Annotated in this window: 109 protein-coding genes and 1 pseudogene (2 of these 110 cut by a window edge); 61 read left to right on the top strand and 49 right to left on the bottom strand. The window is 55.9% G+C overall.

Annotated elements, in window-relative coordinates:
- Together SynSYN20_RS13575 and SynSYN20_RS13570 are read right to left on the bottom strand one after the other, a co-directional pair.
- A protein-coding gene (locus tag SynSYN20_RS13575) for a DEAD/DEAH box helicase (RefSeq protein ID WP_186524094.1) crosses the window boundary here: on the bottom strand, positions 1 to 898 show its 5' portion. Its footprint begins 2,297 nt before the window's first position; 898 of the gene's 3,195 nt are visible here — the first part of the coding sequence; the start codon lies at positions 896 to 898; the stop codon falls past the left edge of the window.
- Positions 895 to 1,311: a hypothetical protein gene (locus SynSYN20_RS13570; protein WP_186525670.1), complete on the bottom strand. Its 417-nt coding sequence runs from the start codon at positions 1,309 to 1,311 to the stop codon at positions 895 to 897. Before SynSYN20_RS13570 ends, SynSYN20_RS13575 begins: the two co-directional genes overlap by 4 nt.
- 34 nt (positions 1,312 to 1,345) lie before the next feature.
- On the opposite strand from SynSYN20_RS13570, the gene alaS reads away from it, so the two are divergent.
- Complete coding sequence (gene alaS, locus SynSYN20_RS13565) at positions 1,346 to 4,033, top strand: alanine--tRNA ligase (protein ID WP_186525669.1); 2,688 nt, start codon at positions 1,346 to 1,348, stop codon at positions 4,031 to 4,033.
- Positions 4,034 to 4,280: 247 nt separating this feature from the next.
- Here the strand turns inward: alaS and SynSYN20_RS13560 are convergent, their stop codons facing one another.
- Complete coding sequence (locus SynSYN20_RS13560; RefSeq protein WP_186524093.1) at positions 4,281 to 5,174, bottom strand: methylglyoxal synthase; 894 nt, start codon at positions 5,172 to 5,174, stop codon at positions 4,281 to 4,283.
- A 156-nt stretch (positions 5,175 to 5,330) separates the two neighbouring features.
- Here SynSYN20_RS13560 and SynSYN20_RS13555 point away from each other — a divergent pair.
- Positions 5,331 to 5,723: pseudogene (locus SynSYN20_RS13555) on the top strand (DHHA1 domain-containing protein); the annotation flags it as partial.
- Between the two features lie 73 nt (positions 5,724 to 5,796).
- Here the strand turns inward: SynSYN20_RS13555 and SynSYN20_RS13550 are convergent.
- Both SynSYN20_RS13550 and speA read right to left on the bottom strand, forming a co-directional pair.
- Entirely contained in the window at positions 5,797 to 6,459 is a 663-nt protein-coding gene (locus tag SynSYN20_RS13550) for a Coq4 family protein (protein WP_186524092.1), read from the bottom strand.
- Positions 6,460 to 6,622: 163 nt separating this feature from the next.
- The gene (speA, locus tag SynSYN20_RS13545) at positions 6,623 to 8,557 is read right to left on the bottom strand and encodes a biosynthetic arginine decarboxylase (RefSeq protein ID WP_186524091.1); all 1,935 of its coding nucleotides are present in this window, start codon (positions 8,555 to 8,557) and stop codon (positions 6,623 to 6,625) included.
- Positions 8,558 to 8,670: 113 nt separating this feature from the next.
- On the opposite strand from speA, the gene ndk reads away from it, so the two are divergent.
- A complete protein-coding gene (ndk, locus tag SynSYN20_RS13540) occupies positions 8,671 to 9,129 on the top strand; it encodes a nucleoside-diphosphate kinase (protein ID WP_186524090.1) in 459 nt (152 codons plus the stop codon).
- A 72-nt stretch (positions 9,130 to 9,201) separates the two neighbouring features.
- Here the strand turns inward: ndk and thiO are convergent, their stop codons facing one another.
- The gene (thiO, locus tag SynSYN20_RS13535; protein ID WP_186525668.1) at positions 9,202 to 10,302 is read right to left on the bottom strand and encodes a glycine oxidase ThiO; all 1,101 of its coding nucleotides are present in this window, start codon (positions 10,300 to 10,302) and stop codon (positions 9,202 to 9,204) included.
- Positions 10,303 to 10,401: 99 nt separating this feature from the next.
- On the opposite strand from thiO, the gene gatB reads away from it, so the two are divergent.
- A complete protein-coding gene (gatB, locus tag SynSYN20_RS13530; protein WP_186524089.1) occupies positions 10,402 to 11,886 on the top strand; it encodes an Asp-tRNA(Asn)/Glu-tRNA(Gln) amidotransferase subunit GatB in 1,485 nt (494 codons plus the stop codon).
- Here gatB and SynSYN20_RS13525 read toward each other — a convergent pair.
- Entirely contained in the window at positions 11,876 to 12,484 is a 609-nt protein-coding gene (locus tag SynSYN20_RS13525) for a hypothetical protein (protein ID WP_255476285.1), read from the bottom strand. The two genes, gatB and SynSYN20_RS13525, sit on opposite strands and share 11 nt — an antisense overlap.
- Positions 12,485 to 12,685: 201 nt before the next feature.
- Positions 12,686 to 13,303 carry a dephospho-CoA kinase gene (coaE, locus tag SynSYN20_RS13520; protein WP_255476284.1) on the bottom strand — a complete coding sequence of 206 codons (618 nt, stop codon included), beginning with the start codon at positions 13,301 to 13,303 and terminating at the stop codon, positions 12,686 to 12,688.
- 121 nt (positions 13,304 to 13,424) lie between these two features.
- Here coaE and argJ point away from each other — a divergent pair, with 121 nt between their 5' ends.
- From argJ to SynSYN20_RS13500, 4 genes are read left to right on the top strand one after another with little or no spacing between them, the layout of a single operon-like run.
- The gene (gene argJ / locus SynSYN20_RS13515) at positions 13,425 to 14,660 is read left to right on the top strand and encodes a bifunctional glutamate N-acetyltransferase/amino-acid acetyltransferase ArgJ (protein WP_186524087.1); all 1,236 of its coding nucleotides are present in this window, start codon (positions 13,425 to 13,427) and stop codon (positions 14,658 to 14,660) included.
- 45 nt (positions 14,661 to 14,705) lie between these two features.
- Positions 14,706 to 15,374, top strand: coding sequence for a hypothetical protein (locus tag SynSYN20_RS13510; protein WP_186524086.1), 669 nt, complete (start codon positions 14,706 to 14,708; stop codon positions 15,372 to 15,374).
- A 59-nt stretch (positions 15,375 to 15,433) separates the two neighbouring features.
- Positions 15,434 to 15,751: a hypothetical protein gene (locus SynSYN20_RS13505; protein WP_186524085.1), complete on the top strand. Its 318-nt coding sequence runs from the start codon at positions 15,434 to 15,436 to the stop codon at positions 15,749 to 15,751.
- Positions 15,748 to 17,436, top strand: coding sequence for an AarF/ABC1/UbiB kinase family protein (locus tag SynSYN20_RS13500; RefSeq protein ID WP_186524084.1), 1,689 nt, complete (start codon positions 15,748 to 15,750; stop codon positions 17,434 to 17,436). The genes SynSYN20_RS13505 and SynSYN20_RS13500 overlap by 4 nt, the downstream gene beginning before the upstream one ends.
- A 47-nt stretch (positions 17,437 to 17,483) precedes the next feature.
- Here SynSYN20_RS13500 and SynSYN20_RS13495 read toward each other — a convergent pair whose 3' ends face one another.
- Together SynSYN20_RS13495 and eno are read right to left on the bottom strand one after the other, a co-directional pair.
- Positions 17,484 to 18,167, bottom strand: a complete 684-nt coding sequence (locus SynSYN20_RS13495) for a hypothetical protein (RefSeq protein WP_186524083.1) — start codon at positions 18,165 to 18,167, stop codon at positions 17,484 to 17,486.
- Positions 18,167 to 19,459 (bottom strand): phosphopyruvate hydratase, encoded by a 1,293-nt coding sequence (eno, locus tag SynSYN20_RS13490; protein ID WP_186525667.1) that lies wholly within the window; start codon positions 19,457 to 19,459, stop codon positions 18,167 to 18,169. Before eno ends, SynSYN20_RS13495 begins: the two co-directional genes overlap by 1 nt.
- A gap of 99 nt (positions 19,460 to 19,558) precedes the next feature.
- On the opposite strand from eno, the gene gloA reads away from it, so the two are divergent.
- From gloA to rplL, 8 genes are all read left to right on the top strand, one after another.
- Entirely contained in the window at positions 19,559 to 19,960 is a 402-nt protein-coding gene (gloA, locus tag SynSYN20_RS13485) for a lactoylglutathione lyase (RefSeq protein WP_186525666.1), read from the top strand.
- 15 nt (positions 19,961 to 19,975) lie between these two features.
- Positions 19,976 to 22,834: an ATP-dependent Clp protease ATP-binding subunit gene (locus SynSYN20_RS13480; RefSeq protein ID WP_186524082.1), complete on the top strand. Its 2,859-nt coding sequence runs from the start codon at positions 19,976 to 19,978 to the stop codon at positions 22,832 to 22,834.
- Between the two features lie 82 nt (positions 22,835 to 22,916).
- Positions 22,917 to 23,156: a preprotein translocase subunit SecE gene (gene secE / locus SynSYN20_RS13475; RefSeq protein WP_048347450.1), complete on the top strand. Its 240-nt coding sequence runs from the start codon at positions 22,917 to 22,919 to the stop codon at positions 23,154 to 23,156.
- Positions 23,157 to 23,207: 51 nt separating this feature from the next.
- Complete coding sequence (gene nusG, locus SynSYN20_RS13470; RefSeq protein ID WP_186524081.1) at positions 23,208 to 23,876, top strand: transcription termination/antitermination protein NusG; 669 nt, start codon at positions 23,208 to 23,210, stop codon at positions 23,874 to 23,876.
- A 108-nt stretch (positions 23,877 to 23,984) separates the two neighbouring features.
- Entirely contained in the window at positions 23,985 to 24,410 is a 426-nt protein-coding gene (rplK, locus tag SynSYN20_RS13465; protein WP_186524080.1) for a 50S ribosomal protein L11, read from the top strand.
- A gap of 76 nt (positions 24,411 to 24,486) precedes the next feature.
- A complete protein-coding gene (gene rplA, locus SynSYN20_RS13460) occupies positions 24,487 to 25,194 on the top strand; it encodes a 50S ribosomal protein L1 (protein WP_186524079.1) in 708 nt (235 codons plus the stop codon).
- Positions 25,195 to 25,418: 224 nt separating this feature from the next.
- Positions 25,419 to 25,946, top strand: a complete 528-nt coding sequence (rplJ, locus tag SynSYN20_RS13455; RefSeq protein WP_186516938.1) for a 50S ribosomal protein L10 — start codon at positions 25,419 to 25,421, stop codon at positions 25,944 to 25,946.
- Positions 25,947 to 25,995: 49 nt separating this feature from the next.
- Complete coding sequence (gene rplL / locus SynSYN20_RS13450) at positions 25,996 to 26,382, top strand: 50S ribosomal protein L7/L12 (protein WP_186524078.1); 387 nt, start codon at positions 25,996 to 25,998, stop codon at positions 26,380 to 26,382.
- A gap of 280 nt (positions 26,383 to 26,662) precedes the next feature.
- Here rplL and SynSYN20_RS13445 read toward each other — a convergent pair whose 3' ends face one another.
- Positions 26,663 to 27,361: a DUF3747 domain-containing protein gene (locus SynSYN20_RS13445; protein WP_186524077.1), complete on the bottom strand. Its 699-nt coding sequence runs from the start codon at positions 27,359 to 27,361 to the stop codon at positions 26,663 to 26,665.
- 62 nt (positions 27,362 to 27,423) lie between these two features.
- Here SynSYN20_RS13445 and SynSYN20_RS13440 point away from each other — a divergent pair, with 62 nt between their 5' ends.
- From SynSYN20_RS13440 to SynSYN20_RS13420, 5 genes are read left to right on the top strand one after another with little or no spacing between them, the layout of a single operon-like run.
- Positions 27,424 to 28,209 (top strand): ribonuclease H, encoded by a 786-nt coding sequence (locus SynSYN20_RS13440; protein WP_186524076.1) that lies wholly within the window; start codon positions 27,424 to 27,426, stop codon positions 28,207 to 28,209.
- Between the two features lie 8 nt (positions 28,210 to 28,217).
- The gene (locus tag SynSYN20_RS13435) at positions 28,218 to 29,396 is read left to right on the top strand and encodes a quinone-dependent dihydroorotate dehydrogenase (RefSeq protein ID WP_186525664.1); all 1,179 of its coding nucleotides are present in this window, start codon (positions 28,218 to 28,220) and stop codon (positions 29,394 to 29,396) included.
- A 47-nt stretch (positions 29,397 to 29,443) separates the two neighbouring features.
- Positions 29,444 to 30,343 (top strand): hypothetical protein, encoded by a 900-nt coding sequence (locus SynSYN20_RS13430; RefSeq protein ID WP_255476283.1) that lies wholly within the window; start codon positions 29,444 to 29,446, stop codon positions 30,341 to 30,343.
- Entirely contained in the window at positions 30,340 to 31,032 is a 693-nt protein-coding gene (locus tag SynSYN20_RS13425; protein WP_186524075.1) for a PilN domain-containing protein, read from the top strand. The genes SynSYN20_RS13430 and SynSYN20_RS13425 overlap by 4 nt, the downstream gene beginning before the upstream one ends.
- The gene (locus SynSYN20_RS13420) at positions 31,029 to 31,775 is read left to right on the top strand and encodes a hypothetical protein (protein ID WP_186524074.1); all 747 of its coding nucleotides are present in this window, start codon (positions 31,029 to 31,031) and stop codon (positions 31,773 to 31,775) included. The genes SynSYN20_RS13425 and SynSYN20_RS13420 overlap by 4 nt, the downstream gene beginning before the upstream one ends.
- A gap of 75 nt (positions 31,776 to 31,850) precedes the next feature.
- Here SynSYN20_RS13420 and SynSYN20_RS14565 read toward each other — a convergent pair whose 3' ends face one another.
- On the bottom strand, positions 31,851 to 32,357 hold the full coding sequence (locus SynSYN20_RS14565) for a hypothetical protein (protein WP_255476282.1): 507 nt from the start codon (positions 32,355 to 32,357) through the stop codon (positions 31,851 to 31,853).
- Positions 32,358 to 32,411: 54 nt separating this feature from the next.
- Here SynSYN20_RS14565 and SynSYN20_RS13415 point away from each other — a divergent pair, with 54 nt between their 5' ends.
- Positions 32,412 to 34,085 carry a type II secretion system protein GspD gene (locus SynSYN20_RS13415; RefSeq protein WP_255476281.1) on the top strand — a complete coding sequence of 558 codons (1,674 nt, stop codon included), beginning with the start codon at positions 32,412 to 32,414 and terminating at the stop codon, positions 34,083 to 34,085.
- A gap of 20 nt (positions 34,086 to 34,105) precedes the next feature.
- On the opposite strand, the gene SynSYN20_RS13410 is transcribed toward SynSYN20_RS13415, so the two are convergent.
- Complete coding sequence (locus SynSYN20_RS13410; RefSeq protein WP_186524072.1) at positions 34,106 to 35,011, bottom strand: pentapeptide repeat-containing protein; 906 nt, start codon at positions 35,009 to 35,011, stop codon at positions 34,106 to 34,108.
- Positions 35,012 to 35,019: 8 nt separating this feature from the next.
- On the opposite strand from SynSYN20_RS13410, the gene SynSYN20_RS13405 reads away from it, so the two are divergent.
- A complete protein-coding gene (locus tag SynSYN20_RS13405; protein ID WP_186525663.1) occupies positions 35,020 to 36,141 on the top strand; it encodes a histidinol-phosphate transaminase in 1,122 nt (373 codons plus the stop codon).
- Here the strand turns inward: SynSYN20_RS13405 and SynSYN20_RS13400 are convergent.
- Positions 36,093 to 37,178 (bottom strand): glycosyltransferase, encoded by a 1,086-nt coding sequence (locus SynSYN20_RS13400; protein ID WP_186524071.1) that lies wholly within the window; start codon positions 37,176 to 37,178, stop codon positions 36,093 to 36,095. The two genes, SynSYN20_RS13405 and SynSYN20_RS13400, sit on opposite strands and share 49 nt — an antisense overlap.
- A 57-nt stretch (positions 37,179 to 37,235) precedes the next feature.
- Between SynSYN20_RS13400 and SynSYN20_RS13395 the strand changes: the two genes are divergently transcribed.
- Positions 37,236 to 37,988, top strand: coding sequence for a hypothetical protein (locus tag SynSYN20_RS13395; protein ID WP_186524070.1), 753 nt, complete (start codon positions 37,236 to 37,238; stop codon positions 37,986 to 37,988).
- Here SynSYN20_RS13395 and SynSYN20_RS13390 read toward each other — a convergent pair.
- Entirely contained in the window at positions 37,979 to 38,899 is a 921-nt protein-coding gene (locus SynSYN20_RS13390) for an NAD(P)-dependent oxidoreductase (protein WP_186524069.1), read from the bottom strand. The two genes, SynSYN20_RS13395 and SynSYN20_RS13390, sit on opposite strands and share 10 nt — an antisense overlap.
- A 126-nt stretch (positions 38,900 to 39,025) precedes the next feature.
- Here SynSYN20_RS13390 and SynSYN20_RS13385 point away from each other — a divergent pair, with 126 nt between their 5' ends.
- The 6 genes from SynSYN20_RS13385 (at position 39,026) to SynSYN20_RS13360 (ending at position 44,492) form a co-directional block, all read left to right on the top strand.
- On the top strand, positions 39,026 to 40,942 hold the full coding sequence (locus SynSYN20_RS13385) for a DUF3604 domain-containing protein (protein WP_255476280.1): 1,917 nt from the start codon (positions 39,026 to 39,028) through the stop codon (positions 40,940 to 40,942).
- The gene (locus tag SynSYN20_RS13380; protein WP_186524067.1) at positions 40,942 to 41,796 is read left to right on the top strand and encodes a peptidyl-prolyl cis-trans isomerase; all 855 of its coding nucleotides are present in this window, start codon (positions 40,942 to 40,944) and stop codon (positions 41,794 to 41,796) included. Before SynSYN20_RS13385 ends, SynSYN20_RS13380 begins: the two co-directional genes overlap by 1 nt.
- A 2-nt stretch (positions 41,797 to 41,798) precedes the next feature.
- Positions 41,799 to 42,815, top strand: coding sequence for a HupE/UreJ family protein (locus SynSYN20_RS13375; protein WP_255476279.1), 1,017 nt, complete (start codon positions 41,799 to 41,801; stop codon positions 42,813 to 42,815).
- A 1-nt stretch (position 42,816) separates the two neighbouring features.
- On the top strand, positions 42,817 to 43,425 hold the full coding sequence (locus tag SynSYN20_RS13370) for a HupE/UreJ family protein (protein ID WP_186524066.1): 609 nt from the start codon (positions 42,817 to 42,819) through the stop codon (positions 43,423 to 43,425).
- On the top strand, positions 43,425 to 43,973 hold the full coding sequence (locus tag SynSYN20_RS13365) for a HupE/UreJ family protein (RefSeq protein WP_186524065.1): 549 nt from the start codon (positions 43,425 to 43,427) through the stop codon (positions 43,971 to 43,973). Before SynSYN20_RS13370 ends, SynSYN20_RS13365 begins: the two co-directional genes overlap by 1 nt.
- Positions 43,974 to 44,069: 96 nt before the next feature.
- The gene (locus SynSYN20_RS13360; protein ID WP_186524064.1) at positions 44,070 to 44,492 is read left to right on the top strand and encodes a hypothetical protein; all 423 of its coding nucleotides are present in this window, start codon (positions 44,070 to 44,072) and stop codon (positions 44,490 to 44,492) included.
- 30 nt (positions 44,493 to 44,522) lie between these two features.
- Here SynSYN20_RS13360 and pgk read toward each other — a convergent pair whose 3' ends face one another.
- Complete coding sequence (pgk, locus tag SynSYN20_RS13355) at positions 44,523 to 45,731, bottom strand: phosphoglycerate kinase (protein ID WP_186524063.1); 1,209 nt, start codon at positions 45,729 to 45,731, stop codon at positions 44,523 to 44,525.
- Between the two features lie 90 nt (positions 45,732 to 45,821).
- Here pgk and SynSYN20_RS13350 point away from each other — a divergent pair, with 90 nt between their 5' ends.
- The 3 genes from SynSYN20_RS13350 to SynSYN20_RS13340 are packed head-to-tail and all read left to right on the top strand — an operon-like array spanning position 45,822 to position 48,081.
- Entirely contained in the window at positions 45,822 to 46,205 is a 384-nt protein-coding gene (locus SynSYN20_RS13350) for a universal stress protein (RefSeq protein ID WP_186524062.1), read from the top strand.
- Complete coding sequence (gene ylqF / locus SynSYN20_RS13345) at positions 46,202 to 47,080, top strand: ribosome biogenesis GTPase YlqF (protein ID WP_186525661.1); 879 nt, start codon at positions 46,202 to 46,204, stop codon at positions 47,078 to 47,080. The genes SynSYN20_RS13350 and ylqF overlap by 4 nt, the downstream gene beginning before the upstream one ends.
- Complete coding sequence (locus SynSYN20_RS13340; RefSeq protein WP_186524061.1) at positions 47,077 to 48,081, top strand: RluA family pseudouridine synthase; 1,005 nt, start codon at positions 47,077 to 47,079, stop codon at positions 48,079 to 48,081. The genes ylqF and SynSYN20_RS13340 overlap by 4 nt, the downstream gene beginning before the upstream one ends.
- Here the strand turns inward: SynSYN20_RS13340 and SynSYN20_RS13335 are convergent.
- The 5 genes from SynSYN20_RS13335 to SynSYN20_RS13315 all read right to left on the bottom strand — a co-directional run bounded on the left by SynSYN20_RS13335 (position 48,078) and on the right by SynSYN20_RS13315 (position 52,191).
- The gene (locus SynSYN20_RS13335) at positions 48,078 to 49,700 is read right to left on the bottom strand and encodes a cellulose binding domain-containing protein (RefSeq protein WP_186524060.1); all 1,623 of its coding nucleotides are present in this window, start codon (positions 49,698 to 49,700) and stop codon (positions 48,078 to 48,080) included. The two genes, SynSYN20_RS13340 and SynSYN20_RS13335, sit on opposite strands and share 4 nt — an antisense overlap.
- 186 nt (positions 49,701 to 49,886) lie before the next feature.
- Positions 49,887 to 50,042, bottom strand: a complete 156-nt coding sequence (locus tag SynSYN20_RS13330) for a response regulator transcription factor (RefSeq protein WP_186524059.1) — start codon at positions 50,040 to 50,042, stop codon at positions 49,887 to 49,889.
- On the bottom strand, positions 50,043 to 50,255 hold the full coding sequence (locus tag SynSYN20_RS13325) for a response regulator transcription factor (protein ID WP_186524058.1): 213 nt from the start codon (positions 50,253 to 50,255) through the stop codon (positions 50,043 to 50,045). It abuts the gene before it with no gap.
- A 95-nt stretch (positions 50,256 to 50,350) separates the two neighbouring features.
- The gene (locus tag SynSYN20_RS13320; RefSeq protein ID WP_186524057.1) at positions 50,351 to 50,581 is read right to left on the bottom strand and encodes a hypothetical protein; all 231 of its coding nucleotides are present in this window, start codon (positions 50,579 to 50,581) and stop codon (positions 50,351 to 50,353) included.
- Positions 50,578 to 52,191: an ABC transporter ATP-binding protein gene (locus SynSYN20_RS13315; RefSeq protein ID WP_186524056.1), complete on the bottom strand. Its 1,614-nt coding sequence runs from the start codon at positions 52,189 to 52,191 to the stop codon at positions 50,578 to 50,580. Before SynSYN20_RS13315 ends, SynSYN20_RS13320 begins: the two co-directional genes overlap by 4 nt.
- A 55-nt stretch (positions 52,192 to 52,246) precedes the next feature.
- Here SynSYN20_RS13315 and SynSYN20_RS13310 point away from each other — a divergent pair, with 55 nt between their 5' ends.
- Entirely contained in the window at positions 52,247 to 54,583 is a 2,337-nt protein-coding gene (locus SynSYN20_RS13310; RefSeq protein ID WP_186524055.1) for a bifunctional (p)ppGpp synthetase/guanosine-3',5'-bis(diphosphate) 3'-pyrophosphohydrolase, read from the top strand.
- On the top strand, positions 54,580 to 56,058 hold the full coding sequence (locus SynSYN20_RS13305) for a YdiU family protein (RefSeq protein WP_186524054.1): 1,479 nt from the start codon (positions 54,580 to 54,582) through the stop codon (positions 56,056 to 56,058). The genes SynSYN20_RS13310 and SynSYN20_RS13305 overlap by 4 nt, the downstream gene beginning before the upstream one ends.
- Here SynSYN20_RS13305 and SynSYN20_RS13300 read toward each other — a convergent pair.
- The gene (locus tag SynSYN20_RS13300) at positions 56,024 to 56,512 is read right to left on the bottom strand and encodes a DUF2062 domain-containing protein (RefSeq protein WP_186524053.1); all 489 of its coding nucleotides are present in this window, start codon (positions 56,510 to 56,512) and stop codon (positions 56,024 to 56,026) included. The two genes, SynSYN20_RS13305 and SynSYN20_RS13300, sit on opposite strands and share 35 nt — an antisense overlap.
- A gap of 80 nt (positions 56,513 to 56,592) precedes the next feature.
- On the opposite strand from SynSYN20_RS13300, the gene mnmE reads away from it, so the two are divergent.
- Positions 56,593 to 57,996, top strand: a complete 1,404-nt coding sequence (mnmE, locus tag SynSYN20_RS13295; protein ID WP_186525660.1) for a tRNA uridine-5-carboxymethylaminomethyl(34) synthesis GTPase MnmE — start codon at positions 56,593 to 56,595, stop codon at positions 57,994 to 57,996.
- Here mnmE and SynSYN20_RS13290 read toward each other — a convergent pair whose 3' ends face one another.
- Positions 57,997 to 59,589, bottom strand: coding sequence for an NCS2 family permease (locus SynSYN20_RS13290; RefSeq protein WP_186524052.1), 1,593 nt, complete (start codon positions 59,587 to 59,589; stop codon positions 57,997 to 57,999).
- 582 nt (positions 59,590 to 60,171) lie between these two features.
- A complete protein-coding gene (locus SynSYN20_RS13285) occupies positions 60,172 to 62,196 on the bottom strand; it encodes a peptidylprolyl isomerase (protein WP_186524051.1) in 2,025 nt (674 codons plus the stop codon).
- A gap of 959 nt (positions 62,197 to 63,155) precedes the next feature.
- On the opposite strand from SynSYN20_RS13285, the gene nadC reads away from it, so the two are divergent.
- Positions 63,156 to 64,043, top strand: coding sequence for a carboxylating nicotinate-nucleotide diphosphorylase (nadC, locus tag SynSYN20_RS13280; protein WP_186524050.1), 888 nt, complete (start codon positions 63,156 to 63,158; stop codon positions 64,041 to 64,043).
- A gap of 152 nt (positions 64,044 to 64,195) precedes the next feature.
- Here the strand turns inward: nadC and SynSYN20_RS13275 are convergent, their stop codons facing one another.
- The 4 genes from SynSYN20_RS13275 to SynSYN20_RS13260 form a co-directional block, all read right to left on the bottom strand.
- On the bottom strand, positions 64,196 to 64,564 hold the full coding sequence (locus tag SynSYN20_RS13275; RefSeq protein WP_186524049.1) for a VanZ family protein: 369 nt from the start codon (positions 64,562 to 64,564) through the stop codon (positions 64,196 to 64,198).
- Between the two features lie 89 nt (positions 64,565 to 64,653).
- Positions 64,654 to 65,442 (bottom strand): SdiA-regulated domain-containing protein, encoded by a 789-nt coding sequence (locus SynSYN20_RS13270; protein ID WP_186524048.1) that lies wholly within the window; start codon positions 65,440 to 65,442, stop codon positions 64,654 to 64,656.
- A gap of 461 nt (positions 65,443 to 65,903) precedes the next feature.
- Entirely contained in the window at positions 65,904 to 67,274 is a 1,371-nt protein-coding gene (locus SynSYN20_RS13265; RefSeq protein ID WP_186524047.1) for a hypothetical protein, read from the bottom strand.
- 315 nt (positions 67,275 to 67,589) lie between these two features.
- Positions 67,590 to 67,778: a hypothetical protein gene (locus SynSYN20_RS13260; protein ID WP_186524046.1), complete on the bottom strand. Its 189-nt coding sequence runs from the start codon at positions 67,776 to 67,778 to the stop codon at positions 67,590 to 67,592.
- Here SynSYN20_RS13260 and SynSYN20_RS13255 point away from each other — a divergent pair.
- On the top strand, positions 67,777 to 67,923 hold the full coding sequence (locus SynSYN20_RS13255) for a hypothetical protein (protein ID WP_186524045.1): 147 nt from the start codon (positions 67,777 to 67,779) through the stop codon (positions 67,921 to 67,923). The genes SynSYN20_RS13260 and SynSYN20_RS13255 overlap by 2 nt on opposite strands.
- 105 nt (positions 67,924 to 68,028) lie before the next feature.
- Here the strand turns inward: SynSYN20_RS13255 and SynSYN20_RS13250 are convergent, their stop codons facing one another.
- From SynSYN20_RS13250 to SynSYN20_RS13240, 3 genes are all read right to left on the bottom strand, one after another.
- Entirely contained in the window at positions 68,029 to 70,137 is a 2,109-nt protein-coding gene (locus SynSYN20_RS13250; RefSeq protein WP_186524044.1) for a serine hydrolase, read from the bottom strand.
- 1,127 nt (positions 70,138 to 71,264) lie between these two features.
- Positions 71,265 to 72,656, bottom strand: coding sequence for a sensor histidine kinase KdpD (locus SynSYN20_RS13245; protein ID WP_186524043.1), 1,392 nt, complete (start codon positions 72,654 to 72,656; stop codon positions 71,265 to 71,267).
- A 62-nt stretch (positions 72,657 to 72,718) separates the two neighbouring features.
- Entirely contained in the window at positions 72,719 to 73,615 is an 897-nt protein-coding gene (locus tag SynSYN20_RS13240) for a PhnD/SsuA/transferrin family substrate-binding protein (protein ID WP_186524042.1), read from the bottom strand.
- 268 nt (positions 73,616 to 73,883) lie between these two features.
- Here SynSYN20_RS13240 and SynSYN20_RS13235 point away from each other — a divergent pair, with 268 nt between their 5' ends.
- From SynSYN20_RS13235 to SynSYN20_RS13220, 4 genes are all read left to right on the top strand, one after another.
- The gene (locus SynSYN20_RS13235) at positions 73,884 to 74,579 is read left to right on the top strand and encodes a response regulator transcription factor (RefSeq protein ID WP_186524041.1); all 696 of its coding nucleotides are present in this window, start codon (positions 73,884 to 73,886) and stop codon (positions 74,577 to 74,579) included.
- A gap of 728 nt (positions 74,580 to 75,307) precedes the next feature.
- Positions 75,308 to 77,080, top strand: a complete 1,773-nt coding sequence (argS, locus tag SynSYN20_RS13230) for an arginine--tRNA ligase (protein WP_186525659.1) — start codon at positions 75,308 to 75,310, stop codon at positions 77,078 to 77,080.
- A gap of 69 nt (positions 77,081 to 77,149) precedes the next feature.
- A complete protein-coding gene (locus SynSYN20_RS13225; protein ID WP_186524040.1) occupies positions 77,150 to 78,277 on the top strand; it encodes a histidinol-phosphate transaminase in 1,128 nt (375 codons plus the stop codon).
- Complete coding sequence (locus SynSYN20_RS13220) at positions 78,277 to 79,290, top strand: asparaginase (RefSeq protein ID WP_186524039.1); 1,014 nt, start codon at positions 78,277 to 78,279, stop codon at positions 79,288 to 79,290. Before SynSYN20_RS13225 ends, SynSYN20_RS13220 begins: the two co-directional genes overlap by 1 nt.
- Here SynSYN20_RS13220 and SynSYN20_RS13215 read toward each other — a convergent pair.
- From SynSYN20_RS13215 to prfB, 6 genes are all read right to left on the bottom strand, one after another.
- The gene (locus SynSYN20_RS13215) at positions 79,280 to 80,017 is read right to left on the bottom strand and encodes an MBL fold metallo-hydrolase (protein WP_186524038.1); all 738 of its coding nucleotides are present in this window, start codon (positions 80,015 to 80,017) and stop codon (positions 79,280 to 79,282) included. The two genes, SynSYN20_RS13220 and SynSYN20_RS13215, sit on opposite strands and share 11 nt — an antisense overlap.
- A 38-nt stretch (positions 80,018 to 80,055) precedes the next feature.
- Positions 80,056 to 80,652 carry an aminodeoxychorismate/anthranilate synthase component II gene (locus tag SynSYN20_RS13210; RefSeq protein WP_186524037.1) on the bottom strand — a complete coding sequence of 199 codons (597 nt, stop codon included), beginning with the start codon at positions 80,650 to 80,652 and terminating at the stop codon, positions 80,056 to 80,058.
- A gap of 2 nt (positions 80,653 to 80,654) precedes the next feature.
- A complete protein-coding gene (locus SynSYN20_RS13205) occupies positions 80,655 to 81,128 on the bottom strand; it encodes a diacylglycerol kinase family protein (RefSeq protein WP_186524036.1) in 474 nt (157 codons plus the stop codon).
- A gap of 25 nt (positions 81,129 to 81,153) precedes the next feature.
- On the bottom strand, positions 81,154 to 81,687 hold the full coding sequence (gene ybeY / locus SynSYN20_RS13200; protein ID WP_186524035.1) for an rRNA maturation RNase YbeY: 534 nt from the start codon (positions 81,685 to 81,687) through the stop codon (positions 81,154 to 81,156).
- On the bottom strand, positions 81,684 to 81,893 hold the full coding sequence (locus SynSYN20_RS13195; protein ID WP_186524034.1) for a DUF3285 domain-containing protein: 210 nt from the start codon (positions 81,891 to 81,893) through the stop codon (positions 81,684 to 81,686). The genes ybeY and SynSYN20_RS13195 overlap by 4 nt, the downstream gene beginning before the upstream one ends.
- Positions 81,890 to 83,018 (bottom strand): peptide chain release factor 2 gene (gene prfB / locus SynSYN20_RS13190; RefSeq protein WP_186524033.1). Its coding sequence is split into 2 segments (ribosomal slippage): positions 81,890 to 82,942 and positions 82,944 to 83,018, totalling 1,128 coding nucleotides; the frame shifts between segments, so codons are not numbered across the junction. Before prfB ends, SynSYN20_RS13195 begins: the two co-directional genes overlap by 4 nt.
- Positions 83,019 to 83,099: 81 nt before the next feature.
- Here prfB and grxC point away from each other — a divergent pair.
- Together grxC and gshB are read left to right on the top strand one after the other, a co-directional pair.
- Positions 83,100 to 83,363, top strand: coding sequence for a glutaredoxin 3 (grxC, locus tag SynSYN20_RS13185; protein ID WP_186524032.1), 264 nt, complete (start codon positions 83,100 to 83,102; stop codon positions 83,361 to 83,363).
- 13 nt (positions 83,364 to 83,376) lie between these two features.
- Positions 83,377 to 84,303: a glutathione synthase gene (gshB, locus tag SynSYN20_RS13180; protein ID WP_186525658.1), complete on the top strand. Its 927-nt coding sequence runs from the start codon at positions 83,377 to 83,379 to the stop codon at positions 84,301 to 84,303.
- A 27-nt stretch (positions 84,304 to 84,330) separates the two neighbouring features.
- On the opposite strand, the gene SynSYN20_RS13175 is transcribed toward gshB, so the two are convergent.
- Positions 84,331 to 85,764, bottom strand: coding sequence for an isochorismate synthase MenF (locus SynSYN20_RS13175; protein WP_186525657.1), 1,434 nt, complete (start codon positions 85,762 to 85,764; stop codon positions 84,331 to 84,333).
- A gap of 70 nt (positions 85,765 to 85,834) precedes the next feature.
- On the opposite strand from SynSYN20_RS13175, the gene menA reads away from it, so the two are divergent.
- The 3 genes from menA to SynSYN20_RS13160 are packed head-to-tail and all read left to right on the top strand — an operon-like array spanning position 85,835 to position 89,083.
- Positions 85,835 to 86,779, top strand: a complete 945-nt coding sequence (menA, locus tag SynSYN20_RS13170; protein WP_186524031.1) for a 2-carboxy-1,4-naphthoquinone phytyltransferase — start codon at positions 85,835 to 85,837, stop codon at positions 86,777 to 86,779.
- A 5-nt stretch (positions 86,780 to 86,784) separates the two neighbouring features.
- A complete protein-coding gene (locus SynSYN20_RS13165; RefSeq protein WP_186524030.1) occupies positions 86,785 to 87,807 on the top strand; it encodes an o-succinylbenzoate synthase in 1,023 nt (340 codons plus the stop codon).
- Positions 87,794 to 89,083, top strand: a complete 1,290-nt coding sequence (locus tag SynSYN20_RS13160; RefSeq protein WP_186524029.1) for an AMP-binding protein — start codon at positions 87,794 to 87,796, stop codon at positions 89,081 to 89,083. The genes SynSYN20_RS13165 and SynSYN20_RS13160 overlap by 14 nt, the downstream gene beginning before the upstream one ends.
- Here SynSYN20_RS13160 and SynSYN20_RS13155 read toward each other — a convergent pair.
- Together SynSYN20_RS13155 and SynSYN20_RS13150 are read right to left on the bottom strand one after the other, a co-directional pair.
- A complete protein-coding gene (locus SynSYN20_RS13155; protein WP_186524028.1) occupies positions 89,054 to 89,518 on the bottom strand; it encodes a thioesterase family protein in 465 nt (154 codons plus the stop codon). The genes SynSYN20_RS13160 and SynSYN20_RS13155 overlap by 30 nt on opposite strands.
- A gap of 29 nt (positions 89,519 to 89,547) precedes the next feature.
- Positions 89,548 to 90,732, bottom strand: a complete 1,185-nt coding sequence (locus SynSYN20_RS13150) for an NAD(P)H-quinone oxidoreductase subunit H (RefSeq protein ID WP_186516864.1) — start codon at positions 90,730 to 90,732, stop codon at positions 89,548 to 89,550.
- Between the two features lie 45 nt (positions 90,733 to 90,777).
- Between SynSYN20_RS13150 and rsmH the strand changes: the two genes are divergently transcribed.
- Together rsmH and SynSYN20_RS13140 are read left to right on the top strand one after the other, a co-directional pair.
- Complete coding sequence (gene rsmH, locus SynSYN20_RS13145) at positions 90,778 to 91,710, top strand: 16S rRNA (cytosine(1402)-N(4))-methyltransferase RsmH (RefSeq protein WP_186524027.1); 933 nt, start codon at positions 90,778 to 90,780, stop codon at positions 91,708 to 91,710.
- Complete coding sequence (locus SynSYN20_RS13140) at positions 91,707 to 92,255, top strand: DUF456 family protein (RefSeq protein ID WP_186524026.1); 549 nt, start codon at positions 91,707 to 91,709, stop codon at positions 92,253 to 92,255. Before rsmH ends, SynSYN20_RS13140 begins: the two co-directional genes overlap by 4 nt.
- Here SynSYN20_RS13140 and SynSYN20_RS13135 read toward each other — a convergent pair.
- Both SynSYN20_RS13135 and SynSYN20_RS13130 read right to left on the bottom strand, forming a co-directional pair.
- Complete coding sequence (locus SynSYN20_RS13135) at positions 92,242 to 93,000, bottom strand: hypothetical protein (RefSeq protein ID WP_186524025.1); 759 nt, start codon at positions 92,998 to 93,000, stop codon at positions 92,242 to 92,244. The two genes, SynSYN20_RS13140 and SynSYN20_RS13135, sit on opposite strands and share 14 nt — an antisense overlap.
- 55 nt (positions 93,001 to 93,055) lie before the next feature.
- Entirely contained in the window at positions 93,056 to 94,237 is a 1,182-nt protein-coding gene (locus SynSYN20_RS13130) for a cysteine desulfurase family protein (protein ID WP_186524024.1), read from the bottom strand.
- Positions 94,238 to 94,261: 24 nt separating this feature from the next.
- On the opposite strand from SynSYN20_RS13130, the gene SynSYN20_RS13125 reads away from it, so the two are divergent.
- The 3 genes from SynSYN20_RS13125 to SynSYN20_RS13115 are packed head-to-tail and all read left to right on the top strand — an operon-like array spanning position 94,262 to position 96,507.
- Positions 94,262 to 94,777: a hypothetical protein gene (locus SynSYN20_RS13125; RefSeq protein WP_186525656.1), complete on the top strand. Its 516-nt coding sequence runs from the start codon at positions 94,262 to 94,264 to the stop codon at positions 94,775 to 94,777.
- 33 nt (positions 94,778 to 94,810) lie between these two features.
- Positions 94,811 to 95,524, top strand: a complete 714-nt coding sequence (locus SynSYN20_RS13120) for a response regulator transcription factor (protein WP_186524023.1) — start codon at positions 94,811 to 94,813, stop codon at positions 95,522 to 95,524.
- Positions 95,524 to 96,507 carry an RNA pseudouridine synthase gene (locus SynSYN20_RS13115; RefSeq protein ID WP_186524022.1) on the top strand — a complete coding sequence of 328 codons (984 nt, stop codon included), beginning with the start codon at positions 95,524 to 95,526 and terminating at the stop codon, positions 96,505 to 96,507. The genes SynSYN20_RS13120 and SynSYN20_RS13115 overlap by 1 nt, the downstream gene beginning before the upstream one ends.
- Before the next feature lie 35 nt (positions 96,508 to 96,542).
- On the opposite strand, the gene bchM is transcribed toward SynSYN20_RS13115, so the two are convergent.
- Positions 96,543 to 97,256 (bottom strand): magnesium protoporphyrin IX methyltransferase, encoded by a 714-nt coding sequence (gene bchM / locus SynSYN20_RS13110; RefSeq protein ID WP_186524021.1) that lies wholly within the window; start codon positions 97,254 to 97,256, stop codon positions 96,543 to 96,545.
- A 27-nt stretch (positions 97,257 to 97,283) separates the two neighbouring features.
- Positions 97,284 to 98,435 carry an amidohydrolase family protein gene (locus SynSYN20_RS13105; RefSeq protein WP_186524020.1) on the bottom strand — a complete coding sequence of 384 codons (1,152 nt, stop codon included), beginning with the start codon at positions 98,433 to 98,435 and terminating at the stop codon, positions 97,284 to 97,286.
- Between the two features lie 57 nt (positions 98,436 to 98,492).
- On the opposite strand from SynSYN20_RS13105, the gene purE reads away from it, so the two are divergent.
- The gene (gene purE / locus SynSYN20_RS13100) at positions 98,493 to 99,047 is read left to right on the top strand and encodes a 5-(carboxyamino)imidazole ribonucleotide mutase (RefSeq protein ID WP_255476431.1); all 555 of its coding nucleotides are present in this window, start codon (positions 98,493 to 98,495) and stop codon (positions 99,045 to 99,047) included.
- A 54-nt stretch (positions 99,048 to 99,101) separates the two neighbouring features.
- Positions 99,102 to 100,181 (top strand): AI-2E family transporter, encoded by a 1,080-nt coding sequence (locus SynSYN20_RS13095; RefSeq protein WP_186524019.1) that lies wholly within the window; start codon positions 99,102 to 99,104, stop codon positions 100,179 to 100,181.
- On the opposite strand, the gene cysC is transcribed toward SynSYN20_RS13095, so the two are convergent.
- Entirely contained in the window at positions 100,162 to 100,788 is a 627-nt protein-coding gene (gene cysC, locus SynSYN20_RS13090) for an adenylyl-sulfate kinase (protein ID WP_186524018.1), read from the bottom strand. The genes SynSYN20_RS13095 and cysC overlap by 20 nt on opposite strands.
- Before the next feature lie 77 nt (positions 100,789 to 100,865).
- A complete protein-coding gene (locus SynSYN20_RS13085; protein ID WP_186524017.1) occupies positions 100,866 to 101,192 on the bottom strand; it encodes a translation initiation factor in 327 nt (108 codons plus the stop codon).
- A 39-nt stretch (positions 101,193 to 101,231) separates the two neighbouring features.
- Here SynSYN20_RS13085 and SynSYN20_RS13080 point away from each other — a divergent pair, with 39 nt between their 5' ends.
- The 3 genes from SynSYN20_RS13080 to SynSYN20_RS13070 all read left to right on the top strand — a co-directional run bounded on the left by SynSYN20_RS13080 (position 101,232) and on the right by SynSYN20_RS13070 (position 104,700).
- Positions 101,232 to 102,191 carry a class I SAM-dependent methyltransferase gene (locus tag SynSYN20_RS13080; RefSeq protein WP_186524016.1) on the top strand — a complete coding sequence of 320 codons (960 nt, stop codon included), beginning with the start codon at positions 101,232 to 101,234 and terminating at the stop codon, positions 102,189 to 102,191.
- 38 nt (positions 102,192 to 102,229) lie between these two features.
- The gene (gene trpB, locus SynSYN20_RS13075) at positions 102,230 to 103,486 is read left to right on the top strand and encodes a tryptophan synthase subunit beta (protein WP_186524015.1); all 1,257 of its coding nucleotides are present in this window, start codon (positions 102,230 to 102,232) and stop codon (positions 103,484 to 103,486) included.
- A gap of 80 nt (positions 103,487 to 103,566) precedes the next feature.
- Positions 103,567 to 104,700, top strand: a complete 1,134-nt coding sequence (locus SynSYN20_RS13070) for a hypothetical protein (protein ID WP_255476278.1) — start codon at positions 103,567 to 103,569, stop codon at positions 104,698 to 104,700.
- 10 nt (positions 104,701 to 104,710) lie between these two features.
- On the opposite strand, the gene SynSYN20_RS13065 is transcribed toward SynSYN20_RS13070, so the two are convergent.
- From SynSYN20_RS13065 to SynSYN20_RS13055, 3 genes are all read right to left on the bottom strand, one after another.
- Positions 104,711 to 105,946 carry an ABC transporter substrate-binding protein gene (locus tag SynSYN20_RS13065; protein WP_255476277.1) on the bottom strand — a complete coding sequence of 412 codons (1,236 nt, stop codon included), beginning with the start codon at positions 105,944 to 105,946 and terminating at the stop codon, positions 104,711 to 104,713.
- A gap of 1 nt (position 105,947) precedes the next feature.
- Positions 105,948 to 106,940: a heat-inducible transcriptional repressor HrcA gene (gene hrcA, locus SynSYN20_RS13060; protein ID WP_186524013.1), complete on the bottom strand. Its 993-nt coding sequence runs from the start codon at positions 106,938 to 106,940 to the stop codon at positions 105,948 to 105,950.
- Positions 106,941 to 107,011: 71 nt separating this feature from the next.
- Positions 107,012 to 107,362, bottom strand: a complete 351-nt coding sequence (locus tag SynSYN20_RS13055) for a rhodanese-like domain-containing protein (protein WP_186524012.1) — start codon at positions 107,360 to 107,362, stop codon at positions 107,012 to 107,014.
- Positions 107,363 to 107,410: 48 nt separating this feature from the next.
- Here SynSYN20_RS13055 and SynSYN20_RS13050 point away from each other — a divergent pair, with 48 nt between their 5' ends.
- The 4 genes in view from SynSYN20_RS13050 to nuoH are tightly spaced (at most 60 nt apart) and all read left to right on the top strand, a layout consistent with a single transcriptional unit that may run on beyond the window.
- Positions 107,411 to 109,030, top strand: coding sequence for a DUF3352 domain-containing protein (locus SynSYN20_RS13050; RefSeq protein ID WP_186524011.1), 1,620 nt, complete (start codon positions 107,411 to 107,413; stop codon positions 109,028 to 109,030).
- Positions 109,023 to 109,508, top strand: a complete 486-nt coding sequence (locus SynSYN20_RS13045; RefSeq protein WP_186524010.1) for a histidine phosphatase family protein — start codon at positions 109,023 to 109,025, stop codon at positions 109,506 to 109,508. The genes SynSYN20_RS13050 and SynSYN20_RS13045 overlap by 8 nt, the downstream gene beginning before the upstream one ends.
- 32 nt (positions 109,509 to 109,540) lie before the next feature.
- Positions 109,541 to 110,731 (top strand): citrate synthase, encoded by a 1,191-nt coding sequence (locus SynSYN20_RS13040; RefSeq protein ID WP_370586736.1) that lies wholly within the window; start codon positions 109,541 to 109,543, stop codon positions 110,729 to 110,731.
- Positions 110,732 to 110,791: 60 nt separating this feature from the next.
- Positions 110,792 to 111,333, top strand: the 5' portion of a protein-coding gene (gene nuoH, locus SynSYN20_RS13035) for an NADH-quinone oxidoreductase subunit NuoH (RefSeq protein ID WP_011620517.1). Its footprint extends 577 nt past the window's final position; the window shows 542 of its 1,119 coding nt (coding positions 1–542); it begins with the start codon at positions 110,792 to 110,794; its stop codon lies off the right edge, out of view.

Genomic DNA, 111,333 nt, shown 5'->3' with positions numbered 1-111,333 from the left:
TGAGTTGAAGCTCACCTGAGTCCGAGCTCAAGGCCTCCTCCCAGGCGCGTAGCAGGGGATCCAAGCCTTCATGGTTAGGGGTGAAGCCTTTGCGCAGTTGCGCATCCATCAGGTCGGCCAACAGCGTGGCGACCCGTAGTCGTCCGCTGCGAGGCCGGCAGCAAGCCACTGGATTCGCGGCGCGCATGGCTTCTGGTCTGAGCCTGGTGATCCGGTTGCTGCGTTTTCCGGTGGGTTCTCGCCAAGGCAGGGCACAGGTGGCAACGAGAGGAAGCCCTGAGGCCAGGTCCTCAAGACGGCGCCGGTCTTCTTCCCGATTCAGGAGCGGTACCCAGCGGGCGCGATGGGGATAGCCCTCGCCCTTGCTCAGCTCCACTTGCGGGAGCCAGCGACTTCGTGCAACGAGGCTGAGGGACCATCGCTGCATGTGACTCCACCAGCGCAACTCATCAGCTAACTCAGGATGTCGTCCTGAAAGAGGAAGTTTGGAGAGCCAGGCGGTAGCTGCCATCGGTTCAATGGCGAGGCCCTGAACCTGCCAAGGCCACCACTCCGTTTGTTTGGGGATCGGTTCTCCAGCTTGCAAGGGAAGGCCTGTCCAGCCCGGTTCTTCAGTGCTGCTGGTTGCCGTGCCGCGTTTCTTTCGGGGCTTCACGCTGCGGCTCGGCAGGGTGAGGCATGCCGTGGCGTCAATAATGCCGTCGGGCAAGAGATCCCGTTCCGTCAGCAAGGCCCTGAGATCATCTGGGCTGAGAGTGAAGGGGTGAAGGGCAGGGGTTGTACTTGGGCCTGCGGGTTCGGCAACGCGCCAGGTGTCAGCCCACACCAACAGGGCAGCTCGTCCAGAGCTGGTCGGAGTACGAATGGCCGGAAGCCAGGTGGCGTGCAGCAGGCTCATGGCCGCGACGCAGAAAACATGCGTTGGGTTCCGTAAAGCACGAGTGCACTGCCGATCAACGGCAACCACCCAATGAGGAGATCCAATACCAATATTGCCAGGGCATCGGCCCCTGCCAAGGGGGAAGGTAACGACATTCCCAGGCTTCGTAACCCACAGACTGCTCCCACGAGGCCAGCGCGTAGGTGGGAGTCGTTGGAGTCCACCCGCTCCAGATGGAAGGCCAGAAGGCCATAAAACAATCCGCAGCCACAGGAGCGGACCGCCATTTCAAGGCCAAAGGGGAGGCTGCAAAGGCCTGCTGTTAGGCCAGCAAGACTGGCCCAGCCGATGGAGAGGCGGCGCAGGCGATCGCGGCTGTCGGTGGCAGGAGACGGTGCGACGACGGGGCGCGGCGGCTCAGGGGCGATCATGGCCGTTCCATCTGTTGTTGACGCGGAATCCGCCATGGCTGTTGCACGTTCGTCGCGATCCGCTGCTGCCACCCCCCGCACCGGTGCGGAGATTCGGGCGGCATTCCTGAGCTTCTATGAGGAGCGGGGCCACAAGGTGATGGCAAGCGCCTCCCTGATTCCAGAGGATCCCACGGTGTTGCTCACCATTGCGGGGATGTTGCCGTTTAAGCCGGTCTTCCTCGGGCAGCAGAAGCGGCCAGCGCCGAGGGCCACAAGTAGTCAAAAGTGCATTCGCACCAACGACATCGAGAACGTGGGACGTACGGCGAGGCATCACACGTTTTTTGAGATGCTCGGCAACTTTTCCTTCGGCGATTACTTCAAGCAGCAGGCGATTGAGTGGGCCTGGGAGCTGAGTACGGATGTCTTTGGTATCGACCCCAAGCATCTGGTGGTGAGCGTCTTCCGAGAAGACGATGAGGCGGAACAGATGTGGCGCGATGTGGTGGGGGTCAACCCCAAGCGGATCATCCGCATGGACGAAGCGGACAACTTTTGGGCGTCTGGGCCGACCGGGCCCTGTGGCCCCTGTTCGGAGATTTATTACGACTTCAAGCCCGAACTCGGTGATGAAGGCATCGATCTCGAAGACGATGACCGCTTCATCGAGTTTTATAACTTGGTGTTCATGCAATACAACCGCGATGCTGAGGGCACCCTTACGCCGCTCGCGAATCGGAACATCGATACCGGTCTGGGCCTGGAGCGGATGGCTCAGATCCTGCAGAAGGTTCCTAATAACTATGAAACAGACCTGATTTTTCCGCTGATTCAAGCAGCGGCTGATCTTGCTGGGATTGACTACCACCAGCTCGACGATGCGAAGCAAACGTCTCTCAAGGTGATTGGTGATCACAGCCGTGCTGTGACGCAGCTGATTTGTGATGGCGTTACGGCAAGCAATTTGGGGCGGGGATACATCTTGCGCCGTCTGTTGCGCCGGGTGGTGCGGCACGGCCGTTTATTGGGCATTCACAAGCCTTTCCTTGTCACGATGGGCCAGGCTTCGATCGCGCTCCTCCAGGATGCCCATCCGTCGGTGCTCGAGAGGCAAGAGGTGATCTTGGCTGAGCTTCAGAGGGAGGAGTCGCGCTTCTTGGAAACCTTGGAGCGTGGAGAGAAGCTGCTGGCAGATGTTCTCGAGAGCAAGCCCAAACAGATCAGTGGATCCCAAGCCTTTGAGCTCTATGACACCTTCGGCTTCCCCCTGGAGCTCACCCAGGAAATTGCCGAAGAGCAGGGCCTGGATGTGGACCTGGCCGGATTCGAGCAGGCGATGGAGCAGCAGCGTCAGCGGGCCAAGGCCGCGGCAGTCAGTATTGATCTCACGCTGCAAGATGCGATCGATCAAGTGGCGGCAGATCTCAACGCCACGACGTTTGAGGGATATGAACTCTCAATGTCGAGTAGCAGCACCGTGCAGGCGTTATTGGTTAACGGTGAAGCGGCTGCCTCTGCCTCGGATGGAGATGCGGTGCAGGTGCTGCTGGACTGCACATCTTTTTATGGCGAGGGCGGTGGTCAAGTGGGTGATCGCGGCCTTCTGGTGGGTGATGGGCCGGATGGCAACGGATTGATCGTTGTGATTGAGGGCGTTAGCCGCAACCGCGGAGTGTTCGTCCACAGCGGCACGGTTCAGCGTGGCCGCTTGGGCGTTGGTGATGTGGTGCATGGTCAGGTAGACCGTGCCTGTCGCCGTCGCGCTCAAGCAAATCACACAGCGACCCACTTGCTCCAAGCAGCGCTGAAACAGATAGTGGATGCAGGCATCGGCCAGGCTGGCTCACTAGTTAATTTCGAGCGGCTGCGCTTCGACTTCCACTGTCCTCGAGCCGTGAAGCCTGCCGAGCTTGAGCAGATCGAAGCCTTGATCAATGGCTGGATCGCCGAGGCCCATGGTCTGGTCGTGGAGGAGATGGAGATTGATGAGGCGAAGGCTGCTGGTGCCGTCGCCATGTTCGGCGAGAAGTATTCCGATGTGGTCCGCGTGGTGGACGTTCCCGGCGTGTCGATGGAGCTTTGTGGTGGCACCCATGTGTGCAATACCGCAGAGATTGGGTTGTTCAAGATCGTGAGTGAGAGTGGTGTTGCGGCTGGGATTCGCAGGATTGAAGCGGTGGCTGGTGCTTCTGTGCTGCCTTATCTCAATGAGCGTGACGCTGTGGTGAAGCATCTCGGTGAGCGCTTCAAGGCTCAGCCTGCGGAGATCGTGGACCGTGTGACGGGCCTGCAAGACGAGCTGAAGGCCACAGGCAAGGCTCTGGCCGCGGCGCAGGCCGAACTGGCGGTGGCCAAGTCAGCAGCATTGGCGTCTAAGGCAGTTGCGGTGGGCGACTTTCAGCTGCTGGTGGAATGCCTCGATGGTGTGGATGGTGCTGGTCTTCAGGGGGCGGCGCAGAGCCTTGCTGATCAGTTGGGGGATGGCGCTGCGGTGGTGATCGGTGGACTGCCGGATCCAGCCGATCAGGGCAAGGTGATCCTGGTGGCGGCCTTCGGCAAGGAGGTGATCGCCGCCAATCTCCAGGCCGGCAAGTTCATTGGCGGCATCGCTAAGCGCTGTGGCGGCGGTGGTGGAGGTCGTCCGAACCTGGCTCAGGCCGGTGGTAGGGATGGCGCGGCCCTGGCCGATGCTCTTGAGGCGGCGCAAACCGAACTGGCGGAAACGCTTCGATCCGTTTGAACATTGTTTGCCGTTATGCATTGGCAGAGCTCAAAGAAAAGAGCTGCGTTAATGAATAGCTGCAGCTTTGGGAGCTTTATTGAGCCTGTCTCAAGTCTCTGTTCGGGTGGTCCAATATGATGCGTAAAACAGTTATTAGTACGGGCCCTTTCTAGTCAAGGGTCAATCCATTCAATGTGTGATTTCAGTTGGATGGGACCTGTTCGGTTCCCGATGTGTATGAATAATCATAATTAGGAGTGTTGACTCACCCTGCTTCGACAACCTTCTTCTGCCCTTGGACATAAGCTTCAAGGACATGATTAGGAATTATCTCTTGATTCGATTTGCCTGAGAGGAGATAGTCAAGAATGGCTTCGCTGCTCTGAGGATTGGTGGCAAACGGAATCTGATAAACATCGCAGAGGCGTCCCAGGGCCTCAATGTCAGCATGGTGGGGATGAGAGGACAGCGGGTCTCTGAAGAAGATAACGCCACAGATGTTTTTGGTTGAAATGAGCGTTCCAACGGCTTGATCGCCACCCAGTGGGCCTGAGGCCACTTTTTTTCTCAGTGAAAGCCTTGTCTTTGCGTACAGCATGCTGCCGGTGGTTCCTGTGGCAATCAAGGGGAGTGTTTCTAGCTTTTTGGAGTGCATGCTGCAAAATTCCATCAAGATTGCCTTCATGTTGTTCTGAGCAATTAGGGCTAGATATTTGCAGTTGTCGCTGTAATTCTCAGCAACCAGTTGCTCATTTCTCGCTCGCCCAATTGCCCTGAAATATTCTCGGTACTTCAGGGCAAGGCTTTGGATTTTGTCGAGAAAGCTTTTGAAGTCGTGCAGTGAAAATCTTCCAACTGTCGTTGGTTCCATGGCTTGAACGTCTGCCACGCGAGTTGCTTCGTCTGAAAAGAGACTTTCTCCGAGGATGGCTCTTGGTTTCTCGAGTGCGATCTGTTTTTCGCCGTCAAGGACCTGCAGCAGCCCGTCCACAACGAACACCATGCTGTCTGAGGGTTCGCCCTTGCTCATTAAGGTGCTTTGTTCATCAATGACCTCGATCGACATATGTTTGGTGAGGCTTGCAATCTCATCGGCATTGAAGGAATACTTCAGATTGCCTTCGCGCTGTAGGGCCTCGACTAGGACGTTGCGATCCATGAGCGATAGGGAATTGATCTGCCTCTAAGAGTCTTTCCGCCAATTAGCAGTGTCATTGGTGTCGTTACTCTCGAAAGGGGCTTCGGTTCACAGCAAGTTGACTGAACGAGCTCTCGTGGAGTTGTCCTTTGGCTGCGTTGACCTCGGCTGACCTGACTGGCGGTGGCCAAGTCAGCGGTCTCGACAACCCAGGCCATAGCGGTTGGTGAGTATCAGCTCTTGGTGGCCCGCCTTGATGGTGTAGGTGGTGATGGATTGCAAGGCGCCGCTTTGGGGTTGCTGGATCAGTTGGGCGATTCCACGGCTGTTGTGTTGGGAGGTTTGCCTGATCCGAGCGATCAAGGGAAGGTGATTTTGGTGGCAGCTTTCGGCAAGGCTGTGATCGCTCAAGGTCAGCAGGCGGGCAAGTTCATCGGCTCGATCGCCAAGCTTTGCGGTGGCGGCGGCGGTGGCCGTCCGAACCTGGCACAGGCGGGTGGACTCGATGGGGCGGCTCTAGATGCTGCGTTGGAGGGGGCTAGCGCGGACTTAAATCAGAAGTTGGGATGATGACTGTTAGGAAGCTTTCGCAATCAACAGTGCAAGTCGGAGAGGGCCTGTTGATTGCGCTTGTTGAATGCGTTTAAGCCTCAGTCTCTAAGGGCAGCTTTAAGTCTTTGCGCCAATCTTTGAGTGGACGATCCCATCCTTCTTCGAGTTTTCGGCTCACAACCAGCTCTGCATCAAGACCCATCTGGAAGCCATGGGCCAGCGCGCGCAGCAGGGGTTCGAGTGGCTCGTCGTTTTGCAGGCTGCTGAGCATGGATCCAAAAATCAGCATGACGGCAAGAGGGGAGCGGTTTTGAGCGAGGTTGAATCCCTGAAGACCGATCTCGCTGATGCCATCAATGCCAAACCCTGTGAGCACATGCACGATGTCGTGCGTTTCTTTGAGCCGGTGAATCACGAACTCGTTTGCGTTGGTTACAGGCGAGGGATCGATCAGGGTGTCGGGAGTGATTCCAAGGCTGATCAGCTGATTGGCATAGCAACGTCCAAGGCTTCCCTCAGGCAGCGTTTGCAGTTTTTGTAGGTCAATGGGATCCGGTCTCCAGCCTTCATCGACGAGGGCTTTGAACTGACTGTTCGAGAGAAGGTGGCGCACGGTTTGTTCACCCAGTGGTCCGTCTTTGATGCTGTTCGAGACGGCAAAGATGCTGTTAAGGGAGCCTGGATCTTTTAGGAAAGTAGCCAGGCTGGTCACCATCTTCAAATTCTGAAGACGTTCGTGCAATTTGAGCTGCATTGCAAAAGTGCGGTTGCGTCATTATGAATACGAAGCGTGTGTGTGCCCCTAAACATTGCCATCATGGTTGAGAGTTGTTTTGCCCTGTCAGTTGCATTTAGCCCTCTAAATAGAAGCAAAAAGTATTAGCGAGAGCAAATTTCTGTATCGTTCGTGCATTAATTCAACTTTGCAAGTAAGTGCTCTGTCGTAAACTGCTTTCCAAGTGATCCATCAGCCGCCGTGCTTCGTTGATACGCAATTGACCGCTGCTGATTGCTTTCTCACTGGCCATCCGCAAACGTTCTAGGAGTTGATCTGGGTCATGTTCCATCATTTCCAGGACGTCAGCGTTGGTGTCTCCCCGCACAACATGATCCACTTGGTACTCGCCTCCTGGAGCTAGGCGGATGTGAGCAGCATCAGTGCTTCCGAACAAGTTGTGCAGATTGCCCATTACCTCTTGGTAGGCGCCACCTAAAAACATGCCGATCAAGTAAGGCTCGTTCGGTTTCAGCTGATGGAGTTCGAGTAGAGGCTTGTTTTGTCCATCGTTGATAAAACGATTTAGTTTGCCGTCGGAGTCGCAGGTTAAATCGGCGAAATGACCGAGACGTGTGGGCTTTTCGTTGAGACGATGCAGCGGCATCAATGGGAAGAGTTGCTGGATGGCCCAGGTGTCTGGAGCTGAGCGGAAGATCGAAAGATTGGCGTAGTAGGTCTCTGCCAAGACAGCAGGCAGTGTTTTGAGGTCGTCGGGCAGTTTCGCTACATCGTGTAGACGATCGAGCAAGGCCCTGGCACATGCCCAGGTGAGTTGTTCCGCCATGCTCCGCTCTTTCAAGCTCAGATAGCCGAGCCGGAATGCTGCTAAGGCGTCTTCTTTGAACTTGAGGGCATCGTTCCAGGCTTCTTGCAGGCGTGATGGATCTGCAGGAGTGTCGATGGGTAAGGCTTCAATGCCTTGAAAGGTTTCGCGCAGATTGCGAACGATCAGTGGTTCATCCTGTTCAACCGGCGGTGCAGGTTGCTGGAGGCCACCACTACCGAGAACGTTGAACACCAGCACTGAGAAGTGACTTGCAATCGCTCGACCGCTTTCGCTGACGAGTGTTGGTACGGGTACCTTGTTGGGTTCACAGCCTTCCTTCACTGTTGCAACAACGTCGTTGGCGTAGTTCTGCAGGGAGTAATTAGTAGAGGCTGCTGTAGCGGTGCGACTGCCGTCGTAGTCGATTCCGAGACCGCCACCTACATCCAAATAGCCCATCGGGGCTCCAAGGGCGTGTAGTTCCACATACAAACGTGAAGCCTCCTGTAAGGCATCTTTCACAACGGCAATGTCGTTGATTTGGCTGCCTACATGGAAATGAAGGAGGCGCAGCTCGCTGAGCAGGTTGGCGTCCCGTAGGGCTTCAACTGCTCCGATGATGTCGGGAGCGGGTAGCCCAAATTTCGCTTTATCGCCAACGGAGCTACCCCAACGTCCTGTGCTTCTGCTGGAGAGCCGAGCGCGAATGCCGATCAGCGGTGCGGCTCCAAGCTCCTGGCTGGCATCGATGATGCGCTGCACTTCATCCGGTTGTTCGATCACCACAACTGGCCTTCGGCCAAGCCGTCTGGCCAAAATTGCGGTTTCGATGTAGCGCTGATCTTTGTAGCCGTTGCAGATCAGCAGGGCTTCAGGGTCATCCATCAAAGAGAGAGCGATCAGGAGTTCGGCTTTGCTTCCCGCCTCTAAGCCGAAATGCCAGCGTCTCCCGCAGGTCACAAGCTCCTCCACAACGTGACGCTGTTGATTGCACTTCACGGGGAAGACGCCTTGGTAGCGCCCCTCGTAGTCGTAGCGGGTAATCGCCCGTTCAAATGCAGCGTGCAGGCGTTCCAGCCTGTCTTCGAGGATGTCGTCGAAGCGGATCAGTAGAGGCAGTCCAAGGCTGCGGTCCTGCAGGCCAGCCACCAGTTCCATCAGGTCAAGACTTCCGCCACGGTCTCCTCGTGGTTGCACGCTCACATGCCCGCGTGGGTTGATGGAGAAGTAAGGATCACCCCAGCGTTCCAGCCCATAAAGCTGGGCGCTATCGCTCCCCGTCCAGGTGATGGAGTCGGAGAGCACCATGAACGGACATCAATCAGATGGGGGGAATCTAAGGAGCTTCACCCCCATTGCCACACCGGTGCTTGCCAATTAGGGCATCTGGCGTTGACGATGACGACGGTTTTTTCAACGTTATGGCTGCCGAACGCTCTTTTATCGCTATCAAGCCCGACGGCGTTCAACGCGGTCTTGTAGGCGAGATCCTGGGTCGCTTTGAGCGCAAGGGCTTCAAGTTGGTGGGCCTGAAGCAGCTCACCCCAAGCCGTGAGCTGGCTGAACAGCACTACGGAGTGCACAAAGAGCGCCCCTTCTTTTCTGGTTTGGTCGACTTCATTACCTCAGGTCCAGTAGTGGCCATGGTCTGGGAGGGCGATGGTGTGATCACTAGCGCTCGCAAAATGATTGGTGCCACCAAGCCTCTGGAAGCAGAGCCTGGAACGATCCGTGGCGATTTGGCAGTCAACATCGGTCGCAACGTGATCCACGGCTCTGATGCACCGGAAACGGCTGCATTCGAAATTGGGCTTTGGTTCCAGCCCTCTGAGCTGAGCGATTGGACTCCGTCCGATCAAAGCTGGCGCGTCGAGGGCTGATCGTTCTTCGTTCCCATAGGTTTCTTGCCTGCTTGCCCTCGGGATGCATCCTCGAGGGCTTTTTTTAGCGATTCAGTTACTGAATCGGCTCCATCGGAAGGCGCTGAGCAGGCTCATGGCTTCAGTAGTTGTGGCATTACCGGTAATGTCGTCAGCCAACAACTCTGCTGTGATTGCGGCTAGCAACACGCCATTACGGTGATGGCCGCAGGCCAGCCAAAGCCCAGTGATTGGGCCTTGCCCCAGCAGTGGGCCCTCGTCTGGAGTGCAGGGACGAAATCCCCACCAACGCTCCATGGGTGGCCAGTTCACTGCATCTGGAAGCAGTGCTGCGATTCCTTTGTTGAGACGTTGTTGCCCTTGGGGCGTTAACCCTTCATTGAAGCCAGCTTCTGGCTCTGAAGTCGCTCCTGCGACCACAAGACCATCCTCTCGAGGGACCAGGTAGGTGCCAGGACCGAAAATCACATGTCTGAGGGCGCCTCTTGGGGTCTGCAGTGACACCATCTGCCCCTTCACTGGAAAAACAGGCAATTCAGGAAGGAGCTGGGCACTCCATGCTCCGCTGCAGAGAACGGCCGTTGCGCAGCTCAAAGTCGAGAGCTGGCCTTCTGAATCACGGGTTCGAATGCCATTGAGGCGACCGTTTTCCTTAAAAAGGTTGAGAACTTCAACCCCTTCCTGAAAATGCACGCCCCGGTCCACACAGGCACTCTCCAAGGCGCGCATGAGTTGGCGGCGATTGTCGATTTGCCCGTCCTGGTCAAACAGCAGGCCGGCCTGCCAGGTCGGTGCGATGCCTGGTAGCAGCTGTTCGAGGCGTTGTCTGTTGAGGGCTTCGCCAAAGGCGGCCGTTGGATAGCGATCCCGCTCGTTTGCATCTTGGAAGGGCACAACAATCCCAGTGGCACGTAGGCCGCAGGGAAGCCCACTATCAGCTTCAATCTGTGCCACCCAGCGGGGAATGCGTTCCAGGCTCAGCTGGCCGAGCGTCAGGAGGTTGCCACTTAATCCTTCGGCATGGGGGGCCAGCATGCCAGCTGCGACAAAACCTGCGGCTTCGCTGCGTCGACGGCTCAAGACAGTAACGGCACGGCCACGCCGGGCGAGCTGATGGGCAATGGCGAGGCCCATTAGTCCGCCGCCAAGGATCACCACTTGCTGGTTGCTCATGGTTGATTCCGCAGCTCCACCACGCTGAAACTCTTGTAACAGGATGGCGTCTTCCTTCTCTTCCATAGAATTGAGACGGTTTAACGACGTTCAAAGCTGATGGCGGCACCTGCAGCAACCCTTTTGCCTTGGGAGGCCGTGATCGGTCTTGAGACCCATGTGCAGTTGGGCACCAACAGCAAGATTTTCACGTCCGCTTCCACGACTTACGGGGATGACCCCAACACCCATATCGATCCCGTGGTGTGTGGCCTCCCAGGCACGCTTCCGGTTTTGAATCGAAAAGTGCTCGAGTACGCCGTTAAGGCCTCGATGGGACTGAACTTGAACATCGCTGAGCACAGCAAATTTGATCGCAAGCAATATTTCTATCCAGACCTTCCTAAGAATTATCAAATCACTCAATTCGATCAGCCGATTGCAGAAGAGGGTTGGATTGAGGTGGAAGTTGCAGAGAAAGGCAAAGACACCTACCTGAAAAAGATTGGAATCGAGCGCCTGCACATGGAGGAAGATGCCGGCAAGTTGGTTCATGCTGGAAGCGATCGCCTGGCGGGCTCTACGCATTCGCTGGTCGACTACAACCGAGCGGGTGTAGCCCTCGCCGAGATCGTGAGTAAGCCCGATTTGCGCAACGGGCGGGAAGCTGCGGAATACGCATCTGAGATCCGCAGGATCATGCGCTACATCGGAGTAAGTGATGGAAATATGCAGGAGGGCTCCCTGCGCTGCGACGTCAATATCTCCGTGCGTCGGGGCCCTGATGCACCCTTTGGCACGAAGGTGGAGATCAAAAACATGAACTCGTTTTCGGCCATCCAGAAGGCTTGCGAATACGAGATTCAGCGTCAGATCAAGGCCTACGAGGGTGGTGAACCGATCGTTCAGGAAACGCGCCTTTGGGATGAGAGCAAACAGCTCACCAAGAGCATGCGCAGCAAGGAGGGAGCAAGCGACTACCGCTATTTCCCCGATCCGGATCTTGGTCCAATTGAGGTGAGTGCGGATCAACGTGAAGCCTGGAGGAGTGAACTTCCTGAGCTTCCATCGGCCAAGCGGCATCGTTATGCCGATGCCCTTGGGCTATCTCAGTACGACGCGCGTGTGCTGACCGACGAACGTTCGATGGCGCAGTATTTCGAAACCGTGGTGGCAGGGGGAGCGGACCCCAAGCTGTCGGCGAATTGGATTACCGGTGACATTGCTGCCTATGTGAATAGCAATCGCCTGAATTTCGTTGAATTGGCTTTCCGTCCTGAACAGCTTGCAGAGATGATCAAGCTGATCGATGGCGGCAAGATCAGCGGCAAGATCGCCAAGGAGATTCTCCCCGAACTTCTTGAGAATGGAGGTTCCCCCAAGGCGATTGTGGAGGAACGTGGACTGGGAATGATTAGTGATCCCGCGGCGATTACCGCGATCGTGGAAGAGCTTCTTGCTGCCCACCCCGATGAGGTGGAAGCCTTCCGGGGCGGAAAGAACAAACTGCAAGGCTTCTTTGTTGGTCAGCTGATGAAGAAAACCGGCGGCAAGGCTGATCCGAAGCTTGCCAACCAGATCCTTAGCCAGAAACTCAAGGGTTGATTGATTCTGATTGTTCTCTCTGCAGTAAGGCGCGGCCATCAACTGCAACCAGCACCCGCGTTGTTACTGATGGAGCCTCTCCCGCCTGCTCCCAGCCGGGTGTACCGCCAGGAATGTTGAATTCAAATCCTTCTGGGCCTGCATGGACCAGGCAAGGATTATTAGTGGCACTTCCATACATGCAGGTTCCCGGGCGGTAGACCCTTAGGCCGCCGTTACGCCGAGTTGCGGCCCCGCGGGCCAGATTCAGAGCACGTCTTGCAGAAAGAGGATTGTTGCGGACAAAAAGATTCACGGACTCCGGGTCGAGTGTGATGTCGGCGTAGGGGCTGGGGCCCGTGCTGAGTTCTGGATCTGCAGCAGGCAGGTCCTGCTTAGCGCTGCTCTTTTGCTCCGGGGTTGCAAGGCTTGGGTTTTTCAGTGTGGTGGGCTCGCAGCTCACCTCAGGCGTGCTGAGGTCGACAAGGCTTGCCGCGACCGGACGTCGCGTGCTCTTCTCAAAACATTGATATTCGACAGGGTCGCTCTGTGCAGACTGCGCGGTGAGCACTAGCAGCGTTGTCCATCCCAGTGAGCAAGCCAACCGTTTCATGGCCATCTAGTGCATTAAGGCCTTGAAACGTAGTGAGCTTTTTGTCGATTGGTCAAGGCGTCTGATGTGACAGGGTCCGACTGAGGAGTCACTCGTGATGTTCATGCTCTGCCGATAGGTCGGCTTGATCTCTGCGCCTCCTGTTGCCTGGCGTTCGCCGCCGATTCGGTCATTGATTGGAATTTGGTTTTCGTTGAACGGATCTGATCAATCAAGTGGCGGAGTTGCACTGAGGAGTTCTCGGACCTGTGTCGTCCAGTCCAGCGGAAACCCCTCGTTTTGAATCACAAAGTCTGCAAGTTCAGTCTTGCGATCCATAGGCCATTGGGCTCCGATGCGTTGTTCGGCTTCCTTCGGAGTGAGCTGATTACGGGTGATTAGTCGTCGTCTTTGCTGGGTTGGCGAGCAGTACACCACCCAGACCTCCGAACAAAGACTCTCCAACCCAGCTTCAAACAGCAGAGGAATCATCAAGGCCACAACTCTCTCGCCAAAATGCGTCTGGAGCTCTTGGTCGAAACGTTGGCGCACTAACGGGTGGAGTTGAGCTTCCAGCCAAGTCCGTTCTTGTGGATCGTTGAACACGATGGAACCGAGGGCCGCACGGTCCAGGCCTTCACTGAGCTCGCTCTGTACTTTCAAACCGTAGCGCTCCAGCACCTCACGAGTCGCCGGAGTGCCCGGAGCCAAAGCTTCAAGGGCATACAGATCTGCATCCAGAACGGGAATGCCCTTTTGCTCTAGAAAACGGCCCACGCTGCTTTTGCCACTGGCAATCCCACCCGTTAGGCCGATTCGCCGTTGTCGTCCTTCCCAGCGCTTCACTCCACCCAATGGAAATGGCTACATCTCAAGAAATTATGGCTTCGCCGTTTTTGTAGGAGCTGGGCGATGCCGTCGTAAAAAGCATAGAAAGAGCTGCTCGGTTGGTCTTGCACCCTGATCAATGACGGAATCTGTGATCTGGTCTCCAATCTCCGGAGGAATCACTGCTCCCTCCGGCTTCAAGGCGGCGGGCTTAAGCGCAGGTCTCAAGCTATCTGGAAAACCTGACCTCTCCCTTTTGCTGGCACCAGAGGATGCGGTCTGTGCTGGCACCTTCACCACATCCGTTGTCCGCGCCGCCTGCGTGGATCTTTGTGCGGATCGTCTGCAAGTGACGTCCGGTCGCGTGCGAGCCGTGGTGACCAATTCCGGGCAGGCCAATGCCTGTACCGGTGATCGGGGTCTTGCCGACAGCCTTCTGATTACAGAAGCGGTTGCAAATCGTCTGGGCTTATCTCAGGACGAGGTCTTGATTTGCTCGACCGGGGTGATCGGTGTACCGATCGTGATCGATCCCCTTCTTGCCGCGGTGGATTCCTTGGTGAGCTCCTTAGCCCCTGATGGTGGTGCGGCAGCGGCTCAGGCCATTCTGACGACGGATCTGGTGGAGAAGCAGATCGCCTTGGAGGCTGTGTTGGGCGGGCGCCGGGTGCGGATCGGTGGGATGGCGAAGGGGTCCGGGATGATTCACCCCAACATGGCCACGATGCTTGGCTATCTCAGTTGTGATGTCGCTGTGCCCTGTGACCTGTGGCAAGACATGGTTTGCAGGGCGGTGAATCGTTCGTTTAACGCCATCACTGTGGATGGTGACACCAGCACCAATGACACGTTCCTGGCCTTCGCGGCAGGAGATTCGCTGCCAACGGATCAGCTCGAGGCATTGGAGGAGGGGTTGACCTTGGTGGCCCAGCATCTGGCTCGCTCGATTGCTCGGGATGGCGAGGGCGCTACCTGCTTGATGGAAGTGCAGGTGGAGGGCACCGACTCAGAGACGGAGGCGCGACAGATTGCGCGCACCATTTGTGGCTCGTCGTTGGTCAAGACGGCCGTTCATGGAAGGGATCCGAACTGGGGGAGGATTGTGGCTGCTGCTGGTCGTGCGGGTGTTGCGTTTGACGCCGGTGCGGTGGCTCTTTGGATTGGCCCTCACCAGCTGATGTCAGAGGGACAGCCGTTGCCATTCGATCGGGCTACAGCGGCGGCCTATCTCAGTGAACGCGCTTGTGGTGGCTATCTCGTGGATGACACGGTGCAGATTCGCCTGTCTCTTGGTGATGGTGCAGGTCAGGCAATCGCCTGGGGATGCGATCTTTCCGATCAGTACGTTCGCATTAATGCCGATTACACCACCTGAGGCCTGGACATCGCTGCAAAGATGGTTGCGCTGAGGAGGACCTTGATGCCCGCTGAGACCAATGCCCCTAAGCCGAAGCCCAAGCGTCCGGCCCGTCCGCGCTTTTGGGCCGGCCCTTTGGTTGCAGGGGCGTGCTTCGCGCTTGGTTACGGCATTACACAGCGCGTTGTTTTGATCCGATCTGGTTTGGAGCAAGCTGAGCCTCAGTCTTTTAAAGCGCGTGCATTTCCAGGGGAAAGCCTTGAGGCGCTGCGGCTTCGTCATGGAGAGACCGGGACGCTTGAGGCTGATGTCGCGGCCAAAGAATTAATCGATGCGAAGGCATCCAATCAGGCGAATGCGCTGAAAAAAGCCAAGCTCGCTAAGGAATTGGAGCAGCGCAAAGCGAAAGAGGAAGCCGAGCGCATTGCTGCGGCAGCAATGGAGCCTGATCGCAGTCAGCAAGCCGTATTGAACACGCCCAGTCCTCTTGAAGACACCCCAACCCTGAACGAAACGACTCTGTTGGAGGCAGATGCCCCCACTGAGTTGCTGGATTCAGAGCTTCCTTTGGATGCGCCAAACGCATGGCCGACCGAGTCCCTTGAGTTGGCTCAGCCGACCCCCGCGGTAGAGCTGGAAGCTCCAGTGGTGATCGATTCCTTCGTTATTGAAGACGCACCGGCGGCATCAGATCTGTTCTTCACCCCGATCGAGGCGCCTACAGATCCTTGATCGCATGTCGCTGATCGGGGGCTGAATCTGCCACAGTTCCAGTGTTGAGATGAATGGCCATGACCTCCCGAGATGCTCTGCTTAGAGCGGCGATGCATCGTGTGCTCGCTCGGATGGGTCATGGCATGGCCGATGCCGCGGCTGGATTGGCGGTGATTGTGCAAGATGCTCCCGATCGCGTTCGCCAGGAATGGGATTTGTTTCAGGAAGAAGTGAAAGCTGAAGCAGAGAGGCTTGATCGCGAAGGGGCTGGACGTGGCGTGAATGCGGAGTCCTCGCCTGCTTCATCCGTGGAAGAGGAGAGTTTGCAAACCAAGATTGATCAATTGCGAGCCCGGGTCGCTGAACTCGGGATGCGCATGGAGGAGCGATCGTGATCTTGTTCACTCGCTTGAAGGCCCTGTTGCGTAGGGCCTTCCGCGGACTACGTATTTGGCGTGCTGTTTTCACCCTGCTGTTGTTTTTGTGGTGGGATGGCAGAGACTTCAGCTATCCGGGCGGTCCAACTCCAGAGCGGCGTGAAGCCCGCCAGCAGTTGCGTGCTCGCTGGCTGACGCAGGAGCTTCTTCACCTGGGATCGGCATTTATCAAGCTCGGTCAATTGCTGTCGGCTCGGCCTGATGTCTTGCCAGCTGGTTGGGTCTCTCAATTAGCGGCACTGCAGGACCGTGTTCCCTCCTTTTCCTTTGACCGTGCCCAGTCCGTTCTTGAGGACGAGCTTGGTGCTCGCTGCGCAGAAATCATTGATTTAGATGTGCAGCCCATCGCGGCGGCGTCTTTGGCCCAGGTGCATCGGGCGAGTCTTCGCAGTGGTCGCCAGGTGGTGCTGAAGATTCAGCGCCCTGGATTGGAGAGCGTGTTTCGGCTGGATCTAGAGGTGATGCAGCAGGTTGCCGCTGTGCTGCAGCGTCATCCCAAATGGGGACGTGGGCGCGACTGGGTGGCGATGGCGCAGGAGTGCAGGCGTGTGTTGCTCCGAGAGCTTGATTTTCGTCTTGAAGCTCAGCACGCCGCACGGTTTCGACAGCAGTTTCTCGATGATCCGAACATCCGAGTGCCTGGGGTGGTCTGGGAACTCAGTACAAGGCGAGTGCTCTGTCTTGACTACTTGCCAGGGATCAAAATCAACGATCGTGCGGCTCTTTTAGACGCTGGGATTGATCCCTCTAAAGTTGCGGAGATCGGCTCAGCTAGTTATCTGCAGCAGCTCGTGCGATTCGGGTTTTTCCATGCCGATCCGCATCCAGGGAATTTGGCGGTTGCGGCTGATGGAGCGCTCATTTATTACGACTTCGGGATGATGGGCCAACTGTCCGAGCGTCTACGCAGGCGTTTGGGGGGGATGGTGAGAGCTGCCGCTGCAAGAGATGCCGCGTCCCTTGTCGATGAAATGCAAGCGGCTGGAGTGATCGCCACTGGTGTTGATGTGGGGCCGGTGCGCCGCTTGGTGCGTCTGATGCTGAAGGAGGCACTCACGCCGCCATTCAGTAGCTCCGTGATTGAAAAACTCTCGGGAGACCTTTACGAACTGGTGTATGGGCAGCCGTTTCGCCTGCCTGTGGAGCTGATCTTTGTGATGCGTGCCCTTTCCACCTTCGAAGGGGTCGGCAAAAGTCTTGATTCCGGCTTTAGTCTTGTAGCGATTGCTAAGCCCTATCTGCTGCCGCTCATGACTTCCAGTGGATCTGGCTCCAATGACCTTTTGAATGAATTTGGCCGTCAGGTTGGTGCCATTAGTTCAAGGGCTGTTGGCCTTCCTCGTCGGTTGGATGAAAGCCTAGAGCGCCTGGAGCAAGGGGATCTGCAACTCCAGATCCGCATGGGTGAATCAGACCGTCAGTTCCGGAGAATGGTCACGGCTCAGCATTCGATCGGTCAATCGGTTTTGCTTGGCGGCCTTGCCGTAGCGGCCGCTTTGATGGGTGCTAGTTCTAGGCCCCTTTGGGCTTTGCTTCCCTTAGGAGCAGCTGTACCTGTGGGGATGGGTTGGTTGAGGCTGCAAGTGAGATTGCGCCGGGATGGACGGATTGAGACTTTGTCGGGAACTGAGCGTTCGTCCTGAATAGGGCTAGTTGTTAAAAGTAATTTGTTTGTGGTGAACCAGTAAGATTAGATTGCTCTTGGAGATTGCTTTAATTGATTTATTTTTGGACAATAACTATTAAGGATTTCTAGCGCCTCTTCAGCCTTTTCTGATTCGAAATTGCGCCCTCCCTTCACTGATTTCCATGGCTCGCCGTCTTTCTCCCACTTAGCGGTGTAGTCAATGCAATCTCCTAATACTCTCCAGTTATTGCTGCGTGGTCCAGAGGGACGGCCTCTCATAAATACAGATGGCGTCTGGATGCATCGCCTGAGTCGTCCTTGTCCAGTGCATCGATAAATCCCTGGCTTCCAGTAACTGCGTACTCCCGGATCGTTGTAGTGATAGGTGTATTGCCATGATAAATAACGTCCATACTTGTTTTTGTTTTTTACTGCGACGACTGAATCAGGGAAGAAATAGCTGATCGTTCCATCTCTTCGGATATGGGCAACGGCTCCGCTAGGTGTTGGAAGCCCAAACCTGTCAACATTTTTTGATGATGTAATTGGAGAAATCCCGTCCGTTTGAGCCTCAACGCAACCCAGATAATCCGCTGCTTTAAGGCATTTCTCGTGCACGTCCTCGGAAACTTCGGTAGAGGCCCAAGCTGGAAATTGCAAGGTGATGGGGATCAATATCGCAAGCAGTGGTTTTCCAAAAACTGATCGGTTGATGGAAAAGCGATGCCGCAATAAAGGAGCAGGCATCAGTCGCGACCTCGTGGCCCTTGGCCTGTTGCGCCGGCATACACAGCTTGATTGCCAAGCTCGTCCTCAATTCGCAGCAGCTGGTTGTATTTGGCGACGCGCTCACTGCGGCTCAGTGAACCAGTTTTGATCTGGCCTGCGCGCGTGGCGACTGCTAAATCAGCAATGGTTGTGTCTTCTGTTTCGCCGCTGCGGTGGCTAATCACGCTGGTGTAACCAGACCGACCGGCTAGGTCGATGGCTTGAAGCGTTTCGGTTAGTGAGCCGATTTGATTGACTTTGATCAGGATCGAATTGGCGGTATTGGCATCGATGCCACGTTGCAGGCGTTTGGTATTAGTGACAAACAGGTCATCTCCAACGAGTTGAACGCGCTTGCCAAGGCGCTCGGTCAGTAGCGCCCAACCGTCCCAGTCGTCTTCCGCGAGGCCATCCTCGATCGAAATGATCGGGAAACGATTCACGAGTTGTTCCAGCTGGTCCACCATCTCGGCACTGGAATAACTGCCACCACTAAAGGCGTAGCGGCCATCGCTGTAAAACTCGGTGCTCGCGACGTCGAGCGCAAGCGAAATTTGCTCACCTGGCTTGTAACCAGCTTTCTGGATGGCCTGGACCAGAACTTCTCCTGCTTCCTCATTGCCGAGATCAGGAGCAAAGCCGCCCTCATCACCCACCGAGGTGCTCATGCCTCGCTCACTTAGCAAGTTCTTCAGGGTGTGGAACACCTCCGTGCCCATCCGCAGGGCCTCTCTGAAATTGGGAGCGCCGTGCGGAACGAGCATGAATTCTTGGAAATCCAAGTTGTTGGCGGCATGCGCGCCTCCATTGATCACATTCATCAAAGGCACCGGCAGCAGCGTTGCCATCGGGCCTCCGAGATAGCGATAGAGAGGCAGGCCTAAGCCGTTGGCCGCGGCGCGAGCCGTTGCCATGCTCACCGCGAGAATGGCATTGGCGCCCAGGCCGGATTTGTTGTCGCTGCCGTCGAGTTCAATCATGGCTGCGTCCACGCTGCCCTGATCGAGAGCCGATAGGCCACAGAGCGCCGGAGCAATCCGATCTTCGATGTGATCCACCGCTTTGGTGACGCCTTTCCCCATATAGCGGTCTCCACCGTCCCTTAGCTCATGGGCTTCATGGGCGCCGGTACTAGCTCCACTGGGGACAATGGCGCGGCCACTGGCACCGCCTTCCAGCAAGACTTCTGCTTCCACCGTGGGGTTTCCACGGGAATCCAAGACCTCCCTGGCCACGATGGTGTCGATGACGAGATCGAGGGAATCGAGCACGGGTGGTGGAGACAAGACTGAATAGATCCTATGGAACGCCCGCTGCCGTGTCTCTTTGCGTTTTGGCAGCATGTGGACAGAACAGGCGGAATCATCAGCATGCGCATGCTTCACACCATGCTCAGAGTGGGCGATTTGGAGCGATCAATCCGCTTTTACACCGAGGTCTTGGGGATGCAATTGCTGCGTCGTAAGGACTATCCATCCGGTCGTTTCACGCTTGCATTTGTGGGATATGGGGATGAGCGTGACAACACCGTTCTTGAGCTGACCCACAACTGGGATACAGAGCAATACGCCCTTGGTGATGGCTATGGCCACATCGCTCTTGGTCTCGATGATATTTATTCGGCTTGCACTGCCATTGCAGAAAAAGGAGGTCGAGTTGTCCGTGAGCCTGGTCCGATGAAACATGGCAACACCGTGATTGCTTTCGTAGACGATCCAGATGGCTACAAGGTGGAACTCATTCAGCTGTCCTCCCGATCAGACGCGGCCTAATCACGCCCCAACCCAATGACTTCCACCTCTCGCACCAGCATTGAGCCTCCGAACAGCCTGACGTCAGAGCCTGATCGTTTTAGTGACGATGCTTGGGAGTTGTTGCTGTCTGGGCAGGATGTGGCCCGTCGTTGGCGTCACGAGGATCTGGATGTTGAGCATCTTCTGCAGGTGTTCTTCAGCGATGAGCGCTATCGCCGGGTTGCTGGGGTCTTGCCTCTCCCGATAGACCGACTGCTCGATCGACTCGAGGGCTTTCTGGCTGAACAGCCTATGGCTCGGGGCGAAGATCTGTTCGTGGGAGAGGATCTCGAATCCTTGCTGGAAGAGGCCGATCGGGTGCGCTCGCTCTGGGGCTCCCGTTTGATCGATGTCTCCCATCTCTTGATTGCGATGGGCCGAGACCATCGCGTGGGTGCAGAGTTATTTGCTCAATTTGGACTGCCCGCCGATCGCCTTGAAGCAGAACTAACCCGTGCTCCCGATCGGTCAGCTTCAAGCGTTGTCGCGCCTCCTCCCTCAAGATCTCGTCCTCCGACAGCGTCAGCCTCCACTGCGTCCATGCCCCCAGCGCAAAGGTCCGCAGCGCAGATGCCTTCTGCGCAGATGCCGCCAGTTCAACAGCCTTCAACACAACAGCCTTCAGCGAGACAGCCTTTAACTCAATTACAGCAAGGGCAAACGTCTGCATCGCCTACGCCCCAGGGCGATGGAATCGATCGGTCTGATGAGCTGATCAGCGAGCCGACTGCACTGGAGAGCTACGGCCGCGACCTCACCGCAGCTGCGGCCGCTGGACTGCTTGATCCCGTGATCGGCAGGGATGGCGAGATTCGCAGCTTGATCAAGGTGCTGTCGCGACGCGGCAAAAACAACCCTGTGCTGATTGGTGCGCCTGGCGTCGGTAAAACCGCGGTGGCAGAGCTCCTGGCGCAACGGATCGTTGCTGGTGAGGTCCCTGAATCACTGCAGGGCTTGCGGCTCGTTGCCCTGGATGGAGGTGCCTTGATCGCCGGAGCCAAGTTTCGCGGTCAGTTCGAGGAACGTCTTCGGGCTGTTCTTGATGAGGTGAGCGATCCGGAAGCGGCCGTTGTGCTTTTTATTGATGAACTCCACACCGTGGTGAACAGCGATCGATCTAGTGCGGATGCGGCCAGTTTGTTGAAGCCAGCCCTGGCGCGCGGGGAGTTGCGTTGTATCGCCGCCACCACTCCAGAGGACTATCGCCGCACCGTGGAAAAGGATCCGGCTTTGAACAGGCGTTTTCAGAAGGTGCCGATTCAGGAGCCATCGATCGAACTCAGCGTGGACATCCTCCGGGGCTTGAAGGAGCGCTACGAGTTGCATCACGGGGTGACCATCACCGATGAGGCGGTGCTGGCGGCAGCCCGGTTGGCGGATCGCTACATCAGTGACCGCTGTTTGCCGGATAAGGCGATCGATTTGATCGATGAAGCTGCCGCTCAGTTGAAAATGGATGTGACCTCCAAGCCCCAGGTGGTGGAGGATGCAGAGGCTGAGCTACGCCGAGTGGAGTTGGCGGTTCTTGCTGCAGAGCAGGCACCAGAAGGGGAGCGGGTTCAGCTTCAGCGCAATCGTCTTGAGGCGTCTGATCGACTGAGTCAGCTCCGGGAGCGTTGGCAGGCGGAACGAGAGCAGCTGGAGGAGTTGCGTCAGTTGCTCCAGGACGATGAAGACCTCCGCCATGCCATGGCCGAAGCAGAACGAGATGGAAATTTGGAGGAGGCTGCCCGTCTTCAGTACGACCAATTGCATCGTGTCCAGCAACGCCGCGCCGATCTTGAACAGTCGCTGAATGAGGCACAAGAGGAAGGGTCTGCCCTGTTGCGAGAACAGGTGGAGGCGGCTGATATTGCTGATGTTGTGGCGCGTTGGACTGGGATTCCGATCCAGCGTCTTCTCGCTGGTGAGCGTCAAAAGCTGTTGGAACTTGAGCAGCGTCTGGCTGAACGGGTGATTGGCCAGCCGGAGGCGGTGCAGGCTGTTGCAGCGGCTATTCGTCGTGCCCGTGCTGGCATGAAAGATCCACGCCGTCCGGTGGGCTCATTCTTGTTTTTAGGACCGACAGGAGTGGGCAAGACGGAGCTCGCGAAAGCGCTTGGAGCTCTGTTGTTCGATGAGGAGGAGGCCCTCATTCGCCTCGATATGAGTGAGTTCATGGAGCGCAATGCCGTGGCTCGCTTGCTTGGTGCTCCTCCGGGGTATGTGGGCTACGAGGAGGGCGGCCAGCTCACCGAGGCTGTGCGCCGGCGTCCCTACGCGCTGTTGCTGCTGGATGAAGTGGAGAAAGCCCATCCGGATGTGTTCAACGTGCTGCTGCAAGTGCTTGACGATGGACGGCTCACCGACTCGCAGGGCCGCACCGTTGACTTCCGCCACACCGTGGTGGTGATGACCAGCAATTTGGCCAGCAGGGCCATTCTCGATTCGGCCAGGCAAGCCCAATCGGGGGATGCGTCCGGAGCAGCTCAGGCGCTAGACGCCGCAGTGGAGAGTGCATTGGCTCACCATTTCAGACCAGAGTTTTTGAATCGGATCGATGAAGTGATTCGCTTCCGTCCGCTTGGAGTGGAAGACCTGGAACGGATTGTGCGTTTGCAGCTCGCCGATCTAGCCAGCTTGCTGGCCGAACAAGGACTTGAACTGCGGGTGGATGATGCGGTGGCGCATGAATTGGCGACCCTGGGCTATGAGCCGGAATATGGGGCCAGGCCATTGCGTCGAGTGCTGCGCCGTCGCATCGAAAATCCGCTGGCGACCGAATTGCTTGAAGAGCGATTCAACGGGGCTCAGGCGGTTCGGGTCTACTCCGGAGACACCTCGACGGAAGCGTTTCGATTCGAAGCTGAATAAATGCTTGTTAAGCGTCCAGTAGGATGCTTGTTTGCCGTCACGTGCCCAAGGCACCGGCGTCAGTTCCGGCATCGCAAGATTCGTGACCAGCCCTACTTCCGAGGACACCGAAACAGCTTCCCCGCAAACACCGGCTGAAACAGGCCGAAGGGGTGGTTTTTTAGCTGCCACTTTTGAAGAGCTGAAGTTGGTGGTCTGGCCCAGCCGTCAGCAGCTATTCAGTGAATCAGTGGCTGTGATCTTGATGGTGAGCCTTTCGGCCGCGGCTATCTCAGCCCTCAGCCGTTTCTACGGTTGGGCCGCTTCTCAGGTGTTCCGTTGATCTGTTGCTTTTGCAACAGATCGCCTTTGTCCCAATTGTTCGTCCGCATCCGTGTCTGACCTCGAAACCACCCAGCAGGAGAGCACCGAGGTGCTTGATCTGCCAGCGCCCAATGAGGGAGAGGACGGCACGCTTGAGTCGATGCCTGCACGTACATCCGTTGCCCGTTGGTACGCGGTACAGGTGGCCTCAAGCTGTGAGAAAAAGGTCAAGGCCACCCTTGAGCAGCGCGCCGTGACGCTGGGGGTGAGTACTCGCATCCTTGAAATCGAGATTCCTGAGACACCGGCGATCAAAGTTAAAAAAGACGGCAGTCGTCAATCCACCGAGGAGAAAGTTTTCCCGGGTTACGTGTTGGTCCGGATGGTCCTTGATGAAGACACGATGATGGCGGTGAGAAGCACGCCAAACGTCATCAATTTTGTTGGTGCGGAAGACCGTCGTGCCACCGGCAAGGCCCGGGGTCATATCAAGCCCCGTCCCCTCAGTCGTCAGGAGGTGGATCGGATTTTCAAGCGCGCCGCCGAGAAGAAGACGGTTGTCAAAGTCGATCTCGCAGAGGGCGATCAAATTCTTGTGACCGCTGGTCCGTTCAAAGACTTCCAAGGCGAGGTCATCGAGGTGTCCGGAGAACGCAGCAAGCTAAAAGCGTTGTTGTCGATCTTTGGTCGAGAAACTCCAGTTGAACTTGAGTTCTCTCAAATCAGTAAACAGAACTGATTGATTCGGCGGCCGTTTCCTGCGGAGGACGGCCTTAGAGATGGTTCGCCATTTCGCCGCACCGCCCTTCGGGGTCGGTGATCCGCAGATGTTTAACTCCGCTTGCCGATGGCCAAGAAAGTCGTAGCTGTGATCAAGCTGGCCCTTCAGGCCGGCAAAGCCAACCCCGCACCGCCGGTGGGTCCTGCCCTCGGTCAGCACGGGGTCAACATCATGGCGTTCTGCAAGGAGTACAACGCTCGCACCCAGGACAAGGCCGGATATGTGATTCCGGTTGAAATTTCGGTTTTCGAAGACCGCAGTTTCACCTTTATCACCAAAACTCCGCCTGCCTCGGTTCTGATTACCAAGGCCGCTGGAATTCAAAAGGGTTCCGGTGAGTCCGCTAAGGGCAGTGTTGGCTCCATCAATCGCTCCCAACTTGAGGAGATTGCCAAGACCAAGCTTCCCGACCTCAACTGCTCCAGCGTTGAGTCGGCAATGCGCATCATTGAAGGCACCGCCCGCAACATGGGTGTTGCCGTTAGCGACTGAACGCATTGCGTTCGTTGTTTGTTCCGTTCACTGATTTCGGGGGAGGCCTCAGTGCCGCTTGAACCCCACACCTGACATGCCAAAACTTTCCAAACGCCTGGCCAGCCTCGTTACCAAAATCGAGGACCGTGCCTATCAGCCTCTTGAAGCCATTCAGTTGGTGAAAGAGAACGCCAACGCCAAATTTGACGAAACCATGGAGGCGCATGTGCGCCTTGGTATCGATCCCAAATACACCGACCAGCAACTGCGGACGACGGTTGCGCTTCCTCAGGGAACAGGTCAGACCGTTCGTATCGCGGTGATCACCCGCGGTGAAAAAGTTGCTGAGGCCAAGGCCGCCGGCGCTGAGCTTTCTGGTGATGAGGACCTTGTTGAGGCCATCTCCAAGGGTGAAATGAATTTCGACCTTCTGATCGCGACCCCGGACATGATGCCGAAGGTGGCCAAATTGGGTCGTGTTCTTGGTCCACGGGGCTTGATGCCTAATCCCAAAGCCGGAACGGTTACCACCGATTTGGCTGGAGCGATTCAGGAATTCAAGGCAGGCAAGCTTGAATTCCGTGCTGATCGCACCGGAATTGTTCACGTCCGCTTTGGCAAAGCAAGTTTCACGGCTGAGGCCTTGTTGGAAAACCTCAAGACCTTGCAGGAAACCATTGATCGCAACAAGCCCAGTGGCGCTAAAGGTCGTTACTGGAAAAGTTTGTATGTCACATCCACGATGGGACCTTCTGTCGAAGTTGATATCGCTTTGCTTCAGGACATCGAGCAGGAAGCTTGAACACAGTGATGTAAATTTGTGGACTGGCAATAGCCAGTCCACGGGCACGCGCCCGGCCTAAGACAGCAGGTTGTTCCATCTCAACAGCGTTGAGCATGTTTCATAAGCCCTGCCGAGGAAAATGCGACGATTTTTTCCCATTGGGTTGGATCGACACGCGGCCTCGTCTCCCTCGGGAGCACTGAACGTCCGCGTGTCCAGCTTGTTCCTCCGATCTAATCCCTATGGGCCGCACTCTGGAGAGCAAGCAACAGATCGTCGAGGAGCTTAAACAGCTTCTTGGCGAGGCCGAAATGGCACTAGTCCTGGATTATCAGGGCCTCTCCATCAAGGAAATGTCTGATTTGCGGACTCGTCTGCAGGCCAGCAACGGCGTTTGCAAGGTGACTAAAAACACCTTGATGCGTCGTGCCATTGATGGCGACAGTGTCTGGTCAAGCCTCGACTCTCTTCTGAGTGGCACCAACGCTTTCATCCTCATCAAGGGTGATGTTGGCGGTGCTTGTAAAGCTGTTCAAGCTTTCCAGAAAGAGACGAAAAAATCCGAGACCAAGGGCGGCCTTTTTGAAGGCAAGCTTCTGTCTCAGGACGAGATCAAAGCTATTGGGGAGCTTCCTTCCAAGGAAGTGCTCATGGCCCAGATCGCAGGCGCCATCAACGCAGTTACCACCAAGGTTGCTGTGGGTGTCAACGAGGTTCCCTCCGGTCTTGCAAGAGCGCTCAAGCAGCACGCCGATAGCGGCGAAAGCTGAACGTCTTCGACCTCACTTTTTTTTCCTGATCTGTTGCTGATTCCCAATCATGTCTGCAAAAACCGACGAAATTCTTGAATCACTGAAAACACTCTCACTGCTTGAAGCTTCCGAGCTTGTCAAGCAAATTGAGGATGCTTTTGGTGTGTCCGCTGCTGCATCTGCTGGTGTAGTGATGGCTGCTCCTGGCGCTGCTGGTGGTGGTGAAGCGGCTGAAGAGAAGACCGAATTTGATGTTGTGCTGGAAAGCTTTGATGCTGCCGCCAAGATCAAAGTGCTCAAGGCTGTTCGCGAAGCCACAGGTCTCGGCCTGGGCGATGCCAAGGCCATGGTCGAGGCTGCTCCAAAGGCCATCAAGGAAGGTGTCTCCAAGGATGACGCTGAAGCCTTGAAAAAGGCCATCGAAGAGGTGGGTGGCAAGGTCACCATCAAGTGATCTGTTGGAGCTCCTGCTTTTAAGCATCAGCGCTCCACTCAATCCATCCTCCCGAGCCGGCTTCTTAAGCCGGCTTTTTTATGGCGTAACGCGGGCTGCTGTTCGCCAATAAAAAAACCCTGCCAAAGGCAAGGCTTTTTAAGAACAACGCATTCAGGAGTCTTTCCTTGTTTCGACCCTGAAGAGGCGTACAGCACTCCTCACAAAATGAACTTAGGCAGAATTGTTTGGCTGGAGTGATTGCAGGTTGTCGCTCATCCAACTGTCCTCAATGCTTTGTTCAGGGGCGGAATGGAATGACTTCGAGCGGGATGGGCCCTTTGCCGGCATACGTAGATGGTGGTCTTGGTGCCCTTGGTGCTTGGGCCACTATCGACATCCGCACCGAACGGCTGGGACGCTTTGAGGCCTTCGCTATTAATTGATTTAACGAGTCACTGTTGGCGAAATACACGTGGCTCAGGGTTCGCCCTTGATAGGCCCGACGCTCAAGTTGCCAACCCGGCTCCAGTTTGAGCTTAACGAAAGCATTTTTGTTGCGTCTGGCTTGTCTGGCCGTGGCCACCACAAGGGCGGTGTTGCGGTTGGGGTCTAATGCGTGAAGTTCGAGTCCATTGCGCCCTTGTCGCAGCCGTAAGCGAACGGATTTTTTTGTGTCTTCTCCTGCCGTTCGCAGTGAGTAGCCATTGCTGTCGAGATATCGGCTGCAAATTCCCGTGAAATCAAAGCTGTTCAGCGATGGTTCAACCAATCCATCAGCTTGATCTTTCCAACAAAGTGGACGGGCTTTGATCTGCTCAAGGACCAAGAGTTTCCAACCGTCTCGGCCAACGGCACGGGCCAGGATCGCAAACTGGTCTTGATTGAGGGGCTTGCTGTCAAACAGCGAACGGGTCCACCCAGGCAGCGCAGAGGAACTGGCCGCCAACATCACTGCTGTTCCGCTCAGAAGGAGCCGCCGGAGGTAGGTTCGCCGCATAAACGGGGGCTCCAAATTGGAGAACAACAACCTGTTGTACCGAACATCCGGTGGTGGAATCAATGGCTGATGGACCTGATGGACGTGGTCGCGTCGTGGCTGCAGCCACCGATGGTGCCTGTAGCGGTAATCCAGGCCCAGGCGGTTGGGGTGCGTTGATTCGTTTCGAAGACGGCAGCGTGGAGGAATTTGGCGGTGCGGATCCGGCGACGACCAACAACCGTATGGAGTTACAGGCGGCGCTTGCCACCTTGCAACGCTTGGCTGAATTGCCCCTTCATCCGGATCTCACCCTGCGCACCGATAGCAAATATTTGATCGACGGACTCGGCAGTTGGATGGCCGGTTGGAAGCGCAAGGGCTGGCGCACTGCGGCAGGCAAGCCAGTGCTCAATCAGGATCTTTGGCAGGCGCTGGATCAGGCTCGGCTTGCTGAGGTGCCGCTCAGCTATGTGAAAGGTCACAGCGGAGACCCGGACAACGACAGGGTGGATCAAATTGCGGTGGGTTACTCCAAAGGACGGAAGCACTCTCCTCCCTCTTCCGCGGCAAAAAGCTCAGGGGCAACAGGTTCAGCTGCCCAACGTTCAGCTTCTCAACCTGAGCTCCTGGTGGACGCCGCACCGGTGTCCCTGCAGAAGCTCCTCACACGCATGGAATTGGCTGATCGCTTGGCATCCGGAGGGTATGCGTTATCGGCTGTGGAGTTGGCTCAGTTGGTGGAGCAGCCCCTCAATCGTCTGGCAGAACGTCAAGGTTCTTGGCGATGGCGTGACTGGCTGGTGGAGCCTGTGGAGACTGATCGTTGGCGGTTGCGACGCGATCCGTCAGGATCGAAACAGACCTAGGAGTCCAGATGGCTGATGCGTCATCCCCCGGGGTGTTATCCACCGCTGGTTTTTATCGGCGCTGGTTGGGCCCGCAATTGTCCCGGGATGATGGGGTGGATGCCGAAAAGCTCAGCCAAACGGCGTTGCAGGCTCTCGCTCAGGTGAGCTTGCGCCGTCGTTGGCCTGGGATCTCCTCCGTGCTGGATGGTGTGACCACGGAGCTTCAGCGTCGGGATCTGCGACTCGAGCAAGTTCTGTTTGGCTGTCGTTTCAGCAATCCAGTGGGTTTGGCGGCGGGGTTCGATAAAAATGGCGTTGCAGCTGGGGTGTGGGATTGCTTTGGGTTCGGATTTGCCGAAGTGGGCACCGTCACTTGGCATGGTCAACCAGGCAACCCCAGGCCCCGCCTGTTTCGTTTAGCGGCGGAACGGGCTGCTCTCAACCGAATGGGGTTCAACAACAATGGTGCTGAGGCGATGCAACTCACCCTTGAGCGGCAGGCGTTGCCGGCGCCAGGCCATCGTCCGGCGGTGCTTGGGATCAATTTTGGGAAGTCGAAACTCACGCCTTTGGATCAGGCCCCTGATGACTACGCCGCGTCCTTGGAATGTCTTGCGCCCATGGCGGACTATGCCGTGATCAATGTGAGCTCTCCCAATACCCCTGGCTTGCGAGATCTGCAGGATTCAACGCAGTTGCGTCGGTTGGTTGAGCGGTTACGGCGGCTGCCAGCTTGCCCGCCTCTGCTGGTGAAGATCGCGCCGGATCTTGAGGATGATGCCATTGATGGCATCGCTCGATTGGCTTACGAGGAGGGCTTGGCTGGCGTCATCGCTGTGAATACCAGTCTGGATCGACTCGGTTTGGGACAGCGATTGATCGTGCAGACCGGCCGAACCCTTGCGGAAGAGGCGGGTGGCCTCAGCGGTGATCCTCTGCGTCATCGCGCTGTAGAGGTGATTCGGCGACTGCGTGCCAGCGCCGGTCCGGCGTTGCCGTTGATTGGAGTGGGGGGAATCTCATCGGCCGAGGCAGCCTGGGAACGCATTGCTGCTGGCGCTTCCCTCGTGCAGCTCTACACCGGTTGGATTTTTGAAGGTCCCGATTTGGTTCCGCGCATCCTGGAGGGTTTGATCAGGCAGCTCGATCTCCATGGCTTTCGCCATCTGAGTGAGGCGATCGGAAGCGGCGCGCCCTGGAAGTAGTCGATACGCTTCCTGCACAGCCTTTATGACGCATCGAGGAGTAAAACTTGGAGCTGGCTGATCTGCGTGATCGCTTCCCTGCCTTCGATGGCCTGCTGGTTCAGATCACCGGCCTGCTCACTCGGCGGCGTGTCGTTCTTGCTGCTTCCGATCGGGTTCTGAGTTTGGCGTGGTGGGAACAGGGTGAGCAGCGCATCATCACGACCGATCTTCCTCCGGATCTTTGTCAGGGAGGAGTGCCGCTTCAACGCGAGGTGCTTGCTGAGATGGTTGCGGATCTGCTGATCGAACAGGACATTCCATCTGTGTCTGTGGAGTTGGACCTTTTGCTGCCTCTGCCGAGTTGCGATTGGCGACTGCTGGAGGGTGCTGCTGGCTTTGATGATGCCACCTCCTTGCGAACGCTTGCGCCCGAGATGACCTGGCCGCTGCAATGGCAAAAGTCCTATGTCGCTTTGACCGCATTGAACGACAGGGATATGGCGATGGTGGTGGGCGCCGATCGTTTGATCCTGCAGGCCTGGATCGACACGGTGGCGTTAGCAGATCTCAATCTCTGCCAAGCGGAGTGGCTGTTGGTTACTGCTTGGCGAGCACTGCATGCTCTCAACGCATCACTTGAGGGAGAGTGGGTTTGGTTGATTGAGTCCGAAAGGATTTGGCGTCTTGTGTTGCTGTGCGAAGGACTGCCTGAACTGGATGTTGTGTTGCAAGCCACGCAGCTCCCGTCCGTCAGAGATGAGGTGCTGTTCCTTCTCGATGCATGGGACCAGAAACAACGGCAGGCTGGTGCAAGGCGCAGCTGGTGGATTACGGCTGGGCCAAGCTGGAAGGGACGTTGGGCGGAAGGTCATGGTGCTGGTCTCCATGGCCCGCTTGTTTCCGATGGTGAGATGTCACTGCTTCAGCTGGCATTGAAGGCTCCTCCCGCGGAGAGCAAGCCGTGAGGGAACCTGCAGAAGCCCCCGTTGATTTGCTCCGGGAGCGGCGCATCGAGTTGGGCTTGCCTGCTCAGCCCGCCCCTTTTGTTCCCACCCGCCTTTTGTTGCGTCGAGGTGCGTTGCTGGGTGGGGCTGTGTTGTTAGTGAGTTGCGCCATCACCGCAGCTGTGAACTGGCGGGGACAGCAGCAACAGCAGCAGCTGGAGTTGCTTGAGCCGGTCGCACAACGTGTCACTGCTGCAGAAGCAAAGTTGCGGCGGCTGAGGACTAATACCGCCGCGGTGAATAAGAAAACCGATGTGTTCGCGCAACAGCTGGTGGCTTTCCGCGGTGGATCTCCTCTGTTGGAGCAACTCAGACGAATCACGCCTGAGGGCATTCAATTGCAGGAGCTCTTGGTTGGTGAGGCGCAAATCAAATTGCTAGGCCGGGTACAAATTGGAAATACTCCAGGCCCTTTGGAACGTATTAATGCGCTTGTGCTCTCCCTGTCTCAACTACCAATTACCCGAGAACAGGGCGTCAAGGTAATCAAGATCACGAGGGAGGATGGGGATGATCCGGCTGTGACCTTCAGTGTGGAGTGGGCGCTGAATCCAAAGGTGCGCCTATCCCTGATTCAACTTCAGGAGCTGGGAGCGATCGGCTTGGCAGAGCGCTACCGCCTGATCGAACAGCGTGGTGTGAAGTTATGACGAACTTGAGTGGAACAGGCAGCCCTTGGCAGAACTACTTCACCCGTCAGCGGGTGTTGGTCGGCGCCCCAATCCTCGTTGGTGTGCTGATCGGTGCTGGTTTGTTTGCGATTGCCGGATTTCCCCATTGGCTGGCATCAGGGGAGCGGACGCGTCGGATCGCTGAGCTCAAAGTGCAGCAGCAGTCACTTGTCTTGATTGCCGCTCGGGTCAAGCAAGAGCAACAAAAGCTTGTGTTGGCCCAACAACAGCAAGCTCTGGTGGTGAACTTGGTGGCGGGTCGCGGCGAGATCGAGACCTTTCTCACCCAGCTGAGTCGTACGGCGGCTGAGACTGGTGTAGTGATCGAACGCTATGAGCCCGCTGCAGCGACCCCTGTTGTAACGGATCCTCCCGAGCAAGGAAGCAAGAATCAGGCCGAAGAAGGCGAGGGCAATGCCAAAGCCCCTCCAGAGATGAGGGGCTATGAGAAAACGGCGGTGCTACTGCAGGTGCGTGGACCCTACGTAGGGGTGCTGCAGTTCTTGCGTGCCATGGAGGCACTGGAACTCCTGGTTCAGCCCAGTGACCTTGAGCTCAAGGCGGTTCCTCTACAGACCAATGCGGAAGGGGTCCCTGAGGGCCCAGCTTTGACCGAGCTCAAGCTCAGGTTGAGCTTTTTTGATAAGACAACTCATGGGGATCCTGAGGCGAAAGAAACCATGGAATCCGCGCTTGAGTCCAAGGTCAGGGCGCCATCCTGAATCGTCTCAATGCTGTGTTTTAGGGCTGGCTCCTCAGCGTTTCGCTCGATACCATCAGCACATAGTTTTTGTGAATCAGGCGTGGGCATGCCCTCGAGACCCTCCCGGCTGATTCCTTTGGCGTTGATTGGCAGCCTTGCGCTCGCTGAATGCGATGTGCTGTTTGGGCTTGGAGAGGTTGGGGCGATCAGAGCTCAGAGCCAGGGCTCTATGAACTTGCGCTTGCGTCGTGGCAGCGAAGGCATGGAACTTGTCATTGAAGGAGTTGGAGATCAGCCCGTTCTGCAGCAGCGCCTGAACGGTCAGGTCTGGGAGGGGAGTTTGAGGACCCAAGGGGCGCCTGGGGTTCGTAATGGTCAGGTGCGGCTTACGGATCCAGTCTCTGGGATTCAGTCCGCCACGTTGGCCGGGAGCGGCAGCTCCTATGCGTTGAAGGTCACGCCGAGTCCAGGTAGGCCCCTTCAAGATCCTGTGGTGAGTGCCAATGGGCGTGATCTCATCCTCAAGTTTCCAGGTTTGGTTGCTGCTCCCACCCTGCAAACGGGCCGCCTCAATCTGAATACACCGGGGCGTGTCCTTCAAACGCAGTACGCCCCCCCTCTTCGCCCGCGCGCAGTTGCACCATCCCTGGGAGATATGGCAGTGGGGACGATGGTGTTGCAGAACAGCAGTTTCGTGAATGTGGGGGGGCCGCCAGTCACCCTGACTCTTAATAATGCGCCTGCGAAAGATGCGCTGATGGCGTTAGCTCGTTTAGGGGGCTATGGCTTCGTGTTTGTCGGTAAACCAGGTGGTGGTACAAGCGATAGTCGCAGCGTTGGTGTTGTTTCAGCTGAGGTAAGTAATCCACCTGTTTCTATTGCTTTTCAGAACGAGTCCTATGCAAGAGCTCTCAATGGAGTTCTGCTTGCTTCTGGTTTGCAGGGAAAATTGGATGGTCGTACTCTCATCGTTGGATCAAAAGTTTCCGACAAGACATTCGGTCCTCAGATGTCCAAGGTTTATCGACTCAATCAATCTTCGGCAGTCTCTGCGGCGAAATATCTGGGGAGCTTGGGTGCAAGTATTCAAGAGCCTGTTCCTTTGAAAACTACCTCTGTTCTTGAGGAGGCGTCTGGCGATGTTGTCAACAGCATGGCTAACGCTTCTGAGCAGATTGAGATACGTTCTTATTCTTCAGGTCAAGGTCCTTTGGTTGGTTTGATTGGTACGACTGATTCAAGGCTTCAAACAATTACCTTGATCGGAGATTCTCGCTTGGTGAAGGTTGCTGAGGGGTATTTGAGGCAAATAGATTTGCGTCAAAGGCAGGTTGCATTGTCGGTTCGGATTTTGGATGTTTCTTTGGATAACGATGCCACGATTTCAAATAGTTTTGCGTTTCGCTATGGCAACAATTTTATTCTCAGCGATAGAGGTGAGCTTGTTGGGGCTTTTGGTAATTTGCTGCCTCCTAACAATTCTAATTTCGATGCAATCGCTGGAGGAGCTGAAAGCGGCAAGTTTCAGAGGGAGGTTGTATCTGGGCGTGATGCGCAAATCGCTGATCGCCTGATTCCCCCCAGTCCTACCCCCAGCCGAATCAATCCTGGAAATGTATTCCCCAAAGATAATTTATTAAATTTAATACGCTCTATTATTGTGTCAAGCAGCACTAAGACTTTAGCGTCGCCTACTTTGATTTTAAGTGAAAATCCCGTAGAGATTTCTGGTGGTGCCGATGTGGCTACTAGTGTTGGTGATTCTGCATTGCAGACTGCAACAATTGGAAGGTCCAAGGCAAATGAGTCTTTTGTGACTGTAGGGACTCAGGAAACTGTCAATTATTCTGTTAGTGCGGGCCAGAATGGTGCGCCTAATTCTTGCCAGCCTATTCTTGGAACCGCTGGCTTAACATTTGGTGCTCGAGTATCTAAAATCGACGATAATGGATTTGTTAGTTTTAGTTTATCTCCCACGATTGCTGCAGTTACTGGGACGCAGAATGTTGAGGGTTGTGGTCCTCGGAGTATATTAAGTGTCCGTAGGCTTGATACTGGTTCTTTAAGGGTTCGCGACGGCCAAACACTTGTTTTGACAGGAGTTATCTCAGACCGTGATGCTCAACAAGTTCGAAAATGGCCTATTTTAGGAGACCTTCCACTGATAGGTCAATTCTTTCGTGAATCGGCTGGAGATCGGGCTAAGAGAGAGCTTGTTGTTTTGGTTACTCCTAAAATAATTAACGATGAGCAGGGGGGTAAGTATGGTTATGGCTACAGGCCGTCTCTTCCAGCAGCTAGACAGCTTATGTCAGTTGATAGATTTTAGATGACTCAAGTCAACTCGTCTCAAAAGCCAATTCCTAGTGGAATTAGCGCTTTCATTGCAAGCGGTGCTAGGGCTTGAGCGGTTGCAGTTAAGCCGCCTAATAATTTCCCGCCCCAGCCTTTCCCTTCGGATTTCTTCTGAGCTTTCGTTCGACGTGTCTGAACCATTTCAGCTGCTGTTTTAAGTTGATTCGCAACTTTTTGATTTCCGCCATTTTTAAATAGTCCACTTGCATATTGAAAATCTTGTGCAGCTAGATCGTCCTTGGCTAATTCGCTGCGACTGATGCCTCTAGCGACCCAGCTCAATGGCTCTTGAGGGGAGCTCAGGATTGCGGCGCCGAAGAGCCTTTCAGCTTCGGACCACCGACCTGATTGTGTGGCTTCGACGCCAGCATTGTGCAGCGAGGCGTGGCTTTGAATGCCTCGACTAATGCCTGTGGCGCCTTGCCAATGCGCTTCTTCTAGAGCATTAGGGCTCAGACGAGCGCCACGAAGATCGGCATCGCGCAGGTCGGTGCCATGAAGGATGCTGCCTTCGAGATTGGCGCCACGGAGGGAGGCCCCACGCAAGCTGGTGAAACTGAGATTGGCTCCGCGTAAGTCAGCACCATCCAATTGGGCTTCACCGAGATTGGCTCGCTGCAAGCGCGCATCCCGTAGGTCGACATCGCGTAAGTCCGCATGCACAAGGTCGGCATCGGCCAGGCGGCAGTTGCTGCACTCGCCGTCCTGGAGAACCTTGATGAGGTCATCCATGCTTTCCGCTTGCATCGGGCTGGCGATCAGCAATACACCCAGCAAGGGCATCCAGCGAGACGGATTCAACACGTGGGCTTGTTTGGTTGTACTGCGTTGTATCGGTCTTCTTGGTCTTCGTCGACCATCACTTGAAGGACGGCTGGGCAGGATGGGTGAATCCAGCATCAGTCGGCGTGAGCAACGGCCTTCCTCCCCATGGAGGCAATCTCAGCCAGGAAGCCCGGCGGCTGGGGATGAAGCCCTCCCAGTTGCTCGATGCCAGCGCCTCGTTGGTGCCATTTCGTCCGCCTCGCGCGCTGCGTAGAGCTCTTGCTGCTGCAATTCAGGGCCCATCCCTGCGTGATTATCCCGACCGCTCTCAGGCTGATTTGCGCTCTGCGATCGCCTCATGGCATGGACTGGATCCTGAGCAGGTGCTCGCAGGGAATGGGGCCGCGGAATTGTTCACCTGGGCGGCGCGCGATGCGACCGCGATCGGTCTCAATGCTCTCCCGCAGCCTGGATTTGCCGACTATTCCCGCGCTTTGGCCTGTTGGGGTGGCGCGATAAAGGAGCTGCCTTTGCCATTGGCGTGTGGCGATGGCTGGCCGCAACCCTTTCCGCTGGCCTCGCTCGAGGCAACGACTGATGTGGTCTGGATCACCAATCCCCACAACCCCACCGGTCAGCTTTGGAGCCGTGCTTCGTTGGAACCCTTGCTGGCTCAATACGCGCTGGTGATCTGTGATGAGGCCTTCCTGCCCCTGGTGCCAGGGGGGGAAGAGCAGTCGTTACTGCCCTTGGTGGACGACCACCCCAATCTTGTGGTGATCCGCAGTCTCACGAAATTGTTTGCGATTGCGGGTTTGCGTCTTGGCTATGCCGTGGCGGCACCCGATCGTCTGCAGCGATGGCAGGGATGGAGAGATCCCTGGCCTGTGAATGGCTTGGCGATTGCGGCTGGCGTGGCTGTGATGAACGACCCAGTTGGCCTGCAGCGTTGGCAACGGCGCGTTCAGCAGTGGGTGCAACAGGAAGGCACCTGGTTTCGGGCCCAACTTGATGCCATCCCTGGATTCCAGACCTACCCCTCGGCGGCTAATTATTTGCTGATCCAAGGTGAGCAGTCCTTGCTGGAGCTGCGCGAGCAGCTAGCGCGTCAGGGCGTTCTGCTTCGGGATTGCCGTTCTTTCCAAGGGTTGGGGGAGCGTTGGTTGCGCATTGGTTTGCAAGACCGAAGAGGGAATCAACGTATTCTTCGCGCGCTTCAGCGCGCTTCAGCCACCAGGCCTTCGAGCAGGGTCACGAGTTTTTGATCCGCATCTTCCACGCCAAGCTCCCGCATCGCCTGCCCCATCTCGGGCAGTGGATTAGCGCCTGAATCGCCTCCTTGAAGTCTGGATCCGAGCAGGCGCCAAACCGTGTCGCGAAGAGTCGTCTCGCTCGGGTCGTGCTGATGCACGATCACGGCAGCAGCGACGGCGGCGGCACACACAGCGTTGGCGTCTTGATGGCGATCGGCGGCTTGGGGGAAGGGCACCAGCACGGTGGGTGTTCCGCTCACAGCAAGTTCGCTCAAGCTGCCGGCACCGGCTCTGCTGATGGCGAGGTCGGCGTGTTGGAGCAGGGCTGGAATCTCATCGCTGAACGGTCGCTCCACCAGCAAGGGGTGTGCGATGCAACCCACATCAGGGTCGTTGCTGCCGGTGAGATGCACGACGCGGCAGCCGCTATGGAGCAGGGAGGGAAAGATCACGCGCGTCATCCGATTCAGCCCCAGAGCGCCTTGGCTGCCGCCGATCACCAGAAGCAAGGGGCCGTTGCCCGGAGGAACCCACGTCGGAAGGGCGTGTTGCTGGAGAAAAGCAGCTCGCACCGGGGTGCCAGTCACCACCGCACGGCAGCCGGGGATGCGTGGTGCGGCAGCCTCAAGCCCCACGGCAACGCGGGTGCAAAAGCGTCCGAGCAAGCGTGTGACCCGGCCGGGAATGGCATTGGATTCATGCAGCACCACGGGGATGCCGCACCACCGTGCCGCCAGGATTGCTGGTGCAGCGATATATCCGCCTGTGGTGAAGACAGCATCGATGCGTTCCCTTTGGATCAGGCGGCGGACGCCGCCGCTGGCGGCCAGCAATTGGATCAGTTGGATGAGTTTGCGTAGTCCGCGACCTTGCAATCCACCGGCTTTGACGGTGGAGAGCGGGTAGCGGCCTGGGACAAGGCTTGTTTCCAGGCGGTCGGGAACGCCCACCCAGCGCACGCTCCATGGTTCAGGCAGGGCATCCGCAACGGAGAGGGCTGGAAACAAGTGCCCGCCGGTGCCGCTGGCAGCAATCAGAAGCCGTGGCATGAGCGCGAGCGGGATGAGAAAGAGCGCCCTAACTTAGTTGGATTAAGGGTTCTCTTTATGTCACGGGCTCTCCGTGCCTCGTTGGTGTCATTGCTGGTTGGCTCCGCCCTGGCTTTGCCCTTGACCGGTCGGGCTGTGACCGAGGCTCCGTTTGATTTAAGTGAGCGCTTGGAAGTCGCCCTCAATCAATCGGAAGGCAATGTTGCAGCGCTGAGGTCTCTATTTACCCCTGAGCAATTTGGTGGTTTGGAGGAGCGTTATCGCCAGTTCAGCAGCCGTTTTCCTCAGCTCAACTGGTCGGTGAGGCCAGGCACTCCCACATCAGACGGTCGTTCGACTATGCAGATCGGTGTGAGCGGCAGACGCCAGCAGGACGGCCTGAGTTATTCCTTTTATGCCAATCAGCGTCTCGCGGTAACCACCAAGAGCGGCTTGATTACCAACCAGGAAATCCTGAGCGATCAATCGGTGATGACCAGTGCCAAGGAGTCACTGCCGATCAGTTTGCTCATCCCCGATAGCGTCCTCACCGGAAGTCGCTACGACGTGGATGTGGTGGTGGAAAAGCCTTTGGGTGATGCCCTGTTGGCGGGTGGTTTGATCGCTCTCACCCCTGAGCAGGTGTTGGGGCAGGAAAGCCCTGATATCCAGCTCCAGCCCCTCGGCGGCGGCGGCCTGTTCAAGTCTGTTCAAGCTCCGTTTAAGCCGGGCATCCAAACCTGGGCTGCTCTGTTGGTTCATCCCGAGGGAGTGGTGAGTGTGAGCAAGCAGGTGCGCGTTGTCGATGACAAGGGTCAGCTTCAGCCTTGATTGGGATTCGCTGGGTAGCAGCGCCTTAGGGCGGATACATCGGCGTTCCCGAGTCCCTGTTGCATCAGTTCCGATTCCTGTTCCAGCACGCGTTGGGTGATCGGGAGTTCCAACTGCTGTTCCTTGGCGGCCTCCAGCGCGATCTTCAGATCCTTGTGATGAAGCGAGAGCTTGAAGCCGAGCGGGTATTGATCGGCAAGCATGGCCGATGAACGATGTTGCAGGGCCCACGATCCGGCAGCGCCTCCAACGAGTGCCGCCACAACTTGTTCCATGGGGAGCCGGAGATGTTGCCCCAGGGCGATCGCTTCTGCGACCACGGCATAGCTCCCGGCCACCAGAACCTGGTTCACCGCTTTCACCTGTTGGCCGCTGCCAACAGGCCCAAAGTGATGGATCGAGCCACCGATCACCTCCAAGAGCGGACGGGCCTGCTCGAGTGCATTCGTTTCGCCACCACAGAGCACGGTGAGTGTGCCGGCCTTAGCGCCCTCCGTTCCGCCTGTAACAGGAGCATCGATGTAGGGCACGTTGCGTTCCGCCAGCCGCTTGGCCATCGCCTCCGCGGTTGCTGGCGCGATCGTGGAGCAATCGATCACCAAGCTTCCTGGTGTGAGGGCATAACCAGCTCCGCCATCTCCCCAGAGCACCGCTTCCACGGCGGCGTCATCGCTGACGCAAAGCAACAGGGCCTGGCAGCCGCCGGCGGCTTCGGCGGGGGAATCGCAGCAGACCGCCGCTGGTGCGGAGTCACCCTCTAGCAGGCTGGGATCGCTCTCCGCGCTTCGACTGCGGGTGTGCACATGAAGCCTGTAGCCGGCTTCGCGCAGGTTGATCGCCATGGGCAGACCCAGAGCGCCGAGCCCAACCACGGCCAGCTGGGCGGGAGCAATGAGCGGAGATCCGGGCATCAAGAACGAGGTCAATCCGATGAAGATGATCCCAATTGTGCGAGATCCAGTGGCGTTGAGTCTGTTCTTGGTTGGAAATGGCGCCGTTTTTGAAGAGGCTGTCTTAACAGTTCAATGAGGGACTTTGTGGCCAGACGACTTCGCTCCTTAGCGCTCACTGGCGTGATTGCCCTGCTGCCTGGGCTCGCCTCCTGCGCCAATGGGCCAATCTCTCCATTGGAGAGCAAAGCGAATGCGTCGGCACAGACGGGGCCAGATGCCCAGTGCGCCATTGGCAACCGTCCCTTCTTTGGGGACACCCACCTGCACACAGCTCTGTCGCCGGACGCGGGTTTGGCGGGCACCAAGCTCGGGCTCGACGAGGCGTACCGCTTTGCCCGCGGCGAAACGGTCACGAGTAATTCTGGTCAGCAGGCGGCCCTTAAGCGCCCCCTCGATTTCCTGGTGGTCGCCGACCACTCCGAGAATCTCGGTCTTGCGCAGGGATTAGAAGCATCCAATCCGGAACTGCTCAAGTCGTCGTTAGGCCAGCAACTTCACGATTTGCTCAAGGCAGGCAAGGGCCGTGAGGCCTTTTATCTGCTTGTGCAGTGGATGGCCAAGGGGTCTGAGGCTCTCGTCTCCAATGACGCCTACTTGACCAGCGTCTGGGAGATGAACAACACGGTGGCTGAGCGCTACAACAATCCCGGTACCTTCACCAGCCTGATTGGCTACGAGTGGACCAGTCAGCCCGGCGGAGGCAATCTCCACCGCGTCGTGATCTTCCGCGACGACAAAGCCCTGACGGACAAGATCTTGCCGTTCTCCGCTTTCGATTCGGAAGATGTCGAGGATCTGTGGGCGTTCATGGCGGCCTATGAGTCGCAGCTCGGCGGTCGGGTGCTGGCCATTCCCCATAACGGGAATCTCTCCAGCGGCACGATGTTCTTGCCGCAGCACCAGAAGAGCCGGATGGCGATCGATGCGGACTACGCCCGCATGCGTCAACGCTTTGAGCCGATCACCGAGGTGACGCAGGCGAAGGGCACCGGTGAGACCCATCCACTGCTCTCGCCGGAGGATGAGTTCGCCAACTTCAACATCGTCGATAATTCCAACCTCGGTGGGATCAAGCCGACGACGCCGGAGATGATTCCCTACGAGTACGCCCGAGAGGCCCTGCGGCGGGGTCTGCAGCTCGAACAGGAGCTTGGGGTGAATCCGTTCAAGTTTGGTTTGATCGGCTCCACCGATTCGCACTCCAGCCTTCCCTCCACAGCAGAAGACAACTGGTGGGGCAAATCTCCTGCCCTTGAGCCCAGCCCGGAGCGCTGGAAAGATGTGTTGATCAAGTCGTCGAAAGATGCGTCCCTCGACCTCACCGCTCTTCAGCTCGGGGCATCCGGTTTGGCTGGAGTGTGGGCCTCGGGTAACAGCCGGACGGCGCTTTGGGATGCCATGGCCCGCAAGGAAGTCTTCGGGACTAGCGGCACCCGCCTGACCGCGCGGGTGTACGGCGGCTACGACTACACCGGTGAGGAGATCAAATCCGCGGACTGGGCGAAGTCCGCCTGTGCCAAGGGGGTTCCCATGGGTGGTGATCTGATGGCGGCTGCCGAGGGGCAGGTCCCCTCCTTCCTCATCCAGGCCCGCAAAGATCCAGATGGCGCCAACCTTGATCGCATTCAGATCGTGAAAGGCTGGCTGGATGCGTCTGGTCAGACCCACGAGCAGGTGTTCGATGTTTCTTGGAGTGACGCCGACCAGCGCACCCGCGGCGCCGACGGCAAGGTCCCCTCGGTTGGAAGCAGCGTGAACGTGCGCGAGGCGACCTACACCAACACCATTGGCGCCACCAACCTCACGGCCCATTGGACCGATCCCTCCTTCGATCCCAGCCAAAAGGCGTTCTATTACGTGCGTGTGCTCGAAATCCCCACACCCACCTGGTTGGCCTACGACCGCAAGAATTTCAACCTTTACGACGAGATGCCGGACAAGGCTCCCTACACCAGTCAGGAACGGGCCTACACCAGCCCTATTTGGTACAACCCGGCCTGATGTCCTGGCGCGAACGCCTGCACCTTCTCTTGAAGGAACCCATAATCCCTTTCCTGATGGTGGGTGCTGCCCTGTTCGGGTTGCAGGCGTTTTGGAGCCCTGGCGGGAGTCAGGGCTCGGCGGAGATAGTTGTCAGTGATGAGCAGGCGGCCACGATGGTGAAGGCGTTCGTGCGCACCTGGCAACGGCCTCCCTCCCAGGAGGAATTGCAGCGACTGTTTGACGATCATGTGCGCACTGAGGTGCTGGTGCGGGAGGCGACGGCTCTCGGTCTTGATCGCAACGACACGATCGTGCGCCGCCGTCTGCGCCAGAAGATGGAGTTTGTGAACGAGGGAGAGCTCAAGCTGTCGCTGGCGAGCAATCAAGAGTTGCAGGGCCATCTCATGGCCCATGCCGATCGCTTTCGCAGTGAACCGCTGGTGAGTTTTGAACAGGTGTTTCTTGACCCTGCCCGCCGCGGTGACCGCTTGAATCGTGACGCCGCAGCTTTCAAAGCCCAGCTCAATAGCAATGGCCAAGGCTTGAACGCCTCTGCCCTTGGCGACCCTCTGGCGATGATTGAGAGCCGTTGGAGCGAAGAACGTCGCAGTGAACTCGTGGCCCAATTCGGCTCCACCTTCACCGATGCCTTGCTTGAGCAACCGCGCGGCAGTTGGGTCGGGCCCATCCCCTCCGCCTATGGGATGCATCTTGTGCGGGTGTCGGCTGTGAAGCCAGGGGCGCTTCCGCCTCTGGAGCAGGTGCGTGATGCGGTTCAACGCGATTGGCAGGCTGACCAGCGTCAAGACCAGCAGGAGGAGCTGTACCGCCAGCTGCTGGCGAAATACACCGTGCGCATGCCCCAGCCCTGATCATGGTGCGTTGCTTTCTGCTTCCCCTATTAGTGGTTGCGGCGTTGCTGCTGCCGCGTTGGGCGACCGCTCACGACCTCTTCCCTGGCTTCCTGGAGCTCGAGGCCAGCGGGCCCAGCAACTACCAGATGCTCTGGAAGTTGCCCTTGCTCCAGGGTCAGGAACTGCCGATTGCGCCTCGCTTCCCGGACGACTGCGCCCTCAACGGCGATTGGGCCACAAGGCGAGAGGCTCGGGCTTTGGTGTATCGCGCTCAGCTCCGTTGCCGAGAGCCCCTCGAGGGACGCTCCATCAGCATCGATGGCTTGGCAGGAGCCGGCACCGAGGTGCTGCTGCGGGTGAAGGCATGGCAGTCGGACTCTCCCCAGACCCTATTGATTCAGCCGGAACGGCCCTCGGCTGTGATTCCAACTGCCTCCGAGGCTTATGCCCAACCAGGGGCGTGGTCTTATTTGCGTCTCGGGATCGAGCACATCCTGCTGGGGGGCGATCACCTGTTGTTACTGCTCGGTCTCGTGCTGATCGTGCGCGATGGTTGGATGCTGCTGAAAACGGTCACAGCCTTCACGCTCGCCAACAGCATCACCTTGTCGGTTTCAGCGGTGGGGATCGTGCAGATTCCGGCGGCACCTCTCAATGCTGCGATTGCCCTTTCGATCCTGTTCATGGGCACGGAAGTGGTCCGCTTTCGGCGCGGGCGCACCAGCATCACCCTGCGCCATCCCTGGCTTCTGGCCTGCGCTTTTGGTCTTCTGCACGGGTTTGGATATGCCCGGGGGCTAGCGGACCTGGGGCTCCCGCACCATGAGCTGCTGCTGGCGTTGCTGCTGTTCAACGTAGGGATTGAGATTGGCCAAGATGTCTTTGTGGTGCTGGTGCTGGGCCTGCAGCGCAGCTTCCGGCAGGTGCAGATCCGCTGGCCGCTTTGGATGCAGCGCCTGCCGGCCTGGGCGATCGGCTGTGCTGGTGCCTATTGGACGATCGAGACCACCCTGGCGATGCTCAGTGGAGGTGCTTGAGATGGCTCAGCGGAGGCTGTTCAAGCATGGGTTTGTGCTGTTAGCGCTGGTGGCCTTGGTGATGGCACCGGCGGCGCAGGCCCATGTCGCCGAAGGAGGCGCCGGCAGCGTGATGGCTGGACTACTACATCCCGTCACCGGATTGGATCATGTGGTGGCGATGGTGGCTGTTGGTCTTTGGGGGGCTGTCCTGGGGATGCCAGCCGTTTGGTTGTTGCCCGTGGCCTTCCCGATGGTGATGGCCTTCGGCGGCTTGGCCGGAATGGTGGGTTTACCCCTGCCGGGTGTGGAAACGGGAATTGCTCTGTCTGCATTGGTGCTCGGGGTGATGGTGATGCTTCAGCAGCGTTTGCCCTTGATGGTCGCTGCCGGGTTGGTGGGGCTGTTCGCCCTCTTTCATGGCTATGCCCATGGCCTGGAGTTGCCCGATGGAGCGGATGCTCTGCTGTTCAGCCTCGCTTTTGTTGTGGCGACTGGCTTGCTGCACTTGGTGGGTATTGCTCTCGGTGAACTAGCTCGCTTCCCCTGGGGCCGGGGGGTGCAGCGGGCTTGTGGGGGGGTGATCGCCGTGGTGGGGGTGTGGTCCTTAATGCAGCTCGGAGGTTCCTGATGCCATTGCTTTTTGCCCATCTCATGGAGACCGGTTTCGGTGGCTTTTATGACGGCATCGCCCATCTCCTGATCACTCCAGCGGATGTCTTGCTGGTGCTTGGTCTGGCCCTGTTGGCGGGTCAGCAGGGTGCAGCTGGAGGGCGTTTACTGTTTGCTCTGTTGCCTGTGAGCTGGTGGCTCGGTGGTTCGGTTGGCCAACTTTGGGGCCTGGATCACACGCTGAGCCTCATCACCACGTTGATGGTGACTGTGGTGGGGGTGTTGGTGGCCCTCGCCCAGAAGCTCCGTTCTGCTGTGTTCGCTTCGCTGGTCACCAGCTTTGGCTTGTTGTTTGGTGTGGTGAATGGCTTCACCATGCCGGCTGTTCGCCAGGGGGTCTCGCTCGACATGCTCGGGGTGGTGACTGCCGTGGCTGTGCTGTCGGTGCTGATCAGCGGCCAGGTGGTGGTGATGCGAAGCCCAGCGGTCAAAATCGCGGTGCGGGTGATGGGCAGTTGGATTGCTGCAGCCGGTCTGCTCTCGTTGGGTTTATGGCTCAAAGGCTGATTGGATCAGTTAGATCCGGTCATGCATGAGCCCCATGTGGGTCAGATTTCAACGGAAGCTTGCTTTCAGCATGAGTGCGTTCTGTGAATGATTCCCATGGTTACGCCGAAGCCTTGGAAGCGTTATCTGGTCATCCCTTGTGCCGCGTTTGCCGCCGCCGCTCTTCATCCCGCCACAGGATGGGCTGAGTCTCCAATGAAGGCGCGCGCGGCTCGATCAACGCTCACGGATGCGCAAATGCAGCAGCTGTTTGAGGCACGGCGCCGCTGGGAGTTGAGCAGTATTGACCAGCAAAAGGAGTTGTTGGCGGCCAAGCAACGCTGTCTTCAATCGGCCACCACCATCGACGCCTTTCGGCTGTGTAAACAGGAGCAACGCCAAGGTCGCCGCGAACTGTTTCGGGAGGCACGCGCTGCCATGAAGGCCGAGCGCCAGCGATTGGGACTACCGCCTAGGCCTGAACGGCGAGGAGTTCAAAAAAAAGGCCGCTCCCATTGGAACGGCCCTGAATTCAGCTGATCGATCAGCTGTTTGGTGTTGCAGCTTGAATCAAGCAGCGTCGTCCAGTGCGGCGACGCCGGGAAGCACCTTGCCTTCCAGGAGCTCGAGGCTGGCGCCACCACCGGTGGAGATGTGAGACATCTTTTCAGCCAGGCCTGCTTTCTCAACAGCGGCCACGGAGTCACCACCGCCAATAATCGTGCAGCAGCCTTTGCCGCTGAGTTCAGCCAGGGTTGTGGCGATGGCGTTGGTTCCTGCTGCGAACTTGTCGAACTCGAACACGCCCATGGGGCCATTCCAGATCACGGTCTTGCAATCAGCCAGGGCTGCTTGGAACACCTTGATGGCATCAGGACCGATGTCGAGTCCCATCCAGCCGTCGGGAATCGCTGTGACGTCTGCCACTTGGCTGTTGGCATCAGGAGCGAAGTTGTCGGCAAGCAACACATCGGTGGGGAGCAGCAGCTCAACGCCTTTGGCTTTTGCTTTGGCTTCCAATTCCTTGGCCAGTTCCAGCTTGTCCTCTTCCACAAGGCTCTTGCCGACAGCCAGGCCGCGAGCTTTGTAGAAGGTGAAGATCATGCCGCCGCCGATCAGCACCTTGTCGCACTTGTCGATCAAGGCTTCAAGGACGCCGATCTTGCTGCTCACCTTGGAGCCGCCAACGATCGCTGCCAAAGGACGCTTGGGCTCATCCACCGCACCCTGGAGGTACTGAAGTTCCTTCTCCATCAAGAAGCCAGCCACGGAAGGCTTGAGGAACTTGGTCACGCCTTGTGTGGAGGCATGGGCGCGGTGAGCGGCACCAAAGGCGTCGTTCACATAAACGTCGGCGAGGCCGGCGAGCTTCTCAGCGAAGGCGGGATCATTCTTTTCTTCTTCCGCGAAGAAGCGCACGTTCTCGAGCAGAACCACATCGCCGTTGGCCATGGCGTTCACCTTGGCTTCGGCGTCCGGTCCGATGCAGCTGTCGGTTTTGGTCACAGGCTTGCTGAGCAGCTCGCTTAACCGTGCGGCCACTGGGGTGAGGCGCATCGCGTCGTTCACCTGACCCTTGGGGCGGCCGAAGTGAGCCGCCAGGATCACCTTGGCGCCTTTGCCGATCAGATCATTGATCGTTGGCAGTGCTGCACGAATGCGCGTGTCGTCAGTGATCGCACCGGCGTCGTTCAGAGGCACGTTGAAATCGACCCGCACAAGAACGCGTTTTCCGCTCAAGTCGCCGGTATTCAGTTTTGCCAGGGAACGCTTCGCCATGTGGTTATGTCGTGAGGTGTGAAATCGGGGCGAGATTAACCCGATTACGCGCTAGCACTGCAAAAGAGGGGTACTACCGGAGGTGGCCCAATGTTTGAAACCGTCTTATTTCCGCTTGATCACAGCCGAGAAGCAGTGGAAGCGGCGACCAAAGCCCTGGACTTGGCACGCAGTCACAACAGCAGGCTGATCCTGTTGTCCGTGGTTCAGTCCGAGCGCCCCGAGATGCATGACCATGCAGTGGTGGCAACGTTATTGGCCGAAACTCAAGCCCGTTTTGAGCAGGTCGGGGTGTCCTGTGAGGTGGTGGAGCGTGAGGGGATGCCAGCGTTTGTGATTTGCGACGTGGCAGACGAGTTGAATGTGGATGTGATTGTGATGGGCACCCGCGGCGTGAATCTTGAAGCCGAGAGCGGCAGCACGGCAGCGCGGGTGATTCAGCTCGCGCCTTGTCCAGTTTTGGTGGTGCCGTGAAAACACCTCCGATTCAGTGGTATCCAGGGCACATTGCTAAGGCGGAACAGCAGCTCAAGCGAAACCTCGACAAGGTGGATTTGGTGATTGAGGTGCGTGATGCCCGCATCCCTCTTGCCACCGGACACCCCCATCTCGACCGTTGGTTGAAAGGGAAGCAGCATTTGCTGGTGATCAATCGACGCGACATGGTCACGACTGCGGCATGGGAGGCCTGGGATCAGTGGTTCAAGGCGCAGGGGCAGCGCACGGTTTGGTGTGATGCCAAGGCCGGTACTGGAGTGAAGCTGGTGCAGCAGGCAGCAATTCGGGCTGGAAATCAGCTCAATGAGAGGCGGAAGACTCGGGGGATGCGCCCGCGGGCGGTGCGCGCCCTCACCCTCGGCTTTCCCAATGTGGGCAAGTCGGCCTTGATCAATCGGCTGGTCAAGAAAAAGGTGGTAGCGAGTGCCCGCCGGGCCGGTGTGACGCGCACCTTGCGCTGGGTGCGGCTTGGTCAGGACTTGGATTTGCTCGATGCCCCTGGCGTCTTGCCACCTCGTTTGGATGATCAACGGGCGGCGTTGCATCTCGCCCTCTGTGATGACATCGGCCAAGCGGCCTACGACGGCGAGTTGGTGGCCCAGGCGTTCTTGAGAATCTTGATTGATGCGCAAGGACGGGAGGCTTCCGGGGTTGTGCTGTCGGTTTTGGAGCAGCGTTATGGAACCCCAGTGGCTGGGCTTACGGCTGATCCAGCGTTTTGGCTGGAGGCAACGGCCGAACGCCATACCTCTGGGGATACGGCACGAATGGCACAGCGTTTGCTGGATGATTTTCGACGTTCGTTGTTGGGGGCGATCGCTCTGGAATTACCGGATCAGGGGGAGTCTTGAGCGTTCAAGGCCAAGGGTTTGTGCGCCCCCCTTTGCCTGAGGAAGTGTTTACGGATGGGTTTGGAGAGGGGGAAGGAGAACTTGTCACCCTCACCTATCCCAAGCCCCTTCCGATGCGGCTGGATCGCTGGCTGGTGAGTCAGCGGTCTGAGCAAAGCCGGTCTCGAATTCAAAAGTTTATTGATGCCGGATACGTGCGCGTGAATGGCAAGACGGGGAAGGCGAAAACACCGCTACGCGAGGGAGATCAGGTGCAGCTCTGGATGCCACCGCCAGAACCGCTGCCATACCTCAAGCCCGAGCCGATGGATCTCGATGTGCTCTTTGAAGACGAGCACTTGATTGTGATCAACAAGCCAGCCGGGTTGACCGTGCACCCGGCCCCTGGAAATAAAGATGGAACCCTGGTGAATGGTCTCCTGCATCACTGCCAGGACTTACCTGGAATCAGCGGCAAATTACGGCCTGGTGTGGTCCATCGCCTCGATAAAGACACGACGGGCTGCATCGTGGTGGCGAAATCTCAGGAGGCGTTGGTGCGTCTGCAGGCGCAGATCCAACAACGGATTGCCTCACGCGAGTACCTGGCTGTGGTGCATGGGGTGCCGCAAGGAGAGTCGGGAACGATCCTTGGCGCGATCGGACGTCATCCTGTGGATCGCAAAAAATATGCGGTGGTGAGTGATGAAAGCGGTCGCTACGCGCGCACGCACTGGACCCTCCAAGAGCGACTCGGCGATTACTCGTTGTTGCGCTTCAAGCTCGATACGGGACGCACGCACCAGATCCGCGTGCATTGCGCCCACATCAATCACCCCGTGGTGGGAGATATCACCTACAGCCGTTGCAGGAAACTGCCGGTGGAGCTTCCTGGGCAAGCCCTGCATGCCTTTCAGTTGGGCCTCGATCATCCGATTACGAAAGAGCGGATGTTGTTTGAAGCCCCAACGCCTCCTGTGATGGAGAAACTGTTGAACGTGCTGCGGAAAAGGAGTGCTTAGAGGAGCGCTAGCTCTGTGCCAGGGGCCATCAGCAGTTCGGATGTGAGAGACGAATCCCCGCTGAGGTCCTCTCCGCTCAACGCATTGAAACCCACAGTCATGGCTTGACCAGCAGCGAGTGATTGCGCCCAATCAGCACCTGTGAGCTCGTAGCGGTAAAGGCCGTCTCCAAGATCTTGCGTGGAGATATCAACCCCCCAGGATTCCCCGTAAAACTGATGAGCGCTGATGAAACTCACCCCCCAGTCGTCTAATGATTGATCGCTTTGATTGGTCACGTTCATCGAGGCGGTGAAGCCACCCTCCCAAAGATCTCCACTCACCTGAACCTCCAGGGGGGCGCCAGTGAGGGGATCGAATTGCACGGTTTCGGGATCAGATCGTGAGGCGCTCGGGGAAGGCTCTGAAGCAGTTGAGTCAAGCGATGTTGCGGCTCCAGAAAGATTTTCTAGGTTCTCTGAGAGTGGATCTTCTAGCGCAACAATTCCTTGGTAATAGTTGATCACTGTGTTGTCACTCACATCGAGAGCAGGCCATTGGGGCCAGTCAAAGGTGTCATTCATAAAGGGTTCATTCTGATCCCACCCCAAGACTGTTAAATGATGAATATCGTGGGCAATCGCTACGCCTTCGATGTCACGAAAGCCGTGGGTGCGTCCATGCATCCAGCCGCCATAGTGCGGTTCCATTTTGAGGGTATTGATGAAATGTTCTTCGAGTTGATTGGTTGTTAGATAGTTGGCAAACCCTTCATGGCCAAACTCCTCAATCATCTGCATGACGTCGCCACTGCTGCCTAAGCGGGCCGTGCGTTGAATGTCGGCCAGAATTTGCGGGTCGTAGGACGCATCGGAGATCCAGCCCACCTTGGCTCCCTGCATGGCAAACCACAGCCCAACCCCTTGCAGATCGTTGCCCCCGGGCTGGCTGTTATTGGTGAGCCCATTTTCAAAAGCCCAGGAGCCAACAGTTTCGATGCTGGCTGGGGCTAACCCGGCGAAATCTCTGAGACCGTTGTAGGCGAGCAGTGCTTCGGTGGTGATGGCTGTTCGTCCTCCCACAAGTTCGTTCTGCTCGGAGTTGTGATTGGAGCCATGAAACGATCCCCAGGTGTTGATGTCTGTGAAGCCACCGCCGCTTCCACTCACGGTGGTGGGCTGCATGGTGTGGCCTTGGTGCATCCCGTCATCCCCCATGCCCTGTTGCGTCACCATTGGCTCAGCCGTCGTGTTTGAACTCTCAGCGCTCTCTTCACTTGCTTGAGACATCACGGCTTCCCCGCTGTCTGAGGCGAAGAGCATGGCCGCCGAAAGCTCGCCCTCATTGCCTAGCTCAGTGCCTTGGGTGCCATTGAATCCAACGGTGACCGACTCTCCTGCCGGAATTCGTTCTCCCCAGTCTTCTCCGGTCAGGGTGTAGCGCGTTAGCCCGTTGTCGAGCAGAACTGCACTGATCTCGGCCCCCCAAGGAGCTGTGTTGAGGAGGTGGGGGCTGTCAAAGCTGTAGCTCCAGCTCGAAAGGTCTTGTGTGGATGTGTTGGTAAGCGTTATTTCGGCTGTGAAGCCTCCCCACCAGCGCTCACCGCTGATGGAGGCTCGCAGGGAATTTGTGGATGTCATGGTTCTCGATATGGGGGAACGATGTCATCTGAGCTCTGAATTCCAACCAAGTTCTTACTCCAAAAGCAGAACCTGTGTCTGAATGTTTTCAGGGCAGAGATGGGTGGCTGTGGCTTCCCCATTTCCGTCCCATTCGAGCCGAATGACCATCCTTCAAATGGATGGTTTGCTCAACAGTGATTTGGGTTAAGGAAGCAAACCCAGATGGAATGCCGTTGAGACGGCGCTGGTGCGATTGGAGACTTCTAGCCGACGCATCACTTCGCTGAGGTGATCGCGAACGGTATTCGGCGTGATGTTGAGTCGCTCACCAATGTCGCGATTGCTGAGCCCTTCCGCCATTCAGCGCAAAATTTCGTGCTGTCGTTCCGAGAGCGGCTGGACATCAGCGGGGTGGACGGACGGCTTGAGGTCTTGAAGTCTTGGATCCAGGTAGGTCTTGCCGCCTTGAACGGCCTCAAGCGCTTCGATCAGTGCTCCCGTGCGCTCTTGGAGGCTGGTCTCATCAATGCAGGCATCCGCATGCAATTGGCGTGCCAACCGTTGGGCGCTCACGCTTTTTTTGGTTGAGCACCACGATGCAGCGATGACCAGGATTCAAACGTTTGATCTCTCGGAGGAGATCGAGTCCTGATCCATTATTCAGTTGCTCAGAGATCAACACCAGATGCGGTGACTGGGCCTGCTTCAGAACGCTCAGGGTCTCGTGTCTTGCGGAGAAAATGTCTGCTTTTAGGGCTGTCCATCCCGATCACCTTCGCCAGTTCCTGGAACATGAAGGCGAAGGGGTACATGCACACCACAACATCGGTGTAATGGATTAACGCCTTAATGCGTAAGACCCTCTTGGCATCGCTGAGAGGGCGCTGGCTGTTGCTCATGGGCTGCTGGTTGGCAGTAGCGGACAGGCTTCTACCAATGTGCGGGTAATGGCCGCTTCTGGGTGGCGAAGCAACTGATCTCCAGGACCTTCTTCCACAACCTGCCCTCGATCCAGCACGATCACCCGATGGCAGAAGCCACTCGCCACTGATAGGTCATGGGTGACGAAAATCATCGCCAGACCTAGGTCTTGCTGCAAACGTCTCAGCAATGAGAGCACTTCAGCTTGGATCTCCGCATCGAGCATGCTCACGCTTTCGTCGCAGATCAGCACCTGCGGGCGCAGCGCCAAGGCGCGAGCGATGGCGACGCGTTGTTGCTGTCCACCAGAGAGTTGCTTCGGTAGTCGGTTTTGAAAATGATCCGCTGGTGACAATCCCACAAGCTCCAGAAGCTCCCGTGCCCGTTCTCGAGCTGCTGCCCGAGAGGCGAGACCATGGATCAGCAGAGGGTCTGCGATGGCGTCGGCGACGCTGAGGGCTGGATTTAGGCAGGCCAGCGGGTCTTGAAACACCATCTGAATGGTGCGTCTTGCTTGTCGTTCAGCGCTGCCGCGCAGTTGGAGCAGGTTTTGTGTTTGCAGCCAAACGTCGCCTCCCCGAATCGGGGTGAGCCCCATCAAGGCGCGACAAAGAGTGCTTTTCCCGCAGCCAGAGCCGCCCACTACGCCCAGCGATTCACCGGATTGCAAGCTGAAGCTCACGCCATCCACCGCTTTTAGCCAGTTGGGAGACCAGGGAGCTCCTCCGAGGTTGTGCCAGCAGCGCAATCCTTCCACTCGCAGGACGGCTGTGCCGTCAGGTGTTTCCGGCGTATCGCCTCCTTCTCTGGCCCTGGCCGCTTTGACGAGCCGCTTGCCGATGTCGGATCGGGGATGGGTGAGCACTTGAGCGCTGCTGTTTTGTTCCACAAGACGGCCCCCATCCAGCACCGCCATGTCTTCACACCAGCGGTTGGCCATGGCCAAGTCATGGGTGATGAGCAGGAGGGCGCTTCCCAGCTCTTCGCAGAGACCGCGCAGCACCGCCATCACCTGCCCTGCTACCGCAACATCAAGGCTGGTGGTTGGCTCGTCGGCGATGACCAGCGGTGGCGCGAGGGCAATGGCCAGCGCGATCGCTAAGCGCTGGCGCATGCCACCACTGAATTCATGGGGATAGGCCCGAAAGCGCTCGCCCCCGATGCCCACCTGTTCCAGCAGGCTTTCAGCACGGTCTTTCCGCTCTTGATACCCCATCGCTGGCCGGTGAGCGGCGAAGGTATCGAGGAGGTGGCCACCCACGGTCATCAGTGGATTGAGCCGAGTCATCGGGTCTTGAAACACCAGGCCTACCGCTTCCCCGCGCAGGGCGCGTAGGGCAGGTCGGCTCAGACGGCGTGGATCTTGACCATTGAGTAAAAGGTCTCCTTCGCAGCAGCTCCCTGGAGGTAAGAGCTGCAAGGCGGCTCGCGCCACGGTGCTTTTCCCGCATCCAGATGGCCCAACAAGTGCCAAGCGATCTCCTGATTTCAAGCTGAGATCCAATCCATCCAGCGTCCAGGACTCACTTCCTGGGTAGCGCAGACGCAACTGATTCAGCGTCAGAACCGTTCCTGGCGCGTTGGGCATGAAAGAAAGCAAGAAGCCTCATGCCTACATACCATGGATGCACCCGCCGGGTTGGATGCTCAAGGCAACCTCTGCACCCGATCCCTCCCAGACCCAGTCTGGATCAACTCCTGCGGCCTGCGGTTTGACGGCATTACGCGAACGTCCGCTTCGCTCGCCTGATGGCTACGGCATCGAGCTTCCCGAGTGGCTGCAGCAATGTTTGATTCACGTTCCTCCTGGAATCGGACACAGTTGTCCGACCGATCCAGAGGCCCTATTAGCGGCTGCTTTTGATTTTGCGTTTCAGCTGCATGAGGGGCAGTTCCGCGCCAGTGGTGACCCTTACATCGTGCATCCGGTGGCCGTGGCGGACCTGCTGCGGGATATCGGGGCGAGCGCCAGCGTGATTGCAGCGGGTTTCCTCCACGATGTGGTGGAAGACACCGACGTGACACCAGATCAGCTCGAAAGCCATTTCGGACCTGAGGTGCGTGAGTTGGTCGAAGGCGTCACCAAGTTGGGAGGCCTTCATTTCACCAATCGCACGGAGGCCCAAGCAGAGAATCTGCGCAAGATGTTTCTGGCGATGGCCAGTGATATTCGTGTGGTGTTGGTGAAGCTGGCGGACCGTCTGCACAACATGCGCACGATCGGGGCGCTCAAAGAAGAGAAGCGACAGCGCATCGCCAGGGAAACGCGTGAGATCTACGCGCCGCTTGCCAATCGCTTGGGGATTGGTCGCTTCAAATGGGAACTCGAAGATCTCTCGTTCAAGTTGCTGGAGCCCGAGGCCTTCCGGGAAATGCAGCAGGAGGTCTCAACCAAGCGCAGCGAGCGCGAAGAGCGCCTCTCCGTCACGGTTCAGTTGCTTTGTGATCGTTTGGCTGCTGTTGGTCTCAACAGCTGTGAGGTGAGTGGTCGCCCGAAACATCTCTATGGCATCTGGACCAAGATGCAGCGCCAGCAGAAAGAGTTTCACGAGATCTACGACGTGGCTGCGTTGCGGATCCTTACGCCGAATGTGGAGAGCTGTTATCGCGCTTTGGCCGTTGTCCATGACACCTTTAGGCCGATCCCTGGCCGGTTCAAGGACTACATCGGGCTGCCTAAGCCCAATGGCTATCAATCCCTTCACACCGCTGTCATCGGACGCCATCGTCCGATCGAGGTGCAGATTCGCACCTGGGAGATGCATCAGGTCTCGGAGTTCGGCATTGCCGCGCACTGGAAATACAAAGAGGGTGGATCCCCCGCAACCGGTGGTGATACGGAGCGTTTCAACTGGCTGCGTCAGCTTGTGGATTGGCAGCAGGAGGGAGGCGCCGATGATCACAACGACTACCTGGCTTCGATCAAGGAAGATTTATTTGATGAAGAGGTGTTTGTGTTCACGCCTAAGGGCGATGTAGTGGGACTTCGTAAGGGCTCAACTGCGGTTGATTTTGCCTTTCGCATTCACTCTGAGGTAGGAAATCATTGCCATGGCGTGAGGATTAATGATCGGCTTTTGCCCTTGTCAACTCCGCTTCAAAATGGTGACTTCATTGATATTCTCACCACAAAAAATGCCCATCCAAGTTTGGATTGGCTCAATTTTGTAGCCACTCCAACGGCACGAAATCGCATTCGGCAGTGGTACAAACGCAGCCATCGTGATGAGACGATCGATCGCGGTAAAGAGCTGCTTGAACGCGAGCTTGGTCGTAGTGGTTTTGATGCTCTGCTTGGTAGTGAAGCGATGCTCAGGGTGGCTGAGCGCTGCAACTTACAAACCACGGAAGATCTGCTTGCTGGCCTTGGGTTCGGTGCTTTAACGCTGCATCAGGTGCTCAATCGTCTGCGCGAAGAAATTCGTCTGCAAACGGCTGCGGTGGAGGCACCTCTTAGCAATGAGGATGTTGCCAAGCAACTGGTCAAGCAGTCCGAGCAAGCGCTCCATCGTGAACTTACGTCTGCAGGAACGGCGCCCATCCTTGGTGTTGAAGGCTTGGATCATCGCCTTGGTGGATGTTGTAGTCCGCTTCCAGGAGAACCGATCTTGGGTGCTGTGGCGCTTGGTAATCACGGCATCACCATCCATCGTCAAGACTGCGCCAATCTGGAAGCGATCCCGACGGAACGTCGCTTGCCTGTGCGATGGAATCCATCGCTGCAAGAAGCCGGGTCTCGATTCCCTGCTCACCTGCGCATTGAGGTGATTGATCGCGTTGGAATTTTGAAAGACATCCTGATGCGCTTGTCCGATGGTTCGATCAATGTCAGTGATGCACAGGTGAGAACGGCCTATGGCAAGCCGGCCCGGATCGATTTGATGGTGGAACTGGGAAGTGCAGTGCAGTTGCAGCGCACCATGGACCAGATCCGCTCGATGGCCGATGTGATCGACATCGCGCGTACTGGTCAGAGTTGAGCAATCCGCTTTTGGCCTTGCCATTCGAACCCTCAATTGAGGGTTTGGGTGGGGCTTACTGGGATGTGGTGGAGGCTGCAGTGTTTCCTCGCACTCAGCTGCGCTTTCGCAATGACGCATTGCTGCGTCAACTGGGGGTGGAGCCAGATGGTGTGTCGGATCAAGACTTCGAGGGAGCCTATGGCCGTTTTGAAGAGCGCGTTCCTCTGCTTGCTCTCCGGTATCACGGCTACCAGTTTGGTACTTACAACCCCCAGCTTGGCGATGGCCGCGGCTTCCTCTACGGCCAGCTGCGTGATCGAACCGGCCAGCTGCAAGACCTTGGCAGCAAGGGGAGTGGCACCACGCCTTGGAGTCGTGGTGGGGATGGACGCCTCACCTTGAAAGGAGGGGTGCGCGAACTGATCGCCTCCGAGGCGTTGCAGCGTCTTGGTGTGACCACGAGCCGTACGTTGTCGTTGATCGAAACCGGTGAGGAGCTTTGGCGGAGTGATGAACCATCGCCGACGCGAAGTGCGGTAATGGTTCGGATGGCACGCACCCATCTGCGTTTCGGGAGCTGTGAACGGCTGCTGTATTTGCGTGATCCCCAAGGGTTGGAGCGCTTGCTGCGCCATGTGGTGGCTGTGTATTACCCCGATGTTGCGGTAGCCCATCCAGCGCCTGATGGAGATCGCCTGGCCCTGGAGCATCAGCTGCTCGCGTTTTATGGGGAGCTGGTGGAGCGGGTGGCTCGCTTGGCAGCTGAGTGGATGGCAGCAGGTTTTGTGCATGGCGTGCTCAACACCGACAACATGTCTCTCGCGGGTGAAAGCTTTGACTACGGACCGTTTGCTTTCTTAGAACGTTGGGATCCGAGCTTCACGGCGGCTTATTTCGATCACACCGGCCTGTACTCCTATGGGCGTCAGCCAGCCATCTGTCGAAAGAATTTGCAGCTTCTCCAAAACCCGTTGGCAATGTTGCTGCCTCGGCCGCCGATGGAACAGTCGCTTGAGCGCTATGCAAGCACTTATCAAAATCACTATCGCTTCTGCCTGTTGAGGCGATTGGGATTGACGCCTAATCCTGATCTGGACAGTGATGAGCGCTTGGTGAGCGCAACGCTGGAGTTAATCGCGAGCTGGCCCGTGGGCTATGGAGATTTTTTTGCGGGTCTGGCTTCGCTTGTTCAATCCGCTGGCCTACCCCAGGAACCTGACGGCTTGCCTGTTGTGTTGCCCGATTGTTCGGCACCTGCCAGGGAGCTGTGGCAAAACTGGCGTGACGCCTGGTGGTGGCAAACCCAGGCCAGAGCAGCGTCTGGTTCTGAGCCGGTCGCCTCAGTTTCTGAGCGGTTGAGGCGCTGGAACTTGAGCCAGACGCCTACTCGGCCTTTGATCGAATCGCTTTGGAAGCCCATCGATCAAGACGACGATTGGCGGCCGCTTCAAGGATGGCTTATCTCCGACTGCGCTTTCGATGACGAGGGTTGATGCTGCCGGCTCTTTGGGGCTGGAGGCAGCGAAGGGTGAGCCACCAGCTCAAGGCGCCAAACACAGCTCCGGTTATGCCTGAGCCAAGCAAGAGACGGCTCATCACATCCCACCCCGCCGCGGCGAGCAGCTCTTGATTGAGAGTGTTGAGCCCTGGCCAGCCAGCGCCTTCACCGATGAGCAGTGCTCCTAAGCGGTAGTTGAACCAAAACAGCGGCACGTAGGTGAATGGGTTGCTGATCCAGGTGCCTGCGGCGGCGAGCAAATGGTTGCCGCGCACCACGCTGGCCAAGCCAATTCCCAGCAGGGTCTGGAATCCAAAGAAGGGAAAGCAGCCGCAAAACACGCCTGCTGCCAGTCCTCGGGCGCGTTGGCCAGGGGTTCCCTCCTGCTGCCAGATCCATTGCAGCCATCGGTTCAAGCGTCGCTGCAAGTTGTTCCGCAACCGCTTCATCGAAACTGCTTGCCGCCGGTGCGGCTGAGGAAGCTTCGGGATCGTAGGAAGGAGTGCGTGATGGCGGCAGGGATCGGGGAATGTCTGGGAATGGGCCAGATCAGGCGCTTTCGATCGCTGCGATCGCTACTGCTGTGGCGCCTGGGCAGGGTGGCATCGCCGTGATTCGGTTGTCGGGTCCGAGTGCTGTGCGCGCTGTTGCAGGGATCACGGTGATTCCTGGTCAACAGGAGTGGGAGAGCCACCGGGTTCTGTATGGACATGTTGTGGCTGCCGGCGGTGTGGAACGGCTCGATGAGGTGCTGGTGCTGGTGATGTTGGCGCCGCGAAGTTTCACCGGCGAAGACGTTGTGGAGATTCATTGTCACGGCGGGGTGATCGCTGTGCAGCAGGTCTTGGCCCGCGTCTTGGAGCAACCGGGCGTGCGTCGGGCCCTGCCCGGTGAGTTCAGCCAACGCGCGGTGCTGAATGGCCGTCTTGATCTCACCCGGGCGGAAGCGATTGGTGATCTGGTGGGAGCGCGCAGCCAGCGGGCAGCGCAGCTGGCGATGGCTGGTCTCGATGGCGGGATCCAAAAAAAAATGGTGGTCTTGCGCGAGCGCTTGCTTGATCAGCTCAGTGAGTTGGAGGCCCGCGTGGACTTTGAAGAGGATCTGCCTCCCTTGAAGGGTGAGGCGCTCTTGCAGGAGCTGCAAGCAGTTCGCCTGGAGTTGCTCACGCTCGTGGCCGATGGCGAGCGGGGATCGGTTGTGCGCCATGGATTGAGGGTGGCGCTTGTGGGCCGGCCCAACGTTGGCAAAAGCTCCTTGCTCAACCTGTTGAGTCGCCGGGAGCGGGCGATCGTGACCGACTTGCCAGGCACCACAAGAGATGTGCTGGAAAGTGAGATCGTGCTGGACGGCGTCCCGATCACCCTGCTGGACACCGCAGGGATCAGGGCCACCAGTGATGCAGTGGAGCAGCTGGGGATTGCGCGCAGCCGCGACGCCCTGGCGAGTGCTGATCTGGTGCTGCTGTTGTTTGATCTCGCCCAGGGGTGGTCGGAGGAGGATCAGGCCTTGTTTGCCCTGATCCCTGAGGGAGTTCCCTGCCTACGGGTCGGCAATAAAGCAGACCTTCTTCTTAATGCTGATTCCGTTGATGGGCCTGTTTCCTCGTCGGTTGCCGTATCGGTTGCCGATGTACGCCTTAGCGCGGTCACGGGAGATGGGGAACAGGCTCTGGTGCGTGGCGTCCTGGAGCGTTGTGGTGCCTTGAGCGAGCAGCCCCTGCTCTTGGCTTTAAATCAGCGTCAGTCCGATCTGGCGTCGACTGCGGCTGAGGCCCTGGCCCGCAGTGAGCAGGTGGCGGCCGATGGCCTTCCTTGGGATTTTTGGACGATTGACTTGCGTCAGGCGATTCGCAGCCTGGGTGAGATCACCGGTGAGCAACTCACGGAGTCGGTGTTGGATCGGATCTTTTCTCGCTTCTGCATCGGCAAGTGATCAGTTCCCTTGTTGCTGTTTGGGTAAGCGTCGGGCCATCAACACCAACACGGTGATCCCCGCATAGGCGATGGCCCAGGGCTGACCGGTTCCCCAACCCAGATTCACAACGGTGTCTCCCGTTGCAAATTGCCAGGCGTGAATCACGCCAAACCAAGCGAGGACCGCTGCTACTCCACTGCAGGTTGCAGCGGCGAGGAATCGACCTTCAATCGCAAACACGAGCAAGGCCGCCAGCAGCATGGCGGTGATGATTTGTCCCTGTTCCAGGGCAAAGGCACCTGCTGCCCAGACATCTCCGCTGGCGAGCTGCTGCACCACTTGTTGGTTGAAGGGGCGCTCTGGGGTGCCGAGTCCGCCGGCGCGTAAACCGGCTTTCAGCAATTGGGCGCCCCAGCCAGCCAAACCAGGAAGCAATCCGAGCACTACTGCGGGGGCGTGGCGCGAGGGTGTGGCTTGAAACGCTTGCGCGGTCATCGCGATGCCGAGATAAAGCACGATCGCCATGCCGGCATCGATCGGGATCAAGAGCGCCAGCAACTCGAATAAACCAAAGAAGCAGGCTGCAGACATCACGACCCCGTTCAGCCAGGAATAACCCGAGCGGGCCCCCATGTCTTTGAAGCCTGAATGGCCGATGTAAATCGTGGTGGGGAAGCAGGAGCCGAGCGCTGCAGCTGCGAGTGTCCCTACACCGTCGATCAGCAGGCAGGTGCGTGTGGCATAGCGATCACCCGCGGCTTCCGCACTCTCGAGGTTTTGCAGGGACCCAATCACATTGAAAAGTCCCATCGGAATGATCACCCCGAGCCAGGGCAAGAGGTCTGCTCGGTTCTCCCAAAGAATCTGCAGCTGAAGGGTCGGTGGATGCCAGCGGATGGTGCTGATGCTGTCCTGCCAGGCGTCTGGACTGGGAGCGATTAAACCGCTACTCCAGGCGAGAACCATGCCCAGAATCACGGCCATCAGGCCTGTGGGTAGAGGCCAGCGCACCTTGGCGTAATAGCCGAGAACGATCACAGCCAAGCTCGTCAGGCCAACCAGTGGGTGGGCATAGGTCCGCAGCAGGAATCCCAGCGCGATGTAGCCGAGGGCAATCCCGGCAAGGGTGGAGAGCAGGGCGGCTCGTGGGAGCCAGCGTCGTAAACGGTCGGCACTGAAGGCTCCGACCATTTCGATCAGACCCGATCCCATGCAGGCCACCATCCCCGCATGCCAAGAGCGGCTGATGGCTTCGGCCTCTGTCATCCCGCCATTCAGTGCTGCCAGCTTCACGGGCAGCATCACCAGAAAGATGTAGGCAAACAAGCTGACCGTATTGATGCCATAGGGCATCGCGGTGCAGTCATCCCGGTGCTCGTTGGCTGCGAGTTGTCTTGCCAAGCGGGTATAAGCCACATTCCCAACCAAAAGACTCACCCCAGCCGCAGGCAGGATCTGTCCGAACAGCAGTGCCTGCGGATAGCCAAGAACACTTCGGCAGAGGCTGATGATCAGCAAGATTTGGATCAGGTTGTTGAGCCCAAGGGCCAGAAATCCATCCAGGTCTCCTGGCCGCCATGGACCGATGAGTCGCTGTACTTGGAGGTGCATGCTCAGCTGTGACTGGAGTCATCATGGGATGTCTTCCACATCACTTCTGCTGTCCGAATAAGGCTCTGGAGATCACTGACGACTTTCCAGGCAGTTGGCGGAGTGACCTCCAGAGAGCCTGGGCTGAGGTGATATCAGTGCCTTCGCATTGCAAGGAGTGGAAGGAGACGCTCATTCGCAGCACCTTGATTGGTGAACTGGAATGCATCAGTTACAAAAAAAGATGGATAGCACTAGATATCAAAGGAGTGCGCTTTAGGATTGATTGATCATTAGGGTTGGAACTCTGAAAATCAAGATGATGCATTTTCCAGGCTGATCGTTCAATTCAAAGCAAGCGAAGCATGAGTTAATATTTCTTTTTGGCAAGCCTGCAAGGGGCAAATCATAAGTTGAGATTGATAGTTTTCTGTCCCTTCGGCTCAGGATTAGCAAAATTTGTACATGCTTTGGCGCTTGATAATGCGAGAACCGCTCAGAGTTAAATGGCCGAAGGTTGGGGCCTTCTTGTTAAGGCAAAGGGTGTTGGTTGTAGTGAGGTTTAATAGGTGATGGCCTCCGGCAAAGTTTAGTGATTTGGGCTTAGATAAGAGGAGATGATCCTAGTTGTCCATCGCTATTGATATCTCCCCAGATTTGTTCGATTTGTGCAAAGTCATCTTTTGAAAGGATTGATCCTGTGAGAAGAGTGGCAGAGGAATCGAGATTCCAGAGTGCGTATTGATTGGAAGCTGTGTTTTCCCAATAGAGATCAAAGCCGTTAGAGCCATCGGCGTCTGGAGTAGCAGCAAGTCCCACCCATCCAGCGCCGGGGTTTGAATCAGAGGTAAAGCCGCCTGCGAACTGAATATGGAGCGGAGCATTGTCACCATTTTGAATGGCATAGCCTAGTTGTGTGCGGCCAAAGCTGACTGCATCATTCAGTTCAGGATTAACGAGGCTATCTGTGATGGTGAAAGAAGGAGTAAAGGTTACTCCTGTTATTCCATCTTGATCAAGATCAGACTGGAGGCGAGTCTCTTGAGCGAGGAATTGTGCTTTTGAAAGGATTGATCCTGTGAGAAGAGTGGCAGAGGAATCGAGATTCCAGAGTGCGTATTGATTGGAAGCTTTGTTTTCCCAATAGAGATCAAAGCCGTTAGAGCCATCGGCGTCTGTAGTAGCAGCAAGTCCCACCCATCCAGCGCCAGGGTTTGAATCAGAGGTAAAGCCGCCTGCGAACTGAATATGGAGCGGAGCATTGTCACCATTTTGAATGGCATAGCCTAGTTGTGTGCGGCCAAAGCTGACTGCATCATTCAGTTCAGGATTAACGAGGCTATCTGTGATGGTGAAAGAAGGAGTAAAGGTTACTCCTGTTATTCCATCTTGATCAAGATCAGACTGGAGGCGAGTCTCTTGAGCGAGGAATTGTGCTTTTGAAAGGATTGATCCTGTGAGAAGAGTGGCAGAGGAATCGAGATTCCAGAGTGCGTATTGATTGGAAGCTTTGTTTTCCCAATAGAGATCAAAGCCGTTAGAGCCATCGGCGTCTGTAGTAGCAGCAAGTCCCACCCATCCAGCGCCAGGGTTTGAGTGAGAGGCAACTCCTCCCGTGTAAGTGATTTGCTTAAGTGTTTCATTCGATTGGATCACATAGCCAAAGGTATTTTGGCTGAGTCTTGTGTCTTGAACGACTACTTGTCCTTCTTGTAGGCCTGCTGTGAGATTTGATGCCGTAAATGTTTGTTGTAACCTCTCTCCACTGATAATGGAGTCGGCAATTAGTGTGATTTGTACTGGTTCTGGTGTGTAGTCTAACGACGTTAGGGTGATGTCTCCGTCAATGTTGATGCTGGCTTCCAATGCTGACGGGTTGGAGCTGGTGACGCTGAATTCAAGGAGCTGATCTTCGCTGCTTAGTAAGTTGACGTCTAAAATTCTGATAAAGTCTGCAGGCTTTACAAGTTGATCCGTATCTACTTGATATAGGGGGAGGTCATCGAAGCTGGGGTAGTTGAAATAATCTGGTCGCGTGATGAAGGTGGGTTGACTTGTTAAAAAGTCAACAACGAATTCACTGTCGCCGAGGAGTTGTCCAAAGCTCGTGAATCCTCCGTTTTGATTGTCAAGATTCTGACTATTATCTGCGAGGTTGAAGAAAAACTGACTCGTCGCACTATTGGGATCGCCTGCGATTTTAGCCATCGCAATAGTCCCCTTTACGTTTGAATTGCCGGGTTCGTTAATTACGGGTGGGTTTTTGGGAATAGCCTGAGGTATGCCTCCAGGCTGGTCTGCTTGGGCTGTTGGAGTTGTAAAGCCGCCCCCTTGTAAAACGAAGCCCGGAATACTCCTGTGGAAGATTGTATTGTCATAGAGGTCCTGATCAACGTAATCAAGAAAGTTGTCTATCGTATTGGGTGTGGTAACTGTTGCCGTACTTGCATTATCAAAAAGTTCAACGAATAAAGGAGCAGAGCTAGCTGTTCTTCCTGGGCCATTGACATCAAAACGGATGATGGAGCCAAAAATTGCGGAAAAATCAAATAGACCTGCGGTAGAGATGATTCTCGTCTCAGAATCTAAACTGACATCTTCTAGGAATATCGAGGTGACGAGTGCCATGATGTTCTAAGGGGAGTCTCCGCTGCCAGCTCAATCACTGGCCTTCACTACGAGTGTGAGCCCAGGCTTTTGTCTTTTTTTTTTTTTGTGGAATGTGGCCCTATCTGCACAGTCTCTGCGTAATTGGTACAATGCCTGTTGGTGCGTAATCATTTTTCTCGCTCGTTGAGTTGAGTTGATTTGTTCAGCATATGAAGCTGAAATATTGGTTTGTAATGCTATTAATTGCTTGCGCTTAAGTAATCCTGCGGTCTGGTTCTGGTCATGATTCTAATTGGCCTTAATTGAGCATTGGGTAGCAATGACCATTGGCGGTCAGGCGTTGCAATTGATTGGTTTGGCTAAGGACTTGACTGACATTATTGGCTCGATTCTTTCGCCTTGAATGTTCATAGTCTTGTATCTTGCACTGCCCTGTTGATCTCGAAGGGTTTTGTGGTTGGGGCGCCTTGGCAGAGATGTTGTAATACCTGCGTGCTCAACAACTCGTGCAGATCTGGCATCAAAACAGAACGGCATCAAAGACCAGCTGTTCTAGTCAAGCAAGATGCGTCGCTGCTCAGTTGGTGCTGAGATTCGGGTCACGCTTTGTGATCAATAGAGGTACGCGATCTCTCTTTTTGAATGATTGGTGCCCGAAACAAGTTGATGCGTGCTGGCTAATTACGGCAGGACCGGCCTGCAGCTTCACTTACGTTGTCAACCACCAGGAAGCCTCCTGCGATGCTCGCTCGGTCTTAATTGTCATGCCTTACCTCCAGGCTGGAATCCCTGCTTGAAAAACCTTTTGGTGTACAGAACTTAAACTCTGGAAGCGGTATGCCCCTTTTAATCTGTCTTTTTCAGTCTGCTTTCGGCTCCATGGCTAAGCATCTTGTTGGGCTGAAGCAGATTGGAGTCAAGGCTGTTGGGACAGAGAGTCGAAGTTCATCATGGAAGTAGTCACTGTTTGATGAGCCTTGGCACGAGCAAATCTCTCGATCACACCACGGCTTCGGCGGCAGTTAGGGGAGTGGTTGCAGGAGGATCTCGGCCGCGGAGATCTCACGACTCCCGCCGTGCGGGGGCGAGAGGCGGAGGCCCATTGGCGGGCCAAAGCAGATGGGGTGTTCTGTGGCGGTGTGTTGATGGAGCCTTTGCTCAGAGAGTTGCTGGGGCCTTCTACACAAGAGATTGAATTGCGCCTGCTTGTGCCGGATGGCACACCCATCGAGGCTGGACAGCGACTGTTGGAGCTCAGGGGGCCGGCGGAACAGTTGGTGGCGATGGAGCGAACGGCCCTGAATTTGGCGATGCGGCTGTCGGGGATTGCCACGGCAACGGCCGCTTTTGTGGCCCAGTTAGAAGGCAGTGGTGTGGCCTTAGCCGATACGCGTAAAACAACCCCAGGCCTGAGGGTGCTGGAGAAATACGCCGTCCGTTGTGGTGGGGGGATCAATCACCGCATGGGCTTGGATGATGCGGCGATGCTCAAGGAAAACCACCTGGCTTGGGCGGGTGGGGTCGAGGCGGCGATCGCAGCGGTACGAACTGATGCACCCTGGCCAGCCAGGGTGATTGTGGAGGCGGAAACTGAGTTGGAGGCGATCGCGGCCGTAAAGGCCGGAGCCGATGGGGTGCTGCTGGATGAATTCAGCCCGGAGGAGCTGGTGGCGTTGGTGCCGAGACTGCGAGACCAAGCGAGCCGCCGCAGGGGTGCTGCACCGGTGGTGCTGGAGGCCTCTGGGATCCAGCCGGCTGCGCTTGTCGCCTATGCGGCCACCGGGATCGATCTGATCTCCACGAGTGCGCCGATGACACGTAGCTCCTGGCTGGATCTGAGCATGCGCTTTAGTTCCCCAGGGTGATGACCATGGGTTGCACTTCGATGAGGTGATGGAGAGAAAGAGGTCTGTCTCAAGTTGGCATGACCTATTTTTTTGATCGCTTGGAGCTCCCGCTGGGGTGGAGGGATTTCCAGGTCAAGCAAAGATATTGTTTCGAAATCTGCGCTGCCAAGTTAGTTCTTGGCTGTTTTGTGGTTTTCAAGTTTATTGATTAAAGATGCCAGTGCAACACCAATGAAAAGTCCGCAAGCATTGGCCAGAAAATCCATCCACTCTCCATAGCGATTCACAAGGGGCTGGATCAGTTCGATGAGGCCGCTGTAGAGGGCAAAACCGAGGATGATGATGGGCCATTGTCTTGGTTTGCGTAGTGCGGTTGGAAAGGCAAGTGCTGCGTAGGCAATAAAATGATGCGTTTTGTCCGACCCTGGGGCTTCGGGAAGGTTGTCGAGCGGAGACAAAGAAAAAGTCGTTATTACTAGCATGATTAAGATGCTTAAGCTGCGCCAATAGCGTTTAGTGATGGCTGCTAATTGCGTCATATTGATCTAGTTTTATATTTTAACTTTTTGAGTGTCTTTTGACCCTTTGCTCTTGGTTTGAGGTTGGGAAAAGTGATAGCCATGTGAACTTATTGCCGGTTGGAGAACACCAGGATTTTGGCCTTCTTGCCCTTTTTCCCTTCGCTTGAAATCACGAGTTCTCCAGATGGCATCAATGCAATTCCTTCGGGCTGGATGAATTGATTTTCATTCAATCTCCAGGCTCCTTTGCAATAGCCATCTAGTTCATAGCACGCAATCATTTTTACTCCTTTAGACCCAATGATGTAGAGAACATCGGATTGAGGGTGGATCACAATGCCGGAAGGGTTGAATGTTTCTTCTGAGTTAGGAAGAAAGTCTTGGCTATCGATTGTGAGAACCGGTGAATGATCTATCTGCATGAATTGGAGGCTAAAGGCGTAGATACCTCGCGTTCGATCTTTATTCTTGATCGATCCTTTGCAGGCGATTAACAGGCGATTCCTTTTAACGTCATGGCATAAGCCTTCCGGGTCTTGATCTTTGTGCAGGTCAAGGTCATAACGTTCATAGTGAGCATTTTCACAGGTAAAGTCAGTTACTTTGTATATTGCTGGGTGATTTCCTGCTTTCAGAAGGTAAGCAGTATTTCCAGCAATAGTAATGTCTTCTGAATCTCCAGCTTCATGTTTGTTGTGCTCTATAACTCTTTCAGAGGTTAAATTAAATGTGTGGATCTGTACGGCCTCGTCTTGTACGAAAGCTAGGGAATCATTGGTTTCTAGAGGTGATATCCCGGAAATCTCTTTGTATTGATTTGGCAATGAATAGCTTTTTATTGGGCTTCTCAAGTCGTAAGGGAAGTGGGTGGTGCTTGTCTCATTGATGCTTTTCATTGATTGATGCTATCGAATGTGTTGTGAAGGGCTGGAGTTTGTTGTGAGAATTTAAAATTGCGATTGGTGGTTTGCTAGCTTTCCTGGCCAGCTTGTTTGTGTGGAGATCAGCTTCTTTCTCTCGCTAATATCCTTCGCCTGATCCTCAGTTGTTTTCAGGGTTTGGTCGGTAGAGATGTTATTCTGATTGATGAGATTTTCTGGCGTAAAGCTTATATTGATCTTATGAAGTCATTTCTCTGCTTTTGAAGATCTACTTAGTGCATCTTCATGATTCGGGCCTTTTTGGTTTGGACTTGTCTGTATGAAATCAACCTACTTGTATTGCTTCATGCTAATCAGGTTGATGTCTTCAATGGTTTCGTCCTGGAGGTCTCTTGTAATCTGGATTGCATGTATTGAAAAGCCCCTCAAGGGTGAGGGGCTAAGTGCTAAAGCGCAATGCCTGAAGCATTTGGTCATTAAATGTTGGCAATATAGAGAATGCTGTTGCTGTCATCAGATGTGAACATTTGGGTCTCTACATCGACGCCTCCAATGCTAATGGTTTGTTCCTCGTAGGTAAATCCGAAGTTGTCCGTTGCGAAGCCCTCCATCGCTTCAATGCTTTCAAAGATCATGCCGTCAAATTCAATTTTATCTGTAGCACCAAAGTCCCAAATTACACCTTGACTATCATCGCTAATGCAGAATTTATCTTTTCCAAGTCCGCCAGTTAAAATATCAGCCGTGCTGAGGCTGTCGCCTTTTGCAGTTAGGGTGTCGTCGCCATCGCCACCAGCAATATAAGCTCGGCGACTGGAGCTTCCAGTTATAGAATCATCGCCGCTACTGCCAAGATAAATAGCCTCTTTTTCTCCGCCAAGGTTATTATCAAAATTGAGGCCACCAACGGTTGTGCTGTAGGTTCTTTCCTCAGCATTGCCATTTTTTGTATTTGAGCTATCGAAGGCGAGGGTGATTTCCGTTGAATAGCCATCCGTTTCATTTCCCTGGCGTTGACTATCAATTCCTTCAGCATTCCGGAAGTAGTTACCTTCCATTAATTGCAAATCGTAGTATGCCATTGTTGTTTCAAGCTCACTACCATCTTGAACCCGTAGAACGCCTTGATTACCATTGGCATTTACATTGATCCATCCTTTTTCAGTGTTTTTGATGCTTGCGTCACCATGCATGACGAGTAGATTTCCTTCCTCTGTTTGGCGCATGCTGTTAATGTCGCCGCGCACTTGAGTGTTGTCTAATCTGATTGAGTTTGAGAAACTTGCAGCGCTGTTGTCGACTTCAATGTTGTAGACGTCAATATGATCGTGGTAGCCTTCAGGTGTTAACTTACCGTAATAAGTGTCTCCATGCTCTCCGTCGAGACTAAGTCCACCATCTTTGATTGAATATTGACGTGCGGCGAGTATTTTTGTTCCGTTTTCAAAATAGGTAAATCCTTCATAGCCGTTGTTCTCGCCTTGCTTATTTCCCCATTTTTTCGTAAAGCCCTCAAGATTCCTCGAGCCGTTTAAATCAAAAGAGCTAATCGTAGGATTAGTTGGTGATTCACCAAGGGTAGGAAAGGCATAGTTCTGAAGTTCTAGCAGGCTTAATGTGTATACCCTTGCATCAGTTCCTTTGCATCCTTCATCGAGGAGAGCCAATGTGTCCCCACTAAGGCTTAGATCTTCAAATCCGATCCCCTCAATGTTGTAGTTCACTATCCTTCCATCTGGGTGGGTAATGGTGAGATCACCTTCGTCCCCAACTGTGATGCGGAAGCCGTCAACAATGAGAACACCGCTGGTCTCACCCTTGGTTCCGGCTGTGGTGATTGATGTCATGATTCAGTTCCTGTGTGTGTTGGAAGTGGTCTTTAGAGGCAAATGACAACAACGATTGCTGCAGTCACCAACTGTGTGGCGATGTTTCCGAAGGTGGTTTGGAAGTCAGTCATGGAAGGTATCTCCTGGACCTTTTCAAGATCGCAGTTGTATGGGTGAGAGTTGCTAAGTGGATGTGGTGATGTGCTGAATGGGATCTGGTGAAGATGTGGTGAAGGCTTCTTTTTGGCCTGATTGATTGAGAGAAGCTAGATGAGAACTGGATTTGGAGTCATCAAGGGAGCCGTTCCTTTTGGGTGGTTGAGCCGTTTGAATTCAGCTATTGCTGTGAGTGGTTGGCATCTCTTTGGCAATAGCATTGAGATCTTGGCTGTCTAGGACGTAGGTGCTGACAGTTTCTGAGTAGGGGTTAAAGACATCAACGACGGTTGTATTTGGACCGGTTTGGACCTGACCAACAATTTGTCCGGCAACGAGAGCGGCTGCGAAAAGAATGGATGTCATGGCTATAGATGAAATAGAAGGAGTGGAGGTGTTTGTTGTGGATGGGAGTGATCCCTCCAACTCCTTCAAGATCGCAGCTGTATGGGTGAGAGTTGCTAAGTGGATGTGGGGTTGTGCTGAATGGGATCTGGTGAAGACATGGTGAGGTAACACGCCTTTTATCGATGTAACGAGCACCCTTTGTTGTCTGAGGATTAATTAGCTCTAGCTTTTATTTCTTGGAGATGGCATTTTGCATGTCAGTTGCTTTTTAATATGACGAGGCAACTGTGACAGAGTGCGTTGAATTTGCGATGCCAAAGAATAAAACCTTTTCACCCTTTTTAAGGTTGATTTGATTGGTATAATTATTTTTCTTTAGAGATCCGTCTTTGCCCCACGTTTTCCACCTGAGTTCTGGAGAGACTGTGACAGTTGTATCTGCTGTTGCGAGCCTCCATTCTGCATGGCCTTTTGAGTTGAATCGGATTTGGTTGATGCCATTTGCAAGTTGCTTGACTTGGCTTAGCGGGTAGAAAATCTGACTTCCAATCGAGAGTAATTCGAAATCATCTCTTTTGAGAACTACAACACTATTTTGGTCTCGGCTGTTCAAGCCCTGTATCTGAAGGAAAGGGTTGGCAACATTATTGTCTTGACTTGTAGATACAGGCCATAGAGGCCAAAGCGTGGGTGAGAAGAAAATGTCTTGAAAATCTAGAGGTGAATGAAAAGATTTTTGAGTGTTCGCTCTATGATCCCAGAGGATAGATTCATGGCGTGCACTGATGTTCAGCCAGGTTTCTTTGATTCTGGCTTTCCATTGGGGAGTTGCGTTGAGATTTTCTTTTCTTTTTTGCATGATATTGCTCATTCTGATTCCCGTATCTATCGCAGGCGAGGTATGAACTAAGTAACGATTGCCATTGCTGCTGACAAACTCAATCGAATCAAAAGGCTCGTTTTTATTCCAATATTGCCCATCAGCTCTGTAGGTATAATCTCCATTGCTGATTACCCATTGCTTCTTTTCCAGGTTTAGATGATTGATCCTTAAATTTCTTCCGTTTTTTGTGATTTGTTTAAAACCTCCGCCAATGTATTGGCCCGTAGCATTGTCTACGCTTCCAGTAGCTGGTTTGATGTGCTTGGGCCTTCTAAGGGAGTCTCTTGAATCGCGTTGAGTTGGCTTTAGCTTCTTTTCCCCTGTTGCTGAAAGAATGATGTTAGGAGCTAATTTGTCCCAGAGATCATGTTTGTTTCCACCTGCCATCTGAGCTGCAACTACAAGGTTTTGCTTGGGTGCCACGATTAAGATGGAGTATTGGTCTAATGTCGCCCCAGTTTTTTTCCATGCTTTGATCCCTGATTCGCTTAGGGCTGGCACGTTGACATGATCCCAGCCAAGTCCGAATCTTGTGCTGGAATGTCCTTTGGTTTTGATTGGATAAATACCTTGCTGCTTTCCCATCTCGACAATGCTTGTTTTTGATAATATTTTCTTTCCTCTACTATTGCCTTGATTGAGCAACATTCTCCCTAGTTTTGCCAGGTCTGTAGGTGTGGTTACTATTGCGCCGGCGGCACTCAGGTTAGTGTATATATATGGCAGTTCTTGTTTGTTTTCGATTGTTTTGGCTACTCTTTTTGCTTTATTATCCTTCGTGATGAATGTAGAATTGTTCATTCCAAGTGGCAACAATATATTTCTTTTTACGTATGAAGTGAAGTCTTTCCCGCTTACGCGTTGAATGATCTCTCCCGCCAAGCTGAATCCGTCGTTTGAATAGCTTGATAACTCTCCCGGTGTGCTCTGTAGCTTTGTTCTTGAGAGTGTCTTCATCACTTGCCCTAAGTAGCCTGAGAAGTGCTTGTTGGTCATGCCATTTGCATAGTCTGTTCCGAGCCCTGCGCTGTGGCTTAATAACATTCTTGTGGTAATTTTTTTGTAGGCTGGTGAGAGCATTTGGAACTCTTTGATGTAGGCCGTAATTGGAGTGTCGAGTTCTATTTTGCCTTCCTCTACTAACTGCATGATCGCAATTGTGGTGATCATTTTGGTCACTGATCCTGCTGCATACATTGTGTCAGTGGAAGGTTTTGTTCCAGACATGTCTTGTATTCCGAATGTCTCTGTCCAAAGAAGACCGTGTTGATCGGACAATGCAATTGAAAGAGATGAGGCTCCTTTTTTATCCAGCAATGCCTCTGAATCGGTAATGGCTTGCATGATTGTCTTCGTTAGGTTTTTTGTTGATACGCTTCTTGATGGATTGCCTTGCTCTAGAGCAGAAACTCTTTGACTTGTGGTGGTGATACTTAAACTTATTGCAACCAACGATGTTGCAACCTCTTTAAATTGCCGGTGGATTGAGTTCATGCGATGAAGCAGAAAGAGTGACTATGTGTCGAGGAAATCTGCCGATGCCTTGAGACCGACTCCAAGAAGTGCGGTGGCGGTGGCGACGATTATAAGTGTCATGGACGGCCTCTCTTGGACCTTTTTAAGATCGCAGCTGTATGGGTGAGAGTCGCTCAATGGATGTGGTGATCTGCTGAATGGGTTCTGGTGAAGCCGTGGTGAAGGCTTCTTTTTGGCCTGATTGATCTAGATCATTGAAATTCCCACTGGTTTCAGAACCAACTACTTGATCCCCCGTGTGCGGATCTATGAGTTGAAGGTAGCTCTTCCCTGGCCGAGAAATTTACTGTTTATGTAACCAGATTTCCCATGTAAGGTTGCCAGCAATTGTCTTTCCTCACCCTGATTGATGAGAGTGATCGCTGAAAGATCATTGACTCCTGCTTCTATTATTTGAAATCTTTCTTTGATTTCACCATTGATGAATGCAAAGCAGTGGATGCGTCCTGAATCTTGTTCGCCAACGTAAATTCGTGATTATATTGAATCGACGATGAGTGCTTCATAGTCATTGTTTGAACCTGTTCGATTTAGTGGTATATCTTGGACCTTGAGGATATTTGCACTGCCTTCATTGGTTGCAACATGCCCATTATCGTCAAGTTGCAGAGTTATGCTACGGCCAGGCTTCCTTGTTGAGAAATCTCCTTTATCAAGAATTAAGAGAGTTTGATTATTGACATCATAACTAATCGCTTCAGCATCAAGATTAGCTGCTATGTTTACCTGGCGTTGCGACCCAGACTCATCTATTTCGATTAAGTATTCTGGTCTTTAGTCATCAGAAATGACATAAATTAGAGACTCTCCGTAAGGTCGATTTACAAACGTGATTCCGCTGGCTTCAAAGCCACTGCCTAAATGTTGGACAAATGAAGCCTGTATTTCGTTCATGATTTTGATTGTTCAGGAATGATCTTTGTCGTTACGCAATCAAGTGGAGTGGCAGCGATTTGTCGATCCTCCATAGTCTCCAATCTTTGTGGTGATTATTCTGGTGATTGACTATCGATGATTTGGAGTTTTGTTAGTGAATTTCAGGTGAATATTACTTATGACTCAAATAGTGCCCTGAAAAAAATGCCTTATTCTGCTTTCTTGATTGTGAGGGTGAAGATACTTCCTTGGCCTTCTTCTGACTCGACTCCTACCAAACCATCCATGGCAGTCATCAGCATTTTTACAATGGCAAGGCCTAGACCGGAGCTTGTTTCCCCTTTTGGTAGCTTCACACCCTCTGCTCTCGTAAAGCTCTTGAAGATTTTTTTGAGTTGACTTTTAGCGATTCCTGGTCCTTGATCAATAACACTAACTTGAATCAATTTTTCTGTGATTTTTATACTGATTTTAATTGGCTGTTCTTTAGACGAGTACTTTGCTGCATTCCCTATGAGATTACTGAGACACTGAGTAAATCTGTCGATATCACCAAGAGCTTGTAAGCTTTGAGATGGGGCCTCTAGGATGAGAATCTGTTGAGGAAACGCTTTTTGACAGATTCGGATTGCAGACTCGACTGACTCTTTTATGCTAAAAGGTTCATATCTGATCTTTAGTTGATTGTTTTCAGATCGGCTTAGGTCTAGCAAGTCACTTAGCATTCTGTTGATCCTCGCCACTTCTTTGTTTGCTATCTCTAGCGAATTCTTTTCTCCTTGTGTTAGCCCCTGTGATCTGTTGAGAACAGACTGTATGAAGCCAGAGATAACCGTTAATGGCGTTCTGAATTCATGGGAAATTGTTGAGGCAAATTGTTTTTGATTTTCGGATGATTTATATAGTCTTTTGATCATTCGATTGAATTCACTGATTAATGGGGCAACTTCCTTGGGATAGTTTTTGCTTGGAAGTCTTGCCTTTGCGAGCTGATTCCATTTAATCTCCGCAAGATCTGATCTGATACCTCTCAGTGGTTTGAGGATTATCAAAAGAGTAACTCCTAGTCCAATACTCAATAACAGCAATGAGGTGGTTGTTGAAGCTGTCCTTAGGAACTCTAGGCTTTTTATTAACTTTATATTGTAAATAGGCCTTATGTATATTAAGTAGCCTGTTTCTGCGCCGCCTGAGAGTTTTGTTGCGGATACGGCTAAAGGTTTTGAATTAGAGGTGCTAGAGATTAAAAAATTATCCCTTGCTGCCCTAGCTTTGTCGGCGTAGCCAATGAGCGTCTCTGCGGTGTATAAATATAGGCTGCCTTTTATCGCCTCGTATCCTGCTTCTCCTGCAATTAGAAATATTCTCTCGCCTTCAATATCTATATCTTCTAGCAACCATCGATACTCAGCGCGATTGCAGCATTTGAGTATGTCTGATGCTGGAATCTGGTCTAATTTGCTTTCAATTGCGCTCATGGGGCTATTTATTTCACCTTGCATGCTGGATTGAAGGTATTCCCTTATCATTCTTGATGAGAGTATATTTCCGATCTGAATACTGATTACCCCTTGCGAAGCAATAAAGAGAAGGCTGATCACTATTAGTCGCCTACTTGCTGACCAATTTTTTGTTGTGTACTTGTTTTTGATTCTTTTTATGATTACTCGCATTTGTGTTCTGCTTCTTTGATTATGCTGCCTGATGCTTCGCTTATTTGCTTGAACACTTGATTTTTGAGGCGATGAGTTGGGCGGGTGAGTTCACTTGAATCGAGTGCTTGAAGTATGTTGTGATCAATGGGGTCAAGGCTTGTTAATTCTCTCAATGATTTTGTGATTTTGAGTAGAACTCCATGATTCTTTTCTTCAATCAGGCGATTTCCAGCGATGATGACAAGGTTTTGTTTTGGATTGCTTTGCCATACTTTTTTGATCAGACTTTGCTGATGTGCTGGTATATTCTCAAGTGGAGCATTGAGGTGACTGCTTATAAAGGCGAAATCTAATGTGCCATCAGCAACATTGGTCACGAGTCTGGCTTGATTTGGTTCATGGATGCATGAATAGAGGTCGTTTGGATGAATACCAACTTTTTTCATTTCAAGAATTGGATAAAGAAATGTGGCCCCTGAATAGCGGCTTCCAAATCCGACTCTCCATCCTTTTATTGCTTCAAGTCCCATCAAACGTCTTTTTTGGAGGTTGTCATCGTTTCGATTTGGATTTGTAATCAGCACATTGACAAAGTTTGTTTTTTCTATGGCTATTATTTTTGCCGCTGGGTTTTCCATTTTTATCATCCACGCGCCAAATATTCCTGTTACTGCAATGTCTATTGCTCCTGTTTTGAATAGAGCTTGTGTATGTGCATAGCTGATAGAAGGTATGTATTCATAGGATTCCCCTGTCTCCTTATTTAGAAAATCTATGATTATTCCATTAGCAAAATTGGCGTCCTTTTGAGATCTCCATGGCTCTTCGCTGATTTTAAATTGTGTTTTTGATGGGGATGTGTTCTGATGAGTTATCTTTGATCTGAATGTCGTGCAGCTCAGCATTAGAAGGCATGTGCCAAGAATTGCTAGTTGCTTGATCAATTTGATCAGTCGAGCATGGCACTACCTACTATAGGGTCCACCTTCTCTTGAGTATCAATCTTTGATTTCGGTTGTTGGTTGTTGCTCGATATTTGAGGACTGATTGGATTTATTTCGCATTAGAGATCTATGCATCAATGGATTCACTGCATCTTGTGTTGAATTGTTTTGGTTATTAGTCCATTTTCTTTTGCTCTTGCTTAACTGTTAAGGTACTTCTTATTGTGTCATGGTGGAGTCCCTCCAACGACGGGTGCTCGTCGCTGATGATGACGAAAACATCCTTTTGCTGTTACAAATGGAGCTCGAGGCTGAGGGCTTTGTTGTAAACGCTTTTTCGGATGGCTCCTCAGCCATGCGTCTACTCAGGGACTCACCGCCTGATTTGGCTTTACTTGACTGGAATATGCCGTGTATGACAGGACTTGATATATGTCGACGTTTACGAGACACAGGTGTTTTCCTCCCTGTCATTATGATTACGGCGCGAGATGAAATGGATGATCGTGTTGCTGCCTTAGAATCTGGTGCTGATGATTTTATTTCTAAGCCATTTAATATCCGTGAAGTTCTAGCTCGTGTCCATGCACTAATGCGGCGATCTAAAGGTTTTAGTTCCGATAAAATTCAGGTGGGTGATCTGCTCCTTAGTGGTATCGAACGCACTGCTTTGATCAATGGGCATGCGCTCACGCTTACTGTTCGAGAATTTGATCTTCTGGAGTGCTTGATGCGTCATCCTCGCCAGGCTCTAACCCGTGCTCAGCTGATTCAGCATGTTTGGGGAGAAGACTATTTTGGTGATGAAAATGTGGTTGATGTCTATGTGCGCTATTTGCGCAAGAAGCTGGAGGCGGATGGCTCAGAGCGTATTATTCAGACTGTGAGAGGTGTGGGGTTTTCTCTGCGTATTAACGATGATTAATGATGCTCTGATATTGATGTTTCACTTGATTCTTGCTGGAAACCGTGATTGTTTATGGTTTATGTCTTCTGGCTTTTGAATACTAGATTCCCTTAAGTAGAATCTACTCTCCATTTGCCTTGTTCGTGGTGAATATTTAATTTGTTTTAATTCCTGTTCGCTTTCTGTTTGATGATTCGTTTACTTCTATTAGGCCTTTGAGGTTTGTTGATCGGGTATTCGCTAGACGTTTTCCTTGATTCTGACATTTTGCTTCTTTTATGTCTTTTTTGTTGGCACTTGCTCTTAGCTGATTCGTTTGTTGTTTTTGTCGTCGATTTGAGTACTCGCTTCTCGGCGCCTTTTGATTCTTTAATTTATATCATTTTTGAATGATTTCATGTATTCGCCACAGAGCACATTTTTTATGCGTTTGTTCGTTGGTCCAAGGCTTATTTGAGGCGGCATGTTTTTCGGTTTTCTTGTCTTGTTTGTCTGTCTGAGTTATGAGAAGTTTCTTGTTTAGGGACCTTTGTCATTTGTATCGCCCGAAGGTTCTGCGTCTAGTGGGCGTTTTTTAATTTTTTTGATCGTTATCGAACCGTCTGTGGATAGCTGAAGTTATTCGTTTGAGGCAGGTCTCTTGCTCTGCTGAAGGTGGATTCATTTTGTGGCTTCATCTTGCTGTCTTCGTCAGAGTGACTTCGGGGAGGGATGATCAGGTTCTGACCATGTCACCGCTGCCTTCCATGCTGCGCATCGCCAACGCCTTAGAAGCCCAGTTGCGTGAGGCGATGCAGCGGGCCTTCCCGGAGGTGGCTGCGCGGCTCGATCCCCAGTTGGCACCAGCGAGCAAGCCGGAATTTGGTGATTTTCAGGCCAATGGTGCCCTGCCCCTGGCCAAGCCTCTCAAGCAGGCTCCTCGCCAAATTGCCGGGGCGATTGTGGAGGCGCTTCATGCAGACCCAGCCTTCACAGCCCTGTGCTTAGAGCCTCAGATCGCTGGCCCAGGTTTTATCAACCTCACCATTCGGCCTGAGTGCCTAGCGGCTGAGGTGTCAGCAAGGCTTGGTGATCCGCGCCTGGGGGTACCGGAGGTACACAACGATTCAGCGGTGGTGGTGGATTTTTCCAGCCCCAACATCGCCAAGGAGATGCACGTCGGCCATCTGCGCTCCACGATTATTGGCGATTCTCTGGCTCGGGTGCTCGAGTTCCGCGGTCATCGGGTGCTGCGCCTCAACCATGTTGGGGATTGGGGAACGCAGTTTGGGATGCTGATCACCCATCTCAAACAGGTGGCCCCCGAGACCCTCAATACGGCCGATGCTGTTGATCTGGGGGACTTGGTGGCTTTCTATCGCGAGGCCAAGAAGCGTTTCGATGACGACGAGGCCTTTCAGACCACGTCTCGCGAGGAGGTGGTCAAACTGCAGGGCGGGGATCCGGTGTCACTGAAGGCGTGGGGATTGCTTTGCGATCAGTCGCGGCGTGAGTTCCAGAAGATTTACGACCGGCTTGATATTCGACTGAGCGAACGAGGCGAATCGTTCTACAACCCCTATTTGGCGTCGGTCCTCAGTGGCCTGAAGGAGGCTGGTTTACTCGTCACCGATGACGGTGCTGAGTGTGTGTTCCTGGAGGGCGTGAACGGCAAAGATGGCAAGCCCTTACCCGTGATTGTTCGCAAGAGTGATGGTGGTTTCAATTACGCCACCACCGACCTGGCAGCCATCCGTTATCGCTTTGCGCTGGCCTCGGAGGGTGATGGTGCTCGCCGCGTGATTTACGTGACCGATGCGGGGCAGGCGAATCATTTCGCCGGTGTGTTTCAAGTGGCGAAAAGGGCCAATTGGATTCCAGAAGGCGGCCGACTGGAGCACGTGCCCTTCGGGTTGGTCCAGGGCGAGGACGGAAAGAAACTCAAGACCCGTTCTGGTGACACCGTTCGGCTGCGGGATCTGCTCGATGAAGCGGTGGAGCGGGCAGAAGCTGATCTCCGCCGGCGCTTGCAGGAGGAGGAGCGTCACGAGGACGAGTCATTCATTCGGCATGTCGCTGGCACGGTGGGGCTTGCGGCGGTGAAATACGCCGACCTCAGTCAGAACCGGATCACCAATTACCAGTTCAGCTTTGACCGGATGCTGGCCTTGCAAGGCAACACAGCCCCTTATCTGCTGTATGCCGTGGTTCGAATTGCTGGTATTGCGCGCAAAGGAGGAGACCTTGAGGCCGAGGCCGGAATGCTGCAGTTCAGCGAGCCGCAGGAGTGGGCTTTGGTGCGGGAACTGCTCAAGTTTGATGCGGTGATTGCCGAGGTGGAGGAGGAGTTATTGCCGAACCGTCTCTGCAGTTATTTGTTCGAGTTGTCCCAAGCGTTTAATCGCTTTTATGACCAGGTTCCAGTGCTCAAGGCTGAGGGCAAGTCCCTGTCATCCCGTTTGGCGTTGTGCCGTCTCACCGCCGATACCCTGAAATCAGGATTGGGATTATTGGGCATTGCCACGTTGGAGCGGATGTAGTGACACCAAGTCGGGCAAATGCAGCAGCTGTGATTCGAATTGGTTTTCACGTTTTGATCGTTTCTTGACTTGGGATTGGCTGTGAACGGACACCCTCAAAGCAATGCGCCCCGCGCCCGGCCTGAGGTCGAGCAGCTCAAGGCCTATAGCGCGCCTCTCGAAGGGCGTCGCAATCTGTTGCGGCTTGACTTCAACGAAAACACGATGGGCCCAAGCCCAAGGGTCGCTGAGGCGATCCGCGCCTTTCCGGCTGATCAGATCGCGATTTATCCCGAGTACGACGGCCTCCGCGAAGCTCTGCTTGCCAATCTTGAGGCGTCGTCGGCGGGCCTGGCTTCTGTGCTGACGCCTGCCCATGTTGGGATCTTTAACGGGGTCGACGCTGCGATCCATGCCGTGATTCATGCCTATGGCGCGGCCGGTGACACGCTGCTGACCACCAGTCCCACCTTTGGGTATTACGCCCCCTGTGCGGGCATGCAGGGGATGGCGATTGAGGCCATGCCCCATGAGCTGCCCGGATTTGTGTTTCCGATGGAGGCGATTCGCGCCGCCTTGTTGCGCAAGCCGCGCATCCTGATGCTCTGCAATCCCAACAACCCCACGGGAACCCGTTTGCCGGCGGCTCAAGTGTTGGAACTAGCGGCTGCGGCGCCTGAAACGCTCGTGGTGGTGGATGAGTTGTATGAGGCGTTCACGGGAGACAGCGTCTTGCCGTCCGTTGATTTTCGCGTCGTTCCAAACCTGCTCGTGCTCCGGTCGTTGGCGAAAACCGCTGGGCTTGCTGGCTTGCGCATCGGGTTTGCCCTGGGTCATCCCGATGTGGTGGACCGGGTGGGAAGGGTCACGGGTCCCTATGACGTCAATAGTTTGGCGGTCACGGCAGCGATGGCGGCCTTGAAGGATCAGTCTTACACCGACGCCTATGTTGCCGAGGTGTTACGAGCTCGTAACTGGATCGTCACTCAGTTAACACGTCAGCGTGCTATTCATCATGCGGCTGGCGGTAATTATCTGTTGCTTTGGCCCCGTCGTTCGTCAGCAACGGTTGAAGCGGAGCTGCGGGCGGCAGGGATTTTGGTGCGTTCCATGGCGGGGAAGCCCCAGATCGATGGTTCGCTGCGCATCAGCATTGGCACCACTGAGCAGATGCAGCACTTTTGGCAGGCTTATCAAGCGATCGATTCAGAGCCTTGATGGTCGATCAGTCCGCATCATCCCCGCAGTTGCTCCTGCTTGCCACGGGCGGCACGATCGCTGGCCGCGCTGACAAAAGCACCTCCCTCAACGCCTACACCGCGGGGGCGATGGCGGGATCGGAACTGCTCCAGGAGCTGCCGCAGCTGCAGGAGCTGGCTCGGATTCAGGAGGAGCAACTCACCAATCTGGATAGCGCGGATCTGCAGTTTCAGCATTGGATCCAGCTGGTGAAGCGCATCCGTGAGGCGTTTGCTGCGTCTCCCGAGCTGGTGGGAGTGGTGATCACCCATGGCACCAACACCATGGAAGAAACGGCCTGGTTGTTGGAGTTACTCATTGATGATCCGCGGCCCGTGGTGTTGGTGGGAGCGATGCGTCCGGCTACAGCGCTCAGTGCCGATGGTCCGCTGAATCTGTTTCAGGCGGTACAAGTGGCCTGTAACCCTCAGGCCTGTGGCCACGGGGTGCTTGTGGTGATGGATGGCCAGATCCACCGAGCTAGGGCTGTCACCAAGGTGGCCACCCAGGGTGTGGGTGCCTTTCAAAGCCCAGATGTGGGCCCCCTGGGCTGGGTGGATGACAGCGGGGTGCATGTGCCGGTGGCGTCGGGCTCCCGTTCCGTTCCCTTCGCGACGCTGGCCTTGCCGCTTCAGTGGCCCGAAGTAGCCATTCTTTATGGCTGCGTGGATCCCCCATTGGCCATGGTGTCGGCCCTTTTCCATGAAGGGGTGAAGGGGCTGGTCTGGACCGGCACCGGGGCCGGTCAGTTGTCTGCGGGGGAGCGTCAGGCCATCAAAGCCTGGCCAGGTGTGTTGCCCCTGATGCTGCGCGCGAGTCGTTGCGGTAGCGGGCCTGTTCATCCCTGTGCTCTGCAGGACGAACTTGGTGTGTTGCCCGCAGGAACCCTCAGCCCTCAGAAGGCAAGAATTCTGCTCCTTTTGGCCTTGATCGCTGGGATGGAGAGAGCCGAGCTGTCAGCGCTGTTGGCGTCGGTCGCGATCAACGCATGACATCGATCACGGTGGTGTCACCGAGGGTTCCCGGCAGGTTGAGGTTTGGCCCCACCTTGCGGACCTTTGTACCGGACATCGCATCCAAAAAAGGCTGGACTCCGCCGAGGTCACAGCCGGACGGTGCCTCCCCATTCACGTATTGAACGGGGATCACCCTGCGGGGATTGAGTTCCCGCACAACCTTCGCCGCCTCCTCTGCGTTGTAGACCTTGCCGCCGCCGCCGACGCCGATGATTAAGACGTCGGGGCGACCGAGAAGCACTTTGTCCTCACCGCTGAGGGTGGCGGCGGTGCCTCCGAGATGGGCAAAGCTGAGGCCTGCCTGTTGCCAGCGCCACACCGTGGCTTGGCCAAAACGACGGCCACCCACGCGGTCGTGGGGAGCGGCGAACCCTTCGATCTTGAGGCCGCCGACACGATAGGAACCGGGTTTGACCAGATAGGTGCCGCCACCGATGCGGGCCCCTTCATCGGGTAATTCCGAACTGGCAAGAGTCACCGTTGCGTTCACGCGTGGTTCAGCGAGTCCTTTGGCGCAGCCCACGGCCCGAAATGGGTTCACCATCACGGATTGGCCGCCCCCGCGGATCAACAAGGCGCTATGGCCGTAATTGGTCACGCTGACGCCCGCGGCCCGAACTGGAGCAATCGTGCCGATCGCCAGCAGAGCAGATCCACGCACAACAATGCGGAAAAGACTCTGAACCCGTTCGTGGACCGACATTGCTGCTCGTCTTTGTGCTCAGGAAGCTAGCAGTGATGTCACTGGGGTTCTGCTTGACGCAGGAAGTTGGCCAGTAGTTGGTGCCCTGCTTCTGTGAGCACGCTCTCCGGATGGAACTGCACCCCCTGCAGATGGGGGTAGTCGCGATGGCGCAGCCCCATGATCGTTCCATCCTCGAGCCAGGCGGTGACTTCAAGGCACTCAGGAAGCGTGTCTCGTTCCGCAATCAGGCTGTGATACCTGGTCGCAGTGAGGGGTTGGGGGAGCCCCGCAAAGACGCCTTCACCGCGATGCTGAACAGGAGATGTTTTCCCATGCATCAGTTCGCGGGCTCTCACAACGCGTCCGCCGTACGCCTGCGCTAGGGACTGATGCCCGAGGCAGACGCCAAGGGTTGGAATGGTGGGTGAGAGTTGGCTTAAGACCTCGAGGCAAACACCGGCTTGATCCGGATCGCCTGGGCCAGGTGAAAGCAAAATCGCGGATGGATTGAGGTCGCGAATCTCCTCAAGGCTGAGGGCGTCGTTTCGCTCGACGCGACAGTCGGTGGCCACCGGGAACTGGCTGGCGAGCTCCCCCAGGTATTGCACCAGGTTGAAGGTGAAACTGTCGTAGTTATCGATAACCAAGAGCATGGTCAGAGGCCCAGGCGCAGGAGCAGGGGTGGAAGGAGCAGCAGGAGCGCGATCAGCATTGAGCTGATTGCAGAGACGAGAACAGCGGCAGCCGCACAATCCTTTGCAATTCTGGCGAGGGGATGGAAGCGGCGGCCGATTGCCAAGTCCACCGCCGCCTCGATGGCCGTATTGAGCAGCTCCAACACCAACACAACAGCCACCGTGAGCACCAACACCGCCAGCTGGATGGAGGGAAGCTGGAGCCAAATCCCCATCCCTAAGACCACAGCTCCCGTACAAACGTGGATCCGGAAGTTCCTCTGGCTCACGAAGCCGTAGCCCAGACCTTGGGCCGCGTATCGGAAGCTGGAGGGGAGGTCCCCGGCGATCCGCCAGGCACCCCGTTTGGCTGCGCGATGGGCGCGTTGGGTGCTGCGCTGGCTGATCTCCTCAGGCACCGGTGCTCCGTCTTCAGGGTTCAGCAGTGACTTCATCTGCTGATTCACAGTTGATCTCACCTCAGAGTTGAACGTTACCGCCCATGCCAAGTAGGCGCTCCTGTTTGTGCAGCATTGCAGCGAGCGAGTCTTCATTGGGATGATCCCAGCCCAGCAAGTGCAGCAGCCCGTGACTGACCAACCAGCGCAGTTCCCGTTCCAGGCCATGCTCCTGCTCCAGAGCTTGACGACGGGCGGTGGGCACCGACACGACGATGTCACCTAGCTCAAGCTCCTGGCCTGCACCCATCGGCATTTCACTCTCCAGAGCAGCAAAGGAGAGCACATCCGTTGGAGTGGCTTTCTGGCGCCAGCGCAGATTGAGTTCCGCGATGCTGGCGTCATCGAGCAGCGAGACTCCCAAACTGACCGAGTCGCAGGTCCTCACGGCATCGGGACAGTCGTTGTCGAGGTCCTGACGAAGGGCTTCGATCCAGGCGCTTAATTCACCCTCCCAGTCGCTGGCTCGTAGCAGCCTCGAGCGCGTGCTTTCGTCATCCGCTGCATCAATGAGTTCAGCGGCTGCGGGGCTGAAGGCCAGATCGAGGCTGATCATTGCGGGAGTGTTGGTCGCCCCAACCAGGCCACCACAAGAATGAAACCGATGAAGCCTGCAGCGGTCAGGCCGAAATGGAACAGGCTCTGCCCCCCTTTGCGCACCATGTTGCGCATCGCCAATTTCACGAAGCTCGGCGGTGGCGCTCCCTTGTCGTCGCTTTGCGCTGTGGAAGGGGTGCTGTCGTTGTTGGGAGCCTGAGTCATGTGTCGTCGTCGCTGCCTGGGCGATCCACACCTTGGCGCAATAACGCCTGGATGAAGGGGTTGAGATCTCCATCCATCACGCCTTGCACATCTGTGGTCTCTTCTTGGGTGCGCAGGTCTTTCACCATTTGGTACGGGTGAAACACGTAATTGCGGATCTGATTTCCCCAGGCGGCTTCCACAATGTCGCCGCGAATGTCGGCAATTTCCGCTGCACGCTGCTCCTGGGCAATCACCAGCAACTTCGCCTTGAGCAGGGCCATGGCCTTCTCCTTGTTCTGAAGCTGGGAGCGCTCTTGGGTGCAGCGCACCGCCAGGCCGGTGGGCACGTGAAGGATGCGAACGGCCGTTTCCACTTTGTTGACGTTCTGCCCACCGGCCCCGCCGGAGCGGGAGGTGGTGACCTCGAGATCTTTTTCAGGAATATCGAGCTCCACCTCTTCATCCAGCTTGGGCATCACTTCCACACCCGCGAAGCTCGTTTGCCGCTTGTCATTGGCATTAAAGGGCGAAATCCGCACCAACCGATGGGTGCCCTTTTCATTGCGTAAATAGCCGTAGGCGTAACGACCTTCGATCTCAATCGTGGTGCTTTTGATGCCTGCTTCCTCACCTTCCGACAACTCATTGACGCGCACGCTCATCCCTTGGTCTTCGGCCCAGCGGGTGTACATGCGCAGCAGCATCTGGGCCCAGTCCTGGGCATCCGTGCCCCCGGCACCGGCGTTGATGCTTAGAACTGCACCTTCTTTGTCGTATTCACCGCTGAGCAGGCGCTCCAGCTCCCAGCGATCCAAAGCGTGTCGCAGCTGATCGAGTCCCTGCTGAGCTTCACCGAGGAGGTCTTCGTCAGGCTCTAAGTCATAAAGCTCAAGGGTGGCTTGCCCATCGTCGATCGCACCACGCCAATCCACCAGTTGCTGAAGCTGTGCCTTGACTTCGTCCAGGCGCCGCATCTGCTTCTGGGCGTTTTGCTGGTCGTTCCAAAACTCGGGTTGAGCGGCGAGTTGCTCGAGATCTTGCTGCCTGGCGTTCAGTGCAGGGACGTCAAAGACAGTCCTGGGCATGGCCCAGGCGGTCAGTGAGCTCGGAAAGATCGCGTTTGAAGTCTGTGAGGTCCAGCAATGGAGCAAGGGAGTCTTCGGAACTTGACGCTATCAGCGCGGTCGTCCTGCATAAGATTCAGCCTTCCTATGCGGCAGTTCGATGGCCAAGGTTGAGATCTATACCTGGAGCACCTGTCCGTTTTGTGTGCGCGCGAAGGGTCTGCTCGATCGCAAGGGTGTGGCCTATAGCGAAGTCTCGGTGGATGGGGATGAGCCTGGACGTGATGCGATGGCGGCCCGAGGCAACGGCAAACGCAGTGTTCCTCAGATTTTTATCGATGACCAACACGTAGGGGGCTGCGACGAACTTCATGGCCTCGAGCGTGCGGGGAAACTGGATGCCCTGCTCGCCGGTCAGGCCTGAATCGGTGTCAGCCATGCGCCACCTCTTCGTGTTGGATCCGCTGGATCGGATCAACCCTGCAAAAGATTCCACAGCCGCCTTGATGCAGGCGGCCCAGCGTGCTGGCCATGAGGTCTGGGCGTCCACGCCTGCTGACTTGATTGCCCTGGGTGATGAGCCCTTAGCGGTTGCGGTGCCAGTGCAGCCCGATCCCTGGATTGAGATCGGCGAACCAGAGCGCTGTCCTCTCAATCGCTTTGGAGCGATCTGGATGCGGAAGGATCCTCCCGTTGATGAGGCCTATCTCTATGCAACCCATCTGCTCGATGTGGCCGAGCGAGCGGGTGCCCTGGTGCTGAACCGTCCGGCATCGCTGCGGAGTTGGAATGAAAAGCTTGGTGCTTTGCGCTTCAGCCGCTGGATGGCCCCAACGTTGGTGTCGGGCCGAATTTCGGAGCTGTCGGCCTTTGCGCGCGAACAAGAGGAAGTGGTTTTGAAGCCCCTCGGTGGCCGGGCTGGTTTAGGTGTTGTGCGCGTTTCAGCCTCAGCACCCGGACTCGGTGCATTGCTTGAACTGGTGACGGAACAGGGCTCGCTTCCGGTGATGGCTCAACGCTTTCTGCCTGCCGTTACCGATGGCGACAAACGGATCCTGCTCGTGGATGGAGAACCACTGGGAGCCGTGAACCGCAAGCCCAAAGAGGGGGAGTTTCGCAGCAACCTGGCTGTAGGGGGCTTCCCAGAGGCCACGGAGCTCACGGAGCGTGAACGCTTGATTTGTGAGGCCTTGGCTCCCGCCTTGCGTTCGGAGGGTCTGTTTTTTGTGGGGATTGATGTGATCGGCGGAATGCTGAGTGAAATCAACGTCACCAGTCCAACCGGTATTCGCGAAGTAGAGCGTTTGATGAACGTCCCCTTGGCCGACATGGTGATTGCTCGCCTGAGTGCGTCTTCGACCTGATTTCAGGAAGGAGACATCCTCAAGCAGTCATCGATGGAGTGGCGTCTGCGTTCCCTCCCTGCCCCCTGAATGGAGATCAAGCTGGTCGGCGAGGACGGCCAGCTTTTGGCTGACCTCTTGCAGTTCCCGCTCCGCAATCGATCCGCGCACAAGCCCAGCTCCTGCGGTGAGGTCAAGTTGGTTGCCGCGCAGGTGTCCGCAGCGGATGGCAACGCGCAATTCCGCATCACCGGCCTTGTCGATCCAACCGATGGGCGCTGCATAGCCACCGCGCTCAAATGGCTCAAGTGTTTGCAGCCAATGCATGGCCTCTCTCCTTGGTAGGCCTGCTACTGCTGGGGTCGGATGAAGCGCAGCCGCCAAGGCAAGGGCTTGGTGTCCTGCAGCATCTGCACTGATCGGGGTGTGTAAATGGATCAGCTGGCCATGGCGCGACAATTGGGGCCGCCTAGGGCTTTGCGGTTGAAGTCCTTCCTCGCGGAGGCTCTCGCTGATTGCCTTCACCACGAGCTCATGTTCGTGGCGGTCCTTGCCCGATTGCATCAGGGTGTCGCCGCCTTCACCTCGACCAGCAGTGCCGGCTAGGGCATCGCTCCGCAAGCGTCCGTTGCGCAGGCTGAGCAGCCTCTCTGGCGAGGCTCCAAAAAAAGCATCATTGAGTCCTCGTTGCCAGAGGAAGCGGCAGCTCCCGGTTTGCTGATGCCGCAGCCTCTCCAACAGAGGTAAGGGGGAGAGAGGAGTGGTGAGTTCAATCGACTGACGCACGGCCAGCACCAGCTTGTGCAGGGCTCCCTCATTCACCAACGCCAATCCTTGCTCGAGTGCTGGTTGATAGCGCTCTTGCCAGCAGCCCACGGGGGTACCCAGGATTGTGGGATCGTCTGGTTCCTCTTGAGGCGACGTTGTGTTGAGCGCTTCGGCCATCTGCCACAGCGCTTCCACGAGGACACGCACATCGGATGCATCGGAGGCATGGCCATGCATCCGCAACCAGCTTTGTTGACCATGTCTGCTGAGTTGCCAGCGGGGGAGCAGCGCTTGCAGGCAGGGGACTGTGTTCAGACTGCCCTGTTGTTCCCGGTTCTGCTCGAAGAAACTGAAGGCGAGCAAAACCCGGGAGCGGGCCTGGCACGGCGCCTCAGGGCTGGCATCGATCAGGCGTTGCAGGGTGGTGTCGCTGAAACGTTGGGCCAGCTCAAATCGCCGCGGACCTGCTAGCTCAAGGTTTTGGCATTGACCGGCCGCAGCGAGGCAGAGGCCTGGGGCGCTGTCCCATAGGAACCGGAAAGCACTTTCTCCCGCCAGGCATGGCAATTGCTTGAGCGGATCCTGAGCGGGAACCTGCAGGGCGAGGCTGAAGGTGCTTTCCTCCACTTGGCGCTGATTCCAAGCGCGCTGAGCGGTGTCGAGCAGTGTGCCGAAACGCTGAGCAGCCGTTGGTTGTTGAAGTGCGGCTGTCATGGCCCGGCGAATCAGTGCAGCGTCCTGCTCAAATGTATGAGCCACATCGCAGTGTGTCTGGATCCTGCCCATGCCAGGTCCCCAGGCTGTTGCAACCCGTTACTCCATGTCCGATCGCCGACGTCTGTGGAAGGCCGCCATCAAGTGGCGGATGTACTCGGTTGCTGTGATGCCCGTGCTGTTGGCAGCAGGTTGGCGCCTGGGGGCCCAGGAGTCGGTGCGTTGGTCCCAGTTCTCAGGCTTTTTGCTCGCGGCGGTGCTGCTGCTTCTTTGGGAAAACCTCAGCAATGATCTGTTTGATGCCGACACCGGTGTGGATGTTGTTGGCAAGCCCCATTCGATCGTGGCGCTGGTAGGGCAGCGAAGGTCTGTCCGTCGTTGGGCCTGTTTGGCGTTGATGCTGGGCTTAGGCCTGATGCTGATCCTGGCCCTGCGCAGCTCGTTCATGGTGCTCCCCCTTGTGCTGGTGAGCTGTGGACTCGGATACCTGTATCAGGGTCCACCCTTTCGCTTGGCCTATCGGGGATGGGGGGAGCCGATTTGTTGGTTGGCTTTTGGCCCGTTTGCGACGGCGGCTGCACTGCTGGTGCTGGCTCCTTCTGATCAAGCAGCAGTGCCTTGGCCGCTTGCGCTGATGCTTGGCTCAGGACCTGCGTTGGCCACGTCTCTGGTGTTGTTTTGCTCCCATTTTCATCAGGTGGATGAGGACGCATCCCATGGCAAACGCTCCCCAGTGGTGCGCTTGGGTACGGCCAAAGCTGCGAGTTTGGTGCCTTGGTTTGTTGCCGGAACTCTTGCGCTCGAATGGGTGCCAGTTGTTCACGGTGATTGGCCGCTCACGGCCCTGTTTGGCGCGATTGGCCTACCAGCTGCAGCAGCGCTGATTCGTTTGCTGCGTGATCACCATGCCGAACCCGATCGAATCGCTGGCAGCAAATTTTTGGCGCTCCGTTTTCAGGCTCTCAACGGTCTTGGCTTAAGTGCGGGATTAGCGCTGGGCCCCTTACTGAGTTGAAAGGGATGGAGCTTCGGTTGCAGATCAAGCCCTATGGGTTCCAGCTCAACCGGCCTTTGCACACCGCTGCCGGGGTGTTGCAGCAGCGTCGAGGTTGGTTGTTGCGCTTGGAGGACTCGGCTGGCCGTCTTGGATGGGGAGAGGTGTCGCCCTTGGAGGCTGAACAGCATCAGGATTGCCAGTCCGCCTTGGTTCGGATGATGGATCTTGGGGTGGTCTGGACTGTCAGCAGCCTTGAACATTTGCTCGCATCTGTTCCAGCGGCGTTGGCTTTCGCCCTTGGGGCTGCCCTGGCTGAGCTGGATGGCCAGCTTGGGAGTGCCTCCTCTGCTGGTTGGCTACAAGCGCCAACCTCGGCGTTCTTGTTGCCGGCAGGAGTCGCGATGCGGGATGCACTGGATTGCCTGCTGACCTCAGTGGATCCCAACCTGCCGTTCACGCTGAAGTGGAAGGTGGCGGTCTGCGACCACGAGGAGGAGTTGGGCTTGCTGCAGGGTCTGCTCGACAAGCTTCCGGTTTCAGCGCGATTGCGGCTTGATGCCAATGGCGGCTGGGACAGGCTGCAGGCTTGGCGATGGGTAGAGCAGCTGCGCGGGGATTCACGGTTGGAGTGGTTCGAGCAACCGCTTGCCGCTGATGATTGGGAGGGCCTTGAGGCGATCGCTGCTGTGGTGCCTGTCGCTTTGGATGAGTCCTTGCAGGCGCATCCCACCTGGCGCGATCAGTGGGAGGGCTGGCAGGTGCGTCGACCGTTGCTGGAAGGAGACCCAAGGCCTCTTCTGCGGGATTTGCTTCGGGGCAAGCCTCGCCTCATGCTGAGCACAACGTTTGAAACCGGGATCGGTGGCCGCTGGCTGGCGCACCTAGCGGCCCTGCAGGCACAAGGGGAAACACCGGCGGCGCCTGGGCTGGCTCCAGGGTGGTGTCCTGCTAGCCCGTTGTTTAGTTCCGATCCTGCAGAGGTGTGGGCCGCGGCGGATTTGTTGGCCGCAGCTGAAGTGAACGAGGAGCGCGATGAGCAGCCTTGAACAGTTGCGTTGTGATTCACAGAGCCCATCCACTTTGGCTGGATCTCTCCTGCCTGCGCTCGAGCGGGGAAATTGGGTGCGTTTACTGGGTCCCCAGGATGTTCTGCTTGAGGCTCCTAAGGCTCTACCGGAGGGTCCTGGATTGGTGCTTTCTACAGGCGGAAGCAGCGGTGGCCGACAGCTTTGTCTTCAGCCATCTATGCATTTGGATCGATCGGCCGCGGCGACAGGCCGCTGGTTACAAGCGCTCGGACTGAATGCATCGCAAGTGATCGTTTGGAATCCGCTGCCTTTTCAGCACGTCAGTGGCTTGATGCCTTGGTGGCGAGCTCAGCAGTGGAATGTGGCCCATGTTTGGCTGTCACCAGCATTGATGAAAAGCCCACAGGCTTTGTTGGCGGAGTCCTGTCACCGCTCCGACTGGGACTCGATGCCGATGGTGATTTCCCTTGTGCCCACGCAGCTCGGTCGCTTGTTGGCCGACTCTGCAGGTGTGCGCTGGTTGCAAGCGATGGCGCTGATCTGGGTGGGTGGAGCAGCGCTGCCAGACGAGCTTGCGGCGAGGGCCCGTGCCTTGGGGATCAAGCTGGCGCCTTGTTATGGGTCTACAGAGACTGCCGCGATGGTGGTCGCTCAATCTCCAGAGCGCTTTTTGAATGGGGAAGAAGGAGTTGGTGAGCCTCTTGATGACATTGAGCTTCGGGTGGAGGCGAATGGTGCGCTTGCGGTGCGCTGCAGGCGTTTAGCGATAGGCCGTTGGAAGCCTGATGGGGATGGATCGCTGGCTGAACAATCAACGGAGCCGTCCGTTAGCCCCCTGACCGGTGTGGATGGCTGGTGGAGCTCTGGAGACGCTGCTCGCCTTAAAGGGTCTGCGGAAACTCCACAGCTCACGCTGCTGGGCCGCCTTGATGGTGCGATTCACTCCGGTGGAGTCACGGTCTTTCCAGAGCAGCTAGAGGTTCGCTTGATGGCTGCTGCGCGAGAAGTTGGCCTCCCTCTCAAAGCAGTGCTGCTTCTTGGCGTTCACGACCCCGAATGGGGAGAACGGCTTGTGGCTTTGGTCCGTTGGCAAGATGCAGCTCATCTGCCCGGAGCCGCAGACGCGTTTCTGCTGCGGCTTAAGGCCTTGACGGATCGATGGTTGCCTGCAGAGCGCCCCCAGCGATGGCATCACTGTGCTGAGCTTGCGTCAACCAACGCTGGCAAGTGGGAGCGAGCTCGATGGCGGGCCTGGCTCAAGGATCTAGAGCGTTCCGACGGTGCCGATTGCTGATGCTTCCAGCCAGCGATCGATGGCTTCTGGCAAGGCACAGCGCCGGCGTGTATCAGCGTTTATTGCCAGCTGGCGAATGATCCCTTGGGCGACGTCGGCTTCTTCGAGTTGAAAGAGGAAACGCACCTCGTATTGGCTTGGATCCACTCGGATCGGCTTCAGTGTCACGACCAAGTGATCACCACCATGAACGGGGCGTGAAAAATCTGCTGCGCAGTGCACCACCGGCAAAGCGATTGTTGGTGGAGCATCTGCTGCCCTGCATCCTGGAAAAACATCCGCTGCGGCAATCCCGTAGCGCTCAAGACTGTCTTCCCATGCTTCATGGCACCAGCGCAAAAGCTGGTGGAAGTGCATCACACCAGCTGCATCGGTGTCGCCAAAACGCACGATGCGCTCAAGCTTTAACCACTCATATGGCGATCGAAAAGCCAAGGATTAATGACAAGTTGGATCGAGATGGATCAGCGATCAACGGATCCCATGATCACGTCGATGGAGCCCAAAATCGCCATGATGTCGGCGACTTTGTGGCCCTTGAGGATGTGAGGAAGGATCTGAAGGTTATTGCTGTCAGCGGCCCTGATCTTGAAGCGCCAGGGGGTCACATCGTTATTGCCCTGGATGAACACCCCGATTTCGCCCTTGCCTGATTCCAGACGGGTGTACAGCTCGCCATTGGGGATCTTGAACGTAGGCGCCACTTTTTTGGCCACGTATTGATAGTCGAATCCGGCGAAGGGGCTGTCTTTGCCTTCCGCCATGCGGTGGGCTTCGAGATTCTCGGTGGGGCCGCCGGGGATCATGTCGCAGGCTTGGCGCAGGATTTTTAGCGATTGACGCATCTCTTCAATGCGCACGCGATAGCGAGCAAAGCAATCACCCTCCTTCTCGCAGACCACATCCCAATCGAAATCGTCGTAACACTCGTAGTGATCCACCTTGCGGAGATCCCAAGGCACACCGGAGGCCCGCAGCATTGGACCTGACAAGCTCCAATTGATCGCTTCTTCTCGGCCGATCACGCCAAGCCCTTCGATGCGGCGACGAAAAATCGGGTTGTTCGTGATCAGTTTTTCGTACTCATCGATTTTTGGACCAAACCAGTCACAAAAATCCCGGCATTTTTCCAACCAGCCCCAGGGCAAGTCGGCTGCCACACCACCGATCCGGAAATAGTTGTTGTTGATCAGTCGCTGGCCTGTGGCCGCTTCCCAGAGGTCGTAAATCATCTCCCGTTCACGGAAGATGTAAAAGAACGGTGTTTGAGCACCAACATCAGCTAGGAAGGGGCCAAGCCAGAGCAAATGGTTTGCGATCCGGTTGAGCTCCAGCATCAACACCCTGATGTAGCTGGCTCTCTTGGGCACCGGAATGTTGGCGAGGCGCTCTGGAGCGTTCACCACGATGGCTTCATAAAACATGCCCGCGGCGTAGTCCATACGGCTCACGTAGGGCACGTACATCACGTTGGTGCGGTTCTCGGCGATCTTCTCCATGCCGCGATGGAGATAGCCGATCACCGGCTCGCAATCCACAACGTCTTCACCGTCCAGGGTGACGACGAGCCTCAGCACCCCATGCATCGAGGGGTGATGGGGGCCGAAGTTGACCACCATCGGCTCGGTGCGCGTTTCCAGCTGCGTCATGGTGAGCCGAGGTTCATTGCGTTATCGGGATCTTAGGAAGGACCGATGCCCGATCACTCGCTGTCTTCTGGTGTGGCCTTCAGCCACGTGCCCGTATTGGCTGAAACGCTGCTGCAGATTTTGTCTGAGCAGCCCCCATCCCTTTGGCAGAACACAGCTGTAATTGACGCCACTCTTGGCGGTGGAGGTCATAGCGAACTCATCCTGGAACGCTGTCCTGGTGTGCATTTAATTGGATTGGATCAGGACCCCACGGCCAGGGCTGCTGCTGCCTCAAGGCTGGAACCCTTCCTTGAGCGTGTGCAGATCGTTCCGGTCAACTTTGCTGCGTTTGAGCCACAGGAACCGGTGTCGTTGGTGCTGGCAGACCTGGGGGTGAGCAGTCCCCAATTGGATGTGGCCTCCAGAGGATTCAGCTTCCGGAAGGATGGTCCCTTGGATATGCGCATGAACCCAGCGGCTGGGGGTGAAACGGCAGCGGAGCTGATCGAGCGGCTGGACGTGAATGCCCTGGCTGACTTGATTTACGCCTTTGGCGAGGAACGCATGTCGCGCAGGATTGCGCGACGGATCAAGGCGGATCTGGAGGCAGAAGGCGCCTATGCAGGCACGGCGGCGTTGGCCTATGCCGTTGCTGGTTGTTATCCCCCGAAAGCAAGGCGGGGAAGGATTCATCCCGCCACGCGCACCTTTCAGGCATTGCGGATTGCTGTGAACGATGAACTGGGAGTACTGGACCGATTGCTTCAGAATGCACCCGGATGGCTCAAGCCTGACGGTCTCCTCGCGATCATCAGTTTCCATTCGTTGGAAGATCGCCGCGTCAAAACTGCTTTTCTCCAAGAAGAGCGGCTCGAACGGGTGACGCGTAAGCCGTTGATGGCGTCAGAACAGGAGCAGGCGGACAACCCGCGCAGCCGCAGCGCAAAACTCCGAATTGCTAGACGGAGGCCCGACACCGCTCGGTCTGAGCCATGAGCATCTCATGGTCTTCCGATTGGTGGTGGTGGATTGCTCTATTGGTGCAGCTGCTGGCGATTCCTGGCACGCTCTTGCCCCTGCTTCCAGGCTTGATCTGGCTTCCTGTAGGCGGATTGATTTGGACCGTTGCTGTCGGATGGCAACAGGCCTGGCCTGAGCTCGTTGTTGCTTTGGTCTTGTTCGGTCTGGGCCTTGTGGCCGACCTGTTGGCATTGGGCCTGGCCTCGATGCGCCTTAAGGCCAGCCGTTGGTCAGCGGCGGGGGCGGGGGCGGGTCTGCTCTTAGGGGTGTTCGGCCTTCTTCCGGCCCTCCCTTTTGGAGGTCCATTGCTTGGGGCCTTATTTGGCCCCTGGCTTGGGGCTCTAGTCGTGGAAACTTGGGTCAAAAAAAAGCCACCCGTGAATTTCGGGTGGCTTAAAGCCTTACGCCAAGGAGCCGTGGTGGGCTTGGCGGTAGTGGTCGGACTGCTCGTGAGTCGTCTGGCTCAGTTGGCCTTGGCACTGCTCGGTGTGGTGGCCTTTATCGGACTCAGCTCTCGCTGAGAAAACCGGTTTGGTCTGTTGTGCCAAACAGTTGGCGATAGGCCGCTGTTGAGATGCAGATCACCAAGGGGCTAGACACCAGTAGGCCCACTCCGATGAGGAGAAGTCCAATGCTCAGGATGACAACCTCCACGATCAGCAGCAGGAGCATCCACCCCCAGCTGGGATCCACGACGGCCCTACCGCGCTGGATTTTTTGAAGAGGATTGCCCTCTCCCATGATCGCGATGAAGGGAAGGAACTTTTGGTTCACTCCCAAATAAAGGAACACGATTCCTGCCACGAGGCCAGGAATCACGGCTAGAGCTTGATTGATCTGAAACAGGCCGGTGCCGATGGCAACGGCGATGAACACAATGATCGCAAGAACAACGGCCAGCACTAGCTGGTTGATGAACAGGCGACCTGCCGCTTGGCCATCCCAGCGGGTGAGGTCTCCAAAGGAGGGTTTGTGGCCACTGAGCGCCTTCCAGGCTCCGCGTATCAGGCCTGTGACCGCCCAGAGGCTGATCACAGTGCTGCCAATCACGGAAACCATCATCAGCAGAACGGTGGCAGGATCGAAGCCTGCCTCTGCCGTGGATCTGAAGGAAGCGATTTGGCTCATCACCTGAAAGATCAGCCCTAACGCTCCCGATAGCAGGGTGAACAGCACAAAAGTCAACGGGGCTTTGCTGAAGCCGGACCAACCATCTTCAATCGCTTGCAGAACGTGAAGTCTGCTGCTCTCCGTGATGTCGCTCATTGCCAGATGTTGATTGAATGGCTTGGCCGGAAAGTAGCGACGCGCACTATTTATTTCACGGTTTATGACGCAATTGGTGGATGGCGTCGTTGATGGCCTCCACGGCTTGGTCAATGTCGTGCTCCGTGCTGCTGCGCCCCAAGCTCAGTCGCAGGGAGGCTTCAGCCTCTTGGCGGCTTCGTCCTAAGGCCATCAGCACGTGGGACGGTTCACCGCGACTGCAGGCCGACCCACTGCTACAGGCCACGCTGGACCGCAGGGCTCGATGCAGCTTGCTTCCGGAGACACCTGGAATGGTGATGTTGAGATTGTGCGGCAGTCGAGCCGTGGCGTGCCCATTGAGAACAACGGTTGGGTGTCTCTGTTTCACACCCTCCCAAAGTCGATTGCGCAAACCTTCGAGGCGTTGACTGCGGCTAGCGAGATCGCTAAGTGCCAACTCGGCCGCTTTGGCGAATCCGATGATCAACGGCACCGGCAAGGTGCCAGGTCTTAACCCCCTTTCTTGCCCTCCTCCCCATTGCAGCGGCTCCACCTCTAGATCTGGGTTGTAGATCAGGGCGCCGATCCCTTTAGGGCCGTTCAGTTTGTGTGCGCTCAGGCTGAGAAAATCGGCGCCAAGACGTTGGCTGTCCAGGGGGATGTGGCCGAAGGCTTGAGCGGCATCGCTATGCAGCGATACCCCCTGATCTCTGCAAATGGCCGCGAGTTCAGGGAGTGGTTGGATGACGCCGATTTCGTTATTGGCCAGCATCACACTCACCAATTGGGTGTCTTCCGTGATGGCGGCCTCAAGCTGTTTGGGGTCGAGGAGACCATCCCGCCCTGGTGCAAGCAGGCTGATGCGAAAGCCTTCACGCTGAAGCTGCCGCAGGGGGTCGAGAACAGCGTGATGTTCGCTGACCATGCTGATTAGATGCCCTGGTTGTCCCCTCTCGCGTGCCACGGCTCGTGCATGTCCGAGGAGGGCAATGTTGTTGGACTCTGTGGCCCCGCTGGTGAAGATCAGCTGTTCACTGGCACAGTTCAAGCAATCGCTTAATTGCTCTCGGGCCAATTGCACGGCGGCGGCGGCTGTTAGTCCCAGCCGATGCTGCCGGCTTGAAGGATTGCCCCACTGTTCACGCCACCAGGGTTCCATGGCTGTCAGCACATCCTTGTGACATGGCGTTGTGGCTTGATGGTCGAGGGCAATCGGTGCCGATTGAGTCGAGCCGGTGTCGGAACTTGGCAGCATGGTGTGAGTCTGTCGTCCTATCTGATGCGTGCGGCTTATTGGATGACCAGCTTGAGTCTGCTTGCGATCAGTGCTGTGCAGCCAGGCTTGGCAGAGCTATCTCTGCGTGAAAAGGTCCTTGAACAGATGCGGGCCTCGCGGCCTGCCGATCTGGTCGTGCTCGAGACGCGTGAGCTTGGAGGTACGTCCCTTCTCGGGATTTTTGCCATCCGGGTGGATTCGGCTGATCCTGATTTAAGGAGTTACAAGCTTTGGAGGGAATCGCCTGAGAATCTGATCATCCCAACGGAATCGGTGCGTTGCAGTCGCACTGAGCCCATGCGTGTCACCCGCGATCAGTCCGCGATCTACTTAGATCGACTCAACCCTGGTGGTTCGATTACTTCGGCGAATCGGGAGCACCATTTGGTGTGGTGGGCTGCCTGCGAGCCAGAGCTTGCTGGTAAAGATCCCTCTCTGTTGACAGAAAAGGCCAAGGCGTTGGGCTTTTCCACCCTGCAGAACGAATCCCAAGAAATTTTGCGGTTGCCGATGCAATAGCGCCTCTAGATTTCAAGAAGATGTGTCAGGTCCATGACGGAGACCCTTGGCGAGGTTGTGCCCCCACGGTTGCTACTCGTTGATGACGAGCCTGGTTTGCGCACCGCCGTTCAGGCCTATCTCGAGGATGAAGGGTTTGATGTCACAACGGCCGAGGACGGGGAAGAAGGATTCAGCAAAGCCCAGCAAATGCTGCCCGATGTCGTCATTAGCGACGTGATGATGCCTCGCCTCGATGGCTATGGCTTGCTTCGCAAGCTCCGCGAAGACGAGCGTTTGGGGGGGACGCCAGTGATTTTTCTGACCGCCAAAGGGATGACGGCGGATCGCACTCAGGGCTATCTCGCCGGCGTGGATGACTACATCCCCAAACCCTTTGATCCTGATGAACTTGTCGCGAGGGTCCGAAATGTTGCCCAGCGGCAGCAACGGTTGTTGCAGGAGGCAGCCCGGTTTGCTGACACCGATATGGGCCAGATGGCCAAGCAGATCACAGAGATCCGTTCGCTCCTCGCCCAGGCCGATGCCCTACCCAATCAGGATCCGGTCCAACACAATTTCACGCCAAGGGAGGCAAGCGTGTTGCAGCTTGTGGCTGAGGGCCTGATGAATAAGGAGATCGCGCGCCAGCTCGAAACCTCGATTCGCAATGTGGAGAAATATGTGAGCAGGCTCTTCATCAAAACGGAAACGTCCAGCCGCACGGAGCTCGTGCGTTATGCCCTCCAGCATCACCTTGTGACCTGATGGATGAGCCGGCGGGATGGCGGCCGGCTGCGTTGAACAACGGCTGGACGTACTGCGATCGGGTTCGAGCAGGGGAGCAGTCGTTTCGATTGAGTGATGTGCTGGCAAACCGCTATCGCCATTCCTCTTCGGCGACCTGGCAGCAGCGCTTGGCGAGAGGGGAAATCACCCTGAATGGTTTGGCTTGTCCCGATGACGTTGAGGTGAAAACTGGCGATTGGATTCGTTGGCAGCGCCCTCCCTGGGTGGAGGCTGCGGTTCCCGATCAATGGGAGGTCATTCACGATGACGGCGATCTGCTGGTCGTGAATAAGCCCTCAGGATTGCCGGTGATGCCAGGTGGCGGCTTCCTTTCCCACACGCTGACGTCCTTGTTGGAGCGGAGGAGCCGCTCTGTTGGAGAGGCCTTGGTGCCGAAGCCGATTCATCGCCTCGGACGGTTCACCTCTGGCCTTCAGGTTTGTGCCCGTCGGCCCGAAACCCGGGCCGCATTGTCGAAGCAATTTCAACCTGAGGGTGATTGCCGAAAAACGTACCTGGCCTTGACGCAACGTTTGGAACGTCTTCAACAAGGTCAGACGCTTGTCATCCAAACCGATGTTGTGGAGAGGCAACATCCGTTGCTCGGTTGGATTTGGGGACCAGAACCAACAACGCCGGAGCCATTGCGGAAGCGCCTATCAGCTCACTCTTCAGTGAAACTCAGGGAGCGACGGGAGACAGGAGATCTTGTCGAAGTGTTGATCCGTACGGGCCGCCCCCATCAGATCCGCATTCATCTCGCCCAACAGGGGTGCCCCTTGCTCGGAGATCCCTTGTATCAATCCGATCAGGGGCTGTCTGCATCAGCAACGCCAGGTGATGGTGGGTATCAATTGCACGCTTGGCGCTTGGAGGGTTTGGATTGGCCGCCCACCAAGTTGCTATCGCTCCATGCTCAGCCGCCCAAGCTGTTGAGAGATCAACTCGGGGCAGGTTGTTGATCTGATTCGAGCTGAGTGAAATCAGTTCAGTGCGATCAGACCCTTTGAAACTCCACAAGGCGGGAGAAGTAAAACGGTGCTTTGTTCAAGCTGCGGCGCACCAATTTGAAGCCACAGGATTCAGCCGCTTGCACAATTCCTGCTTCTCTCAGGGTGTAAGCACGGGTGGTTTTGCTTGGGCCAGGGAACAGTTGGCCGATCCCTTTCAACAGCGCCAGCAGCGGCGTATACGGTGCAAAGCTCACAATCAGCCTGTTTTCGGTGAGGCTGCAGAGGTGGCGAACCATCTCCTCTGCTGCTGGTTGTGGGTAATGAATGAACACATCCAGGCAGCAGACGGTGTGAAAGGAGCCGCCGAGGCTTTCGAGATCACTGGCGAAGAAATTGAGCTTGCCCATGTTCAAGCCTGCCTCCTCTGCACGGCGCTGAGCCTCGTGCGCCATCGCTTCAGAAATGTCACTGGCATGGATGGAGCCAGCTCCCATCTCGGCTAAAGGCAAGCTGAGGCTGCCCACTCCGCACCCTGCATCACAGAAGCTCACGTCGCTGAGCTCGCCACTCTCCTTGATCCAGCTCAACACCTCATCCACGGTCTTTTGGTGGCCGATGCGAATGTTGCGCTGCACCTTGTTGACATCATCACTTTCGCTGTAAATGCGATTCCAGCGCTCGAACCCTGTGGTTTCGAAGTACCCCTTCACCTCCTGCTTTTCAGCCTGCGTGTCGTCCAGCAGGGACTCGGGTGGCATGGCATCAGACAGAAGGGTCGCGAAATTTTAGGCAGCGTGTTGCCAGCTCAGGTTGTTGGTTTCGGCATCCCAATGCCAGCGCAACAGCTCGTTTAGAGGTCGTCCCAGCAGTTGGAACGTGTCTTGGGAATTCAAGGCCTTCCTGGGTGCAACGGTTGCGGCATAAATTGCAGCACTTGGATGGGAGCTCCAGCGCGCGAGCCGCTTTACTCCCTCAAGCAGCGGCAAGGTCACGCCTGCAAGGGTTCCATCCTCAAGCCGGCAGGTGCCGTCCGCCACCAGAAGCGCACGCTCATCCCAGTGGTGAACGCCATCTTCTAATCCGTAAGGGGCAAGTGCGTCGCTCACGAGCACAAGTTGATCGCCGGCCAGTCGCTGCAAGAGCACCGCCATCGTGGGGTCTACGTGAACCCCATCAGCAATCAGGCCGAGGGCAATGTCATCCCGTTGGCAGGCGGCTCCGATCGGTCCTGGATTGCGGTGATGCAACCCTGGCATCGCATTGAAGCTGTGGGTCAGCATCGATACGCCCCTGTTAAAGGCTTCATTGGCCGTGGTTGCATCCGCTGTGCTGTGACCAAGGGCTATGCGAATGCCCAGGTCACAAAGATGTTCGATCACGGCTGCGGCCCCATCGAGTTCTGGCGCGAGCGTGACCAGGGCAATCTCCTGTTCAAAGCCGCTGATGCGTGCCTTGAGTTCGGCCATGGAAGGGCTGGCGAGGTGTTGGCGTGGATGGGCTCCCCGCCTTGCATCGGCAAGAAAAGGGCCCTCTAAATGGGCACCAAGCAGCTGGCAGCGATAGGGCTGGTGAGCGCCACGCGCCTGCCTGAGCACAGCAAGGGCTCGGCGTAAGGGCTCAACGCCACACGTCACCAGAGTGGGACTGATCGCTTCCACGCCATCACGCCAGAGCTGATCGAGGAGTTGCAAGAGTTGCGGCAACGCCGCCTCTGTCAGCTCTGGGAACGGCAGTCCAAAGCCTCCATTGATCTGGAGGTCCACACCCATCGGGCTGAGCACATCTCCGCTCCAGCTTTCACCGGCCAGGGCAGACCCATCAGGCATGAGTCCCAGATCAACAATGCGGTCTTGCTGATCGATTTGAAGCCACCACTGCTGAGAGTGCCCGTCTTTGCTCGTGCTGTGGGGCAGGCAGACGTGTGTGATCCGGCGCATGGGGAATGGTCCTTTGATGCCAGTGCGGGACGATGGCAGTCTCGCTGCACGCTTGCTGTGTCCAAGCCATCGGAGCCCACAATCGTCGCCACTCCCCGTGTTGCAGTGATCATGGGAAGTGACTCTGATTTGCCCACCCTGAAGCCAGCGGTTTCGGCTCTTGAGGATTTAGGCGTCAACGTTGAGGTGCGTGTGCTTTCGGCCCATCGCACTCCGCTCGAAATGGTGGACTTTGCCCGTCAGGCCAAACAGCTGGGATTTCGGGTGATCGTGGCTGGTGCCGGTGGTGCTGCGCACCTGCCAGGAATGGTGGCCTCACTCACCACGCTTCCTGTGATCGGTGTTCCTGTGAAAAGTCGAGCTCTCTCGGGAGTGGACTCCCTGCATTCCATTGTTCAGATGCCTGGGGGAATCCCTGTGGCCACGGTTGCGATCGGCGGAGGATTAAATGCTGGTTTGCTGGCCGCTCAGATCCTGGCGATCAGTGATTCGGCCCTCTCTGAACGATTGGAGGCGTACCGCCAGCAACTCCACGACGTGGTGGTTGCCAAGGATTCTCGCCTCAAAGCACTCGGTGCTGACGCGTATCTGGATTCCATGTCGAGTAACTGATCACACAGCTTTGGTCGTGGTCCGCTTCACAATTCATTCTCAACGGAACGTTTGATGTTCGGTCCTGCCTGGATGCGTTGGGGACTTGCCCTGCCCCTCCTAACGCTCAATTTATTTGTGCTGCGTCAGCTGCTTGTGCCGCTAGCGCCCTTCCCGGGGTTGTTCTTGACGGCGGCTCTGATCGCCTTCCTGCTCAACATCCCCTCCCGTTGGCTTCGTGCCCGGGGCCTGCCGGGTTGGCTTGCGATCACCCTTGTGTTTTTGGTTGCTGTCGGAATCCTGGTGATCTCAGGCATCACATTGGTGCCCCTACTGATTGATCAGCTTGCGCAATTGATCAATGCCTTGCCAGGTTGGCTTGAAGCATCCCAAGGGTTGATCAGTCGTCTTCAGGAATGGGCAATGGCCCGTGGTTTGCCAAGTGAATTCGGAGATCTGAGCAGCGATGTTCTGACGCGTGCCAGTCGCGTAGCCAGTCAATTCAGTCAACAGTTGCTCAGCATTCTTGGTGCAACCCTCGGCACCACCATCAACACTGTCATCGTCCTGGTATTGGCGGTGTTCTTTCTGCTGGGAGGAGAGTCCATCACGGCAGGGTTGGTGCGTTGGTTGCCTCAGGAGTGGCGCCAGCTGGTTGTGACCACAATCACGCGCACTTTCCGGGGCTACTTCGCGGGTCAGGTCGTGCTCGCGTTGATTTTGAGCGCCGGTCAGATTGCGGTGTTCACGTTGCTGAAGATTCCTTATGGCGTGTTGTTTGCCGTCTTGATTGGCTTAACCACGTTGATCCCCTATGCCAGTGCCTTCACCATCGTTGCGGTGAGTGTTTTGTTGGCAGTGCAAGATCCTGGAATGGGCCTCGCCATTTTGGCGGCAGCGATTGGCGTGGGTCAGATTGTGGATCAGGTGATCCAGCCACGCTTAATGGGGAGCATCGTTGGCTTGCAGCCGGCTTGGCTGCTCATTGCTCTGCCGCTTGGTGCGCGAGCGGGTGCCTTGTTTGGCTTTGGAGAGCTTCTTGGGCTTTTGCTAGCCGTGCCAGTGGCCAGCTGCATCAAAACCCTGATCGACGCCTGGGCTGATCGTCAGGGTTTTGATCTCCCGTTAAGAACGATCAGCTCTGCTCAGGAATGATTTTTTTGTCGACCAGATAACGGATGACCTGGTCAACGCAACTGTCCAGGCTGTTGTTGCCTGTGTTGACGCTGAGCTCAGGCTGTTCGGGTGCCTCATAGGGGCTGGAGATTCCAGTGAATTCTTTGATTTCTCCCGCACGCGCTTTGGCATAAAGCCCTTTGGTGTCGCGTTCTTCGCAAACGCTGAGATCGGCTGCGCAGTGGATCTCGATGAAGTCTCCTGTGCTTACAAGCGCTCTGGCTTTGTCGCGGTCAGCCCGAAAAGGGGACACAAACGCAGTCAGAACGATCACGCCGGCATCCAGGAACAGTTTGGCTACTTCGCCGATGCGACGGATGTTTTCTTCTCGGTCGGCGTCGGAAAAGCCCAAGTCCTTGCAGAGGCCGTGGCGAACGTTGTCGCCGTCCAACACGTAAGTAGCCAGGCCGCGTTCAAACAAAGCGGCGTTCACGGCATTGGCCAAGGTGCTTTTGCCCGCACCGCTTAAGCCTGTAAACCAGAGGATCGAACTGCGGTGCCCGCGTTGCTCAGCGCGCGTGTCGCGATCGACCGAGGCCTGGTGCCAAACGATGTTGGTGGCTTTTGGATTGTCGGCGGCGGCCATGAACGGAACGCGAAAGATGGCATTGTCTCCTGGAGCAAACGATCACGGCACAATCTCTGCACGAAGCCGGCGAGGTCTCAGCCTCCAGCCCTCTTGGGTTTGTAACCCTCTTTCTTGAGGTACTCGAGACTGAGCTCAACCTGATCACCTTGCAATTCGATCACCCCATCCTTTGCGGTGCCGCCACTGCCAATTCGCGTTTTCAGCTTTTTCAAAAGGGCTTTCAGGCCATCTGGATCCAACTCAAGACCTCGGATCACCGTGACGGTCTTGCCCCCTTTACCGCCTCGCGTCGGCTGCACGCGAACGGCCTGCTCACCCTTGGGTGTGACGCCTGCTGAGGGTCCGGCGGGGCGTTGCAGACTGTCAGCACTGCTGAATTCTTGCCAACCTCCCTTGCGCATGAGCCTTTTGCATCCCCTCCTATTCTGCCGCTCCTCACCATGAGTGAGTTCGCTCCTGCTCCTCAATGGGCCGATTCCAGTCGGGGGCTCGGCCGCTGGATTGAACGGTTGATCGGCATACGTCTGTTGCGTCGCCCGCTGTTTTTTCAAGCACGACAGCTGATCATCCGAACGGCTGAGCGCAACGGGATTCCATGGCGAAAGCGACGGTCTGAATTACGCGAGGCGGCTGCTCCTCTTCTGGCGCAGAGCCGCAGCGAGGGTGTGATTCTTCCCGCCTATTACCAAGCGCGCTTCCATGCTTACGAGCAGGGCAACCTCTGTTGGCAGGCCGCAGCGGAGGCTGAGCAGGCCACCGATGCGATGGCCTTGCGCATTTGGCAAGAGGAAAAGCTTGCACCGCTGCAGGCTCAAACGCGACTCCGCGATGCAATCCATGCAGTGGTGGAACCCCTCCTCAGTGATTCCATCGATGAGGTTTTGGATTTGGGTTGTTCCGTGGGAGTCAGCACCCAGGCGCTTGCTCGTTGGTTGAATGCTCGGGCCGATCAACGTGGTCGGAACAGGCCAAGGCTGATCGGTTTGGATCTCTCCCCGGAGATGTTGGCTGTGGCACGGGTCAGAGATCGCGACAATTTGATCAGTGAGTGGCGCCATGCCGCTGCCGAACACACCGCTTTGGCGAAAGAGACGGTCGATTTCATCAGTCTTCAGTTCGTTTGTCATGAGCTGCCTCAAAACGCCACCTGTGAGGTTCTGGAGGAAGCAGCGCGTCTTCTCAAGCCTGGGGGGGTGCTGCTGATGGTGGATCAGGATCCAGCGTCATCGGTGTTGCAACGTCTGCCAGCTGCCGTTGCGACCCTCCTGAAGAGTACGGAGCCTTACATCGAGGACTATTTCAGTCTGGATATGAACGCCACCCTCCTCCAGGCTGGGTTTCGAGATCTACGCATTGAGGCCTGTGATCCACGACATCGTGTGATCGCCTGTTTACGCTGACGCATCGCAAGACGCCGTTTCAGCGGCCTGCCAGACCTGTGACAAGCACTCTGCCGACTGCCAACACACCCGATCCCGCCAGCCTGACGCCTTCGGTTCGTCCTGAAGCGCATGGCCGGTTTGGACGTTATGGGGGGCAGTACGTCCCCGAAACGCTGATGCCAGCACTGGCGGGGCTTGAGCAGGCGGCGGCTGAAGCGTGGAAGGACCCAGCTTTCACGACTGAGTTGAACCGGTTGTTGAAATCGTATGTAGGGCGAGCCACTCCGCTCTATGAAGCTGAGCGTCTGACCGCTCACTACCGCCGTTCCGATGGTGGTCCACGCATCTGGTTGAAGCGAGAAGATCTAAACCACACGGGTGCGCACAAAATCAACAATGCCCTCGGTCAGGCCTTGTTGGCCTTGCGTATGGGCAAGAAGCGGATCATTGCTGAAACCGGTGCGGGTCAGCATGGCGTGGCCACGGCAACGGTTTGCGCTCGTTTTGGCCTGGAGTGCGTGGTTTATATGGGTGCAGAAGACATGCGTCGTCAGGCGCTAAATGTGTTCCGCATGCGCTTATTGGGAGCCACCGTTCAGCCGGTCACGGCAGGGACGGCCACCTTGAAAGACGCGACGAGCGAAGCCATCCGCGATTGGGTGACCAATGTGGAAAGTACCCACTACATCCTGGGATCTGTGGCTGGCCCCCATCCCTATCCGATGTTGGTGCGTGACTTCCATGCAGTCATTGGCAATGAAGCCCGCGAGCAGTGCATGGAGTCCTTTGGGCGGCTCCCTGATGTGTTGTTGGCATGTGTTGGTGGAGGTTCCAATGCGATGGGTCTGTTTCATCCGTTCGTACAAGACACCTCGGTTCGCCTGATTGGTGTTGAGGCCGCTGGTGATGGAGTTGCAACCGGTCGTCATGCCGCAACAATTACAGAGGGTCGCGTGGGTGTGTTGCATGGGGCGATGAGCCTTCTGCTTCAAGATCAGGACGGTCAGGTGCAGGAAGCGCATTCCATCAGCGCCGGCCTTGACTATCCCGGCGTGGGGCCAGAGCACAGTTATCTGCGGGAAATTGGTCGTGCTGAATATGGTGCCGTGACGGACGATGAGGCGATCTCAGCGTTACGGCTCGTGAGTGAGTTGGAGGGAATCATCCCAGCGTTAGAAACGGCTCATGCGTTTGCTTGGCTGGATACGTTGTGCCCAACGCTTGCTGATGGCAGCGAAATCGTGATTAATTGTTCAGGTCGTGGTGACAAAGATGTAAACACCGTGGCAGAAAAACTCGGAAATAAGCTTTGAAGACTGTGCTTCAGCGTTTGTTGAAGTCCTCCAGGAAACTGGGCATCAGTTTGAAATTTTGGGACTTTCTACTGATCTTGGTGATCGTGGTCTCAGCGATTTTTCTTGTTCAGTTTCTTGGAAGAGAAAATCTGGATGTGATCAGTTCTCGAGAATTGCTTCGGCTCACTAGTACTCCTCATATTCGCAATGAAGCTCCAGATGCCGCGACGCGTGGGAGGCCGTTAAAAGGGGCCGAAATTCTGCGTGATTCGCAACTTCTCGAAGCGGCGAAGTATAAGGTGTATACAGGCATTTACGTGGCAAATAATTTTAGCCTGGATCTTGAAGTTCCTAGTTTCTCCAGTAAGGGATATATCTGGATGCGTTGGGGTCAGTCTTTTCAGAACTATTTGGTTGGGCGTGGCCTTGCTGTTTCGGAAATTATTAGCCTCGAAAATGATATTAATCCTGAAACGTCTGTGATCACGCCATTGCGAGATGTTCGTAAATTTGATGATGGCACTTTCGGGCAGGGAATGTTATATACGGGAGATTTTTATATCGACAATTTAGACCTGCGGAGGTTCCCGTTCAATTCAGTCAGTCTGCCTGTCGTTCTGGAGGTTGATGATTCGATTGGTGATTTGACTTACGATAGTCTTCGCTTGATTCCCGATTTAAGAGATAGTGGTATCGGCCAATATTCTGATCTCTTTGGCTGGCTAACTCGGGGCTGGTCGTTCGGGGAATTCAGACATCATTTTGCCTCCGGTCTTGGAGTTAGCGCTGTGGATGAGGAATACAGCCAGCTTATTTTTGATGTCTCGTATCAGCGGTCTTCTTGGTCTGCTTTTTGGACATTGATTCAGCCCTTGGTCGTCGTTATGGCCTCAATTGTGTTGATCACGAGGGTGCTCACTGAGTTTCGCGTCGAGATCCCGATTGCGGTTCTGTTGACATTGATCTTTTTGCAGGATGGCTATCGATCGGAACTGCCGAATCTTCCTTATCTGTCATTCTTAGACTCTGTTTATGCCATTGCTTACCTTCTTTCGATTGTTAGTTTTGCGTTGGTTCTTTATCTTGAAAGTCTTAAAAGAAGGGCGAGTCTAGAGCAGGGTGATCGCCGAAACTTGATTTTGAACCGTATTCACATCTACGAGCAATCCTGGCCTCCGATCTCCCTTCTCGTGATGGTGTTGCTATCAGCAGCCAGCTGGTTATTGATTTAACTATTTTCGTTCAAGGTTCCCAGGGATCACTGCCAAGGAACACCAAATCAATGCTGCGATGGAGCTTAGGAGTGGTGCGCTTAAGTTCATTCATCAGGCGGTCGCGGGTGATCTCTGGAGCGACCGTTTCCATCGCCTGGACGAGCCATTGTGCGGCCATGAAGCCTTCGAGGCTATAGAAATCGAAGTCAACTTCAACTTCAACCTCAACATTTTGTTGTTGTTGACGTAAGAGTCGTTGATAGCTTGCAACATCAGGGTGTCGTGCATCCCATGGGAACGGCACCACTTGCGTGACTCCTACGCCAAATGCTGCTGCTTGAGGCAGATCCCGAAACAGCGCTTTCGTTCCTGTTGGAGAGATCGTCATTAATTGCGGACGGCTGCCATTTCGATGCACGTTGTTCACGAGCGAGGCCATCGTTTTGCTGAGCGAGATCACGATGAGGGCATCAGGCTTCGATTTGACGATCGTCTTGGAGGCTTGCTTTGTTTCCGTTGAGTTTCGTGGAAGAGCAGCCGTGCTGACAGCGCGGAGATCGTGGGTCTGCAAAGCCTCCACTGTGCTGGCAAGCACGTCTTTCCCATAGGCGTCGTTCTGATACGCCACGGCAATTCTCACGAAGCCGTCGTTAACGAGGTGATCAACGATTCGCCGGGCTTCCTCCGCATAACTTGCTCGGAAATGTAAAACCCCGATCTGACCCTTGGTTCTCAGGGAGCTAGCGCCTGTTAGAGGTGCAACGAGTGTGAGTCCTGCTTTCTTGGCGATTGGTAGGGCGGCCTTGCTCGTGGGGGTGCCAAAAAAGCCGAATAGGGCCAAAACTTCGGGTTCGGCCGCAAATAAGCGGCTATTTCTCAGGGTGTTTTCTGGCTCATAGCCATCATCAATCCGCCAGATTTTGACGGGTCGTCCGGCAATGCCACCGCGGTTATTTAAGTCCCGTAAAACCGTGTCGATTCCCAGGGCAAAGCGCTCTCCAATATGTCCAGAGGGTCCTTTCAGGGGAAGCGATTGTGCCAGCAACCAAGGGCGGGGTTCTTCGTCGAGCAGTGAATCAAGGTTCTCACTGGAAACGTTCTGGGCTGCATCGTTTGGAGCAACAGTGTTGGTGGGTTGGAGGTCAAGCCGATCCTGTTGCTGGGTCAGGTTGACACCGCTCCAGATAGCAATTAATGCCCCTCCCACACTCAGTCCGATGAGGATGGCGAGGCGTGTTTTCGCTGTTCTCCCTTTGGACGGCATGTCAGTTCAGGAGATGGTCGAGATGATGAGCCGCACTCTTTACAGCAGCAAGGGCTGTGGCGTAGGCCATGCGCATTGGACCCACAAGCGCCACGTATCCCACTCCGTCAGTGGCGCTTGTGTAGGAGGCTTGGACCACTGAGCAGTGGTGAAGGGCTTGCTCGGGATGTTCTTGGCCAATCCACACGCCATATCCAGGACCGGGAGCGGAGAGGGTCAGGGATGCGGGGCTTTGATCCATCAGTTCCAGGAGTGGTCTGACCTTGGCGCTTTGGCTGAATTCAGGCTCGGCAACGAGCCGAGACACTCCATGAAACAAGGCCTTGGTCTCTTGAGAGGTCTGCAAGGTCTGATGACTTTGAATGGCATCGCGGAGAGCCTTGCCGCAGGCCTGCAGTTCCCTTGGGAGTGAATTCCAATTCAAACTGCCATTGCTGTCGAGCTGCCGGCGCGCCCACTGATCCATCGCTTCAATTTGATGTTCACTGCCGTGGGGTAGCCGCAGGTTGAGGTGACTGGCTTGGCTGGAATTCTCCACCAACATCACCAGCAAGCGCTCTTCGCTGCGAACCAGTCGGATGGCTTCCAGCGCGGGTTGCCTCTGGGTGGGGTGCGTGATCAGGCTCATCAGTCCCGTGAAATCGGTGAGCCGTCTTGCCATGTTTTGGAGCAAATCATCAAGAGCCGCCCAGCGAAGGCTGAGCTGGGTTAATTCCTGATCGAGATGCTGGGCGATCGTTCCGGGCCTGGGGAGAAGGCAATCCACGTAATGCCGGTATCCACTGGGGCTTGGTACCCGTCCTGCAGACGTATGTGGTTGGGTCAGTAGACCTCGCTGCTCTAGAGCCCCCATGGCTGAACGCACCGTGGCAGCACTGGCTTGCAGATCAAACCTCTGAACGAGGGTTCTGCTCCCTACTGGCTCAATCGTGTCAACGTAGTGATGCACCGTGGCCTTGAGCACCTCCTGTTGTCGGCGGGGCAGCGGCTGCACAGGCACACAATCAGCTCATCAATCGTACGGAGGTTTTCTCTTGGATTGGTGGCGTTGTCATGAACCGCTGCTCAGTAACGAGGAACGCTCGGATCGACTTCCACACTCCAGGCATGAATGCCACCTTCTAAGTTCCAGACGTCGTAATCCGGCCCTTGCTCTAAGAGCCAGCAGCCAAAGTTTCTGCTGCGGATCCCGGCATGACAAATCACCACGATGGGTTTGTTGGTTGTCAGCCTTGCGGGCAGATCGGAAAGCCAGAGATTGGATTCACTCAGCGGTAGATGTTCCACCTGTCCGGGGAAGGACGCGATCTCCAGTTCGGAGTGCTCGCGAACATCAACGAGCTGAAGGGCGCTGCCGCTCGACAGCCACTCGTGAAGGTCTCTGGCGCTGATGGATTGGGGCGAAGAGGATGTCATGGGATTCATCATGAATAAAGATGAGGCCAGTCCCACGCCTGCTGCTTCATGAAGGCGCGTTCCTTCCTTTTAGCTGTCGCTGCAGCGGTGCTAGTGCTGCTCACCACCGCATTGGGCTTGTGGTGGGCGATGGCACAGCAGAGCCCTCTGAAAATTGTTGGCCAAGCGCTGGTGTTGCCACGAGCCGCTCGGTTCGTCCCGAACGATGCATCGCTCAGTTTGCATTGGCTCTCTGATCCTGTGCGCATGCCTGCCTATGCCCAAGCGGTGGCACCGGTGTCACGCCGTCGCCAAGCACGGGACAGCACGCAGCAATTGCGGGATGGCGCCTTTGCGTTGGCGGGCTTGGATTTTGTGGGAGAACTCGCGGATTGGATCGGTCCTCAGGTCAGTCTCTCTTTGCTTGCGCCCGTCGCCGATGCGCCGGCGGGCTGGGTGCTTGCGCTCACCAGCCTCGATCAAGACGGTGCCAAGCGCTTTCTCCAACGCTTTTGGCAAACGCGGAGTTTGGCTGGAACCGATCTGCAAATCAGTCGTTATCGGGGAATGGGCGTGATCAGCGGCCGCGGAGCGCTGCTTGGACGAGAGCCACAACCCATCGCTACAGCCTTAATCGATGATGACCTGCTTTTGATTGCGTCCAGTCGTGGTGTGTTGGAACAGTCCCTGGATGTGTCCCAGCTGGATGCTCTGCACCAGCTGGGCGACTCAGCGCTGGAAGCTGATTTGAAGCAGCTCGGTCGGGGTGCGGCTCTGCTGACTGCCGATTCCGCCGCGATGGCGACCTGGCTTGGAATGCCGAGCTCCATCTCTGATCGTGATGACCTTGTCGGTCTAGTGGCAGCACTGGACCCCAAAGGGACTGCCCTCAATCTGGACGCAGTCTTGCGTTTTCGTCAGCCGCTTGGAAGTGCCGGGAATGGGATAACGCTGTCGCATTCCTTGATGCGTTCAGCTGGTGGATCGGCATCGGCCCTGGCTGTGCTCTCGGATCCTGCCGCTCTCCTAAGCCCTCAAAGTGAGGCCCCCGTTGCTCAATGGTTAGCGCCTGTTCTTAAGGAGACTCTCCAAACCCTTGGAGCCGAGGGGGCTTCAGCTGTGGTGGGGTTGGATGCGGGTCCACTGCTCTGGGAGCAGGGAGAAGAGGGTTGGCTGTTGGGAACATCCTCTGATCAGCCCGGTTTGGAGGCCGTGGATGCGGACCTCCAGGCCAAGGGTCTCGTGCGCTCGGCCCTGCCCTCTGATGGCTCCTCCCTTGAGGTGTGGACCCGACTAGCTCGGCAGAGGCAGCGGGGTGAAGCTTCTCTACAGGCCCAACTTGCGGTGGCTTTAGAACGTGAATCCGGCCAAGACTGGTGGGGGCAGACGTTAGATGCTCTAACAACGCGTCAAGATCACGCAGCCCTCGAGCCTCGTTTAGATCAACTACGGGCCTTGCAGGACGAAGGGGCGGCGCCTCTGGCACAGCAGTTGGCATTGGCGACAGAGCTCAGCCGCGCTCAGCTCCAAAAGTGGCGGCCCTGGCGTTTGATTCAGTCGGTGGCTGGCCAGCCCCTGCTCCCAGCGGTGCAGGAACTTGCTTTGGCTGCTGGTCCGGACCAAGAGGAAGGCGCTGGTCAAGCAGGCTCTAACCGCTTACGACTCCGCGCTCAGCTGCGATTTGGTTGACCTGCTGCTGTTGCGTCACGGCATCGCGGTTGAGTGCCACCAAGGCGTGGATCATCCAGATCGTTGTCTGACGCCTTTGGGAGTCGAGCGCACATTCAAGGTGTGCTGCCGTCTGCGCGATCTCGGATTGATCGCCGACCGCTTGTACAGCAGTCCTTATCGCCGAGCGCGTGAAACAGCTGAGCTGGCGGTGAAAAGTGGTTTGGCTGCTGAGATTGAGCTCGCCCGTTGTCTTGAGCCTGGAGGGGATCCATGGCCCTTGGTTCAGCGCTTGCAAGGCTCGTGTTTGCTTGTGGGTCACGAACCTGATTTGAGCCAGCTGGCTGCGGAGCTGATAGGTGCGCGATCTGATGCCCTGCGCCTGCGCAAGGCAGGGCTCTGCCATCTCCGTTGGGACCCATCCCATCAAGATCCCCGTGGAATAGCGCAGCTGCAGGGGTTACTCAGGCCAAGTCTGTTATTGCCGGGCTGCGTTTAAGTTGCGTTGATGAGTTGTCGTTGTGGGTGGTGGTGAGTCAGACCGGCGGGAGCGAAATCAGGCATGAACGCACGGGGTTGGTGTTTAGACCCGGCCTGGAGGGTGTCCCGGCCACCCAATCTTCGATTTGCGACATTGACGGCCTGCAGGGGCGCCTCTCCTATCGGGGCTACTCCCTTGATGACCTCGCGGTCCACAGCAGTTTCCTGGAGACCACGTATCTGTTGATCTGGGGGGAACTGCCAACACCTCAGCAATTTCGTGATTTCGAGCACGAAGTGCAGATGCATCGTCGCGTCAGCTTTCGAGTGCGCGACATGATGAAGTGCTTCCCCGCCAACGGGCATCCGATGGATGCTCTTCAGTCGAGCGCGGCGTCATTAGGGCTTTTTTATTCCCGTCGGGCCATTGATGATCCTCAATACATCTATGACGCTGTTGTCAGGCTGATTGCCAAGATTCCAACGATGGTGGCGGCCTTCCAATTGATCCGTAAAGGCCAGGATCCAATCCAGCCGCGTGACGACCTGGCGTACTCCGCCAATTTCTTGTACATGCTTACGGAACAAGAGCCCGACCCTCTTGCCTCTCGAATCTTTGATCGCTGTTTGATCCTTCACGCTGAGCACAGCCTTAATGCCAGCACCTTCAGCGCCAGAGTGACGGCAAGCACGTTGACGGACCCGTATGCCGTCGTGGCATCGGCCGTTGGAACGTTGGCGGGCCCTCTTCATGGAGGTGCCAACGAAGATGTGCTCGCGATGTTGGAGGAGATCGGGACTCCGGAACAGGCCGACTCCTACCTCGAGTCAGCCGTGGCAAATAAGCGCAAAGTGATGGGTTTTGGCCATCGGGAGTACAAAGTCAAAGACCCTCGGGCTGTGATCCTTCAGTCCTTGGCTGAGGAGTTGTTTGCTCGGTTTGGTCACGACGATCTCTACGACGTGGCCCATGCCCTTGAGACGGCTGCCGCCATTCGCCTAGGGCCTAAAGGGATTTATCCCAACGTTGATTTTTATTCAGGCCTTGTTTACCGGAAACTTGGGATTCCAAGAGATCTGTTCACCCCTGTGTTTGCGATTTCCCGTGTGGCTGGTTGGCTGGCCCACTGGAGGGAACAGCTCGGTGCCAATCGAATTTTCCGCCCATCTCAGATTTACACCGGCTCGTCTGCACGTCATTGGGTCCCTGCAGACGAGCGGGTGAATGCCGCGGGCGCTTAAGTTGCATCAATCTGTTCTCCGAACATGGTGACTTCCCTCGCCACCACCGCGCCGGCTCTGGTGAGCCCGGGTCTTGATCTTGAGCAGAGCTTCAGTCAGGCACTGGAGGGGCTTGGGCTCTCGGCCCAGGCTGCACGCATGCTCTGGCTTCCCTTCCCGATGTTGCTGGTCCTTGTGGCCGCCGTTGTTGGGGTTTTGGTCACGGTGTGGCTGGAACGAAAAATTTCTGCGGCCGTGCAACAAAGGGTTGGGCCTGAGTACGCCGGAGCCCTCGGCGTTCTTCAGCCTCTTGCCGATGGCCTCAAATTGCTCGTTAAGGAAGACATCATTCCGGATCGCGCAGACAGCATTCTCTTCACCCTTGGCCCTGTGCTGGTGGTGGTGCCAGTCATTTTGTCCTGGTTGATCGTGCCCTTCGGCCAGAACCTGCTGATCAGTGATGTTGGCGTTGGCATTTTCCTTTGGATCTCGCTCAGCAGCGTTCAGCCCATTGGCCTTTTGATGAGTGGCTACGCCTCAAACAACAAATATTCGTTGTTGGGCGGCCTCCGTGCAGCAGCCCAGTCGATCAGTTACGAGATCCCCCTCGCGTTGGCCGTACT

This window comes from Synechococcus sp. SYN20 (assembly GCF_014279555.1).
GTDB lineage: Bacteria > Cyanobacteriota > Cyanobacteriia > PCC-6307 > Cyanobiaceae > Synechococcus_C.
Note: the sequence above shows the minus strand (reverse complement) of the source record. Positions and strands in the feature narration are given on the sequence as shown.

Excerpts from the sequence above, each read along its gene's own strand:
- SynSYN20_RS13570 (WP_186525670.1), bottom strand. The coding sequence starts at position 1,311 with ATGATCGCCCCTGAGCCGCCGCGCCCCGTCGTCGCACCGTCTCCTGCC.
- alaS (WP_186525669.1), top strand. The coding sequence starts at position 1,346 with ATGGCTGTTGCACGTTCGTCGCGATCCGCTGCTGCCACCCCCCGCACC.
- SynSYN20_RS13560 (WP_186524093.1), bottom strand. The coding sequence starts at position 5,174 with ATGGATCGCAACGTCCTAGTCGAGGCCCTACAGCGCGAAGGCAATCTG.
- SynSYN20_RS13550 (WP_186524092.1), bottom strand. The coding sequence starts at position 6,459 with ATGCAGCTCAAATTGCACGAACGTCTTCAGAATTTGAAGATGGTGACC.
- speA (WP_186524091.1), bottom strand. The coding sequence starts at position 8,557 with ATGGTGCTCTCCGACTCCATCACCTGGACGGGGAGCGATAGCGCCCAG.
- ndk (WP_186524090.1), top strand. The coding sequence starts at position 8,671 with ATGGCTGCCGAACGCTCTTTTATCGCTATCAAGCCCGACGGCGTTCAA.
- thiO (WP_186525668.1), bottom strand. The coding sequence starts at position 10,302 with ATGAGCAACCAGCAAGTGGTGATCCTTGGCGGCGGACTAATGGGCCTC.
- gatB (WP_186524089.1), top strand. The coding sequence starts at position 10,402 with ATGGCGGCACCTGCAGCAACCCTTTTGCCTTGGGAGGCCGTGATCGGT.
- SynSYN20_RS13525 (WP_255476285.1), bottom strand. The coding sequence starts at position 12,484 with ATGGCCATGAAACGGTTGGCTTGCTCACTGGGATGGACAACGCTGCTA.
- argJ (WP_186524087.1), top strand. The coding sequence starts at position 13,425 with ATGACGGAATCTGTGATCTGGTCTCCAATCTCCGGAGGAATCACTGCT.
- SynSYN20_RS13510 (WP_186524086.1), top strand. The coding sequence starts at position 14,706 with ATGCCCGCTGAGACCAATGCCCCTAAGCCGAAGCCCAAGCGTCCGGCC.
- SynSYN20_RS13505 (WP_186524085.1), top strand. The coding sequence starts at position 15,434 with ATGACCTCCCGAGATGCTCTGCTTAGAGCGGCGATGCATCGTGTGCTC.
- SynSYN20_RS13495 (WP_186524083.1), bottom strand. The coding sequence starts at position 18,167 with ATGCCTGCTCCTTTATTGCGGCATCGCTTTTCCATCAACCGATCAGTT.
- gloA (WP_186525666.1), top strand. The coding sequence starts at position 19,559 with ATGCGCATGCTTCACACCATGCTCAGAGTGGGCGATTTGGAGCGATCA.
- SynSYN20_RS13480 (WP_186524082.1), top strand. The coding sequence starts at position 19,976 with ATGACTTCCACCTCTCGCACCAGCATTGAGCCTCCGAACAGCCTGACG.
- rplK (WP_186524080.1), top strand. The coding sequence starts at position 23,985 with ATGGCCAAGAAAGTCGTAGCTGTGATCAAGCTGGCCCTTCAGGCCGGC.
- rplA (WP_186524079.1), top strand. The coding sequence starts at position 24,487 with ATGCCAAAACTTTCCAAACGCCTGGCCAGCCTCGTTACCAAAATCGAG.
- rplJ (WP_186516938.1), top strand. The coding sequence starts at position 25,419 with ATGGGCCGCACTCTGGAGAGCAAGCAACAGATCGTCGAGGAGCTTAAA.
- rplL (WP_186524078.1), top strand. The coding sequence starts at position 25,996 with ATGTCTGCAAAAACCGACGAAATTCTTGAATCACTGAAAACACTCTCA.
- SynSYN20_RS13445 (WP_186524077.1), bottom strand. The coding sequence starts at position 27,361 with ATGCGGCGAACCTACCTCCGGCGGCTCCTTCTGAGCGGAACAGCAGTG.
- SynSYN20_RS13440 (WP_186524076.1), top strand. The coding sequence starts at position 27,424 with ATGGCTGATGGACCTGATGGACGTGGTCGCGTCGTGGCTGCAGCCACC.
- SynSYN20_RS13435 (WP_186525664.1), top strand. The coding sequence starts at position 28,218 with ATGGCTGATGCGTCATCCCCCGGGGTGTTATCCACCGCTGGTTTTTAT.
- SynSYN20_RS13420 (WP_186524074.1), top strand. The coding sequence starts at position 31,029 with ATGACGAACTTGAGTGGAACAGGCAGCCCTTGGCAGAACTACTTCACC.
- SynSYN20_RS13415 (WP_255476281.1), top strand. The coding sequence starts at position 32,412 with ATGGCAGTGGGGACGATGGTGTTGCAGAACAGCAGTTTCGTGAATGTG.
- SynSYN20_RS13410 (WP_186524072.1), bottom strand. The coding sequence starts at position 35,011 with ATGCTGGATTCACCCATCCTGCCCAGCCGTCCTTCAAGTGATGGTCGA.
- SynSYN20_RS13400 (WP_186524071.1), bottom strand. The coding sequence starts at position 37,178 with ATGCCACGGCTTCTGATTGCTGCCAGCGGCACCGGCGGGCACTTGTTT.
- SynSYN20_RS13395 (WP_186524070.1), top strand. The coding sequence starts at position 37,236 with ATGTCACGGGCTCTCCGTGCCTCGTTGGTGTCATTGCTGGTTGGCTCC.
- SynSYN20_RS13390 (WP_186524069.1), bottom strand. The coding sequence starts at position 38,899 with ATGCCCGGATCTCCGCTCATTGCTCCCGCCCAGCTGGCCGTGGTTGGG.
- SynSYN20_RS13380 (WP_186524067.1), top strand. The coding sequence starts at position 40,942 with ATGTCCTGGCGCGAACGCCTGCACCTTCTCTTGAAGGAACCCATAATC.
- SynSYN20_RS13375 (WP_255476279.1), top strand. The coding sequence starts at position 41,799 with ATGGTGCGTTGCTTTCTGCTTCCCCTATTAGTGGTTGCGGCGTTGCTG.
- SynSYN20_RS13370 (WP_186524066.1), top strand. The coding sequence starts at position 42,817 with ATGGCTCAGCGGAGGCTGTTCAAGCATGGGTTTGTGCTGTTAGCGCTG.
- SynSYN20_RS13365 (WP_186524065.1), top strand. The coding sequence starts at position 43,425 with ATGCCATTGCTTTTTGCCCATCTCATGGAGACCGGTTTCGGTGGCTTT.
- SynSYN20_RS13360 (WP_186524064.1), top strand. The coding sequence starts at position 44,070 with ATGGTTACGCCGAAGCCTTGGAAGCGTTATCTGGTCATCCCTTGTGCC.
- pgk (WP_186524063.1), bottom strand. The coding sequence starts at position 45,731 with ATGGCGAAGCGTTCCCTGGCAAAACTGAATACCGGCGACTTGAGCGGA.
- SynSYN20_RS13350 (WP_186524062.1), top strand. The coding sequence starts at position 45,822 with ATGTTTGAAACCGTCTTATTTCCGCTTGATCACAGCCGAGAAGCAGTG.
- SynSYN20_RS13335 (WP_186524060.1), bottom strand. The coding sequence starts at position 49,700 with ATGACATCCACAAATTCCCTGCGAGCCTCCATCAGCGGTGAGCGCTGG.
- SynSYN20_RS13330 (WP_186524059.1), bottom strand. The coding sequence starts at position 50,042 with ATGGCGGAAGGGCTCAGCAATCGCGACATTGGTGAGCGACTCAACATC.
- SynSYN20_RS13320 (WP_186524057.1), bottom strand. The coding sequence starts at position 50,581 with ATGAGCAACAGCCAGCGCCCTCTCAGCGATGCCAAGAGGGTCTTACGC.
- SynSYN20_RS13315 (WP_186524056.1), bottom strand. The coding sequence starts at position 52,191 with ATGCCCAACGCGCCAGGAACGGTTCTGACGCTGAATCAGTTGCGTCTG.
- SynSYN20_RS13310 (WP_186524055.1), top strand. The coding sequence starts at position 52,247 with ATGCTCAAGGCAACCTCTGCACCCGATCCCTCCCAGACCCAGTCTGGA.
- SynSYN20_RS13300 (WP_186524053.1), bottom strand. The coding sequence starts at position 56,512 with ATGAAGCGGTTGCGGAACAACTTGCAGCGACGCTTGAACCGATGGCTG.
- mnmE (WP_186525660.1), top strand. The coding sequence starts at position 56,593 with ATGTCTGGGAATGGGCCAGATCAGGCGCTTTCGATCGCTGCGATCGCT.
- SynSYN20_RS13290 (WP_186524052.1), bottom strand. The coding sequence starts at position 59,589 with ATGCACCTCCAAGTACAGCGACTCATCGGTCCATGGCGGCCAGGAGAC.
- SynSYN20_RS13285 (WP_186524051.1), bottom strand. The coding sequence starts at position 62,196 with ATGGCACTCGTCACCTCGATATTCCTAGAAGATGTCAGTTTAGATTCT.
- SynSYN20_RS13275 (WP_186524049.1), bottom strand. The coding sequence starts at position 64,564 with ATGACGCAATTAGCAGCCATCACTAAACGCTATTGGCGCAGCTTAAGC.
- SynSYN20_RS13270 (WP_186524048.1), bottom strand. The coding sequence starts at position 65,442 with ATGAAAAGCATCAATGAGACAAGCACCACCCACTTCCCTTACGACTTG.
- SynSYN20_RS13265 (WP_186524047.1), bottom strand. The coding sequence starts at position 67,274 with ATGACATCAATCACCACAGCCGGAACCAAGGGTGAGACCAGCGGTGTT.
- SynSYN20_RS13255 (WP_186524045.1), top strand. The coding sequence starts at position 67,777 with ATGGCTATAGATGAAATAGAAGGAGTGGAGGTGTTTGTTGTGGATGGG.
- SynSYN20_RS13260 (WP_186524046.1), bottom strand. The coding sequence starts at position 67,778 with ATGACATCCATTCTTTTCGCAGCCGCTCTCGTTGCCGGACAAATTGTT.
- SynSYN20_RS13250 (WP_186524044.1), bottom strand. The coding sequence starts at position 70,137 with ATGAACTCAATCCACCGGCAATTTAAAGAGGTTGCAACATCGTTGGTT.
- SynSYN20_RS13240 (WP_186524042.1), bottom strand. The coding sequence starts at position 73,615 with ATGCTGAGCTGCACGACATTCAGATCAAAGATAACTCATCAGAACACA.
- SynSYN20_RS13235 (WP_186524041.1), top strand. The coding sequence starts at position 73,884 with ATGGTGGAGTCCCTCCAACGACGGGTGCTCGTCGCTGATGATGACGAA.
- argS (WP_186525659.1), top strand. The coding sequence starts at position 75,308 with ATGCTGCGCATCGCCAACGCCTTAGAAGCCCAGTTGCGTGAGGCGATG.
- SynSYN20_RS13220 (WP_186524039.1), top strand. The coding sequence starts at position 78,277 with ATGGTCGATCAGTCCGCATCATCCCCGCAGTTGCTCCTGCTTGCCACG.
- SynSYN20_RS13215 (WP_186524038.1), bottom strand. The coding sequence starts at position 80,017 with ATGTCGGTCCACGAACGGGTTCAGAGTCTTTTCCGCATTGTTGTGCGT.
- SynSYN20_RS13210 (WP_186524037.1), bottom strand. The coding sequence starts at position 80,652 with ATGCTCTTGGTTATCGATAACTACGACAGTTTCACCTTCAACCTGGTG.
- SynSYN20_RS13205 (WP_186524036.1), bottom strand. The coding sequence starts at position 81,128 with ATGAAGTCACTGCTGAACCCTGAAGACGGAGCACCGGTGCCTGAGGAG.
- ybeY (WP_186524035.1), bottom strand. The coding sequence starts at position 81,687 with ATGATCAGCCTCGATCTGGCCTTCAGCCCCGCAGCCGCTGAACTCATT.
- SynSYN20_RS13195 (WP_186524034.1), bottom strand. The coding sequence starts at position 81,893 with ATGACTCAGGCTCCCAACAACGACAGCACCCCTTCCACAGCGCAAAGC.
- grxC (WP_186524032.1), top strand. The coding sequence starts at position 83,100 with ATGGCCAAGGTTGAGATCTATACCTGGAGCACCTGTCCGTTTTGTGTG.
- gshB (WP_186525658.1), top strand. The coding sequence starts at position 83,377 with ATGCGCCACCTCTTCGTGTTGGATCCGCTGGATCGGATCAACCCTGCA.
- SynSYN20_RS13175 (WP_186525657.1), bottom strand. The coding sequence starts at position 85,764 with ATGACAGCCGCACTTCAACAACCAACGGCTGCTCAGCGTTTCGGCACA.
- menA (WP_186524031.1), top strand. The coding sequence starts at position 85,835 with ATGCCAGGTCCCCAGGCTGTTGCAACCCGTTACTCCATGTCCGATCGC.
- SynSYN20_RS13165 (WP_186524030.1), top strand. The coding sequence starts at position 86,785 with ATGGAGCTTCGGTTGCAGATCAAGCCCTATGGGTTCCAGCTCAACCGG.
- SynSYN20_RS13160 (WP_186524029.1), top strand. The coding sequence starts at position 87,794 with ATGAGCAGCCTTGAACAGTTGCGTTGTGATTCACAGAGCCCATCCACT.
- SynSYN20_RS13150 (WP_186516864.1), bottom strand. The coding sequence starts at position 90,732 with ATGACGCAGCTGGAAACGCGCACCGAGCCGATGGTGGTCAACTTCGGC.
- rsmH (WP_186524027.1), top strand. The coding sequence starts at position 90,778 with ATGCCCGATCACTCGCTGTCTTCTGGTGTGGCCTTCAGCCACGTGCCC.
- SynSYN20_RS13140 (WP_186524026.1), top strand. The coding sequence starts at position 91,707 with ATGAGCATCTCATGGTCTTCCGATTGGTGGTGGTGGATTGCTCTATTG.
- SynSYN20_RS13135 (WP_186524025.1), bottom strand. The coding sequence starts at position 93,000 with ATGAGCGACATCACGGAGAGCAGCAGACTTCACGTTCTGCAAGCGATT.
- SynSYN20_RS13130 (WP_186524024.1), bottom strand. The coding sequence starts at position 94,237 with ATGCTGCCAAGTTCCGACACCGGCTCGACTCAATCGGCACCGATTGCC.
- SynSYN20_RS13125 (WP_186525656.1), top strand. The coding sequence starts at position 94,262 with ATGCGTGCGGCTTATTGGATGACCAGCTTGAGTCTGCTTGCGATCAGT.
- SynSYN20_RS13120 (WP_186524023.1), top strand. The coding sequence starts at position 94,811 with ATGACGGAGACCCTTGGCGAGGTTGTGCCCCCACGGTTGCTACTCGTT.
- SynSYN20_RS13115 (WP_186524022.1), top strand. The coding sequence starts at position 95,524 with ATGGATGAGCCGGCGGGATGGCGGCCGGCTGCGTTGAACAACGGCTGG.
- bchM (WP_186524021.1), bottom strand. The coding sequence starts at position 97,256 with ATGCCACCCGAGTCCCTGCTGGACGACACGCAGGCTGAAAAGCAGGAG.
- SynSYN20_RS13105 (WP_186524020.1), bottom strand. The coding sequence starts at position 98,435 with ATGCGCCGGATCACACACGTCTGCCTGCCCCACAGCACGAGCAAAGAC.
- SynSYN20_RS13095 (WP_186524019.1), top strand. The coding sequence starts at position 99,102 with ATGTTCGGTCCTGCCTGGATGCGTTGGGGACTTGCCCTGCCCCTCCTA.
- cysC (WP_186524018.1), bottom strand. The coding sequence starts at position 100,788 with ATGGCCGCCGCCGACAATCCAAAAGCCACCAACATCGTTTGGCACCAG.
- SynSYN20_RS13085 (WP_186524017.1), bottom strand. The coding sequence starts at position 101,192 with ATGCGCAAGGGAGGTTGGCAAGAATTCAGCAGTGCTGACAGTCTGCAA.
- SynSYN20_RS13080 (WP_186524016.1), top strand. The coding sequence starts at position 101,232 with ATGAGTGAGTTCGCTCCTGCTCCTCAATGGGCCGATTCCAGTCGGGGG.
- SynSYN20_RS13065 (WP_255476277.1), bottom strand. The coding sequence starts at position 105,946 with ATGCCGTCCAAAGGGAGAACAGCGAAAACACGCCTCGCCATCCTCATC.
- SynSYN20_RS13055 (WP_186524012.1), bottom strand. The coding sequence starts at position 107,362 with ATGACATCCTCTTCGCCCCAATCCATCAGCGCCAGAGACCTTCACGAG.
- SynSYN20_RS13050 (WP_186524011.1), top strand. The coding sequence starts at position 107,411 with ATGAAGGCGCGTTCCTTCCTTTTAGCTGTCGCTGCAGCGGTGCTAGTG.